91 protein-coding genes (1 of these 91 running past the window's edge) are annotated in these 115343 nt (G+C 44.9%); 55 read left to right on the forward strand and 36 right to left on the reverse strand.

What is annotated here, in order from left to right:
* Window positions 1–105 precede the first annotated feature (105 nt).
* Window positions 106–2277 carry an OsmC domain/YcaO domain-containing protein gene (locus WH95_RS11035; protein WP_046506982.1) on the forward strand — a complete coding sequence of 724 codons (2172 nt, stop codon included), beginning with the start codon at window positions 106–108 and terminating at the stop codon, window positions 2275–2277.
* 106 nt (window positions 2278–2383) lie between these two features.
* On the opposite strand, the gene WH95_RS11040 is transcribed toward WH95_RS11035, so the two are convergent.
* Window positions 2384–3232 carry an IclR family transcriptional regulator gene (locus WH95_RS11040; protein ID WP_052741957.1) on the reverse strand — a complete coding sequence of 283 codons (849 nt, stop codon included), beginning with the start codon at window positions 3230–3232 and terminating at the stop codon, window positions 2384–2386.
* Between the two features lie 435 nt (window positions 3233–3667).
* Here WH95_RS11040 and WH95_RS11045 point away from each other — a divergent pair, with 435 nt between their 5' ends.
* The 5 genes from WH95_RS11045 to WH95_RS11065 all read left to right on the forward strand — a co-directional run bounded on the left by WH95_RS11045 (window position 3668) and on the right by WH95_RS11065 (window position 9154).
* Window positions 3668–5281 carry a peptide ABC transporter substrate-binding protein gene (locus WH95_RS11045; RefSeq protein WP_046506984.1) on the forward strand — a complete coding sequence of 538 codons (1614 nt, stop codon included), beginning with the start codon at window positions 3668–3670 and terminating at the stop codon, window positions 5279–5281.
* A gap of 63 nt (window positions 5282–5344) precedes the next feature.
* Window positions 5345–6268, forward strand: coding sequence for an oligopeptide ABC transporter permease OppB (oppB, locus tag WH95_RS11050; protein ID WP_046506986.1), 924 nt, complete (start codon window positions 5345–5347; stop codon window positions 6266–6268).
* A gap of 4 nt (window positions 6269–6272) precedes the next feature.
* The gene (locus tag WH95_RS11055; RefSeq protein WP_218044488.1) at window positions 6273–7199 is read left to right on the forward strand and encodes an ABC transporter permease subunit; all 927 of its coding nucleotides are present in this window, start codon (window positions 6273–6275) and stop codon (window positions 7197–7199) included.
* On the forward strand, window positions 7200–8168 hold the full coding sequence (locus WH95_RS11060; RefSeq protein ID WP_046506989.1) for an oligopeptide/dipeptide ABC transporter ATP-binding protein: 969 nt from the start codon (window positions 7200–7202) through the stop codon (window positions 8166–8168).
* Window positions 8165–9154, forward strand: a complete 990-nt coding sequence (locus WH95_RS11065) for an oligopeptide/dipeptide ABC transporter ATP-binding protein (protein WP_046506992.1) — start codon at window positions 8165–8167, stop codon at window positions 9152–9154. Before WH95_RS11060 ends, WH95_RS11065 begins: the two co-directional genes overlap by 4 nt.
* A 107-nt stretch (window positions 9155–9261) precedes the next feature.
* Here WH95_RS11065 and WH95_RS20605 read toward each other — a convergent pair whose 3' ends face one another.
* Window positions 9262–10383: a 5-formyltetrahydrofolate cyclo-ligase gene (locus WH95_RS20605; RefSeq protein WP_052741958.1), complete on the reverse strand. Its 1122-nt coding sequence runs from the start codon at window positions 10381–10383 to the stop codon at window positions 9262–9264.
* A gap of 312 nt (window positions 10384–10695) precedes the next feature.
* Here WH95_RS20605 and WH95_RS11075 point away from each other — a divergent pair, with 312 nt between their 5' ends.
* Window positions 10696–10992, forward strand: a complete 297-nt coding sequence (locus WH95_RS11075; RefSeq protein WP_157845940.1) for a hypothetical protein — start codon at window positions 10696–10698, stop codon at window positions 10990–10992.
* 58 nt (window positions 10993–11050) lie between these two features.
* Here WH95_RS11075 and WH95_RS11080 read toward each other — a convergent pair whose 3' ends face one another.
* From WH95_RS11080 to WH95_RS11095, 4 genes are read right to left on the reverse strand one after another with little or no spacing between them, the layout of a single operon-like run.
* Window positions 11051–12232 (reverse strand): TonB family protein, encoded by a 1182-nt coding sequence (locus WH95_RS11080; RefSeq protein WP_157845941.1) that lies wholly within the window; start codon window positions 12230–12232, stop codon window positions 11051–11053.
* A 12-nt stretch (window positions 12233–12244) separates the two neighbouring features.
* Entirely contained in the window at window positions 12245–12673 is a 429-nt protein-coding gene (locus tag WH95_RS11085) for an ExbD/TolR family protein (protein WP_046506997.1), read from the reverse strand.
* Window positions 12670–13086, reverse strand: a complete 417-nt coding sequence (locus tag WH95_RS11090) for an ExbD/TolR family protein (RefSeq protein ID WP_046507001.1) — start codon at window positions 13084–13086, stop codon at window positions 12670–12672. The genes WH95_RS11085 and WH95_RS11090 overlap by 4 nt, the downstream gene beginning before the upstream one ends.
* Window positions 13087–13091: 5 nt before the next feature.
* Window positions 13092–13790, reverse strand: a complete 699-nt coding sequence (locus WH95_RS11095; RefSeq protein WP_046507004.1) for a MotA/TolQ/ExbB proton channel family protein — start codon at window positions 13788–13790, stop codon at window positions 13092–13094.
* A gap of 335 nt (window positions 13791–14125) precedes the next feature.
* Between WH95_RS11095 and WH95_RS11100 the strand changes: the two genes are divergently transcribed.
* From WH95_RS11100 to WH95_RS11145, 10 genes are all read left to right on the forward strand, one after another.
* On the forward strand, window positions 14126–14659 hold the full coding sequence (locus WH95_RS11100) for a sigma-70 family RNA polymerase sigma factor (RefSeq protein WP_046507005.1): 534 nt from the start codon (window positions 14126–14128) through the stop codon (window positions 14657–14659).
* An 88-nt stretch (window positions 14660–14747) separates the two neighbouring features.
* A complete protein-coding gene (locus WH95_RS11105; protein ID WP_046507007.1) occupies window positions 14748–15800 on the forward strand; it encodes a FecR family protein in 1053 nt (350 codons plus the stop codon).
* Window positions 15801–15919: 119 nt separating this feature from the next.
* On the forward strand, window positions 15920–18322 hold the full coding sequence (locus WH95_RS11110; RefSeq protein WP_157845942.1) for a TonB-dependent siderophore receptor: 2403 nt from the start codon (window positions 15920–15922) through the stop codon (window positions 18320–18322).
* Window positions 18322–19131 carry an ABC transporter ATP-binding protein gene (locus tag WH95_RS11115; RefSeq protein ID WP_046507010.1) on the forward strand — a complete coding sequence of 270 codons (810 nt, stop codon included), beginning with the start codon at window positions 18322–18324 and terminating at the stop codon, window positions 19129–19131. Before WH95_RS11110 ends, WH95_RS11115 begins: the two co-directional genes overlap by 1 nt.
* A complete protein-coding gene (locus tag WH95_RS11120) occupies window positions 19121–20104 on the forward strand; it encodes an ABC transporter substrate-binding protein (protein ID WP_204247773.1) in 984 nt (327 codons plus the stop codon). The genes WH95_RS11115 and WH95_RS11120 overlap by 11 nt, the downstream gene beginning before the upstream one ends.
* The gene (fhuB, locus tag WH95_RS11125; protein WP_046507012.1) at window positions 20101–22104 is read left to right on the forward strand and encodes a Fe(3+)-hydroxamate ABC transporter permease FhuB; all 2004 of its coding nucleotides are present in this window, start codon (window positions 20101–20103) and stop codon (window positions 22102–22104) included. Before WH95_RS11120 ends, fhuB begins: the two co-directional genes overlap by 4 nt.
* A gap of 40 nt (window positions 22105–22144) precedes the next feature.
* Window positions 22145–23179, forward strand: a complete 1035-nt coding sequence (locus tag WH95_RS11130; protein ID WP_052741959.1) for a siderophore-interacting protein — start codon at window positions 22145–22147, stop codon at window positions 23177–23179.
* A gap of 245 nt (window positions 23180–23424) precedes the next feature.
* Entirely contained in the window at window positions 23425–24039 is a 615-nt protein-coding gene (locus tag WH95_RS11135; protein ID WP_046507015.1) for a hypothetical protein, read from the forward strand.
* 50 nt (window positions 24040–24089) lie between these two features.
* On the forward strand, window positions 24090–25121 hold the full coding sequence (locus WH95_RS11140) for a CsgG/HfaB family protein (protein ID WP_046507017.1): 1032 nt from the start codon (window positions 24090–24092) through the stop codon (window positions 25119–25121).
* 146 nt (window positions 25122–25267) lie between these two features.
* Entirely contained in the window at window positions 25268–35896 is a 10629-nt protein-coding gene (locus WH95_RS11145; protein ID WP_046507020.1) for a hypothetical protein, read from the forward strand.
* A gap of 85 nt (window positions 35897–35981) precedes the next feature.
* Here the strand turns inward: WH95_RS11145 and WH95_RS11150 are convergent, their stop codons facing one another.
* Entirely contained in the window at window positions 35982–36866 is an 885-nt protein-coding gene (locus tag WH95_RS11150; protein ID WP_046507021.1) for a LysR substrate-binding domain-containing protein, read from the reverse strand.
* 162 nt (window positions 36867–37028) lie between these two features.
* Here WH95_RS11150 and WH95_RS11155 point away from each other — a divergent pair, with 162 nt between their 5' ends.
* Window positions 37029–37709, forward strand: coding sequence for a cupin domain-containing protein (locus WH95_RS11155; RefSeq protein ID WP_046507023.1), 681 nt, complete (start codon window positions 37029–37031; stop codon window positions 37707–37709).
* Between the two features lie 95 nt (window positions 37710–37804).
* Here WH95_RS11155 and WH95_RS11160 read toward each other — a convergent pair whose 3' ends face one another.
* On the reverse strand, window positions 37805–39361 hold the full coding sequence (locus WH95_RS11160) for a trimethylamine methyltransferase family protein (RefSeq protein WP_052741960.1): 1557 nt from the start codon (window positions 39359–39361) through the stop codon (window positions 37805–37807).
* A gap of 134 nt (window positions 39362–39495) precedes the next feature.
* Window positions 39496–40518, reverse strand: coding sequence for a GlxA family transcriptional regulator (locus tag WH95_RS11165; protein ID WP_052741961.1), 1023 nt, complete (start codon window positions 40516–40518; stop codon window positions 39496–39498).
* A gap of 233 nt (window positions 40519–40751) precedes the next feature.
* Here WH95_RS11165 and WH95_RS11170 point away from each other — a divergent pair, with 233 nt between their 5' ends.
* Window positions 40752–41603 (forward strand): nitrilase-related carbon-nitrogen hydrolase, encoded by an 852-nt coding sequence (locus tag WH95_RS11170; protein WP_046507029.1) that lies wholly within the window; start codon window positions 40752–40754, stop codon window positions 41601–41603.
* A gap of 19 nt (window positions 41604–41622) precedes the next feature.
* Complete coding sequence (locus tag WH95_RS11175) at window positions 41623–42996, forward strand: MmgE/PrpD family protein (protein WP_046507032.1); 1374 nt, start codon at window positions 41623–41625, stop codon at window positions 42994–42996.
* A gap of 49 nt (window positions 42997–43045) precedes the next feature.
* On the opposite strand, the gene WH95_RS11180 is transcribed toward WH95_RS11175, so the two are convergent.
* The 7 genes from WH95_RS11180 to WH95_RS11210 form a co-directional block, all read right to left on the reverse strand.
* The gene (locus tag WH95_RS11180; protein ID WP_046507035.1) at window positions 43046–44389 is read right to left on the reverse strand and encodes an NAD(P)/FAD-dependent oxidoreductase; all 1344 of its coding nucleotides are present in this window, start codon (window positions 44387–44389) and stop codon (window positions 43046–43048) included.
* Between the two features lie 130 nt (window positions 44390–44519).
* Window positions 44520–45464: a GlxA family transcriptional regulator gene (locus WH95_RS11185; RefSeq protein WP_162199388.1), complete on the reverse strand. Its 945-nt coding sequence runs from the start codon at window positions 45462–45464 to the stop codon at window positions 44520–44522.
* Between the two features lie 43 nt (window positions 45465–45507).
* Entirely contained in the window at window positions 45508–47610 is a 2103-nt protein-coding gene (locus WH95_RS11190) for a dipeptide ABC transporter ATP-binding protein (protein WP_046507038.1), read from the reverse strand.
* A 17-nt stretch (window positions 47611–47627) separates the two neighbouring features.
* Window positions 47628–48779, reverse strand: a complete 1152-nt coding sequence (locus tag WH95_RS11195; RefSeq protein WP_046507041.1) for an ABC transporter permease — start codon at window positions 48777–48779, stop codon at window positions 47628–47630.
* 10 nt (window positions 48780–48789) lie between these two features.
* A complete protein-coding gene (locus WH95_RS11200; protein WP_113772015.1) occupies window positions 48790–49827 on the reverse strand; it encodes an ABC transporter permease in 1038 nt (345 codons plus the stop codon).
* Window positions 49828–49921: 94 nt separating this feature from the next.
* Complete coding sequence (locus WH95_RS11205) at window positions 49922–51574, reverse strand: ABC transporter substrate-binding protein (RefSeq protein ID WP_046507042.1); 1653 nt, start codon at window positions 51572–51574, stop codon at window positions 49922–49924.
* A gap of 388 nt (window positions 51575–51962) precedes the next feature.
* Complete coding sequence (locus WH95_RS11210; protein ID WP_204247774.1) at window positions 51963–52838, reverse strand: helix-turn-helix domain-containing protein; 876 nt, start codon at window positions 52836–52838, stop codon at window positions 51963–51965.
* A gap of 128 nt (window positions 52839–52966) precedes the next feature.
* Between WH95_RS11210 and WH95_RS11215 the strand changes: the two genes are divergently transcribed.
* From WH95_RS11215 to WH95_RS11235, 5 genes are all read left to right on the forward strand, one after another.
* The gene (locus WH95_RS11215) at window positions 52967–53914 is read left to right on the forward strand and encodes a fatty acid desaturase (RefSeq protein ID WP_052741964.1); all 948 of its coding nucleotides are present in this window, start codon (window positions 52967–52969) and stop codon (window positions 53912–53914) included.
* A 10-nt stretch (window positions 53915–53924) separates the two neighbouring features.
* Window positions 53925–54722, forward strand: coding sequence for a phosphate/phosphite/phosphonate ABC transporter substrate-binding protein (locus tag WH95_RS11220; RefSeq protein ID WP_052741965.1), 798 nt, complete (start codon window positions 53925–53927; stop codon window positions 54720–54722).
* Window positions 54723–54776: 54 nt separating this feature from the next.
* Window positions 54777–56318 carry a trimethylamine methyltransferase family protein gene (locus WH95_RS11225; protein ID WP_046507045.1) on the forward strand — a complete coding sequence of 514 codons (1542 nt, stop codon included), beginning with the start codon at window positions 54777–54779 and terminating at the stop codon, window positions 56316–56318.
* A 108-nt stretch (window positions 56319–56426) separates the two neighbouring features.
* Complete coding sequence (locus WH95_RS11230) at window positions 56427–57734, forward strand: NAD(P)/FAD-dependent oxidoreductase (RefSeq protein WP_046507047.1); 1308 nt, start codon at window positions 56427–56429, stop codon at window positions 57732–57734.
* 5 nt (window positions 57735–57739) lie between these two features.
* Window positions 57740–60160: a GcvT family protein gene (locus WH95_RS11235; RefSeq protein WP_046507050.1), complete on the forward strand. Its 2421-nt coding sequence runs from the start codon at window positions 57740–57742 to the stop codon at window positions 60158–60160.
* 30 nt (window positions 60161–60190) lie between these two features.
* Here the strand turns inward: WH95_RS11235 and WH95_RS11240 are convergent, their stop codons facing one another.
* Window positions 60191–61165: a GlxA family transcriptional regulator gene (locus WH95_RS11240; RefSeq protein ID WP_046507052.1), complete on the reverse strand. Its 975-nt coding sequence runs from the start codon at window positions 61163–61165 to the stop codon at window positions 60191–60193.
* Window positions 61166–61252: 87 nt separating this feature from the next.
* On the opposite strand from WH95_RS11240, the gene WH95_RS11245 reads away from it, so the two are divergent.
* From WH95_RS11245 to WH95_RS11260, 4 genes are read left to right on the forward strand one after another with little or no spacing between them, the layout of a single operon-like run.
* A complete protein-coding gene (locus tag WH95_RS11245; RefSeq protein WP_046507055.1) occupies window positions 61253–62518 on the forward strand; it encodes a sarcosine oxidase subunit beta family protein in 1266 nt (421 codons plus the stop codon).
* Between the two features lie 11 nt (window positions 62519–62529).
* Window positions 62530–62853, forward strand: coding sequence for a sarcosine oxidase subunit delta (locus WH95_RS11250; protein WP_046507058.1), 324 nt, complete (start codon window positions 62530–62532; stop codon window positions 62851–62853).
* Complete coding sequence (locus WH95_RS11255) at window positions 62850–65816, forward strand: sarcosine oxidase subunit alpha family protein (RefSeq protein WP_046507061.1); 2967 nt, start codon at window positions 62850–62852, stop codon at window positions 65814–65816. Before WH95_RS11250 ends, WH95_RS11255 begins: the two co-directional genes overlap by 4 nt.
* Complete coding sequence (locus WH95_RS11260; protein ID WP_046507064.1) at window positions 65809–66387, forward strand: sarcosine oxidase subunit gamma; 579 nt, start codon at window positions 65809–65811, stop codon at window positions 66385–66387. Before WH95_RS11255 ends, WH95_RS11260 begins: the two co-directional genes overlap by 8 nt.
* On the opposite strand, the gene WH95_RS21865 is transcribed toward WH95_RS11260, so the two are convergent.
* The 4 genes from WH95_RS21865 to WH95_RS11280 are packed head-to-tail and all read right to left on the reverse strand — an operon-like array spanning window position 66380 to window position 69767.
* Window positions 66380–66670 carry a putative quinol monooxygenase gene (locus WH95_RS21865; RefSeq protein ID WP_046507067.1) on the reverse strand — a complete coding sequence of 97 codons (291 nt, stop codon included), beginning with the start codon at window positions 66668–66670 and terminating at the stop codon, window positions 66380–66382. The genes WH95_RS11260 and WH95_RS21865 overlap by 8 nt on opposite strands.
* Window positions 66671–66672: 2 nt before the next feature.
* Complete coding sequence (locus WH95_RS11270; protein WP_046507069.1) at window positions 66673–67347, reverse strand: class II aldolase/adducin family protein; 675 nt, start codon at window positions 67345–67347, stop codon at window positions 66673–66675.
* A gap of 10 nt (window positions 67348–67357) precedes the next feature.
* Entirely contained in the window at window positions 67358–68650 is a 1293-nt protein-coding gene (otnK, locus tag WH95_RS11275; RefSeq protein WP_046507072.1) for a 3-oxo-tetronate kinase, read from the reverse strand.
* Window positions 68651–68663: 13 nt separating this feature from the next.
* On the reverse strand, window positions 68664–69767 hold the full coding sequence (locus tag WH95_RS11280) for an isocitrate/isopropylmalate dehydrogenase family protein (RefSeq protein WP_046507075.1): 1104 nt from the start codon (window positions 69765–69767) through the stop codon (window positions 68664–68666).
* Window positions 69768–70138: 371 nt separating this feature from the next.
* Between WH95_RS11280 and WH95_RS11285 the strand changes: the two genes are divergently transcribed.
* The 9 genes from WH95_RS11285 (at window position 70139) to WH95_RS11325 (ending at window position 80245) form a co-directional block, all read left to right on the forward strand.
* The gene (locus WH95_RS11285; RefSeq protein ID WP_046507326.1) at window positions 70139–71161 is read left to right on the forward strand and encodes a TRAP transporter substrate-binding protein; all 1023 of its coding nucleotides are present in this window, start codon (window positions 70139–70141) and stop codon (window positions 71159–71161) included.
* A 70-nt stretch (window positions 71162–71231) separates the two neighbouring features.
* Window positions 71232–71777, forward strand: a complete 546-nt coding sequence (locus WH95_RS11290) for a TRAP transporter small permease (RefSeq protein WP_046507080.1) — start codon at window positions 71232–71234, stop codon at window positions 71775–71777.
* A complete protein-coding gene (locus tag WH95_RS11295; RefSeq protein ID WP_046507083.1) occupies window positions 71774–73057 on the forward strand; it encodes a TRAP transporter large permease in 1284 nt (427 codons plus the stop codon). The genes WH95_RS11290 and WH95_RS11295 overlap by 4 nt, the downstream gene beginning before the upstream one ends.
* Window positions 73058–73154: 97 nt before the next feature.
* A complete protein-coding gene (locus tag WH95_RS11300) occupies window positions 73155–74165 on the forward strand; it encodes an SMP-30/gluconolactonase/LRE family protein (RefSeq protein ID WP_046507328.1) in 1011 nt (336 codons plus the stop codon).
* Complete coding sequence (locus WH95_RS11305; protein ID WP_046507086.1) at window positions 74165–75208, forward strand: Gfo/Idh/MocA family protein; 1044 nt, start codon at window positions 74165–74167, stop codon at window positions 75206–75208. The genes WH95_RS11300 and WH95_RS11305 overlap by 1 nt, the downstream gene beginning before the upstream one ends.
* 67 nt (window positions 75209–75275) lie before the next feature.
* The gene (locus WH95_RS11310; RefSeq protein WP_052741966.1) at window positions 75276–75968 is read left to right on the forward strand and encodes a GntR family transcriptional regulator; all 693 of its coding nucleotides are present in this window, start codon (window positions 75276–75278) and stop codon (window positions 75966–75968) included.
* A gap of 133 nt (window positions 75969–76101) precedes the next feature.
* Window positions 76102–77034, forward strand: a complete 933-nt coding sequence (locus tag WH95_RS11315) for an AEC family transporter (protein WP_046507089.1) — start codon at window positions 76102–76104, stop codon at window positions 77032–77034.
* 233 nt (window positions 77035–77267) lie between these two features.
* A complete protein-coding gene (locus WH95_RS20610) occupies window positions 77268–79532 on the forward strand; it encodes a hybrid sensor histidine kinase/response regulator (protein ID WP_052741967.1) in 2265 nt (754 codons plus the stop codon).
* A gap of 5 nt (window positions 79533–79537) precedes the next feature.
* Window positions 79538–80245, forward strand: coding sequence for a response regulator (locus WH95_RS11325; protein ID WP_046507092.1), 708 nt, complete (start codon window positions 79538–79540; stop codon window positions 80243–80245).
* A gap of 24 nt (window positions 80246–80269) precedes the next feature.
* On the opposite strand, the gene WH95_RS11330 is transcribed toward WH95_RS11325, so the two are convergent.
* Both WH95_RS11330 and WH95_RS11335 read right to left on the reverse strand, forming a co-directional pair.
* Window positions 80270–80827 (reverse strand): hypothetical protein, encoded by a 558-nt coding sequence (locus WH95_RS11330; protein WP_157845943.1) that lies wholly within the window; start codon window positions 80825–80827, stop codon window positions 80270–80272.
* Window positions 80828–80843: 16 nt separating this feature from the next.
* Complete coding sequence (locus WH95_RS11335; protein WP_046507096.1) at window positions 80844–81050, reverse strand: hypothetical protein; 207 nt, start codon at window positions 81048–81050, stop codon at window positions 80844–80846.
* Between the two features lie 169 nt (window positions 81051–81219).
* Here WH95_RS11335 and WH95_RS11340 point away from each other — a divergent pair, with 169 nt between their 5' ends.
* From WH95_RS11340 to WH95_RS11380, 9 genes are all read left to right on the forward strand, one after another.
* Window positions 81220–81621: a VOC family protein gene (locus WH95_RS11340; protein WP_046507098.1), complete on the forward strand. Its 402-nt coding sequence runs from the start codon at window positions 81220–81222 to the stop codon at window positions 81619–81621.
* Window positions 81622–81627: 6 nt separating this feature from the next.
* Window positions 81628–82719, forward strand: a complete 1092-nt coding sequence (locus tag WH95_RS11345) for a hypothetical protein (protein ID WP_157845944.1) — start codon at window positions 81628–81630, stop codon at window positions 82717–82719.
* Between the two features lie 264 nt (window positions 82720–82983).
* Window positions 82984–84333: a hypothetical protein gene (locus WH95_RS11350; protein WP_046507103.1), complete on the forward strand. Its 1350-nt coding sequence runs from the start codon at window positions 82984–82986 to the stop codon at window positions 84331–84333.
* Between the two features lie 173 nt (window positions 84334–84506).
* Window positions 84507–86591: a hypothetical protein gene (locus WH95_RS11355; protein ID WP_157845945.1), complete on the forward strand. Its 2085-nt coding sequence runs from the start codon at window positions 84507–84509 to the stop codon at window positions 86589–86591.
* Window positions 86503–87696: a hypothetical protein gene (locus WH95_RS11360; protein WP_157845946.1), complete on the forward strand. Its 1194-nt coding sequence runs from the start codon at window positions 86503–86505 to the stop codon at window positions 87694–87696. The genes WH95_RS11355 and WH95_RS11360 overlap by 89 nt, the downstream gene beginning before the upstream one ends.
* A gap of 12 nt (window positions 87697–87708) precedes the next feature.
* Window positions 87709–88260 carry an RNA polymerase sigma factor gene (locus WH95_RS11365; protein WP_046507109.1) on the forward strand — a complete coding sequence of 184 codons (552 nt, stop codon included), beginning with the start codon at window positions 87709–87711 and terminating at the stop codon, window positions 88258–88260.
* Window positions 88261–88262: 2 nt separating this feature from the next.
* Entirely contained in the window at window positions 88263–88880 is a 618-nt protein-coding gene (locus WH95_RS11370) for an anti-sigma factor (protein WP_046507111.1), read from the forward strand.
* Window positions 88880–90406, forward strand: a complete 1527-nt coding sequence (locus WH95_RS11375) for a S8 family serine peptidase (protein ID WP_046507113.1) — start codon at window positions 88880–88882, stop codon at window positions 90404–90406. Before WH95_RS11370 ends, WH95_RS11375 begins: the two co-directional genes overlap by 1 nt.
* A gap of 154 nt (window positions 90407–90560) precedes the next feature.
* On the forward strand, window positions 90561–91355 hold the full coding sequence (locus WH95_RS11380) for a nuclear transport factor 2 family protein (protein WP_046507115.1): 795 nt from the start codon (window positions 90561–90563) through the stop codon (window positions 91353–91355).
* Between the two features lie 135 nt (window positions 91356–91490).
* On the opposite strand, the gene WH95_RS11385 is transcribed toward WH95_RS11380, so the two are convergent.
* Both WH95_RS11385 and WH95_RS11390 read right to left on the reverse strand, forming a co-directional pair.
* Window positions 91491–98183: a DUF5801 repeats-in-toxin domain-containing protein gene (locus WH95_RS11385; protein ID WP_046507118.1), complete on the reverse strand. Its 6693-nt coding sequence runs from the start codon at window positions 98181–98183 to the stop codon at window positions 91491–91493.
* A gap of 412 nt (window positions 98184–98595) precedes the next feature.
* A complete protein-coding gene (locus tag WH95_RS11390; protein WP_046507121.1) occupies window positions 98596–99837 on the reverse strand; it encodes an MFS transporter in 1242 nt (413 codons plus the stop codon).
* A gap of 238 nt (window positions 99838–100075) precedes the next feature.
* On the opposite strand from WH95_RS11390, the gene WH95_RS21510 reads away from it, so the two are divergent.
* The 7 genes from WH95_RS21510 to WH95_RS11420 all read left to right on the forward strand — a co-directional run bounded on the left by WH95_RS21510 (window position 100076) and on the right by WH95_RS11420 (window position 105515).
* On the forward strand, window positions 100076–100354 hold the full coding sequence (locus WH95_RS21510) for a beta-eliminating lyase-related protein (protein WP_204247776.1): 279 nt from the start codon (window positions 100076–100078) through the stop codon (window positions 100352–100354).
* A complete protein-coding gene (ltaE, locus tag WH95_RS11395; RefSeq protein ID WP_204247777.1) occupies window positions 100281–101150 on the forward strand; it encodes a low-specificity L-threonine aldolase in 870 nt (289 codons plus the stop codon). Before WH95_RS21510 ends, ltaE begins: the two co-directional genes overlap by 74 nt.
* A 171-nt stretch (window positions 101151–101321) precedes the next feature.
* Window positions 101322–102149: a phosphonate ABC transporter ATP-binding protein gene (gene phnC, locus WH95_RS11400; RefSeq protein ID WP_046507123.1), complete on the forward strand. Its 828-nt coding sequence runs from the start codon at window positions 101322–101324 to the stop codon at window positions 102147–102149.
* A 67-nt stretch (window positions 102150–102216) separates the two neighbouring features.
* Entirely contained in the window at window positions 102217–103233 is a 1017-nt protein-coding gene (gene phnD / locus WH95_RS11405; protein WP_046507125.1) for a phosphonate ABC transporter substrate-binding protein, read from the forward strand.
* Between the two features lie 92 nt (window positions 103234–103325).
* Window positions 103326–104132 carry a phosphonate ABC transporter, permease protein PhnE gene (gene phnE / locus WH95_RS11410; RefSeq protein WP_046507128.1) on the forward strand — a complete coding sequence of 269 codons (807 nt, stop codon included), beginning with the start codon at window positions 103326–103328 and terminating at the stop codon, window positions 104130–104132.
* A gap of 3 nt (window positions 104133–104135) precedes the next feature.
* Window positions 104136–104780, forward strand: coding sequence for an LbetaH domain-containing protein (locus tag WH95_RS11415; protein WP_046507131.1), 645 nt, complete (start codon window positions 104136–104138; stop codon window positions 104778–104780).
* Window positions 104781–104813: 33 nt separating this feature from the next.
* Window positions 104814–105515 carry a DUF1045 domain-containing protein gene (locus WH95_RS11420; protein WP_046507134.1) on the forward strand — a complete coding sequence of 234 codons (702 nt, stop codon included), beginning with the start codon at window positions 104814–104816 and terminating at the stop codon, window positions 105513–105515.
* A 53-nt stretch (window positions 105516–105568) separates the two neighbouring features.
* On the opposite strand, the gene phnN is transcribed toward WH95_RS11420, so the two are convergent.
* The 8 genes from phnN to phnG are packed head-to-tail and all read right to left on the reverse strand — an operon-like array spanning window position 105569 to window position 112031.
* Window positions 105569–106174: a phosphonate metabolism protein/1,5-bisphosphokinase (PRPP-forming) PhnN gene (phnN, locus tag WH95_RS11425; protein WP_046507135.1), complete on the reverse strand. Its 606-nt coding sequence runs from the start codon at window positions 106172–106174 to the stop codon at window positions 105569–105571.
* A gap of 1 nt (window position 106175) precedes the next feature.
* Entirely contained in the window at window positions 106176–107318 is a 1143-nt protein-coding gene (locus WH95_RS11430) for an alpha-D-ribose 1-methylphosphonate 5-triphosphate diphosphatase (RefSeq protein ID WP_046507138.1), read from the reverse strand.
* Window positions 107319–107320: 2 nt separating this feature from the next.
* Window positions 107321–108016 (reverse strand): phosphonate C-P lyase system protein PhnL, encoded by a 696-nt coding sequence (gene phnL, locus WH95_RS11435; RefSeq protein ID WP_218044489.1) that lies wholly within the window; start codon window positions 108014–108016, stop codon window positions 107321–107323.
* A gap of 10 nt (window positions 108017–108026) precedes the next feature.
* Window positions 108027–108830 (reverse strand): phosphonate C-P lyase system protein PhnK, encoded by an 804-nt coding sequence (gene phnK, locus WH95_RS11440; RefSeq protein ID WP_046507141.1) that lies wholly within the window; start codon window positions 108828–108830, stop codon window positions 108027–108029.
* Complete coding sequence (locus WH95_RS11445) at window positions 108827–109747, reverse strand: alpha-D-ribose 1-methylphosphonate 5-phosphate C-P-lyase PhnJ (RefSeq protein WP_046507145.1); 921 nt, start codon at window positions 109745–109747, stop codon at window positions 108827–108829. Before WH95_RS11445 ends, phnK begins: the two co-directional genes overlap by 4 nt.
* 4 nt (window positions 109748–109751) lie before the next feature.
* Complete coding sequence (locus WH95_RS11450; protein ID WP_046507147.1) at window positions 109752–110897, reverse strand: carbon-phosphorus lyase complex subunit PhnI; 1146 nt, start codon at window positions 110895–110897, stop codon at window positions 109752–109754.
* 1 nt (window position 110898) lies between these two features.
* A complete protein-coding gene (gene phnH, locus WH95_RS11455; RefSeq protein WP_046507149.1) occupies window positions 110899–111525 on the reverse strand; it encodes a phosphonate C-P lyase system protein PhnH in 627 nt (208 codons plus the stop codon).
* Entirely contained in the window at window positions 111525–112031 is a 507-nt protein-coding gene (gene phnG, locus WH95_RS11460) for a phosphonate C-P lyase system protein PhnG (RefSeq protein ID WP_052741968.1), read from the reverse strand. The genes phnH and phnG overlap by 1 nt, the downstream gene beginning before the upstream one ends.
* Window positions 112032–112157: 126 nt before the next feature.
* Here phnG and phnF point away from each other — a divergent pair, with 126 nt between their 5' ends.
* Window positions 112158–112895, forward strand: coding sequence for a phosphonate metabolism transcriptional regulator PhnF (gene phnF, locus WH95_RS11465; RefSeq protein ID WP_046507152.1), 738 nt, complete (start codon window positions 112158–112160; stop codon window positions 112893–112895).
* Window positions 112896–112902: 7 nt separating this feature from the next.
* On the opposite strand, the gene WH95_RS11470 is transcribed toward phnF, so the two are convergent.
* The 3 genes in view from WH95_RS11470 to WH95_RS11480 are tightly spaced (at most 28 nt apart) and all read right to left on the reverse strand, a layout consistent with a single transcriptional unit that may run on beyond the window.
* Entirely contained in the window at window positions 112903–113847 is a 945-nt protein-coding gene (locus WH95_RS11470) for a carbohydrate kinase family protein (RefSeq protein WP_046507156.1), read from the reverse strand.
* A 3-nt stretch (window positions 113848–113850) separates the two neighbouring features.
* Window positions 113851–114537 carry a D-lyxose/D-mannose family sugar isomerase gene (locus tag WH95_RS11475; RefSeq protein ID WP_046507342.1) on the reverse strand — a complete coding sequence of 229 codons (687 nt, stop codon included), beginning with the start codon at window positions 114535–114537 and terminating at the stop codon, window positions 113851–113853.
* Between the two features lie 28 nt (window positions 114538–114565).
* Window positions 114566–115343: the 3' portion of an ROK family transcriptional regulator gene (locus WH95_RS11480; protein WP_082114126.1), read on the reverse strand. Its footprint extends 362 nt past the window's final position; 778 of the gene's 1140 nt are visible here — the last part of the coding sequence; the start codon falls outside the window, past its right edge; its stop codon occupies window positions 114566–114568.

Raw genomic sequence — 115343 nt, forward strand, 5'->3', positions numbered from 1 at the left:
TCCCGGTAACTCATCGAGTTACCGGGATTTTTGCTTTGTTCTGGCTAATTTTATAGCTGGTCATTGGGCATTAAATGAAACACGTTTCAGGAAAGATCTCGTCAAATGGAAATCACTGTAAACTTTTTGGATAACCTGCGGCTTGAAGCTAAGTTTGATGATTTTTCGGTAATAACAGACCAACCAATTCGTTACAAAGGCGACGGCACGGCGCCAAGCCCATTTGACTATTTTTTGGCGTCTTCTGCGTTGTGTGCCGCATATTTTGTAAAACTGTATTGTGTCTCACGGGATATCCCCACGGATGACATCAGGGTCTCACAAAATAATATTATTGACCCGGAAAACAGGTACGACCAGACGTTTCAAATTCAGGTTGAATTACCGGATGGGATCTCTGAACGTGATCGGGAAGGCATTTTAAGGTCGGCAGATCGCTGCACAGTGAAAAAAGTTATCCAGCAAGGACCTACGTTCAAAATTGACCCGGTAAAAAATCTCGACGATGCATCGTTGTTGCAAAGTTATGAGAGCGATGGGAATACCACTATTCTGGGTAAAGATCTTCCTTTGGAACAGACAATAGCCAATATGACGGCTATTCTATCTGATATAGGGATTAAAATTGAAGCAGCATCATGGCGTAATATTGTACCCAATGTCTGGTCGCTTCATATCCGTGAAGCAGCATCGCCAATGTGTTACACCAACGGGAAAGGCGCGTCGAAAGAAAGTGCCCTTTGTTCTGCATTGGGGGAGTATATTGAGCGGATTAGCTGTAATTTCTTTTATAATGATTATTATTTTGGTGAAGAAATCGCTCATAGTGATTTTGTCCACTATCCCAACGAAAAATGGTTTAAGGCGGGACCTGATGATGCCTTGCCCGAAGGGTTATTGGATGAACACTGTTTGAACCTTTACAATCCTGAGGATGATCTTAGAGCATCACACTTGATCGATACAAATTCAGGGCTTGTTGAACGGGGTATCTGTGCACTGCCATTTACACGTAGTTCTGATCAAAAAACGGTTTATTTCCCTTCTAATTTGATCGAAAACTTGTTTGTTAGCAATGGTATGAGTGCGGGAAATACCTTGTATGAGGCGCAGGTTCAATGTCTTTCCGAAATATTTGAACGTGCCGTTAAGCGAGAAATTATTGAAGAAGAGATTGTCCTGCCGGATGTTCCTAAGAAAGTTTTGGAGAAATACCCGCATATATTGGTTGGTATTCAGGAACTGGAAGATAAAGGTTTTCCCATTTTGGTTAAGGATGCATCTCTGGGGGGGCAGTTTCCGGTTATGTGCGTAACCTTGATGAACCCAAAAACAGGGGGCGTTTTTGCTTCTTTTGGGGCACATCCAAGTTTTGAAGTTGCCCTTGAGCGCTCGCTTACTGAACTGATGCAAGGAAGAAGCTTTGAAGGTTTGAATGACGTTCCGATTCCGACATTCAGTAGCCATGCCGTAAAAGAGCCTGGGAATTTTGTCGAGCATTTTATTGACTCTACTGGTGTTATATCGTGGAAATTCTTTAGCTCCAAGCAAGACTATGAATTCTGTGAGTGGGACTTTAGTGGAACAACAGCAGAAGAAAACGATTGTCTTATGAACATCCTCAAGGATCTGGGGAAAGAAGTATATATTGCGACCTATGATGATTTTGGCGCTACTGCGTGCAGAATATTGGTGCCCGGCTATTCAGAAGTATATCCGGCCGAAGATCTAATTTGGGATAATACCAACAAGGCATTGATATTCAGGGAAGATATTTTAAATATTCATTCGTTGTCCGATAGTAAACTCGAAGATTTACTCGAACGTTTGGAAGAGTCAGAACTGGACCCCTATACAATAATATCAGGTTTGATCGGTATCGAGTTTGATGAAAATACTGTTTGGGGCAAGCTGGATATTCGCGAACTGAAAATATTGATATATCTTGCTTTGAAGGAATTTGAAGAGGCAAAAGACGGTATTGGTGATTTTCTTAATTTTAATGAAAACACAGTTGAACGGGTTTTATTCTACCGGGCTATGGATGCCGTTCTGGATATCACACTTGATGATGACCTGAGTATTGATGACTTTCTGCCAAATCTTACCAGAATGTATGGTGCTGAAGTTATGGATGCTGCGGTGGGCTCTGTAACCGGGGATGTGAAGTTCTATGGCTTAACAAAGACAAGCATGAAGCTTGAAGGACTGGATAAACATCTTCGTTTAATCGAAAGTTATAAAAAACTGCATAAGGCACGACAGTTGTCGCATTAAGCTATTGAAAGGGAAGGGGAACAAGTGGCTTCTTCCCTTATGAGGTGCTGTTAACCATCGTGCCTGTTACTTGTTTTTTTTTCGGGCCTATCAATTCAACTTAAATCTAGTTGGAAAGGGCCAGTGTGATATTATGTGCCGTTTGACAGACAATAGGAGCTAATTTTTCCTCAACACTTTCCATTGTCCATGCCGGGCGCGTAACGCAGATATTTACAGAACCAATTCCCTTGTGGTCAGGCCCGAGAATGGGTGCAGCAATAGTAAGTTCGCCGACAATACACTCCTGGTTTGCCATCGCATATCCCTTGTTAAGGACATCATCGATTTTACCGAGAATTTCTTGCCGATCTGTAATTGTATGACGCGTAATTGGCGTTAGGTCCGAATCATCAAGCAGATCGTTGATTTCATTTTGTGACAGTGTCGATAGATAGGCGCGACCACTGGAGGTACAGAACATTGGCGCACGCCCCCCTACAATAGGGTGTGCTATGTGAGAATTTGTACTGGCCAAGCGGGCAATATAAATTACATCCTGATCCATTGGTATGCCAAGGTTTACAGCTTCTCCACTATTTTCACGTGCTTGTAAAAGATAAGGTGCCGCAATGGAACTGATGGGGTTTGAAGCCAAGTAAGAGTGGGAAAGACCTAATAATCTTGCCGAGGGCCGCATGCGGCGACTACTTTCATCTCTTTCCAGAAAACCAAGTTCAACAAGGGTATAGCAAAAACGCTGTGCAGCCGATTTACCGATGCCTGTAATTTCTGAAATCTCCTTGAGGCTTAATGACTTGCGATGCTGACTAAAAGCCTGAAGAACGGAAAATGCCTTTTCAACAGAACCAACAAAAAGAGGGTTATCTGTTTTGGGCGTGGCTTTTTGAATTAAAGAGCCTGTTTTTTTTCCGGTGTTTTTTGCCTGTATTAAAGGGCCGCTGATGTTTGTCATTTGTTTTCTTTTTAATTTTTCGTTCTGGTCGCAGATAACCAAAAAAGTGTTTTATGCATTTAGCTATTGTTGTCAGCCCTTTGTACAACAAAAAAACTGAAAAACTTAATAACTTTCTGGTTTCCATTTCATTCTTTTTCAGACCTTGCGACGTGATTTTATTCAATCACGCCATAAAAATCTTTGCAGGAAAGTCATTTCTTGATACATAAGTAGCGGTATGAAGTAAATAGTATTGAAATACAATACTTAAGTTTATCTTTGATGACATGTAAACTTTTGTTTTTCTGGGCAAGAGACTGACAAAAATCTGGGGTGAGCATCTTCATACGTCGGCCTGTCATATTGGCTGTTACGTCATTTGGCAGTTACCGGACCTGAAGAACGAAAACCACGAAAATGTGGATAGATATAGTGGCTAGGGAGAAGTAGCTCATGAGAACAAAATTATTATTATCTGCCGCCCTCAGTGCGATGTTAGTGTTTCCCATTGTTTCCAATGCAAAAACAATCAATGGAGAAAAACTGGCAGAAGAGCAGGTGTTTACCTATCGTTTGCTGGATGACATCAAGTCATTTGATCCTCAAATTAATACGGATATTGAAGGGTCAGGTGTTATTCGTGACCTTTTTGAAGGATTGATGAATGAAGATGCCAAGGGTGGTCTTGTTCCCGGAACAGCTAAAGGTTACAGCGTTAGTGAAGATAAGCTGACCTATACCTTTAATTTGCGGGATGCCAAATGGTCTAACGGTGAGTCTGTGACAGCCCACGATTTCGTCTATGCATGGCGTCGTTTGGTCGACCCAAAGACGGCATCGGAATATGCATGGTATATGGAACTGATGGGGGTAAAGAATGCCACCAAAGTTGTAAAAGGTGAGGTTGCTCCAGATCAACTGGGCGTGCGGGCTGTTGATGACAAAACCTTTGAAGTAACATTGGAAAAAGCAATTCCATATTTTGCTTCCATGACAGTACACTCATCAACTTTCCCTGTGTTGAAATCAGTTGTTGAAAAACACGGTGCAGGTTGGACCAAGCCAGAAAACATTGTTGGCAATGGTGCTTATATTCTAAGTGAATATCGTTCCGGTGAGAAAGTTGTTCGTGAGCGTAATGTAAACTATTGGAACAACGAAAATACGATTATTGACAAGACCGTGGCTCTGGTCATCAACGATGAAAACCAGGCTTTGACCCGTTATCTGGCAGGTGAAGTGGATAAAACGAATATCCCATCCGGTCAGTATCCTCGTCTTTCAAAGGAATATCCCGGTCAAGCTGTATCCAACCCTTATTCCTGCTCTTATATCTATTGGTTTAATGTTGGAGAAAAGGGGCCGGAATCTCTTAAAGATGTGCGTGTTCGCAAGGCCTTGTCCTATGCGATCAACCGTGAGGTGATTACAGACCGTATTTTGCAAGGGGGACAGTATCAGTCCTATAATTTTGCACATCAGAAAACAGCCGGCTTTGAGTTGCCTGAAATTGACTATGCTGGCTGGACGCAAAAAGAACGTGACGACAAAGCCAAAGCCCTACTTGCCGAAGCTGGGTATGGGCCAGATAACCCATTGAAGCTGACATTGAACTATAATACATCCGAAACCCATAAAAAGATTGCTATTGGTGTATCACAGTTCTGGAAAAAGACACTTGGGGTTGACCTGACCCTGTCCAATAGTGAATGGAAAATTCACACAACAAAACAACAGGCTGGTGAGTTCGAGGTTAGCCGCTATGCATGGTGTGGCGACTATAACGAAGCTTCTACTTATCTTGATTTATTGACGTCCTATTCGGGGCATAATGTTTCTGGATATTCCAACCCGGAATATGATGAAATCATGGCAGAATCAAAGACCATGGAGAACCCGAACCCGAACTATGCCAAAGCTGAAAAGATTTTGGCCCGGGATATGCCTTTTGCGCCAATTTATCAGTACACAGGCGCGATTATGCTACAACCAACACTACGCGGTTGGCCTGTCGATAACCTGATGCAGAGATTCTATTCTCGTGATCTCTATATTGTCGAGAAGTAATGAAATCGGGGTTCCTCATTTGGGGAACCCCTTTGTTACACCTGTCTCTGGTAACTTTTTATAATGTTGAATTTAATTCTCAAAAGACTGGCACTTGCGGTTCCAACGATCTTGATCCTGATCGTTTGTTCTTTTTTGCTGATGCACGCGGCCCCCGGTGGCCCTTTTACAGCCGAGCGGGCATTAACCCCCGAAATACTGGCAAACCTGGAAGCAAAGTATGGTTTGGACCAGCCGATCTACAAGCAGATCCTTATCTATATCAGAAATATTGTGTTTGATTTCGATTTTGGACCATCCTTTATTTACAAGGATCGTACCGTCAATGAGGTTTTAGCACAGGGGTTCCCGATTACCTTAACTTATGGATCAATTGCTTTTTTCTTTGCCGTGACAATTGGCGTTTCCCTTGGGGTTACTGCTGCGATTTATCAAAATTCTCTATTGGATTATTTTGCGGTTGGTATCACAATCGGGGCACAGGTTTTGCCTAACTTTGTTATGGCGCCTATCCTTGTTTTGGTCTTTACACTTCTACTTGGGTGGCTACCCGGTGGTGGGTGGGATTATAGTGATCCTTCTTATTTGATCATGCCAGTGATAGCATTGGCGACAAGCTTTATGGCATCCATTGCCCGTATTACGCGCTCTTCCATGTTAGAGGTCATGAATGCCAATCATATTCGTACGGCGCGTTCCAAGGGGCTTCCCACCTATCACATAGTACTGCGGCATGCATTAAAACCGGCAATGCTTCCTGTTATTTCCTATCTGGGGCCGACCTTTGTCACCATGATCACAGGGTCTGTTGTTGTTGATATGTTTTTCTCTACAGGTGGAATGGGGTTGTTCTTTGTGAATGCGGCTTTGAATAGGGATTATTCCGTGATGATGGGGATCACTATTCTCGTCGGTATTCTAACCATTTTCTTTAACTTGGTGGTCGACCTGCTGTACGCATGGATTGATCCAAAGATCAGGTTTTAGTGTGATGTTGATCAAAAAAGAAAAAATGGAGATGTTGGCAGAAACCCTCTCTGAGCAAGATGTGAAGGGGCGATCTCTTTGGGCTGATGCACGTAAACGGTTTTTCCAGAACAAAGCTGCCGTTACCGGAATGATTACACTTGTTTTGGTGTTTCTTTTTGCTTTTCTCGGTACTTATTTTGCTAAATATACAAACGATGAAATTGATTTCATGGTTATTGGCCAAGTGCTTGAACTGGGAAGTCCATCAATTGAAACTGGTCATTATTTCGGTACAGACGATCTAGGGCGTGACCTTTTTGCCCGGGTTGTGCAGGGAACACAGATTTCATTGATGGTTGGGATTGTCGGGGCTGCAATCGCTGTTATTGCAGGAACGCTTTATGGTGCCACTGCTGGTTATGTTGGCGGGCGGGTCGATAATATCATGATGCGGATTGTCGATATCCTTATGGCCGTGCCCTATATGTTTGTCATTATCCTGTTATTGGTGATATTTGGCCGCTCAATTTCGATGCTTTTTGTGGGAATTGGTCTTTTATCATGGTTGGAAATGTCTCGTATCGTCCGGGGCCAAACCCTGTCGATTAAAAACAAGGAATTTATCGAGGCAGCGCAGGCAACGGGTGTTCCGGGTTTCCTGATTATTATTCGACATATTGTGCCAAATCTTATGGGTGTGGTCGCTGTCTATGCAACGCTTCTCGTGCCATTGATGATTCTGACAGAAAGTTTTATCTCATTTCTTGGGTTAGGTGTTCAGGAACCGGATACATCGTGGGGGGCTTTGATTTTTGAAGGGGCTGGAACCATGCAGTACGGTACTCTTTGGCAGCTTGTTTTTCCCTTGTTCTTCTTCGTTATAACGCTTTTTGCCTTTTTCTTTGTTGGGGATGGTTTGCGCGATGCTCTGGATCCAAAGGATAGATAAATGTCATTGTTAGAAGTTGAAAATCTATCCGTTAAGTTCAAAACAAATGACGGTATTGTCAGTGCCGTTAATGATGTCAGCTTTTCTATGGATGCGGGAAAAACACTGGCCATCGTTGGTGAAAGCGGGTCTGGGAAAAGCCAAACGGCCTTTTCTATATTGGGGTTGCTTGCCCCAAATGGGCTGTCGACCGGATCAGTAAAATTCGATGGTCAGGAAATCCTCAATGCGCCCCTTAAGGAATTGAATAAGGTTCGCGCAGAAGAGATCGCGATTGTCTTTCAGGATCCGATGACATCTTTGAACCCCTATATGCGGGTGTCTGAACAAATGGCAGAAGTTCTGATACATCATCAGGGGATATCAAAGGCCGAGGCGTTTAATCAGTCCGTTGCCATGCTGGATGCTGTGAAAATTCCAGATGCAAAACGACGGGCCAGACTATATCCGCACGAATTTTCCGGGGGAATGCGACAAAGAGTTATGATTGCCATGTCTCTTTTGTGTCGCCCAAAGCTTTTGATTGCCGATGAACCTACGACAGCATTGGATGTGACTGTACAAGCCCAGATTATGGATCTTTTTTCTGATATTCAAAAAGAGTTCGGAATGGGGGTGATCCTTATCACACATGATCTGGGTGTGGTTGCCGGTTTTTGCGAAGATGTGCTTGTTCTTTATGGGGGGCGAGTGATGGAACAGGGGCCTGTTGATCCGGTATTTGAGAACCCATCACATCCCTATACGCAGGGGTTGTTAAGGGCAATTCCAAGAATTGATCAAAAAAGTGATGTCCTGGATACCATACCTGGTACCCCACCCAATATGTTGTTGCCACCAAAGGGATGTCCTTTTGTTGCTCGATGTAAACATGCTGATGATATCTGTGGGGATCAATTGCCAGATTTGTGTGAACTAACGGCGGGCCGACTAAGGGCGTGTCATCAACCGATGGAGAAGTTGGTATGACGGCACCATTGTTGAAAGTCGAAGATCTACGGGTAACCTTCAGGCTAAAATCTGAAGGTGACATGCCATGGACCAAACCAAAACGACTTCATGCTGTTGGGGGAGTGAACTTTGAACTTAAGCAAGGCGAAACGCTGGGCATAGTTGGTGAGTCCGGATGCGGCAAGTCAACTTTGGCTCGCGCTTTAATTCGCATGGTACAGGCACAAGGCAGTGTCGTGTGGATGGGACAAGAAGAGCTTCTTGGCTTAAGCAAACGCCAGATGATGAAGTACCGTTCTGAAATTCAGATGGTTTTCCAAGACCCTTTAGCTTCTCTTAACCCCCGTAAAACAGTTGGGGAGATTATTGCTGAACCTTTAAGGACACATAATCCTTCTTTGTCAAAGAAAGAGATCGTAGCTGAAGTTAAGGCGATGATGGAAAAGGTTAGCCTGTTACCTAATCAGATTAATCGTTATCCGCATGAATTTTCTGGGGGGCAGTGTCAAAGAATTGGGATTGCGCGAGCCCTTATTGTCAGGCCCAAGATGATTATCTGTGATGAACCTGTATCCGCATTGGATGTTTCCATTCAGGCGCAGGTCATTAACCTTTTGATGGATTTGCAAAAAGAAATGGGGCTGTCTCTGGTTTTTATTGCGCATGATCTAAGCGTGGTAAAGCATATCTCGAACAGAGTGATGGTGCTTTACCTTGGCAAAGTAATGGAAATTGCTGACAGGGATGATTTGTATGACAACCCCAGACATCCTTACACACAGGCATTGATTTCTGCGGTTCCTATTCCTGAGCCTAAAATAGAACGTAATAAAGAAACGATTTTGCTGGAAGGGGATTTACCTAGTCCGCTGGCACCGCCCTCTGGCTGTGTTTTTAGAACCCGCTGTCCAAAGGCCACTGACCTTTGTGCACAAGAAATTCCGTCTTTAGAACAGGGCACTGAAGGGAGTTCTCATAAGGTTGCGTGCCATTTCAGTGATTAGAATGTCTGTTTATTGGTAACAGACAGCTTTGTTTCTAAATCTCTGGTGGCCAGTAATTATTCCGGTCACCAGAGACATCAGAAGAAGATTTGGTTGTAAAAGATCGTTTAGGAAGTTGTTAGTTTTCGAATAATCTGTTCGTGTGTACCCAGCATATTCTGTAAATCCAAAGCAAGTTGATTGTCTTTAATTCTTGGCAATACATCTTGAAGCATGCGTATGCTTTGATGGTGAATGCTTTTCAGTTTTACGAGGTTTTGATCAGAACTTTGGGGAGAATCTATCCTGGCAACGTGGGCTTTTTTCTTTTCTTTGACAGAATGTTCTGCAGAGTTTGAAACATTGGTAAATTGGGCGATATGCTTTGATAACATGTGGTGGATTTTGTCTTTCATCTCTGAAATTTGTATTAAAGAGTGATTTGATATGGGGGCATCAGATTGTTTGGTAATGTGTGAAATAATTTTTATACCCTCTAATTCTCGTGCTAAAAAATCATTTAACAGGTCAATTACCTCTGGTCGGCTTTTGTAACCCAAATAGATCGGATCAACCTCGTGCATAAAACAGGGCGGGGATGCGTAGCTTTCAATATTCGCTGAATCTGTTGTTATTTGTTGCCCACGGTTGCGAAAAATGGAACAGCCTGCTTCAGTGACAATTGCATCCAGAGGAATATCATGTGGTTGAGGGTAGATTGTTTCCAGATGTCCAGAGGAATATCCAACTCCTATAGTCAAGGGGCGTGTATCTAGGGAAGCCAGGGTGCGATCAAAATAACCGCCGCCATAACCAAGGCGATAACCTTCGTCATCGAACCCAACCAATGGAACCAGTGCAATTGTTGGGGTAACGGGGATACGTTCTTCGGGCATGGGTATATCCCAAATACCGCGCACCATTTTCATTCCAGGATGCCATGCCCAAAATTCTAATGGTTTGTTTTTTTCAACAACAACAGGTAGAGCGGCGGTCGCGCCATGTTTGAGAGCTTCTCGAACTAAATCCAGAAAGTTGATTTCACCCTCAAAGGGCCAGCAAAAACAAATACAGGCTTCTTTTAATAAGTCCGGATTTTGTAATTCCTTGAAATTGTGCTGAAGGAGGTCACTAACAGTTTTTCTTGTGTTGGCTCTTTGTTCAACTGTTAGCTCCTTGCGTTTTGATCGTAACTCTATACGTGTTGATTTTCGCCAGCTTTGAATGGTTTTCCAATCATTTTTCATCATGCGGCTTTCCTCTGGTACAGAAAATTTCCGAATTTAAGGGCAGTTTTATTTTTACACAGGTTCCAGACCCATTGTACCCCGGATCTATTATATCCAGAGATTAATCACATGTTTTACTGAAAGAACGGTTTTACAGATCAATCTGCGACCTAACAGAATATTTTAACTATTTTTAGGTAGCGTATTATGACCTGATACGGTGAAAAAGTAAGCAAAACGAGATCCCTTTAAAAGGCGATGGGGGAATGCCCTTTTGTTTTAAATGATTTCACCTATATTATTTATAACATTTTTTTGTGTTTGGTTTTGTCTATGGATCATTCATCAATGACATCAGGTAATTCAAAAGCGTTTATTGTAACTTCTGTTGATAGTCTCTATCGGTCCGAGAGCTTTAGACAAGGGTATGATGACTATCGGCGTGGTTTGCCTTTTCACTATCCAAAGAAAGGGAAAGGGCCTAACCCGGGGCAAAAAAGTTCCGAGCAAGCCTATGAAACTGGGCGGCAGTTTGCAGCTTGGTTGGGGAAGAGCTTTTATCAATCAAACTTGATCTGTTTAAGAACAAAGTTTTCAGAAGCCATCAAGTCAAATATTATTATATTATAATAGGATATATGTTGTTTTTTTGTGTTTTAGGTGAGGAGTGATTTTGTTGAACTTATCCTCAATCCTTTAAGTTGAAAACGACGGGAATACGACGGGTCATCCGTTCTTTTGTTATGCTTGAGGGAAACTTTGGAAAAGGAGCTGACTTTTCAATCATTTTGATCGCAGCTTGGTCCAAAAGGGCAAATCCGGAACTTTCCAGTACTTGATAGCTTTCAACTTTTCCTGATGCTAACAATGTTAGTTCAATGAAAGTTACCCCTTGCATTTGTCGACGCTTTGCTTTGCGTGGATAGCGTTTATTACGTGCCAGTCGAATTTGTACCGCTTTCCAATAGTCTCCTGTGGCCTTCTGTCCAGCCCCACTATTACGGTTCTCTTGGCTGCTGCTGCCTGTGTTAGAACTTTTCGTCGAATTAACCCCTTTTTGCCCCGATGATCGTTGATTGTCATTTGTGATTCCAGCGTTTGTGGCTTCGACAATCTCTTGATGATTTCCTGTGTCGGCCTGTTCAATGGGCTGTGGTATTGCTGATTTTTCAGTGACAGTTTTTTTCTCGACCTTTTTAAGGACCGGGGTTGGTTTTTGTTTGGGGGGTGGTGCTGCCTCTGCCGCTTTATAGACCGGCGGCTCTGGCTTGGGCTTTGGTTTTTGAACCTTTGCCACAAGTGGATTGGCCTCTGTCTTGGGTGCAGGATCCAAAGCTGTTTTTGCGACGTCAGTTGCTTCGGGTATCTGCTCTGGTAATGTTTGTGGTTCTGGTACTGTGTTTGATTCCACTTCCTTTGGTTCTTCTGGGATTTCTTCTACTTTTTCTGGTTCACTTTGCTGCTTACTTTCGATTGGTAATGTTTCTTCGGGCAAAGGAACAATCGTGTCTGTTTGCGGTTCAGGGGTATATTCCTGCTCTACAATCTCTGTTTCTGGAAGAAGATCAGATGAAGAGGGATCAAGCACTTGTTTTTCGACGGGTTGCGTTGTTTCCGGGGTTGTTTGTGCCTCTTGCTGACTGGTTGCTTCCGGGGCATCTTCCGAGATGGTTTCCCCAAAAGCAGCAGCTTCAGCACCGGGGGCAGAAGACAAAGACACAACAATGCTCCCTCCGGCATTGCCATCTTCGAAACCTGCGTGTTGAGTGTGATTTAATATTAAGCCCGTAACGATCAGACCGCATAACAGAAACAGGCCAACGGTGGTTAGAAGCTTTTCAAACAAGCCATTACGTATGGTGAGCTCCACGGTCATACCTTTTTAGCGCACGGTTGCCAGGGCAACCTGTTCAATTTTCATTTCTTTCAGCAAGGAAAGTATTTTGATGACATCCGTTGTATTTGTAGATTGATCAGAACGAATGGTTATCGGGCGCAAACGAAGGACGATCGGTGGTGTCGCTTGGTCATCAATGTTGTTAAACTTTTGTTCAATGGCTGTTTGCAATTGCCCGAATTCAATCTCTTGATCATCCACCATAATACGCCCGAGAGCAGAGAGATGAATGATTAGTGGTTTTTCTTGTTGTGGAATATCAGCTTTCGCCTGTAATGGATTGATATTAAAGGGTAGTGTTTTTTGTAATGAGCCAGCTATCATGAAAAATATAAGCAGTAAAAACACAACATTGATCATTGGTAATGTGCTTTCCGTTAATTCGGAAGAGCTATCGTCTCGTGTGATTTTCATGATTTTGATTGTTCTATCAAGGTTAGGTCCACCAGGCCGAAAGCCTTAAGGTCCTGTAGGAAGTTTAGGGTGTTCTGCATTTTCACCCCATCGTCCACAGAGATGAGTACCTTGATTGCCGGTAGGGCAGAGGTTTGCGTTTTGATGAACTGTTCCAAGTCATTCCGGCTGATTGTTTCTGTACCCAGTTTTATTGTGTCATTACGTAAAAGAGCCAGTCGTATTGTTTCTTTTTTTGGGGGAACAACAGAAGCCGTACTTGTCTTGTGTTCTTGTCCTTGAATACGTAGCTCACGCCAATCAAGAAAGCTGGATGCGAGCATAAAGAAGATCAGCAGGATAAAGACGACATCAATCAATGGCGTCAAACTTATGACAGGCAGTTTATCTGTGTTATCACCACTCAGGCGCATCGTATTTATTCGGCAGCAAGGTTAACGGTATTGTTAACGGTGTTTGTTTTTAGGTTACGGAGGTGTAATCCGGTCATAACGGCTGTGCCTGTTTCTTCCAGCCTGCGTGTTGTTTTTTGGATAACACTGTTGAGCCAGATTTGTGCCGCAGTTGTTGGAATAGCAACGACCAGACCAATAGCTGTGGTCAAGAGAGCTAACCAGATGCCTCCGGATAGTATAGCGGGATCAACTTGATTACCCGCGGCTTCCATCTGTCGGAAAGCATCGATCATTCCCAGTACTGTTCCCAATAACCCCATTAGCGGACTTAGTGCGGCAACAGCACCGATAAAACGGATACCGGATTTAAGACGTTCCAGAACACCTAGCGAGAGCTGTTCCATCTCTGTTTCAAGGGTCTTGTCATCCAGACCTTCGGTTTGGGCACGTTTTACACCCAGTGTCACCAGTTGAACAGCAGGGTGGTGCAAGTTTTCCAGTGTATGGACGGCTTGAGTGATTTCGCCTTGTCTAAGATGAGCTCGTGCTTGTTTCAGTGCTTTTGTCTGCCAAAGCCCCGAGCGCCAGAACACGATAACCTTATAGAAAGTTACTACCAGAGCAGAAAGCGCCATACAGGCAAGAACCCAACCCACAGCACCAGCTGCATCAATTACTTCGATTAAAGACCACAGGGCCTCTGTTTCAGTATTTTGCAACATAACTTTCACTCGGTTTTTGGTTCAAAGAAACTCTTACGAATCTAAATAATAGTGATACTCATTATCATATAAACTTATTAAAGCAATAGAATTTCTTGTTTTTAGGGCGTTATCTTTAATTAATTTATACTTCTGTATAATGGTGTGTTCCGCACATCATATTGAAATTATTGTTCTAAATGTGGTGTATGGTCACAGTAGAACGTAATGCCATGTTAAATTCCCCAAGTTCAGTTTTAAAAATAACAACCTGTGGGTGTTTGACATTGATATGATTTTTTTTGTAATTGAAAGTCATTCTCAATTAATGTGCCTCTTCGCTTCAGGTTAAGTTTATGAATTCTATAACCGGCAAACATGACCTGTTGCAGCTTTTTATGCTTCATCGTAACGACCTGGTTGGGTACGCGAATTCTATTATTGGTGAACGACATGCTGCAGAAGACGTTGTACAGGATGCTTATTTTCGTGTGATCGGTGTTGAAAAAAGAAAGCAGGATCGTCTAGTACTGGAAGAGCCTGTCGGGTACCTCTATCAAATTATCCGAAATTTATGTTTGGATAGTCTGCGGAAGAAAACCAGAGAAAATTCATATATTCGGAAGGAAGATTTATCAGCACTTACAGCTGATACAGGGCAAATCTCACCCGAACAACACGCAGGCGCTCGTCAAGAGCTGATTGTGCTGCGTATGGCATTGAATGAGCTTCCTGAAAAAACGCGCCAGGCTTTCGAACTTCATCGTTTTTCCGGCTTAAAGCTGGCTGATATCGCTCGTCAACTGGATGTATCTTTGGGGACAGCACATTCCATGGTCGCAAGCGCATTAGAACATTGCAAAGAAAGCTTAAAAAAGAAAACTGAATAAGGAAGCCTAAAAGAAAATTTGAAAAAAACAATGTATTGTTACGTTGTATCTATAAGGCGGACACCGCCATAACAAGCCAAGAGAGAGCATGACTGACGAACTACTGATCCCCACGAAAGCCAGCGAGTGGATTGTATTATTGCATGATGATCCAGATAACCTGTCTTTGCAGCGGGATTTTCTGTCGTGGCTTGAAAGTGATGTCAAGCATAGAGAAGATTGGCAAAATGTCTCTCAAACGTGGCGTTTGTTGGGAGAGGTCGGACCTTTGGAAGGACAGAGTTTGCCTTTGTCCAGTGCCTTTCCCAAGTCTTTTGACGAAGATAAATCCAAAAGCAAAAAACGCGGCTTGGACAGAACGCTTTCCTCTTTTTCGTCTGGAAAATCATCATTTCTTCCTAAATCCAGTTTTACCCAGAGAGCAAGCCGTATTACCGGGCTCTTGGTTCTGTTGTTGGTTATTGGTTTTTCACTGCCACAATTTTCGACTCGAGTTAAATATCTGGGCGCTGATTTTGTAAATAGTAAGGCCAGGGCCGCGGTTATTGATCTGGCAGATGGCAGTCAGGTCACGCTGGCACCGGAAACGGCAATTGATGTGCAACTTTCCCAAAAAGAAAGGAGAGTTACAATTTTATCCGGGGTTGCTTTTTTTGATGTTCATAAAGACAAGACCCGTCCCTTTATTGTCGTAAAAAACGACATACAGACAACTGTCTTAGGCACGGCATTTCTTGTTGATGAGCAACAAGATAGGGTGAGTGTTGCCGTCACAGAAGGGGTGGTTCGGGTTAATCGCCTAAAGCAAGATGGTGTTTCTCTTCAGCTAAGACCCGGCGAGGGCGTCGATTTTTTTAATGCACGTGATTATAAACTTTCTAATCGGCCTGTCGATGATATTGCATCGTGGCGCATGGGATATCTAAAAGTCCGGGATCAGTCACTTGGTTCTGTTGTGGGGCAGATAGATCGCTTTTTTAATGGGCACATATTTATTCCGGATACGGATGTTCGCAAGAAACGTTTGACGGGTGTTTTTAAACTGGAACAACCACATAAAAGCCTTCGCGGTATTGCTAGTATACATGGGCTTGAAGTCACTGAAATCTCGCCCTGGATAATTATTTTATCAAAAAAATAAAAAAATTTGAAAAACGAGCGTGCTCTGTCGTTGTTGGGTTATAGAGGATGAAAATGCGACTTGTTCGCATTTGGGGTTTCGGCTCAGGCTCTCAACAAAAAAATAGTGGAGACCGCTCAATGAGTGAGGTTCAAAAAATACGTAAGGCTAAAGCCTTGCGCCGTTATGCAATGATGATGACAACTGCATTGGCGACGTCATTGATGACTGTAAGTAGTGGTTTAGCTCAGACAGGCAGTCACGAAACTATAAATCAAACACCTACAGATGAAGTGGCCCAAAATACTTCAGAGGGGCAGCAACAGAAATTGCGTTTTCAGATTGCGCCACAATCTTTAGCAGATGCAGTTTTGCTTTTTGGGCAACAAGCTAATGTTCAAATTCTGGCTGATGGTGCGACATTGGAAAATTTGAGAGCCCAAGGTGTTCATGGTGTTATGTCATTGGAACGCGGACTTACCGTATTGTTAGGCGGTACAGGCTTGAATTATATCATTTCTGATGATGGTACGGTTACTATTGGTCAGTTTGATCCAGAAGCTAATCAGGAAAACAGCAGTCTGGCACCAATTGTGATTGAAGCGGAAAGTGATGATACACTTGTCCAGGATGGTTATGTGCCATTGGTCAGTCAAATCGGGACAAAAAAAGATACACCGTTGATTGAGGTTCCTCAGAACATTTCGGTTGTTACGGAACGACAGTTGGATGACAGAGCACCAAAAACCCTGAACGAGGCACTTGCCTATACGCCGGGTATTGTCACCAGTGCTTTTGGTTTTGATACACGTTATGATTCCTTTACCATTCGTGGTTTTGATGGAGTTTATAACGGCGTTTTCCGCGATGGCTTGCGCCAATTCAGTGGTTCTTCGGCGGTATATCGTGCTGAGCCTTATGGCGTTGAAGGGGTCGAAATCCTTAAGGGACCATCCTCGACACTATACGGGGCAAGTTCATCGGGTGGCTTTGCAAATATTGTGACGAAACGTCCAACAAAAGAACGCCTCAGAGAAGTTGAATTTATTGCCGGTAACAATAAGCGTTTTCAGGGGAATTTTGATTTTTCTGATGCCATCGATGATGAAGAAACCATCAAGTATCGTTTGACGGGGGTCGTTCGCGATAGTGAAACTGATCTGCCAGGGTATAACGATAATCGTACCTATATTGCCCCTGTTATCGAATGGAAGCCAACCGAAGATACCAAGCTGACTGTCCTGACCGAATATATGGACTCTCAAACTGGTGGGACGGCTTTCTTCTACAATGATGCAAATGGAATTACAGATCTATATAGCGGTCATGAAGACTGGAATGATTTTGATCATGAACAGTATCGCCTAGGTTATGAATTTGAGCACCGTTTCAACGATACCTTTACCTTCCGCCAGAATACCCGCTATGCAAATGTTGATATCAACCTGGAATATGCCTATCGACAGGGCGCTGGGGGATCAATTCAGAATGCTGGTCTAGCGGTGGAAGAACAGGAAACATTTGTTATCGATAACCATCTGATAACATCGGTTGATACTGGGCCTGTTAAGCATACATTGGTTACCGGGTTTGATTACGGTACAAACGAGTACGAACAGCGTCAGGGCTTTGGGGCTATTGGTGGCGTAATCACAATGAACCCCGCACTCGATGTGGATCAGGAACAGGATCAAATCGGTATTTATATGCATGATTCACTTGCCTGGCGTAAGTGGCGTCTAAATGCCGGTGTTCGTTATGATTTCCTGGATGCGGAAACCAAAAACAATACTGGCACGATTAAGCAAGACGAAGAAGAAATGTCATGGCAACTCGGTTTGTCATATGTGACAGATTTTGGCTTGGTTCCTTTTGCAAACTATTCAACTTCTTTCACACCTAATGTTGGTAGTCTTGTTGGTGGCGCTCCGGCTGCGCCAACTGTTGGTGAACAGATGGAAGCTGGGGTGAAGTATGAGTTTCTGAATGATAATGCCGTCATTCAAGCGTCGGTCTTTCAGATTGATCAGGAAGATGGTGTTGTTTTTGATTCATCATCCGGATTGAATGTTCAGGTTCAACAGGATATGCGTTCGCGTGGCTTTGAACTGGAAGCTGTGGCAACCTTGACCGAAGGTCTTAGTTTGAATGCAGCCTATGCCTATACTGACGTTGAGATTAAAGATGGACCATCAGGCACAGTTGGCAAGCAGGTTTCTGGCATCCCATTGCACACGTTCTCGTCATACGTTGACTATGAGTTTCAAAACAGCACTTTGCGTGGGCTAGGTATATCGGGTGGCGTGCGCTATTTTGGTGAAAGCGAAGGCAATGATCAAAATACCATTAATAACGATGAACGCTATTTCTTTGATGCGGCGTTACGTTATGACCTTGGTGAAATAAGCAATAAGCTCGAAGGGGCAGAATTCAAGATAAATGCCAATAACCTTTTTGATAAGGATGGGCAGATCTGTGCTTCGGGAAGCTGTTACAAGGACGAGGGGCGGACTGTTCAGGCAAGCCTTCGCTATCGTTTCTGATGTCAATACAACAAACTGTCGTTTCAACAGAAAGACAGCCAGTTCTAACCAGCCGGGAACTATCGTTCTCGGCTGGTTCGGCGTCTATTCTGAAACCTATAAGTCTGGATTTGCAGGCTGGGATCGTTTGTGGGCTTTTAGGGCACAATGGTTCTGGTAAATCAACCTTGGTTAAGCTTTTGGCTCGACAGGTCACCCCGACAACAGGTGATTTACAGTTAGAAGCAAAGGATTTTAGTGACTGGAAGCAAAAGGACTTTGCTTGTCGTGTTGCTTATCTACCGCAACATATGCCCTCTGCCCAGGGATTGTTGGTTGAAGAGCTTGTTTCTCATGGTCGCTATCCGTGGCATGGTGCTTTTCGGCGTTTCACAGATGTTGATCGTCATAAAGTCGACGAAGCTCTGGAATTAACCAACACAGATATTTTACGTCATCGACAGGTTGATAATCTTTCAGGTGGAGAGCGCCAGCGCGTCTGGATCGCGATGTTGATTGCACAAAATGCAAAGTGTCTGTTATTGGACGAACCGATCTCTGCTTTGGATGTCTCTCACCAGGTTGAAACACTGCGTTTGATACGTGACCTCGCACACAAAAAAAATATTTCTGTTCTGATGGTGCTTCATGACATCAACATGGCAGGGCGGTTTTGTGACCGTCTTTTGGCGTTACGCGATGGTGAATTGATTGCTGACGGGACGCCCGAGGAAATTTTGCAACGGGAAATTCTTGCAAAGATTTTTGGTGTAGAAATGGGGGTCTTGCGCCATCCTGACGGCGAAGGGGCAATAACCTATGTTGCGTGATCCCAATAATCTTCATGCAAGGAATGTCCCCGCCAAACATATAGATAGGTCCCTCCAAAACAAAGAGAGATCTCTGGAGAGAAGAAAAATTCTAAAGGCGGGTGTTGCTGCTTCTATGACACCGCTTTTGTCAATGTTTACGTCGGTTCAGACCTCTCAAGCAAATCCATTTCCGCGGCGCATAGTTTGTCTTGATTATGGATCTGCGACAACTTTATTGGCATTAGGATTTCCCCCAGTAGGTGTGGTCGCGGCCCAACACTGGGACTATTGGGTTGGGGAACCCACACTGCCACCTTCGGTCGCAGATATTGGACAAGATCTCGTCATTAATCTAGAGGCAATATCACGATTAAATCCGGACCTTATTCTTATGACACCCTATACGGCCAGTCATAAACCGGTTCTGGAGAAAATTGCACCGATAGAGATCATCCCGCTTTTTGATGGTAAAAAACAACCCTTACAGGCTTCGCGTGAGATAACTGAAAATCTGGGTGTTTTGTTAGGTTTGGAAAAAGAAGCAGAGACATATTTAAAGGCTTTTAATGCCAAACTCGCTAAAGCCAGGGATTTGGTTTCACAAAGGAAGTATCCGTCTCTGACTTTACTTAACTTTATGGATGGGCGCCACGCCCGTGTTTATGGCGCAAATAGCCTGTATCAAAACGTGATGGACGAGGTTGGTTTAACAAACGCCTGGACAGGTGAGACGAACTATTGGGGATTTCAGACCATCGGATTGGAGCGTCTGGCATTAACGGCAACAGAAAATATGCAACTCATTGTCTTTGAGCCATTAATGGATGACATCAAACCTACTCTTGAAAATAGCCCGTTGTGGAAGCGCTTGCCAGCAATACAAAATGATCGCTTTGTTCTAATGCCACCCGTGCTCATGTTTGGCATGTTGCCCTCAGCTGAACGTTTTCTTTCTCTCGTACTGGCACATTTGGAAAGCCGTTATTCATGAGTGAAACGCCACGCAATTATAGCCCGGCTCTGTTTTGTATAATTTTAGGGGTCGCACTTTTCTTATCCTGGATACTGATGGGGCAGGATGTCCGGAACATTATTGATCACGGAATAGATAGAGATCAATACGATGTTCAACAGATGTTGTTTCTATTTTCTGGTTTGCCCCGATTGAGCATTGCGATCCTTTGCGGTCTGGCGTTGGGTTTTTCTGGGGCAATATTGCAATTGGCTCTGCGTAATCCCTTGGCATCACCGACAACAATGGGGGTATCTGCCGGGGCTTATCTGGCACTGGTTATTGCCGGACTATTCTTCCCGGCAACACTGGTTTATGGTCGTGAAGTTATCGCCCTCGTCGGGGCTGGTGTTGCGGCTGCGCTCGTTTTTGGGCTTATGGCGCGCCGTGATTTTTCACCCATTTCTCTTGTTCTGACCGGGTTGATTGTAAGCCTGTATTTTGGGGCACTCGCGTCTTTACTTGTTTTGTTGAATGATCGGTACCTCGCGAGCTTGTTTATTTGGGGGGCAGGATCGTTATCACAACAAAGCTGGGATGTTGTAAATTCCCTATGGCCTCAGTTGGCTGTCTTGTTTTGCTTATCCATGATTATGGTTCGCCCTTTTTCCTTATTGGTTCTCGGAGACAGTAGTGCATCTTCATTAGGTGTCTCACCAGGAATGATTAGATTTTTTGCCGTATCAATTGCTATTGCGTTGGCGGCCTTTGTTACCAGTGCTGTGGGTGTCATAGGTTTTATAGGGTTAGTTGCCCCCATGATTGTCAGGCTTTGTGGTGCACGTAAAGTTCTGTCACAGCTGATATGGAGTGCATTGATTGGCGCTGCGTTATTATGGATGACGGATGCGGTAATCCAAATTCTGGCAGGAAGCTTACGCGAATTTGTACCCACTGGCGCAGTTACGGCACTTCTGGGATCGCCGCTTTTATTATTCCTGATCCCGAGAATGAAATTTGAAACTGTGGTGCAAACGGATAGTGCGCCAGTTGTTTGGCGGCAAGTCGCTGGACTAAGGTTATTGATGATTATGTCGTTGATTTCTATCGGTATTGTTATCTTAGCCGTGACTCTCGGACGAGACGCAGATCTTGGATGGGCTTTTGATCTCTCTGGAAACTGGGATCTGGTTTATCAATGGCGTGTCCCACGTGTTATCGCTGCCTTTGGCGCAGGCATAATGCTGGCTTTGGCAGGCATGATACTCCAGCGTTTGACGGGGAACATCATGGCAAGTCCAGAAGTATTGGGAATTAATGCCGGTGCAATGATGGGGATCGGCATATGTATTTATCTTGTTGTTGGCGTTGGCCCGGAAACCATGGCGATTGGTGCTTTGTTGGGGGCAAGTATTGTTCTTGCTGCACTTTTTGCTTTCGGGAAAAAAAGCGGGTTTCAGCCGGAACGTATGATTTTGATTGGTGTCGCTCTTGGTGCTTTAATTGATGCATTGATTGGTGCTTTGGCGGCAACAGGGGATTTACGTTCGGTTCACTTGCTTCGTATTATGGCTGGTTCTACTTATGGGGTGAGCCTGGCATCTGCGTGTGGAGCTTTGTTTTTGGGCTGTGCACTGATGATGCCCCTTTTACTTGGCGCGCGGGCATTAGATGTTCTCAATTTAGGTGAAAAAGTATCTCTAGCCCTAGGGGTGAATGTTCGAAAATCACGCTTTGTTCTTTTTGCCGTCGCATCCTGTTTAACCGCGGGGGCCACGGTTCTGGTCGGGCCACTAAGTTTTGTTGGATTGATGGCCCCACATATCGCCAGATCACTAGGGGTACATCAAGCGCGTTTGCAGATGGTTATATCGGCACTTGCCGGGGGATCTTTGATGGTGGTTGCTGATTGGATCGGCCGTGTCATTGACTATCCTTATGAGATGCCAGCGGGATTGCTTTCGGCACTTGTTGGAACGCCGTTGTTGTTAGTTTTGATGAGCCGTCAAAACACCTTTGCAAAAAGTAGCGGCACATAAACCCAAACCATTTTTAATTTTGTAATCTATGAGTTAAGTCATGTTTCAGTCTTCATTAAGTCTTTCGCTGCCAAATGCAGATCAATACCTGGAAGCACAAGTCCTTCACATCGAACAGCATGAACTAAAAGCAGAAAAACATAGTGACAACAGCTATTCAATTCGCGGGGAATATGGTCTGTTGCGTCTTTCTGCAACCCAAAAAGAAATGAACTTGACCGTAGAGAGTGAAAGAGATGACGGCCTCGATATCATGCGTGATTTTGTGGTCGACTATTTAACAGGCCATATGCCTGATCTTAAATTATCCGATTTGGTCTGGAGCGGACAGAATTTGGACGAGGAGGCTCCGGCCAATTTTCGAACGATGACGGTTCTTAGATGTATCGTTCTGAACGAGGGAACGTTACGTATAACTTTGGCAGGCAAGGATTTGGCTATCTTTGATGAAGGGGGACTTCATTTCAGACTGCTATTGCCTAAATCCAGAAATCGGGAACCAGTTTGGCCAATCCGACTTAAATCAGGAAAAGTACATTTTCCCGACGGTGATGACGAACTTCATAATCGCGTTTACACCGCTCGCTATGTCAGATCAGAACAGGGAGAGTTGGATTTTGATGTGGTACGTCACCAAGGTGGTGTCGCAGCCGATTGGGCTGAAAATGTTTCTGAGGGGGAAGTCATTGGAGTTATGGGACCTGGCGGAGGTGGTTACCTTGATCAAAGCTGGTTGTTAATTGGCGGGGATGAAACGGCTCTACCGGCCATTTCCAGAATTTTGGAAAATAGTTCTCCCAATACTCAGGGTAAGGTTTTTATAGAAACAAGAAAACCGGATTATCAAGTCTCGCTCGTTAGGCCAGAAGGAGTTGATGTTGTCTGGCTATCTGAACACGACAGGCAGTTAATGGACTCAATGACAAATGTCTGTTTGCCAGAGCATAATGATTTTTATGTTTGGTTTGCTGGGGAACAGACCGACGCCAGACAAATGAGGAAAACATTGAAAACGGAATGGAAGTTAAAGCCTGAGCAATATTATTGTGCCGCTTATTGGACCAAGGACAATTAGCCCAATAAGACATCCATTGGGGGAAATGATTTTGGTATAATATTCAGGGGATAATTTTATTCCGGATGTAATTCCTAAGATATATTTTGGGGGAGGGTGTCAAAAATCTTGAATTCTGTGGATACCAGCCTAATGCAGACGCATTGATGAGAGTGATTATTCTCCCCTTTGTAAAAAGTTCTTCTTTGTGTATAATAAATGTTTATGAAAACTAAAATCTCTGTAATTTTATGTCTGGAAGATCAATGGATGTTCCACTTAAATTCAGGAGCTATGTAACCAATAAAAAAATAATTCGATATGGTGTTGTTTTTTTATCTCTGGTTCAGTGTGTTGGGTTTTCCTCGGTTACATTCTCTGATGACGTCACTTTGAAAGAACGTCAGCATTACCAAGCTCAACAATTAAGAGAGGCGTCAGAAGCTCGCGCTCAATCTCATGTGGGTTACGAAAATATTTATCGGGACCCCAGAAACAGGCAGATTGATTATTATGCCTTAACTCAACAGATTAATAATTTATCGAACATTGTCAGGTCGCTTTCCGAAACACAACAGGTCAATAGCTCGCTGAACCTGCCACCATCTACCTTGCCACGTGCTCTTTCGCCCGTTTCTGGTCCTTCTCGTTCTTCAAATAACATTCCTGGCAATAATATTTATGGTCCGGCTGGTCCGTCGGAAAAAGCCGTTCGCCTGTTGCTTGAATATCAGTTGATGATCAATGGCAATGAACGTCTAAAGATTGGTGAAATCCAGGAAGAAGAGAAATTTATTATTGCCGAAGTCGTTACTGTCGAGGGGTCATTAGTAGAACGCTATAAAATTGATAAAACAAACGGTTCTTGGATAGCTGATTGATCTATTAATCCGATTACCAAGACCAATAGCTGTGGAAAGGCAACGTGCAGATGTCGGGTCTCTGGTTTAGTAACTATTCGAAAATTTATATATTTTCGCTTACTTTTGTTTTTCTTTTGTTTTCGTCTCATACTGTTGTTCTTGCTCAATCTTCAACGGATGATGATACCGAAAAGGTTGCCATTCTGACCGAACCGGTACAGGAAATTGCGGGGCCTAAGCGTGTCGTCAGCGTCGGAAAGTTTGATGCTGTCGGATCGTTTGAACAAAAATATGGCGATTGGGACATCGGGGGCGGGTTATCTGCAATGATGACATCTGCGCTTGTTGAATCCGGTCGTTTTATTGTGGTCGAACGTGCCAATGTGCAACAGGTTTTGGCAGAACAACAATTAAAGGGACAAAATGTTACCAGTTCAACGACGGGACCTGAACTTGGGCAAGTCACCGGACTGAATTTCCTGATTTATGGATCTGTAACCGAGTTTGGGGATCAGGACGAGGGTGGTGGCTTTGGCGTCGGGCTGTCTGGTGGCAATGTCGGTAACCTTTTTAGCGGCGCCCTGTCACGCCAATCTGCCTCGGGCAAGGTGGCGATGGATATACGTCTTGTGAACGCAACGACCTCACAGGTTGAAGAGGTATATCGTGTTTCTGAAGCTATTGATAACTCATCTTGGGACCTGTCCCTTGGTTATAAAGGCGTGAGTATGGGAACAAACCAGTTCCTTAAAACGCCATTGGGTGAAGCGACCCGCAAGGCTATTACTCGTGCTGTACAAATGATCGCCGCAAAAAGCAATTCTGTTGCCTGGACTGGACGCGTTGTCGATTTTGACGAAGGGCAGGTGTATATTAATGCTGGTTCCAATTCCGGTATACGTGCGAATGACAAGTTTATGGTTGAGCGTGTTATTAAAAAGCTGACGGACCCGCAAACGGGTGAAGTGTTGATGATCCGTAAAAAAGAACTGGGTCTGGTCACTGTCACGGATGTTACCGCAAAGCTTTCGTTTGGTGGTTTTGTTCCACTGGATATCGATACCCCACAGCGGGGTGATCTTATTGTTATTGTCAGGTAGATCTGAATGATTGCCTTGATAAAGGCAAGTTCTATCCGGGGATACGTTTAGCTAAATATGAAATTCAACACGTGATCAAAGCAAACAATAAGAAACAATAGTAGCGGTTGAATTCACTCCTCCCGGATAGTTTTGGGAGAAACCATATGGTTGGTATTTCATTACTGTTTCAAAACTTCTTTCGTCGCGGCGGCGTAGCTCTTGTAGTATGCTTTGTTTTAACTTTGCCGCTTTCGACGGCTGTATCTCAAAGCACTGAAACGCCAACTTATCAAAACCCGGGCTATACAGTATTCACACCGGGGCAAGTAGCTGTTCCGGGTGGTGGCTATGCAAGGCAGGCGACCCAGGCACGTCAGGCGACCCAGGCTAGACAAGCCGAGGGCTATGTTTCTCCCTATAGTCCAAGCCAACCCTATAGCCCGGTTTTGCCTTATGGTCCCGTAACAGAAAACCCCATACCGTCTTATAATATGCAAAGTTATAGTGCGCCGCTTGCTATGCCAATACAGACCGGTACGCCGGGGATGACATCGGGTGGGACGGCAACAGTAACAACGACAGAGACGACAACAAAAACGACTGGCGGTGTTACCATGAGTTCGACGTCGTCAAACACGACCGTCTATCAAGTTCTGGGAACGCGTACCGAAAGCATCACCAAAGGCTCAACGGTTCCCTATGCTGTGCCTGCTACATCAACCGTTATCCAAAAGAACCCTGTTCTTGAAAGTCCTGCTGTTATTCAAACGGCCCCTCAGGCGCCCAGTGTCGCGACCAAAGTTGAAACGTCAGAGACAACACCAGTATCAACTGTTGCTAAAACAACAACAGAAACTTCTGATCAAATTCCTGCAACAACAGCCGTGGCTAAAGAGGAAGAGACAACTGAAGAAGCCGTCGGTGAAACATCAGAAGAAGGAGCTGAAGAGACCGAAGCGACAGCAGATGCTGAAGCAACAAAGGAGGTCGTTGCTTCTAGTGGTGGGGACGTTTCTCATTATGAGGAGGAAAAAGAACCACCGGGAATGACATTGGAAGAAATTACGGCCATGCGTAAGGCGTCGGAAGAGCGGGCCAAACGTAATCTGGTTCGCGAAGACGTTGCGCCTATAACAAGTATTGATACCATCCGCGAATGGTCTGGCCCCAATCTCAATAGCCTTATTTCACAAGTGGGTGACATGGTTCGCAACGCGGCAAATAACTCTTTGGCAATGATTGGTGAGAATACTTTGGAAATAAAGGTCGATCCCAAAGACATTGAAGATGCCGCGGCGGAAGAGGACAGAAGACAGAAGGAAAAAGAAAAGAAAATTCAGGAAGAGAAAGAGCGGAAAGAAAAACTTAAAGCCAAGCTGGAAGAACAGCAACGGAAACTGAAAGAAGAGTTGGAGCGCCAGAAAAAGGACAAAAAATACAAGGCTCGTCGTGATGCTGAAAAGAAACTGGAAGAAGAACGTAAGGAACTGGAGAAAAAAAACAAAGAACTCAAACGGAAGGCTGAGAAACATAAAAAAGATGGGGAAGATCTGGAGCGCGAAGATAAAAACCTTCGCGAAATAGAGCAGGATATGCGTCGGGATGGTGATCCTAATTGCCGCTCTTCTGCTTGTCAGAATATACGAAAACTACGTGCAGAAAATCAGGCCGAAAAGGCTGCTCATCGTAATGACGGTGCCGCTTTGCAAAGGGAAGCAAAGCAATTCAGAAAAGACGTTAAGGCCCACCAGAAAGCTGTACAGACGGTCGAGGATATGAAAGACCGCAAGTTTGGTATGAACGATGCTGAATTTGAGAAACATAAATCGGATAAAAAAATTAAACAATTGGCTGAACAGGAAGAAAAAATTCGCCGCGCCATGTCTGATCTAAGGCAAAAGGCTGAATGGCAGAAACATACTAAAGGTATTACCGAGAATGAAGCCAGCGAACTACGAAAACAAATGCGTGGTCTGGAAGGTTTATTGGAAAAAAATGAGGCAGCCCAAACTGAGGCCAAAGCAGCTTCTTTTGCGTTAGAGGCAAATGCCTTGGGCCTTGGAGAAGAGTTGGCTAAAGCACAACAGGCTTTCGACAAACATCAAAAAGCTAACGGACATTTAAGCGCGCCCATAGGACCAAATGTCGGCGGGGATATTCCCAAAGAGTTTATGAATTCTTTCTATGAGGCAAAATCAATCAAGGGGATGGATATTGCCGAGTTGGAAAAAGTCAGTACCCAATTTGATTCTGCCCTGCAGCGATTAGAAGCCGCAGATAAAGCCCTGGCATCTGGTGAAATTCCAAAAGGCGGTTCCGCTGATAGCTTGGCTAAATTCGGCCAACTCGCCGATAAACTTGATAAAGTCGAAGAAAATATCAAGCAAGAAAATAACAAAAAAGATAGTCGTTATAGCCAAGAAATAAAAGAGCAACTTCGTAGAAATCAGGCTGTTGGTGATGCGTTGGATGAAGTAAAGAAAGCACAGCAAGCTTTGGTCGAAGCTGGTGATACCGAATACATAGATTTTGATGTAAGCGGTATGCGTTCCGAGGAAGAACTGCGTCAACAGATGAACAAAACCTTCACGGGGCCAAAAGCATTGAGAGACAAAGTTGCTGCTAATCGCGCAAAGCTTTTAAAAGCGACAGCTGCCTACCATGAAGCAAATGAAAGTTTGCAAAATTATAGTGAAGGGATGAGATCAACGGAACTGCGTAAGCAAGCTGATCAAATTCGCAAGGAAATGCGGGGGCTGTTACCGGATGTTGAAGTCGATATCTTTAGCCGTCAAGTTGGTTTGCACAATACGGATCTTGCAAATGGATTGGCAAGAGGTCCTGATGGAAAGGTTGATCGCAAAGCATTTGCCAATAATGTTGCCGCTGTTGCTGATCAACAGATGAAGCTGGCAAAATTGGGGAGTGAGCTGGATAGTGTAAACCGCAAGCTTGCTGATTTTAATGCTAAAGCAGGCCTGACCGCTCAACAGGCGCAGCAAACAGAAGTTTTGGCTTATCAGCGTGATCAAATTCTTTCACAACAAAATCAAGTCGTTGGAAAGCTTGGTGAGTTGGGTGTTCAGGGGAAAATGCAGGATGGTAAATTTACGCCTGAACCGATGACACGCGGCGGGGCGATAACGTGGAATACAGCTCGGGATCAGGTGGTCAAAACCTTCAAGGAGATTGAAGAAAACAGAAGAAAGGTTGCCGAGGCCACGAACCGTAAGGTCAGCTTGGCTGGTCTGCCCTCTAACCCTGAAAAATCTGGCCGGGACACAGTAGATAAATTGCTGTCGAAAGATCAAAAATCATTGAGCTCCATAGCCGGAAGTATAGGTGGTATTGCGGGGGCGGCACTTGCTGATGCTTTGCAAAGTGAGGGTAACACATCTACCGCTGCGAACCTGAACAATGATGCTGAAAGTCTTGTCGCTGGGTTGGAAAATTCTGAAAGACCACAGAAAAGTCAGGAAGTTATCAGGCTGGAAAATGCGATAGCTGGACTTGACGATAACATAGAAGCCGTCGAAGGCAGTATGTTGGCGGCAAGAGGGCATAAACTTCCTGGATTAGAGACGGGGCTCAATGCACAGCGCGAGGCGCTTTTTAGCACTCGTGCCGTATTGGAAGTTAAACTGGACCGGGAAAAAGAGAAACTAAAACAGGAAATACTCCGTGTTCAAACCAGAACAAAGAAAGGGTCAAAAGAAACGGAAGAACTCAAGCAGGCGCTTACCAGTTTGGACCTGAATATTGCGTCTCTTGAAACTGTTGAGAAGGAACTTATCAAAAGTGGGCAGCAGGATCTGTCTCAAGGATATACGGCGCAAAGACAGGCTTTGGAAGTCAGCCGTCGTCAGGTTGCCAAAGCTTTGGAACGGCAACAGGCCGTCGATAAAGAAAAAATAAGATACAATCCCAATGGTCTTAATACAATTGATCGGCTTTTGGGGCGAAGTGATCCTCTGCCGATTAATCAAAATCCTCAACCCGTATCCCCTCTGCCCGCTTCAACACCAGCTGTCGCACTGGAAAATGAGAAAACCAAAGAACTATCTTCCACACTGGAATCATTGAATAAGTCTATTGAAGCGGTTGAAGAGACTATGACCGCCACAGAGGGCAGTAATGTTCCGGGTCTCATAAAATCACTTGAAGATCAAAGAGAAGCGATGTTTGCCGGGCGGGATGCTCTGGAAAAGCAATTATCAGCGGAAAAGGCCCGCTTGAAGAAGCAGGCAGAACAACTCAAAAATCAATCACCGACAGAGAACCAAGAGATCGCTCTTAGCAAAGCCAGACCTGAAAACCTGGTAACAAATCTTGATGAAAATATCAAAGCTTTTGATGCCGCAGCCAAACATTACAGAGAAATCGGTCAGACAAGTCTTGCACAGGTTTTTGACGTTCAAAAAACGGCGTTGGAAAACGAAAAACAACGTTTGAAAGCTACGAAAGCACGTTACACAGTCGGTGAAAACAACACGCCCGAGCGTTCTGAACTTGAGGCTGTTAAATCGCTGGTTTTCTGGTTGAACAAAGATGTTTTGCCAGCGTTCTCAAAAGAAGATCCTGCCTTGAAAATATTACCGTCTGTTATTGCAGAAATGACCCATAAATTTGGGGCAGAGGTTACTGAGCAGATACTGGACGAGGCTTTGGATGAATTGGTTGACAACAATCTCAAGCCGGATGGTGCAGTGCTGATCGATGCATTGTTTAAACGCATTAACCGGGAAGTTGTTTCACAATCAAAAGACAGTGCTGTGAATGAATTACCACGCCTTAATTTTCTGTCCAAGATACTTTCTTCTCGGAAAAAAGGCACAAATAAGGATGAGACTGCTTATCTGCAAGCGTCCTATGACAGGCTGCGTGAGAAATTGATAAAAGCGCGTTATGAAGGATTAAATAAGCCGAATGCGACACCTTTGTCGTTGGTAAAAGATTTGTCTGTTCTGGTTCAATTAGCCAGTTTTCCGGGGACAGATCCCAAAGAACTACCCCCGTTAATTGCACAGTTGGAACGTCAGTTAACCCGATTGAGCAAAAGCCTGAAAGGAATAGAGAAAGAAGACCTCAATTCTGTTCTTTCCGAACTGAACACGAACACCAGAAAGCTGTTATACAAGATTAGAGAAACTGTGCCAAAGGGGCGAGAACAAACAAAATTAACCACGGCTCTCACCAAACAGCTTGTTAATATAAATGATTTACGAGCGATTGTTTACGGGCAACAGTTCTCCGCTGAACAATCAAAATCCCAGACACAAATTCGCAAGGAATATGCTGCGTCAAGGCTGGAACAAATTCGTAATCTTGTGAATTCAGGAAAGCTTGCTGAAGCGCTGGATGTCCTCAAAAATCTGGAGAGTGAAGACGCTAAGATCAATCAGAGCAAGGCGCTTGCTTTAATTGACTTGGTCACACAGATAGAGCGCCGTTACGGTTTTCTCAATGAAAGCGTGAAGGAAAAACTGGGCAAGCTGGCTGACCTGCGCAAGTCGCGAGAAAAAGCATTGCAGGAATTTGTTGAGCAAAACAAAGATCCGAAAATTATGGCCGGTATTTCGCTTCATTGGGCCGACAGGTTACTCCGCGAGGGAAACCTTGCCAAAGCAACATCTGTTCTATCCAAAGCGTTAGAGAAAACACCACTGGACCCATCGCTATTGGCCCTTCAGGCAAGAGTTACACTGGCGAAGAAAGGTACTGAGGTAACAGAAGAAGATTTTAAATCGGTTCTTGGCAATATACCTGTATCAATCGGTGCTGAAGTTGGCAGTATCATGTTGAATGGCTATGTGGAGCAGGGGGATCACGTCAGAGCTAAAACGCTTATTTCTATTCTCAGGCAGGCAGAGGATTTTGAGGAAGCCACAAAAAAGCGTCTTTTGGTGCAGCTTGATTTTGCCGAAATTTCAGTTTTGGCAAGTGGCCTGGGAAGCGGTCAGGACGATGGCGACCTGAAACAGAAAATACAGGCTTTTCAAAAACGTCTTATGGCGACCGAAGGACTTGGGGAGAGGTATAAAAAAGCCCTGATGTCTTCGAGTAATCGTTTGATACAGGAAATCGACAAAGCCATTGCCTGGCAGGAAAGTCTTGATAAAGACACCACATATGCCAGTGAGCTGGGGAATATAGCCCGTAATGCTATTCGTTCCGGACGTTATGACATCGCTGAAACGGCACTTAAAAAGCAAATAGCAAAGTTATTGAATGAACATGGTCCTCAAGAAATAGGACAGGGGTTTCGTCAAATCACACGCCTTTTGGATAGCGTTCGTATGCGATCCCAGGACCCGCAGCTAACTGAAGGGCAGCGAAAAGTTTTTGCAGAATTTCTTGCGAAAACAGGTGAACCCGTTAACCAGAAACTCAATGAATATTTCAAAGAAAGGATGGCGACAGCATCCAAACTGGCCCGCGTAAAAGAAAAGAAGGCGTCACACCTGCGGAGCCTCAGTCAGATCAACCTGGAAATCCGGACTCTCGCTCAACTTAAAATCAGGCTGGATCTGTTATCTGTACCGCCTGAAGAGCGCGTCAAGAAAATGGCGGAACTGGTTTCTGGCGCAACAACAAATATAGATAAAAAAGAAGCGCAAATTCTTAAGGCCTTTGACGGCTTGGGGAATGTTCTCAGAGATAACGAAACCACCAAAATTAACCTGCAAGAACAGATCACCCAGTTAAACAGTTTACGGGCCCTTCGGGATGGAATGCAGGACTATTATATTGAGAATGCAGGGAACTTCACGCCACCTGACTATCAAATGTACGGGATGAACTATGGATCTTTCCTGCCTAAAAATCATCGTGAATGGCAGATAACAACAATACACCGTACCCTTGCAGGTGTTTACGCGAATGGTAAATCAGCCGAAAAAATCTGGGAAGAGCGCAAGCATCTCTCTAACTTTACCGTCGGGCGTGGCTTGCGGGAAAAGACGCTGGCCAATCATAAAAATACCCCGCGTGATCGGGAATATAATGCAAATGAAAAGAAATATCTTAATCATTGGCTCGTGATGGCAATGGATGATGCCAAGCTTAAATATCTTGATCAACGCCGTGCTGACCTTATTAACGAAGACCCGGATCGGAGCAGGTCAGAACGAGGACAGCTTTACGAAAATTTGATCAAGGCTGAAGCTAAATACCTCAAGGCTTTGGTCGGCACATCCAATCCGCTTTTGGAAATGTTCGAAGAATTGGGGCAAACCGGGCGCTTAATGAAAGGGGCCGCACAAGAGCTGGAAGGCAGAGTTGTCTTAAATCAACAGCGTTTACTTGTCGAAGAATATCAGGCCGCTTTGATTGATGAAGATGCTCAACGCCTGTTCCGGGCTATGATCCCTTTGCGAGAAGCTTCCCTGGCCGGAGAACTCGATAGCTTTGTGAGCTATCTGCATATCGAATGGTACGAAGCTGGACCTGCAAGGGCTGCAAATCTTCTTGGGGGGATGAAAGATACTCAGGCCGAACTGGAAGAAGTCATTTCGGAAAGCCAGAAGCTTAATACTGCACTGATACGCGCAGGGCATAACCTTCCAAACCAGTTAAGTGAACAGGATAAAGAGGTTCTCAGAACCCATGGTTTCCTGAAGGATGGTGTTTATACTATTCCCAAACAAATTGTGCTGGATCCTACTAAAGTTGGCAGTGAATTTGTCAAGAAAACAACAACGGGAACCGCTGCGACAATAGACCGTTTTTTGAATGCAAAGCAGGCGGGTGAGCTTTTTGCTACAATAGCGGTACCAGGTGGGATTGCCGGAAAATTTGGTCGCTGGGCAACCGCCGAGGTCCTTGCAGCAGGGGCTGTGCGTTCGCTAGGAGGAAAAGCGCTTGCCTATGGGACGGGGTTGGCCTTGGAAGCGGGGGCATTTACATTCCTCAATCGCACAGCGCAGGTTGCTTTGGACCCGGCTCTTTTGATGAAAGATGGCTATTGGTCTAGTGAAACTCTTCTTAAAGAGTATGCGCATAACCTTTTGATTATAGGGGCATTAAAAGGTTTCGGCGCTGGATCAGAAGGCGTTGCCAAAGTAGCCCAGCATATAGGCCGGAAACAGCTGGCTGCTATTCTCAAGCAGACGGCAATTTTTGGTGAAGCCGCTGTACTGACTGCCTTGAACGGCTTGTTGGAAGGTAATCAGATTAGTCAGGATGATTATCTGGGAAATCTTTTGACGATTGTCCTTCTAAAAGGGACTGGGAAAGCCCTTGAAGGGAAAAATAAATCTCCGCTACAGCGTTTGAATGAGGCCAGAATTAACCAATGGCTAGAGACAATTGGCAAGCCACCTGTCGCGGGAACAGGACCAACGACAAAAGTCAGCCAGCTTCGCGAAGCGCAAATCCGTCATATTGAATATGTTGACTGGCTTCTTTTTGTCGACAAGCCCACAAAAATTCTGATGGAGCGCTATAACGGAAACTGGGATGCTGCGAGAAAAGATTATCAGAATGGCAATTTGTCCGCACATGATATGCGAAAGCTGGTTAATCTTCGCCGTCAGATCGTTGATAATCTTGCCAATGAAATTGTTCAGGAAATTGGCGGTGAAGTTCAAGCCTTTGGCTCTGAAAACCTCACCAGTGATTATGATATCAGCTTTGTCGGCCCCAAGGCTGCGCTGGGCGTCATTCTGTTTAATGCCCGTTTTGCCAATCGCTGGAAACTAGCCAGCGAGATTGGTGGACGTGAAACCGGCTTGGTCCTTGATACCAACGCCTATACTGAAACAATCCAAAGCCTGATAGAGGCCGGAAAAGGCGATGTGCTTTTCCAGGATGCCTTTGCTCATCTCTCGGCGCGCAAGGCACTGCCAAAAGAAGCATGGGATGCACATAAAAAATGGATACTTGAAAATACCTCTGAAAGTAAAAAGGCCGAAGTTGCTGAATCTCTAAGATTGACAGAAAAATATAATACTGAATACCGTGACGCTATTGAGGCGCAGAAAGAGCTCTTGAGAAATGACCGGGAAAATCCGGTTCAGGAAGTTGATCTGCAAATCACCGCAGAAAACAGATTATATGAAAGTGCTCTTAAAGATATTCTGGAATTGAGAACGGCTTTTGAAAAAGCGTCGGGGGCAGAAAAAGAAAGCCTGCGGCAGAAATTGCGGAATGCGCAATCAAAGGCGCTCTATTTTGCACAAGAAGCCTATTATACCCAGGCAGCCATTGAGCATGTGGTTTTCACCATACAGGCTGCAAAACGGTCTATTACAGCAGAAAGCTTGCTTGCAGATACAGCACCTGAATTAAAAATCAAATTAACACCAGAGCAAGGACGGCAATCTTATTTCGAGCAGATTGCTCATATGTTGCATGAAATTACCCATTCCGGGGACCCGTCCAAACTTGCTTCGAAAGGTGCAAAGTACTTTGTCAGGGCTTTGGATGCCGCTCAGATTGCCGGGTTAAAACTGGGGTCACTGGAAAGGATCGTCAGAGAAACGGTCGAGTTGAATGATAACCGTGCAGATATCGACAAGGTCAAGGAGATCTTGGCACAAGAGGCGATTGATGCGCGGGCAAAAGAACTCAAACGGGAACTGACCGATGCAGAAAAAGAAGCAATTTATAACGAGGCCGGGCAACGTTACTTATCTGATATTCAACAAGCTGCGAATATTTTGACCGCTGCTCTTTATAACCAAACTTCCGGGTTGCGGGAAGTTGCCTCTAACAATCCTAAAGGTGAGCGAGGGGAATTGGAATTTGCCAATGATAATGTTGATCCAGATAAAGCGACAGCCCCTCAAACCAATAAGCCTGTAAAGGTCGAAAAGGCCGCTGCTGTGGATGTTCCTGCTGCCGAGGTGCCAAGGGCACCCGGTAATGAGCCAATCAGCAGTGAGAGTATTAAGTTCGATGTTTCCCGTCCTGATATGACTGCAAAGGCGCAAACCGAATTTAATTTCACTGACCCCAGTGGGGCTGAACACTTCTTGCCACTGGGTAAACATCTTGGAAGCGGTTCGACCAGTCACGTATATCAACATGCAGGAAATAAAGCCCGCGTGGTTCGTGTAACCGTCGCGGAAAAGTGGGATGCCAGAGTTCTTGATGAATTTGGTCGATTTGCTTTGGAAAAACTGGTTGATACGCGGTTTATCCGGATTGTCGAACGCTTTGCCCGATTTGATGTGACCAAGACAAGTACGGAATATTTTGAAGTGCGGGACACCCAGTCCGTGGAAATCAATGAACGAATGGAACGGGGCACGGCAGAACAGATAATGAGAGAGCAGGGTGGGGAGATGACAAAAGGGCAGTCCCTTGCCCTCGACCAAGCTCTCAGAGAGCTCAATCGCCGTGGCCTTGCTTGGTTGGATGTGAAGCCTGATAACTATTCCTTTGAGAAGCTAAAAGGAACTGATCGCTGGCGCGTTGTTGTGCTGGATCCAGGGGGCATTGTCGCCATGCATGGTAGAACGGCACGGCAACGGTATGATAATGCCCGTAATGTACAACGGTTGATTAATCGCCCAACCGCAGAACAGCTTGAAGTCTGGCAAGATTTCCCGGGCGCACGTGAAATGGTTCTAAATGAAATTCGCCAGTTAGTGCGTGAAAATCACCGTGCGAATTTTAATTTTGGGGCTATGAAGATGAGAGCCGATGCAAAGGTTGCCTTTAATCCCGGCGGTATTATGGAGCTGGCAGAAGTACGACGCCTGTTTGATCTGACGCCGGAAGCCTCAAACGATAACTATCTGCAACATTACAAAACACCGCCTGTCGCTAAGGTGAAGTCTCAACCATGACGGCCAGACTTGAAGCCATGACAGGGTGAGTTCCCGTGATGAATAATATGTACGTCAATGTTACCCATGTTTAAGTATGTGTTTTTTAGGGGCGGGTTTGCGATAATAACCAATCGCGGAAGGCTAGAACTTTTTTTGTATTGGCTTTTGCGCTAGGTGAAATGAGATAATAAGCACTTTCAGGCTTTGCGATATGAGGATGGGCAAGAGTTAATCTTTGATCAGCCAGTTCGCGTTCTATGAGGATAACGGGCAAGATTGCGATACCGTGCCCAGAAATTGTTGCTTCTATAATCATTTCGAACTGTGAAAAATATAGCGTGTTTCGGGGATTGGGCTTTTTAACGTCAGAACTTTGGCACCAAATATCCCAGCTCTGTGGTCGTGTTGTATGTTGAAGTAATCGATACGATGAAAGAGTCTTTTCACTGATTGCTTGATTATCTAACAGTTTGGGGCTGATAACAGCTGCGAGCTCTTCTGACATTAGATAATCGTGTCGGCATCCCGGCCAGGGTGGATCGCCCTGAACAATACCAATGTCGATCATATTATGGTCGAACTGTTTGTTATCAAGATAAGTAATGGTGTTTGTATTGATATTTGGAAATTCAGTAGAAAAATTCATTAAATGCTTGAGTAACCATCTCGAACCTAGCGTAGGATAAGTTCCAATATTTATACCGCCACTCATGGCCTGAAATTCCGGCATTCTGATCGTCGCAATTTCCAGTGTTTCTAAAAGCGGTTGAATTTGTAGCAGATAATGTTGACCTGCGTCGGTCAGCTTTACACGTTGTCGTATGCGTTCAAATAACTTTTGTTCCAGAAGCTCTTCTAACAGGTTGATTTGTCGACTTACTGCACTTTGGGTCAAGTTAATGTCCTGAGCAGCTTGTGTGAAGTTTTGGTATCGGGCGGCCGCTTCAAAACATATAAGTGCCATGGTCGAAGGAATGGTTCTACGCATTGTTTAAAGTGATTTCCCAAACGGATGGATATTCTACCTTTCATGAATATGTCGACTATATATTAATCAGTTTTTTGCATCAACTTATGAGAAAAAGGCGTTGTGCACTCCTTTGCATATCGTGCGAGTTTATCAGTTAATTGAACCCATGGGATGTTGATCATGAATATCGAATTACAAAATGCGAAAGATACGTTGGTAAATGATCCTGATGTACTACAAATGAAAACCTGGATGGCTGAAGATCGGATTACTGACTCTGTTGCAAACTTCGTTTCCGGGCCAGGTATAGAAAAGTTGTCCCTCTGCTTTGATATCAAGAAACTACGGACCGCTTTGGATGAGGTGCTAAAAATTACCTCATTTGAAGGGGACATGCAGGATCAGGGCTTTGCCGCTATTCCTCTCAATCGTCGTCCGGGTGAAACGGTATCGACTGCAAATGATTTATCCGGACGTTATTGGCTTCGGGCGGATGATCGTTATGTGGAAGAACCTCGTGAAGACCTTGTGGATGAAAGGGCTTTTTCTGAATTCAACCCGCAGTTCAAGGGAACTTATTTTGAGACCGTTCACCGGGAACTAATGCGTCGTTTTCCCATCGGTCGGATGCGCATTCTTTCCAAAGGCTTGTATAATTGTAATTCGTGGCACCGCGACCCGGAACCAAGATTACATATCCCTTTGGTTACAAACCCGGGTGCACTTTTTATCGTTAATCATCACGTTACGCACTTACCTGCTGATGGATCTGTATATTTTACAGATACGCGTGGGTATCATACAGCGTTAAATGGCGGGGAACATCACCGGGTTCATCTGGTCGCTGCCTTGGCTTATTGAGGTTGAGACGATATTCTTTGATTGAAAAATTAGAATAAAAAGAGGGTGTTTTTGGTCCTCTTTTTATTATGGGACAAGCTATATCTTTTCCTAAATTAGGATATAAAACGATCCCAAAAACCATCTGGCTGCATTTCAGATTTCGGTAACAAGATATTGAAACGTTTCCGTAAATCGTTGTCTAACTCATCTGTGAAGATTTTTGGCCAATGATTGCCCAGAAGCTCTTTTGCTTGAACGATTGCTGTTTGCCGCAGGTCAAACTCCCCAGATGCTTCCCAATCGTCTCTTGTTGCTCTGTCCATCAATTGGGGGTACAGATATTCGGTGTTCATTAAATTTAGTGTCTGTTCATGCCCAAGGAAGTGATTGGGGCCATCTGTACAAACATCATGTATAACGTCCACTGAGAGAGTTTGGTCATTTACCTCTATGCCACGGACCATACGCATAATGGCACCGTTAATATCGTTGTCGATAACATACTGTTCATAGGCAACAGTCAAAAGGCTCTCAAGAAAACCAGCCGAGTGATGGATGTAGTTGGAACCTGCCAGTGCGGCGGCGAGGCCTGTCAGGCTTTTTTCTGCACCGGCCTGTGCATCGGGAATTTTTGAATCAGAAATACCGGATGAATTATAAATGGGAATACGCAGATGTTGCGATATCTGGGCGCAGGCGGCATTTAGGAGTGAGAATTCACCTGATCCACCGGTAAAGGCACCGGTACGCAAATCCGCTTGCGCTGGAACACATCCCATAATTAAGGGGAAGCCCGGTTTGATCAGGTTGACATAGACAATACCAGAAAGCTGTTCTGCGAGCAGTTGAACCAATGTTCCTGCTAGCGCTGCCGGGGATGTGGCACCTGCCTGAGGTGCTGAAGATATGACCACAGGGATATCATGTTCGATTGCTTGATCAAGAACTTCTACCGTTTCCATTGCATAGCGCAGGGGGCTAACGGTCCAGCAAGCCGTGAAAGAAATGATCGGGCGTTTGTTAAATGCCTCAGCACTCCCCGAAATCATGTTGGCCATTGTTCGCAAATCTTTGACTCGCTCGGGAAGGTATGAATTTGCCATGACATGTTTGTTGGTCGCCGCTAGACAGGCGTAAAACTGGTTTACATCAATATCTTCATTTTCGAGATCGCGACAAACCACAGGGCGCATATAAAAATGGATATTATCAAGCTTATCCACGAGGCGCCCGATGTGATAATTATCGCTGGTAATGGTCTCTCGAACGTTGCCGTTGAGGTCCAGCATCTTAACGGCCTGACCACCTGTCCCCATATATACACGCGCACTGCCCAGGTTCAGATCATGTTCGGGTGTTCTTCCCGCCAATAAAACTTCGTGGGCCATAGTATTCATGGCTTTTTCCACAAGCTCTGGCGGAATAAATACGCGGTTGATATCGCGATCAACCCGACATCCCGCTTTGCGGAACGTCTCGCGACAAGGGCTTTCCATAACCTCAATGCCTGTGCGTTCCAGAACGATCAGAGCTGCTTCAAAAATACGGTCAACTTCTTGATCAAGAAGGGGCTTGTATCGACCTCCCATTGCTCCGGCTGGCGCAACGGATGATTTGCTTTCTGACGTTTTCTGATTTTCACGGTTACGACGTCCGGGTCTTCTTGCCACCTTGCTCTCCTGCACATCTCAATGGATCAGCATTAGTGCTGATTTATCTTGAGCCTATGTGAAGTGGTGACGGTAAAAATGTCTGAGACGACGTGTATTTGTCTTGTAGCGTCAGAGTTTGGAGAGTTGCTTTTCTATAAAGTATCGATGATTTTTGCGTCAGTACGTTCGTATTCCGGCATTCTTTCTTCGCTTGGGGAACGACCAAACTGTTTTCGATAACTACGTGAAAAATGTGAAAAGGAAATAAACCCACAGGCGATAGCTATTTCTGAAACAGGCATGGCCGTCTGCCTTAGGAAATAGCTCGCACGTTCCAGCCGGAGTTGCAGGTAGAATGAGGATGGGGAACTTTGTAAATACTTGCCAAAAAGCCTTTCCAGCTGGCGAACGGATACATTGGCAGTATCCGCAAGTTCCTGGCGGGACATAGGCTCCTCAAGGTTGTCCTCCATAAGGCGTATAACGTCGAGCAGCTTGGGATTATGGATACCATAGCGTTCCACCCAGTCGTTTCTCTGTGGCTCTTCGGGGGATCTGCCGGTTCCATGCAGAAATTGATCAGCTACAGCGGTCTTTGCGCTGTTCCCGAATTTGCTTGTAATCCAGGATAGAGCAAGATCAAACGCAGCAGTACCACCTGCACAGCTAAAATGCCTTTCACTGACTTCATAGAGACGATTGGTAACTTCTATCGTGGGGAAAAGTTCACGAAAACTATCCTGATTTTCCCAATGCAGGGTACATTTTGTTCCTTCCAGTAATCCAGCCTTTGCCAGAAAATAGGTGCCTGTTGATATGGCCCCCATTATTCGACCTTTACGGGCTTCCTGTCTCAACCATCCGAGGGTTGCATCATTGGCATGATGACTGACGTCAATACCTGTACACACGCAAATCGCATCGCAGCTTTTGAGTTGATCCATCGGGTAGTGGACATTGAGCGACGCCCCGTTACTAGCCAGAACTGGCCGACCATCTTGTGAAAGAAATACCCACTTGAAATATTCATGCCCAACAAGCCTGTTTAGGGCACGTAACGGTTCGACCAAGCTGGAAAAACACATCATGGAAAAATCAGGAACAAGGAGAAACGCAATTGTCATTTCCTGTTCTTCATCTTCTTCAAACCGAATTTGATTGTGATACTCTGTCATTCGTGGCCTATAGAATGCGTTCTTTGGTCTTGATCTATTGTTTAGTTATTCAGCAATATCATACTGCAATAATATAATAGTGACGTAATAAAACACGACAGCAAAGAAAAACCGGCTTTCTTCTATATATATTTTGATAGGCCGCTTGGGATCATATCTTAGTCGCTTTAAGGCATTTGCGCATAATCAGTTCCATAAGAATGTATAAGGTTGTGATGTAATAAGGCTGGTAGATGACGCATAAAATTATCCTTGCTGTGGCGCAGTTAATTGCGGGGCCGACTTCACCTCAGGATGGTGTTGCGCGGCATATAGAGTTTATTAAGCAAGCGAGAGAGCTTGGTGCGGATATCCTTGTTTTTCCTGAACTATCACTTACGGGGTATTCTTTTTCGCGGCCAATTCCGGATGTTGCGCTTCGAATTAGCGATAATTTTATTTCTCAAATTACAGACAGTGCTGTTGGTATAACAGTTACTTTCGGTTTTGTTGAAGAAGGGGATGGTGCGCTTTTTTATAATTCTGCAATGACGGTTCGGGACGGGAAGGTTCTGAATATTCATCGAAAGATTAATCTCGCAACCTATGGATTATTGGAAGAGGGGAAGCACTTCACCGTTGGGGAAGAAGTAAACAGCTTTATGCCTCTCGATCAAAAAGACCCGTGGTGCGCAGGTACATTAATTTGTGCAGATCACTGGAATCCTTTGCTTCTAAGTCTTTCTGCTTTGCGTGGGTCGAATATTCTTATCGCGCCGATTGCTTCAGCTTCAGAGGCAGTCGGTGGAGATTTTTCTAACCCCAAAGGTTGGAAACAAAATCTTGGAAATACAGCACTTACCTTTGGCAGTTATATCCTGATGAGTAACTGGATCGGACCCCAGAATGACATAAGTTTTTGGGGAGGAAGTTCAATTGTCTCTCCCCAAGGTATTGTTATTTCTCAAGCCGAAGAGGGAGAGTGTTTAATTTTTGCCGAAGCGGATTATGCGCAGGTGAAAAAAGCACGATATCTTCTACCAACCTTGCGAGACCTCAATCCACATCACTTTGTTCGTGAATTCAATCGCATCTGTAAACAGTAAGACATTAGGGGGAAGTTTTATGTCTTCTCAAGACGCAATTTTTTCCTTTATCCATGACACACAGTTTGACGATTTGCCTTCTGATGTCGTTAAGATGGCCGAACGGTGCTGTCTAGATCTATTGGGCGTTGCTGTGGCTGGCAGGCAAACAGAGCTCTCTGAGATCATTACCGAACATGCGGTTTCTCTTTTTGGGGCAGGTAAAGAGACTGCAACTATTCCTTTTACAGGGCAAATAGCAAGCCCGGCGGGAAGCGCACTTGCGATGGGAATGACGATTGATGCTTTTGATGCGCACGATGGTCATCGCTTAACAAAAGGACATGCGGGAGCAGCTGTCTTACCTGCTTTGTTGGCCTTTGTTTACAGTCTGTCAGATGCACAAGGGATGATAAGCGGCACAGAGTTTATCACGACTTTGGTCATTGGGTATGAAACCAGCTTGCGAGCGGGGATAGCGTTACATGCTACGGCTTGCGATTATCATACATCAGGTGCCTGGAATGCTATTGGCGCAGCTGCTATAGGCGCGCGTCTGCTTAAATTGAATAGCGAACAAACCCGGCATGCCTTGGGAATTGCGGAATATCATGGCCCCAGAAGTCAGATGATGCGCTGTATAGATCATCCGACGATGCTCAAGGATGGATCTGGATGGGGCGCAATGGCCGGGGTAAGCGCAGCATATCTTGCCAAATCAGGTTTTACCGGCGCCCCGGCAATAACCCTCGAAGATGAAGATGTTATTCCTTATTGGGATGATCTTTATGAAAGATGGGAGATTTTGGCGCAATATTTCAAACCATATCCTGTTTGCCGTTGGGCACAACCAGCTATACAGGCTGTATCCGATTTGATGGAACAACAGTCACTTAATCATCAAGAAATAATTGAGATTGAAATCCGGACATTTCATGAAGGTGTCTGTCTTGGGGGGCATGCGCCGAAAACAACAGAAGAAGCGCAGTATGCAATTGCATTTCCGGTTGCTGCGTTAATTGTGCGCGGTACTTTAGGCGCTAATGAGATATCGTCACATTCCTTGTGTGATCCCTTAATTTTGGCATTAAGCCAGAAGATTATCCTAAAGGAGAGAGATGAATATAACGCAAAGTTTCCCGGGGAGCGTTGGGCCGATGTTGCAATAACACTCAATAACGGTGAGGTTTTGAAAACGCCTGCAACTTGCCCTAACGGCGATCCAGAAAACCCGTTAACGGATGATCACATGTTACGAAAATTTCATAACTTGTGCCAAGGGGCGATACATAAAGCGACAATAGAGGGAATTGTAAAATCTGTTGGTGGTTTAACAAGTGATCCTAATGCGATGGCAGAATTGTTGGGTCTATTGAAACACCCCGTTATAGAAAATGAACACCTTTATAAATAGATAGCAACAATAGAGAGAGCCCCGTAATGAGCCCTCTCTATTGTGTCCGTTAGCTCCAGGGGAAGGGGCTGTTGCTTACCGGGTGCAATTTTCCTTTTGCGTAACGATCAAAGCGAAAAGGTTCCAGAAGCGCTGATTTCTCTCCCAAAACTTCTTGAGCGATCAGGGCGCCAACGCCGATCATCTTATAGCCGTGGTTTGAGTCTGCAATAATCGTCACGTTCTCTCTGAAGTGGTCAAAGACGGGGAAACTATCCGGTGTAAAACAGCCAAGGCCGCCAGAAGGCTCATTCCTGTATTTAACTATTTGTCCTTCGAAACGTTTCTGGCAAAAGGCGAGGGCTGATGTCCACATGTGTGCGAAGTGATCGTTAACAATGAATTCTGGTGACTTTGGCCCATAAGGGTCAATGTTCACATCGTCAGCGGCTTTATCTATCTTGTAAGGCATCGCACCGCCTTGCACGCCGTTGAAATGAAAATCGGGTTTATAGTAAATTCCCCACATTTCATCGGTAATCAGAGAACCGTCAACGTCGGAATAGAGGGGTTCATCCGTATCTACATGAATAACGGGGGGCATATTGCCGTTGTTATCCATTAAGAAGCCTGGTTCAACACCAAGAACACCTTCCTCCAGTGCCCAGTATCGCCACATAGGTATATCAGTATGAACTTTACCGTCGCGACCTTTAATATCGACGGACTTAGGAAGATCAAGCATATCCCAGATGGTTTTTATCCAGGGGCCAACACCGACAATGACCTGATCACATTCGATGTTACCCTTGTCAGTTTCAACGGCTGTGACAGCGGAAGATCCATTTGCAAAGCTAAAACCCCTGACCTCAACACCTGATAAAATACGCACGCCGTTATCTTCGGCTTTTTGGGCCAGCCCGTAGATCGCTTTGGTATTGTTTGCGTATCCTCCACGTTTTTCATGAAGGATATTTGTGATCCCTTTTGCTTGCCAATCATTGAAGATATTTTTCATATAAGACATGCACTTATCGCTACCTTCTATGAAATCAGATGAATAGCCTATCTCGGCTTGTTGGCGATGGATATTCGCACAATCCTCATGCATCGATTCTGGGCTTATTTGTAAATAGCCAACGGGGTTATAGTTGAAAGCTTCCTGATCGCTTTCCCAGACATCAACAGAATGTGCCATTAATTCACGCATGGCTGGTTGGAAATAGTTATTTCTGACAACACCACATGCGATCCCACTGGCACCGGATGCGATACCTTCTTTATCGATGACAAGGATATCTTGCCCGGAACCTTGTCCTTTAGCTTTTAGCTTTTCTGCCAGATGCCATGCTGTTGACAGGCCATGAATGCCAGCCCCGATAATAATGTATTTTGTTTTCGTTGGAAAAGCCATTGATCCCAGACCTTTGTTAGAGAGAACATTTATATAAAATTTTCTCTCAGTTTAAGTGGAACAGGTAATGAGAAAACAACATATGAGACATTTTTGAGCATAAATTGGTATGCGCAACTTGGGGGAAGATCTAGAGTATTCGATATTCCCGCGGAGACATTCTCCATATTCGCTGGAAATGTTTTGCCAAGTGAGATGATGATGCAAATCCACATGCAACAGCGATCTCACCAATTGCCAGATTGGTTTGACGCAAAAGATAAGCTGCGCGCCTTACTCGAAGGCCCATATAAAACTTGCTTGGGCTCTCACCAACATATTGCTGGAAAATACGATCCATTTGCCGGGCCGTAATGCCAACAAGTTTTGCAAGGTCTGGCAAGGATAAAGGTGTTTCAAGATTTTGTTCCATATGTTCAATTATACCACTGAGCCGTGGGCTTGAAGCTGCGAACTTGAATGAAGGATTAAGTCGCTGTGGACTTACCTGGGGCCTGATATCGCTATGTACAAAATTTTCGGCAATTTCCAGGCTTAAATGTCGGCCATAGTCGCGTTCAACGAGTTGAAGGAATAAATCAAAAGCTGCATTTCCGCCTGCGCAGGAAAAGCGATCTCTATCAATCTCGTAAATTTGGCGGGTTATATGCAAGTCCGGATTTTGTTCCACATAACCATCATAACACTGCCAGTGAATTGTTGATTTATATCCGTTAAACAGCCCGGCACGGGCCGCAAGGTAAGAGCCATCGGATATGGCCCCGGATAATCTGGCGCGTCTGGCGTGTTCGCGAACAAAAGAAAGGGTTTTGTTATCCTTAAGACTGTCAGACCCATCCCCGCCGCAAATCACCAGATGTGTTATATCTGTTATTGGGCTATCAAGTGTTTCGGTTGGCAAGGCCAGACCGCCTGATGATGGATATAACCCGCCATCAGCAGAGACTAATTGCCATGAATATATTTCCGATCTGGATAACCTGTTGGCAGCACGCAGAACCTCTACGGCCGAACTGAGGGCGAGCAGGGAATAGTTTGGAAGTAACAGGAATACAAACACCCCTCTGTCAGGCATTTTTCTGCCATCGCTTGTCTGCCTTTCATTCGTCTCCAAGGCATTAGGCTGCCGTATGGTCATTTTCCTTTTTATCAAAACTGATGACGGGCTCCATGCGCTCGAGAATATCATTGGCGAGATGACATTTTATTTGATGCCCGCCACTCAGGTTTTTGATTTCGGGGACTTCTTTAGCGCAAAGATCTCCGGGAACTTCTGAAACATGCGGGCACCGAGTGTGGAACGGGCAACCAGACGGCGGGCTCATGGCCGAAGGAATATCGCCATCAAGAACAATGTGTTTTTTCTCGACCGATGTGTCCGCGATTGGGATCGCCGATAGCAGGGCCTCTGTGTAAGGATGATAGGGGGGCGCAAAGATCTGGTCTGTTGTTCCTTGTTCGACAATATGGCCCAAATACATAACGATCACACGGTCTGCGATGTATCTTACGACAGAAAGGTCGTGCGAAATAAACAACATCGTTGTCTTGGCTTCGCGTTGTATGTCCATCAGAAGTTCTGTAACCGCGGCCTGTACAGAAACATCCAGTGCGGAAACAGGTTCATCAGCAACAACAATTTTAGGATGCCCGGCAAAACAACGGGCGACACCGATACGCTGTTTTTGACCACCAGAAAGTTGTCGAGGCATACGTGATGCAAAAGCTCTTGGAAGTTTAACCAGATCAAGTAGTTCAAGCATTCGGCTCTCACGTTCTTTCTGGTTCGCTCCAATATTAAACTTTTCAAGGGTTCGGATAATTTGTGATCCGACTGAATGACTTGGGTTGAGGGTATCGAACGGGTTTTGGAATACCATTTGAAGAGAGGCAATGGTTTCAGGTGTGCGATTATCCACTTCAACGGCTTCTATATTCAGGCCATCCATAGTGACCGTACCGTCTGTAGCGGTTTCCAGACCGAGAAGAACCTTGGCAAGAGTTGATTTACCGCAACCTGATTCACCCACAATTGCAGTTGTCTCTGACTCTCTGGCCGTAAAGGACAAGGCTTCATTTGCTTTCACTGTGCGGGTATCTGACCCGCCAAATATGGCGTTCGCAGCGACATGATAGTGTTTTTTCAGGTTTTCAACCTTGAGAACTTCACGACCGGGTTGAATGGCTTCATGCTGTTGTAAGTTTTCCGGTAACGCCGTCCAGTCAATTTCCTGAAAACGCAAGCAACGGCTTGTATGTCCTTCTTCATTTGCAACAGGCATCATACTAATATGGCCTGCATTACAAACTTCTTCGACATAGTGATGACAGCGTGGTCCGAAATTACAACCGCGCGGACGTTGGTTCGGTAATGGTAATTGTCCGGGAATAGCCACAAGAGGGTGGGTATTTTTATCTGCACCGGGCAAGGGAATTGATCGGAAAAGTCCCTGGGTATAGGGGTGCTGCATACGATCAAAGACGTCGTCTACGGTGCCGCTTTCGACGGCCTCACCTGAATACATAATTGTGATGCGATCACAGGTCTCCAAAATCAGTCCAAGATTATGAGAAATAAAGAGGATGGAGGTCCCAAACCGTTTTCCCAGATCTTTGACCAAATCAATGATACCAGCTTCTACGGTGACATCCAAAGCTGTCGTAGGTTCATCAAGAAGAAGTAACTTTGGCTTTGAAAGCAAAGCCATGGCAATGACGATGCGTTGCTGTTGTCCACCAGATAATTGATGCGGGTAAGAGCGCATCATGCGTTCCGGATCGGGGAGTTTAACAGCTTCTAGCATTTCCAAGGAACGTGCGTAGGCAGCATCCTTGGAAACTTTTTCATGAATAATCGGAACTTCCATAAGCTGTTTTCCGATTTTCATGGCGGGGTTCAAGCTGGCCATTGGTTCTTGATAAACCATCGAGATCTTTGATCCGCGAATGTCTTGTAATTCGGCCTCGGACATTTCCCCCATGTCCTTGCCCATGAACTTAATTGTCCCCTCGGTAATCTTTCCGATATTGGATAGATCCCGCATGATGCCCAGGGCGACAGTGGATTTTCCACAACCAGATTCACCGACCAGTCCCATGGCTTCGCCGGGCATTACTTTGCAAGAGAAATCCATAACAGCCGGAATTTCACCTGTGCGGACAAAGAAGGATATAGAAAGATTGTTAATTTCAAGAATTGGTGTGTCTTCGGTCATTGTCATTTGCCTTAATCCTTCCTCTAGTCTTTCAGGGACTCTTCACGGAGTGAATCAGCCAATAGGTTCAAGCCAAGAACAAATGACATCAGAGCCGCAGCAGGAAAGAGTGCGGGGTGTACATACAGGCGAAGCAGGCGCGAGCCTTCTTTGATCGCGGTCCCCCAATCGGGACTTTCAGGCGCCATACCCAATCCGAAATAGCCTAACGTGCCCAGAAGAATAGTTGTATAACCAATACGTAGGCAGGCATCGACAATCAAAGGACCCCGCGCATTAGGGAGAATTTCCCAAAGCATGATGTACCACGGCGTTTCGCCTCTTGTTTGAGCTGCTGCGATATAGTCACGGGTTTTGATATCCATAACCAGACCACGTACAATTCTGAATACTGCGGGACTGGTGGCAAAAACGACGGCGACAAAAATATTCAGCTCGTTCGGATCAATGGAAATGATGCCAAGCGGGTCAGCATCGAACACAAGTCCGGCATAGATCCAACCGCCCAGGATCAAGGTAATTGCCAGTTGTATCCATAGGACTTCGGTTCGTTTTTTGTACCGTGAGTAGAACAGGGCCACAAAAAAGACGATGGGAAAAAGAAAGAACAACCCTGCCATCGCGTAAGGAATTGGTGTCTCTGTAATTCCCGGTGTAACCAAAAGATAGAAGAGCAATATAACCGGGAAGGCGAGAACCAAGTTGGCAAGGAATGAAAGAACCGTATCAGTCTTTCCGCCGTAATATCCCGCAGGTAGCCCGAGGGATATTCCAACCATCAGAGCAAAAATTGTTGCGGCAGGGGCAATAATCAGAACAATCTGGCTGCCATAAACAACACGACTGAATACATCTCGTGCAAGCTTGTCCCCGCCAAACAGAAAGGCTTCACCACTTCCCGGTTCTATTGCACCGGGGAGTTTGTTTTTCATAACAACGATTTGATCAAGCGGATCAAAGGGAGCAATGATATCTGCAAAAATCGCCGTGAAAATCCAAAATGCGACAATGAGAACGCCGACGATACCAACGCCACTGTCAAATAACCTGCCGTATAGACCGAGTTGATTTTGAAAGGCAAAACTTGCGGCGACCAATATGATAAGCGCAAGCCATGTTGGCCATAACTGGATAAGTGTTGTCGTAATAATATCGAATGTTGATAAGAATTCCATGTCAGCCCCCTTATTTCACACGAATTCGAGGGTTGAGATAGGCATAACCTACATCTGATATGAGTTGGGTAACCAACACCACAACCACAGAAACAAGTGAGCAGGCCAACAAGAGATCTATATCATTATTCCCTGCGGCCTGGACGAGGGTAAAACCAAAGCCCTGATACCTGAACATGATTTCAACAATCACAACACCAGTCAGCAGCCATGGAAATTGAAGCATGATAACGGTAAAGGGGGCGATAAGCGCATTGCGCAGGGCGTGTTTGATGATGACGGCGTAAAAGCCCATACCTTTGAGGCGGGCTGTGCGAATATACTGTGCCGTCATTACTTCTACCATAGATGCACGTGTCATTCGTGCAATATAGCCCATACCGTAAATGGCCATTGTCATGACGGGAAGGGCAAAATTGTAGAAGGTAATTCCCTTGGATGTTGCTGTTGCTGCTGACCCGTTTAGCCATCCGAGCCAGGATGCAAAAATTACAGTGAAAAATATGCCTGATACATATTCAGGCGTTGCAGTTGATGTAATGGACACAATAGATAAGCTACGGTCCATTCGCGATCCTTCACGCATTCCGGCCAAAATGCCGATTAATAGGGCCGAAGGGATCATGACAGCCATAACCCAAAACATCAGCCAGCCAGTTGCTTGCAGGGCCGGGACCAGTTTGTCTGAAACTTTTTTCTTGAACTTGGTGGAACATCCGAAGTCCCCTTGCAGAACACCTGAAAAGGTCGGAACTGTGGGATCATCACAATACTTAAAGCGCGAAACGGCTTCCCCTGTCTTTTCATCGATGTTTGGTTGTCTGGGCCAGAGCCCTAGCCAAGATCCATAGCGTTCAATAAAGGGATCTCTGTAACCGTTGTTAACCAGCCAGGATTCAATTTCGACGTCTGTTGCCCTCATATTCGTTTGGGAAATAGAAAGCTTGCGAAGATTTGGATCCAGATTGACCAGTGAAAAGACAACAATCGTCAGGCATAGCATGGTCAAAGCCATGACGCCCAAGCGTTTTAAGAAAAATGTGAACATATCGGCCCCGTTGGTCAGACGCTAAATTTATTGCTTTAGGGTAAATCACAGGAGTTTCGGAACCGAAGCTCCTGTGATTGTTCCAACAAAACAACTATGCGTCTTCGAGCCAAACTTTTTCGAAATGGAACTCGAAAAGCGGGTGCATGCCGTGATTACGGACGTTATGCGTTGAATGGTTAAATAGATAACGCCAGTAAGGCTGAATGATATGGCCAGAATCTTGTAAGATCTGTTCAAGGTCTTTCATGATATCCCGGCGTTTGTCTGCATCTGCAATCGCAAGAGCCTGTTCCATTTTTGCGTCGAAATCAGGGTTACTATGGGCTGTTTCGTTCCAAGCTTCGCCAGATCTATAGGCGAGTGCCATGATTTGAACACCCAGCGGACGCATATTCCAGTTGGTGATAGAGAAAGGATACTTTGTCCAGTCATTCCAGAATGTTGACCCCGGTAGAACGGTACGTTTTACTTTAAAGCCTGCTTCGCGAATTTGAGCAGCGACTGCGTCGGCCGTATTTTTACGATAATCATCATCAATAGAGATTAGTTCGTGCTCATAATCACTTTGGCCAGCTTCTGCCATGAGCTTCTGTGCAGCCTCAATATCACGTTCTTGTTTGGGCAGTTCGTAATATTCCGGGTGAAGAGGGGCCACATGGTGGTTTTCGGCAACTGTACCTGCACCACCATATCCAAGTTGAAGTACGGTTTCATTGTCCACTGCCATTTGCAAGGCTCTACGTACACGTTGATCGTCATATGGCTTGTGGGTTGCATTGGTTCTAAGGACAACAGTTGCAGATGTGACAACTTCTGATCTTGTTAGACCCAGACTATCCATAATTTCAATGAAGTCGGCAGTTGTCTGATAGTTTGTGTGTATCTCACCTGATTCAAAAGCAGCAACTTCAGCGGATGGATCAGTACCATAGTCAATGAATTCAACGCCATCCAGATAGACGTCACCGTCCCACCATTTTCCATTGGTCCGGCGTTTAACAGATGCAGAGGTACCAACTTCGTATGATTCCAGCTCAAACGGACCTGTGCCAATTGGGTTAGACGGCAGATCGCTTCCCATTTTTTCGTAATCGCGGTGTACGATAAGCGCGGGATAATCACTCATACCTGGAATGATCGTAATATCGGATTTTGGTAAGTTTAGACGGACGGTATAGTCATCAATTTTTTCAATAGCACCTTCTATGGCCTTGCCTGTTTTTTCGTCGATCAGTGAAGCCATACGACCGGCCATAGAGTTACCTTCTACAGCTTTGTCACACCAGCGTGTCATATTGAAAATGACATCATCGGCGTTAAAGTCGTCGCCATTATTCCATTTAACGCCTTTGCGAACTTTCAGGTTGTATACTGTCGCATCGTCGTTAATTTCCCAACCTTCGAGAAGGCGGCCTTCAAACGTAAAATCACGGTTATAGCGGACAAGTGGTTCCAGAAATTGGCGGGCAAGGTTACCCATTTCTGACCAGTCAAAAGTCCGAGGGTCCTTGAGCTCACGCACACTGGTTGATACTTTTAGTATGCCGCCTTTTTTACCCTCTGCTGCGATAGCTTCAGAAGGCGCAGCCATTCCCAACATACCATAAGCTGTTGCTGCTGTTGCGCCAAAAACGCTTGCAATAGCAAGAAATTCACGCCGATCCATATTGCCGGATTTTGCTTCTTCGGCCATTTCTACTGTATGAGATGGCATCGGTGAGCCATTGCGCTTAAAAAATTTCATTTATAGTGCCTCCCGGTTGTATGTTTTTTATTTACTTGTTTTATGTATGTCGCTTTTAAGTGTTTATTGTATCGTAGTTATTGTCAAATTTTTGAGATCAAAAACAATCGAATTAATGGAAATTTGTGCATAAACAACAGTTGTGTGAATTGATTATTTGTTGTCATTTTGTGTACACAAAAGTCATGTAAAAGTTTTTGGCTTTTTGATTACTGCTTTGTTCATGTTTAATACTTCAACACTATCCCTGACGGGGGCTTGGACTGTTTTTATAATTACCCCACTATTTTTCATATAGCTTAAGATCTCAAAGCCGTGACTTTTTGCGACATTATGTTGCCCTATAACGACAATAACGTATGTCGCGATTTGAATAAAGAGTAATAGATTATTTTACTTGATTTAAATAATTTTGAATTTGCTCTTCAGCCCGATCGGGGCCGACGGTAGCAAGGCGTATTAACCTGTCAAAATGTTGCGTCAGGGCTTTTATGTGATCTACAGAATTTACAAGTAGGTACATATTACCAAGATAGACCGCCGCGCGTAAGGGGCCAAACAAGGTGTAGGGGGCCGAATACACGGCCTGTTGATCAAAGAAAAAAAGTCTGAAAGTAGGATAGAATTCGCCGACAAGTTTTAACATGTGTTCTAACTGCTTTTGTCGGACATCTCGTGATAGTTCTTTCCAGACACCTTCACCTTTAGCAAAAAGTTCAAGTGTTTGCATGGGTATGCAGACTTCCATATCTGTATCTGGTTTTTCGGTTTTATTAAGATGTTGTTTGGCTTGTTGATCTTGTGCTTTCCGAATAAATAGGTGGTTGTATTTAAATTCAAATTCACTGACTTCATCAATGCGCATCAAATCAGGCAAGGTGTTCGGTACGTACCTGATTTTATAGCCAATAGCCTCTCTGTGCCATTCTTCTAGCTTACGCGTGGCTTCTTCTTCGTTCATTTGCATAATTTCAATTGATGGTACGATTTCATCATTATGTCCATCATTTGCGATTAAGCCCATCAACCAGTCGAGAGAAACTCCACAAGCTCTTGAAATTGCGCACAATGTTTCTGCCCGGGGCAGTCTTGTTGAATCTGGAGCTAGAAATTGGCTAAGGGCAGAGCGATCTATGCCGATAGATTTGGAGAACTGGCTTAAGTTATTGCCACTCTGCGAAATCAACAGCGCCATACGTTCACGGAAAATATGAGCCACATCCCGTTTATCAGAACTATTTAAATCAGATTGTTGTGAATTCACAGCATTATCCACTTTTAGTTACAAAATGAACGATTGGTATCTGATTATTATTATAATGATTGAATTGTATTATTGTCGATAGTCTTTTTTTGCCACATCGTTATTAAGTTAAATAACGGAGGTTTAAAGTGTTGTTGCGTGATCGTGCCGAATGGCGGACAGTATTGTTAATTGTATTCTGCTATTCTTTTTTGGGGTTAGTGCTTCTCAACCCTTTTGACGTACCTTTGATCATACAAATACTTATAATCATTCCTTTGATAACTTTGCATTCCTCTTTGCAGCATGAATGTATTCATGGACATCCATTTGAATCTGAAAAATTGAATGATGCCATTGTTATCATCCCGGTAGGACTATTGGTTCCCTATCTGCGATTTAAGGAAACGCATATCAAGCACCATCAAAATGCAAGTATTAGTGATCCTTACGAAGATCCTGAAAGCGGTTATCAGGATTTGGAAATTTGGGAAAACCGCCCTGAGTGGGTAAAAAGGATTTTCAATTTTAATAATACTCTGTTTGGTCGGATGCTAATCGGCCCGACCCTGAGTGTTATTGGTTTTGCTTTATACGAGCTTAATAATGGTGACAAGAAAACCCTTTTAATTTGGCTGATGCATTTTGTGATGTCTGCATCGGTTATAACTTTTGTTTCGTTGGTAAGCGATATGCCTGTCTGGGCTTATCTTATCTGTAGCTATTTTGCCTATTCTTTGTTGATGGTGCGTACATTTCTGGAACATCAGGCTCATGAGTCGATGCGCGCAAGAACGGTTATTGTGGAAGATACAGGTTTTTTCAGTTTTTTATTTCTGAACAATAACCTACACGTTGTTCATCATGCTTACCCAACAGTTGCATGGTATAAACTACCTGGTATTTTTCAAAAAAACCGACAGCGCTTTTTGGATATGAACAGAGGTTACAGCTTTAAAAATTACGCTGAAATATTCAAACGTTTTAGTTTTTCGCAGAAAGAGCCTGTTGCTTATCCTTTTACACCCAAAAGACCAATAGCTAAAAAAGCTCCATCGGAAGTTAAAGCGACTGCTGAAACAGCAAGTGTAAACTAAGGGTTGTGAGATGGATAAAACTATTGTCTCTCTTCCCATGTATGATTGGCCAGAAGTTCAGACTTATAACGATCAATTTTATAAAGAACTTCGCACAAGTTTTTCTGATCAGGGGTTTAGTGCTCCCGCTGCCCTAAATAGGGCAATCTCGCCTATGGATCAGTGGCTAGATGATAATTTGCTTCTATCCCAAACCTGTGGATTGCCTTATAAAACGCAACTGAAAGATAAGGTGTTTTTAGTTGGAACACCTGCTTATGGCATAAACTGTGGAGCAGGTTCCTATTTCAGCGTCATTGTCGTTCATCAAGATGCGTCGATAGATACATTGGATGAGTTAAAGGGGTTGACCTTTGCTTATAATGACAAAGGGTCCCAATCCGGTTATGCGGCACTTTTGTATACATTATGTTCCATTGGAAATGCAGAGGATTTCAGCTCTTCTTTTGAAACCGGCAGCCACCGTAAATCTATACAGGATGTGGCAACTGGTCGTGCAGACTTTGCAGCTATTGACGCGCTGAGTTGGGAATTGGCTCTACGTCATGAGCCCGCAGCAAAAAAACTTCGCGTTATAGCCACAAGCGAGCCGACACCAACGCTTCCCTTTATTACTGCACGACGCTCTCGAAAAGAGATTGATAAACTTCATATGGCGGTGGTTGATGCAATGGTTGCCCTTCGTGAAGAAACCCGAGAAGCCTTACTTCTCATCGGTTTTTCCCCTTTAAAAGAGCGGGATTATGACGTGATAGAAACGCGATTAAATATTGTCAGGCGTACCTTTGATATGGTGCGCGGCATTTAAGAGCGATCACGTTTGTTTTTATAGGGTATTTATACTGTATTGGGAGGTGCGGTCATGATGCAAAGATCTGGACGTAAAAGGAATAAAAGGCCGCAAGTTGCTTCATCTGCATTTCAGCAGTTAGCTTGGTCACAGGTACGGACACCTTACCAACCGATCGAGATCCTGGACGAGGGGCAAATTGATGCCATCTGTGATACGGCTTATCGTATTCTCGAGGAAGTCGGTATTGATATTCTGCATGCCGAAGCAAAAGAAATTTTCCATAAAGCCGGGGCAAAAACAGAGGTCGGAAGTGACCGGGTTTTTATTGATCGCGATTTGATTAAAGAAGCGATGTCGCATGCACCTTCGGATGTTATTCTGCATGCGCGCAATCCAGCTCATAATTTAAATTTATCCCCTGGACATATTTCTTTTGGGTCTGTTGCATCAGCACCCAACGTTAGTGACATAGAACGGGGACGACGCCCAGGAAATCAGGAAGATTATCGTAATCTTCTAAAGCTGTGTCAGTCTTTGAATATTGTACATTTTGTTGCAGGATATCCAGTAGAGCCAGTTGATATCCTGCCGCGTATACGGCACCTCGAATGTATTGCGGATATGGCTTTGCTTACGGACAAGGTTTACCACGCTTACGCTTTGGGGAAGGAACGTATAACGGATGCCTTGGAAATCACTCGCATAGCGCATGGCTGTAAGAGCTGGGATGACTTCAAGCAAAAGACCCGATTGTTTACGATTATCAATACGTCTTCTCCGCTTCGTCTGGACGGGGTGATGATTGATGGTGCGATGGAAATGGCGCGCCATAATCAACTATGTGTCATTACACCCTTTACACTATCAGGTGCCATGGCACCGATTACCGTTGCCGGGGCTTTGGCTCAGCAACATGCCGAAGCATTGGCTGGAATGACACTATTACAGTTGGTTGCCCCGGGGTGTCCTGTTGCTTATGGTGGTTTTACTTCAAATGTAGATATGAAAAGTGGATCACCCGCGTTTGGGACACCGGAAAATGCACAGGCAGCAATGATTGGTGGGCAGTTAGCACGGCGTATCGGTGTTCCCTACCGATCATCCAATGCCAATGCTTCTAACTGTGTCGATGCCCAAGCTACCTATGAAAGCCAGATGTCCATATGGTCTGCGATTATGGGACAGGCCAACATGTTGATGCATGGGGCTGGATGGATCGAAGGTGGGTTATGCGCCTCTTTCGAGAAGGTAATCATTGATGCAGAGATGCTGCAAATGATGACAAAATTCCTGCAACCACCTGAAATAACAGAAAGTAGCTTAGGGCTGGATGCTGTTAAAGATGTGGGGCCAGGGGGGCATTTCTTTGGTACGCCACATACACTCAAGCGTTATGAAACAGCATTTTATTCGCCGATTTTATCCGATTGGAATAATTTCGAAAACTGGGAAGAAAATGGGTCAAAGACAGCAACAGAGCGAGCACACTCAATTTATAAAAACATTATCAATGATTACCAGCAACCCGATCTCGATATCAGTAAAAAAGATGAAATAGCTGATTTTGTGGCACGTAGAACCGCTGAGGGCGGTGTGTCTGGAGACTTCTAGTTTGGAAAATCATGTCGGATATAAGCAATATTAATCAATAACTAAGAACAAATTTCATGGATCTGGAAGAACCCCAGATACCGGGAAACAACAGGGACGAAGAGAAGAATGAGTAAATCATACGACGCAATCATCATTGGTGCAGGTGTCATTGGGGCCTGTACAGCCTTTGAAATGGCCAAAAAGGGGTGGAAAACCCTATCCATCGATAAGTTACCTGAATCTGGATATGGCTCAACATCAGGTTCTTGTGCGATTATTCGCACTTATTATTCTGCTTTGGAAACCTGTGCGCTTGCTTACGAAGGTTGGCATTACTGGAAAAACTGGAACGAATATATGGGTGTTCAGGATGATCATGGTATGATCGAGTATAAAGAAACCGGATGTCTTGTTATTAAAACGCCCCACAATCATTCGCTTAATAAAGTTTGTGCAACGATGGATGAAATTGGGTGCCCCTATAAAGATATTCCCACATCTGATATCAAAAAATACTTGCCGATCGTTGATACACAACAATTTGAACCTGCTCGACGCCCGGAAGATCCTGAATTTGGACTGCCAACGGGGCCAGCTGTCGAAGGTGCGGTGTTTTTTCCACGCGGCGGTTATGTAAATGATCCCAAACTTTCGGCCCATAATGCGCAACGAGCTGCTGAAGCTCACGGGGCAGAATTTTTGTTTAAAGCTGAAGTCAGTGAGATACTGAAAAAAAATGGTCGGGTAAGTGGCGTTAAATTAGCTGATGGTACTGAGATTAGCGCACCTGTTGTCATTAATGTTACTGGCCCGCATTCATCGAAAATCAATGAAATGGCAGGTGTGTGTAACGATATGAAAATGAGTACACGGGCTCTTCGTCATGAAGTCGCCCATGTACCATCGCCGACAGGATTTAATTTTGAAAAAGAGGGAATGGTTTATTCCGATAGTGATATCCATACCTATTGCCGCCCCGAAACAGGGAATAACATATTGATTGGGTCCGAAGATCCCGCCTGTGATGAAAAAGAATGGGTGGATGATCCTGATAATTACGATGAAAACTTTTCTGAACAGTGGAAAGTTCTGGTCATGCGTATGGCGCAACGCTTTCCTGAACTTGGTATACCTTCTAAAACCAAAGGCGTCGTTGCCCTCTATGATGTAACGGAAGACTGGATGCCGATTTATGATAAAAGCAGTTTGCCCGGTTTTTATATGGCGGTGGGCACCAGTGGTAACCAATACAAGAACGCGCCTGTCGCCGGGAAGATGATGACGGCAATTGTAGAAGCATGTGAGAACGGCCATGACCATGATGCGACACCATTGCAATTTCATCTGGAAAATATCGACAAAACCATTTCACTTGGTGTTTTTTCCCGTAATCGTGAAATCAATCAAAACTCAAGTTTCTCTGTAATCGGATAGGTCCTATGAAGTCTCATACTCGTGTAGCCGTCATAGGCGGTGGTGTCGTTGGTTGTTCCGTTCTTTATCACCTGACCAAGCTTGGGTGGGATGATGTTATGTTGATTGAAAGGTCAGAGCTTACATCTGGTTCAACATGGCATGCTGCTGGTGGTTTTCATACTTTAAATGCAGACACGAATATGGCTGCACTGCAAGGTTATACGATCCGGCTTTACAAAGAACTGGAAGAAATCACCGGGATGTCCTGTGGTCTGCATCATGTTGGTGGTGTTACCCTGGCCTCAACACCGGAACGTATGGACTTTCTCAAGGCCGAGCGTGCAAAACATCGCTATATGGGGCTGGATACCGAGATTGTTGGCCCCGAAGAGATCAAGAAGTTATCACCGATTACCAATATAGAGGGTGTTATCGGCGCACTATATGATCCACTCGATGGTCATCTTGACCCTTCAGGAACTACACACGCTTATGCTAAAGCGGCGAAGATGGCCGGCGCAGAGATTGTTTTGCGTAATCCCGTGCTTGAGCTCAATCCCCGGGCTGATGGTTCTTGGGAAGTGGTTACGAAAGAAGGTACGATTATTGCCGAGCATATCGTCAATGCAGGTGGGCTGTGGGCGCGTGAAGTTGGTGAAATGGCCGGCGTTTATATGCCGCTTCACCCCATGGAGCATCAGTATCTGGTTACAGAAGATGCCCCCGAGGTTTATGAGCTGGATCGCGAATTACCCCATGTCATGGACCCGGAAGGGGAAAGTTATCTCAGGCAGGAAGGAAGGGGGCTTTGCATCGGGTTTTACGAGCAAGCTTGCGACGCGTGGGCTGAACGCGGAACACCGATGGATTTTGGTCATGAGCTTTTAAATAACAATCTGGACCGTATTGGTGACTCATTGGAATTTGCTTTCAGGCGGTTTCCTGTTTTGGAACGGGTAGGCGTTAAAACGGTTATCAATGGGCCCTTTACTTTCGCACCTGATGGAAATCCCCTTGTTGGCCCTGTGCCGGGTCTTAAAAACTATTGGTCAGCCTGTGGTGTCATGGCCGGATTTTCACAAGGTGGCGGAGTGGGACTAACCCTCGCAGAATGGATGATTGACGGCGAACCGTCACGGGATGTCTTTGCCATGGATGTTGCTCGTTTTGGGGACTGGATCACCCCGGGATATACACGAGCAAAGGTGAAAGAAAACTATCAACGGCGCTTTTCTGTTTCATACCCGAACGAAGAATTGCCCGTAGCACGCTCCCATCAAACAACCCCGGCTTATAACATATGGAAAGAACAGCGCGCGGTGTTTGGCGCGGCGTATGGTATGGAGGCCGTGAACTATTTTGCCCTAGAAGGCGAACCGCTAGAAGAAACGCCAAGTTTCCGACGAAGTAATGCTTTTGATGCGGTTGCTGCTGAATGTCGTGCAGTTCGCGAAGCTGTCGGAATTAACGAGGTCCATAATTTTGGGAAGTACCGCATTACAGGGAAGGGGGCGAGAGATTGGCTGGATGTCATCATGGCTGGTCGTATTCCAAAACCCGGGCGGTTGGCGCTTAATCCTATGTTGAGCCACAAAGGCAAGCTGATTGGTGACTTTACTGTATCTTGTTTGAATGATCATGAGTTTATGGTGACAGCATCTTTTGGAATGCAGGCCGCACATATGCGATGGTTCGAAAGCAATCTGCCATCAGATGGTTCTGTTACAATCGAGAATATTTCAACCAAACGCATAGGCTTTCAGATAGCCGGGCCTAATGCCCGCGAATTACTCAGTCGTGTTGCCTTCGAAGATGTGTCAGCGGAAAATTTCAAATTTCTGGATGTCAAAGAGACGGATATAGGCACCTGTCGTGCTTTGGTTCAGAGGGTTTCCTATACGGGTGACCTGGGGTATGAGATTTATGTACCGATCGAACAGCAGGTTGCTCTCTATAATACTCTCTTTGATGCTGGTCAGGATTTAGGCTTAAAGCCTTTTGGTATGCGCGCTATGATGTCTTTGCGGTTGGAAAAGTCTTTTGGGTCCTGGGGACGAGAGTTCCGCCCGGACTATATGCCTGTCGAGACAGGTATGGATCGTTTTACCGCGTACAATAAAAAAGCTGACTTTATTGGTAAAGCTGCAGCAGTGAAAGAAAAAGAAGAGGGCGCTAGTCGAAAGCTTTGCACCTTTGTTGTCGAGGCTATAGATGCTGATGTGTGGGGGGATGAACCCATCTGGCACGACGGCAAAGTGGTTGGCTTTGTGACATCGGGTGGTTATGCTCACTATTGCCAGAAATCAGTAGCCTATGGATTTTTACCAACCGAGATCGCGAATGATGGTCTTGAGGTGGAAATTGAAGTTCTTGGGGTAATGCTCAAGGCCAGAATGTTTACCGAAACCCTCTTTGATCCCAAAGCAGAAAGAATGATTGGATAGCATCATCAGTCACAATTAGGATTATTGTGCTTAGAAGGTGGCGTTTTGCCTATAGGACGAGGGTGAGGAGCCATATTTATCCTGAAAGGCTTTGGAGAAGTGTGCAGAGCTGGAAAAGCCTGTCGCCAGTGCAATCTCTGTTAATGACAGCACAGTATGTTGAATAAGATTATAGGCCTTTTCCAATCGTAAACTTCGATAGACAGACATGGTGCTTTGTCCGATTTTGTCGATAAAGATCCTGTTTAATTGGCGCGGACTAATAGAGGATAACAAGGCGAGTTGTTTTAAGCTCAAAGGATCTGCGATATGGTTTTCCATAGTTTCCAGTGTTTGAATAATAGAGGGATGATGGGTGCCATATCGCTCTACCATTCCAGATCTCTGGGGGTCACCTGGCGGTCTTACATCTGTATGAATAAACCAGTCACTGACTCTTCTGGCAAATTCCGGTCCATGAATTTCGCTTTGTAATACATGCATCATATCCAGGGGGGCAACGCCGCCTGCACAGGTGATGCGATCTCTATCCATGATGTAGAGGCTTCGTTCAAGCAACAGTGTAGGTGTGTTTTCCGACAGTGCCGCGGCATGTTCCCAGTGTACCGTCATTCGATATCCTTTCATAACGCCCGCATTGGCAAGGATAACCGGGCCGCCTGAAACGCCCCCCAATCTGACCCCATGACGTGCTTTGTTCCGTAACCACTGAAATGTTTGCTGATCATCAAAGCTGGATGGATCTCCCCCGGCGACAACGAGGATAAGGTCATAATCTTTGTTTTCAGAGATTGTGGTATTGGCGCTGATTGCAGCGCCGCTTGAACTTATAATTTCGTATTCATTTCCTACAGCAATATGGTCAATTTGATAAAGAGTTGTTTTCGCAAGAAAATTACCAGCACGTAATGGTTCGATAACTGATGAGTAGGACATCAGGGCAAAACCATCAATTAGTAAAATACCTATTTTATAAGTTTGATCAGGTGATGAATGATTGTCCATTATTTGTAATAAAGCGTCCTTTTTTTGAAATCTCAATCTTTATATCACTGTTCTAGTAATAAAAGGCAATAGATTTGAGAATGTGTGATGGAACACCGAGGCTTAAAATATTCTGGCTTTAAGGTCATAAAGGAAGCACTGACGGGACATAAAGGCTGGAAACCTGTCTGGCGAACCCCGAAACCAAGGGAAGAGTACGATGTTGTCATCGTCGGTGGCGGTGGACACGGCTTGGCAACCGCCTATTACCTTGCGAAAGAATTTGGCATTACGAACGTTGCTGTCCTTGAAAAAGGGTGGATTGGTTCTGGAAATGTCGGGCGGAATACAACGATTGTACGTTCCAATTACCTTTTGCCGGGGAACGAGCCTTTCTACGAGTTTTCCATGAAGCTTTGGGAAAACCTTGAACAGGATTTCAATTACAACGCCATGGTGTCTCAGCGTGGTATTTTAAATCTTTTCCATAACGATGCAGGGCGGGATGCCTATGCCCGTCGCGGTAATGCCATGATACTTGCCGGGGCTGATGCCGTACTGCTGGATCAAGACGGCGTGCGGCAAATGTATCCCTGTCTTGATTTTGAAAACGCGCGTTTTCCGATCAAAGGCGGTCTATTGCAGCCCCGCGGAGGTACTGTCCGTCATGATGCCGTTGCCTGGGGATATGCCCGTGGTGCAGATAGTCGGGGCGTTGATATCATCCAGAACTGTGAAGTAACAGGCATGGTGATTGAAAACGGGATCTGTCGTGGTGTTGAAACCAGTCAGGGAACCATCAAAGCCAAGAAAATTGCCGTGTGTGTTGCCGGATCATCCAGCCGTGTCATGTCTATGGCCGGGATGCGGTTACCGATTGAAAGCCACGTTTTACAGGCTTTTGTATCTGAAGGTTTAAAACCGATCTTGCCCGGTGTTGTCACCTTTGGGGCTGGGCATTTTTATGTTTCCCAATCAGACAAAGGCGGCTTGGTTTTTGGCGGTGATATCGATGGATATAACAGTTATGCGCAACGCGGGAATTTGCCGGTTGTTGAAGATGTCTGCGAAGGGGGGATGGCCCTGATGCCTATGATCGGTCGTGCCCGTTTACTGCGTATGTGGGGTGGTGTCATGGATATGTCCATGGATGGATCACCCTTTATCGACAAAACACATATCGATGGCCTCTATTTTAATGGGGGTTGGTGTTACGGTGGCTTTAAGGCAACACCGGCAAGTGGCTGGTGTTATGCGCATCTTTTGGCAAAAGATAAACCACATCCTGTAGCGACAGAATATCGTTTAGATCGCTTTAAACGAGGGGCGATGATTGATGAAAAGGGCGTCGGTGCCCAACCGAACTTGCATTAGGAGCACAGAACATGATCATTCATCATCCTCTTCTGGGGCCTCGTGATGCTTCGGAATTTGTATACAAAGGTGATGCATCTCTTATCAACCGCCCGGACTGGCAAGCTGATAATGCGCCTGAACTCTTTCATGATTATCTTTATCTGCGTGATAATCCCGCCGGGGAACACCAAGAGCTTTGGTATCATGAACAGGGGGACCGTTCCTGGCTGGTTGTGACCCGAAATACTCTGACCCATGATATTACCAATGTAGAGTTGGCCCGTGATGTCGCGTTTGCCAAACAGGCGAACAAATCCGGCCGAGTTGAAAAATCAGGCCGGGGTAAAAAATGAGCCAGATAAACAGAATTGATGGCGGGTTGGTTGACCGTACACAAAAACTTAACTTTACCTTTGATGGGCAAACACTTGAAGGTTATGCGGGGGATACGCTTGCGTCGGCCCTTTTGGCCAATGGTCATAAAATGGTTGGCCGATCATTTAAATACCACCGACCTCGTGGTATTTTCTCTGCGGGTTCGGAAGAACCAAATGCATTGGTACAGCTCCGTTCGGGGGCGTATCAGGAACCCAATACCCGTGCGACAATTACTGAATTGTTCCATGGATTAGAAGCGACAAGTCAGAACCATCGTGGATCGTTGAAGTATGACTTTATGGCGGTGAATGATCTCTTTTCATCATTCTTGTCTGCCGGGTTTTATTATAAAACCTTTATGTGGCCGAAAGCTTTCTGGGAAAAATTTTATGAGCCTGTTATCCGGGCTGCTGCAGGTTTAGGTCGTTTGTCTGGGGAGGATGACCCGGATATTTATGACAAAGGCTTTTTACATTGTGACGTCCTTGTTGTTGGTGCGGGGCCATCTGGCTTGTCCGCAGCATTGTCTGCTGGCCGGGCAGGGGCACGTGTTATTCTAATGGATGAAGATTTTCACATGGGTGGTCGTCTCAATGCGGAAATCTTGTCAGTAGATGGTCAAAGTGGCCATGAATGGACCAGGCAGGCAATTGCGGAATTGTCAGCGATGGATAATGTCCGCTTGATGACACGTACAACAGCCTATGGTGCATATGATCATGGTATTATTGGTGCCTTGGAGCGTGCCACGGACCATCTGATCTCTTCTAGTGACAAGCCCAATCTAAAGAAACCAAGGCAGATCCTGTGGCGGGTTTATACGGAACGCACCATTTTGTGCGCTGGATCTACAGAGCGTCCAATTGCCTTTGGTAACAATGATCGGCCCGGGATTATGCTTGCCGGGGCTGTTCGGGCTTATGTTAATCGTTGGGGGGCGCTTCCGGGCAAAAGAGTAGCTGTCTTTACCAACAATGACGACGGCTGGCGTACTGCAACGGACTTGGCAGAAAAGGGTGTTGAGATTACAGCCGTCATTGATAGCCGAGATGGGCAACCACCTGTTGATGTACCCAACGGTGCTGCTGTGGTTATGGGGGGGCGCATCGTTGATACCCAAGGGCGACATGGCATCCGTTCAATTACGCTATCGAACGGCCAGAAAATTCCAACTGATTGCCTTGCTGTGTCAGGGGGGTGGAGCCCGAATGTGCAACTAACCTGTCATCAGCGTGGTCGACCGACGTGGCGAGAAGATATTGCTGCTTTTGTTCCCGGTGGTGAGTTGCCGCAGGGAATGATGGTTGCCGGGGCCGCGGCAGGTAATTTGTCTCTCTCATCTGTCTTGCAGGACGGACATGATTTGGGCAATCAGGCCGTAAGTGATCTTGGCTTTAACCCAACAGCAGCAGTTGCAGCTATATCAGAAGAAGAGACCGTTGGCATATCAGCCTTTTGGTATGTGAAAGAGAGTAAGGCGAGATCATGGCTGGATCTGCAGAATGATGTAACCGTAAAGGACGTCAAGCTATCACATCAGGAAGGTTTCCGATCTGTTGAACATCTCAAGCGCTATACGACACTTGGCATGGCAACGGATCAGGGGAAAACGGCCAATATTCCTGCTTTGGCAGTTATGGCTGAATGTACAGGAAAGTCGATCCCTGAAACCGGAACAACAATTTTCCGACCGCCCTACACACCTGTGGCAATCGGTGCGCTTGCGGGACGGGCCAGAGGTAAAGACTTCCGCCCTGCAAGACTGACCCCCAGTCATGCCTGGGCAGAAGAGCAGGGGGCTGTCTTTGTTGAAACTGGCATATGGTATCGCGCGCAGTGGTTCCCTAAAGCAGGTGAAACCCATTGGCGGCAGTCGGTTGACCGTGAAGTCACGCAAACCAGAGCCTCTGTCGGGGTCTGTGATGTTACCACGCTTGGAAAGATTGATATCCAGGGGAAAGATGCTGCTGAATTCCTGAACAAGGTTTATGCGAACGCTTTTGCCAAGTTACCTGTGGGCAAGGTTCGTTATGGCATCATGTTACGCGAAGACGGCATCATGATGGATGATGGAACATCAGCAAGGTTTTCTGATAATCACTTTGTTATGACAACCACAACAGCGAATGCTGTTGGCGTGTTCAGACATATGGAATTCTGTCGCCAGTGCCTGTGGCCGGAAATGGATGTGCATTTAATTTCAAGCACTGAACAGTATGCACAGTTTGCCGTGGCAGGGCCTAATGCACGCAAGCTTTTGCAAAAGGTCGTCGATAGCTATCATGATATTTCCAACGAAGCTTTTCCTTTTATGGCCTGTGGCGAAATTACGGTCTGCGATGGTGTTCCTGCGCGCTTGTTCAGAATATCTTTCTCTGGCGAGTTGGCCTATGAAATCGCTGTTCCAACCCGATACGGAGATTCTTTGGTACGCACGTTAATGGCGGCGGGTGAAGAGTTTGATGTAACCGCTTATGGCACAGAGGCTCTTGGCGTTATGCGTATTGAAAAAGGTCATGCAGCCGGGAATGAACTTAACGGTCAAACGACGGCACAAGATCTTGGTATGGGGCGCATGGTTTCCAAGAAAAAAGATTGCATTGGGAATACGCTTTCAGAACGTGAAAATTTAAATCGGGAAGATGGATTAAGCCTTGTTGGCTTGCGCCCTGTTAATCGAAGTGATGAGCTTAAAGCGGGGGCTCATTTCATCGCGAAAGGCAAAGCTGCCAATATGACAAATGATGAGGGATGGATGTCGTCAGTGGCCTTTTCTCCCAGCCTTGGGCATTCCATTGGCCTTGGCTTTATAAAACAGGGAAATGACCGTATGGGGGAAATCGTACGTGCGGCGGATCCACTTCGGGGTAGTGAGGTCGAAGTCGAAATTGTTTCCGCACACTTTATTGATCCAGAGGGGGAACGTCTCCGTGCCTGATTACACACTTACTGCCAGTACGCCTTTGGATGGATATAGCCGGGATTTCGTAGGCGTTTCTATTCATGAAGTCAATGATAGGGCGATTGTATCAATTGCCGTTCCCAAACATGGAGAAAGGGAACTGGCCAAATTATTGACAAGCTCTTATCAAATCGAATTACCAAAACCCGGTATATTATCTGTTGCATCCCGGGATAATGTCGTTCTTTTCAATATGGCACAGGATCAATATTTTCTTGTATTTGACTATACAGGAAATACGGCAACTTCAGTTGTGCGTAATCTTCTGGGGGATACAGCTTACTTAACGGATCAATCGGACAGTTATGTTTGGGTGCGCATATCAGGAACAAACAGTCGATGTTTGTTAGAGCGTATTTGCCCTCTGGATATCCACCCATCCGTTTTCCCCGTTGGTTCCGTAGCACGAACGGTTATGGAGCATCTGGGCACAACAATTATACATGACGCAGAAGATAGCTTCCTTTTGTTATCTGCCCGTTCTTCAGCACATTCGTTTTTGGAAGCAATCGAAACGTCGGCAGCCAATACTGAACCTGTTAACTAGATATCAATTCCAGACATCGGACTTCTTTGTGCGCAATCCAGTTTGATATAATTTGATCAAATGCGAGAAAATGATCTGATTGTAAGTGAGTATCAAAGGCCGAGGCATCCGTATAACATTCATAAAGAAAGAATTTATGCGGCTCATCTGGTGCTTGGCAAACGTCAAAATGAGTGCAATCTTCTTCCTGTTTTAGTGACGTAGTTGCTTGAAGCAGCATTGCTTCTTTAAACGGTTTGACGAATTCTGGTTTAATCTCGAAATCTACGAGGACAACATACATAGTTATTTACTCTCACTAGTGACAAAAGCTTTGGCACTGCCGTACCCTTTGTTGAATTTTTGCAGAGCTTTATCCATTTGATTTTTGTTCAAAATAGTTGGGCCACCAGCAACCAATGTGCGCCAATAGACGTCACAAAGTGTTTCAACTTCCATTGCCATGGATAAAGCTTGTTTCAGACTGTTTCCCAAGGCGATTTGCCCATGGTTTGCCAGTAAACAGGCCTTGCGATCTTTAAGTGCTTCGACCGCAACAACTGAAAGTTCTTTGGTCGCAAAGGTCTGGTAAGGTGCACAGCGGATGGTGTCGCCACCCATCAGGCCGATCATATAATGGAACGGAGGAATATCCTTTTGCATACAGGCAATTGTCATAACCGCTTTGCCGTGCGTGTGTACAATGGCACCAACATCTGGCCTGTCATCGAAAATATCCTCGTGAAAACGCCATTCACTAGATGGCTTTCTCAGCCCGTTTGGACTTTCGTAAGTTCCATCCATCCGCTTCAGTACAATATCTGCAGGCGTAATATCTTCGTATGCCATGCCAGATGGGGTGATTAAAAAACCGTCTTCTACTCTTACAGCTGCGTTACCTGATGTGCCCTGATTAATACCCATCCTGTTCATTTCCAAAACGGTGTGAATGAGGTCGCGGCGTAGTTCTATAAATTTCATCAAAATAACCTTATTTCGTTATCTCGTATTGCGTTAGTTGATTCAGTGCTTTTATGAAAAAATCGTCTGTTCCAAAATTGCCAGATTTCAAGGCCAAAGCTATTGGTTTTTCATTAATAATTGTGCTGGTCCATGGAACACCCGGATCAATTTGTGGACCGATAGACATCGTTTTGACCGCTAAAGCATTTATGACTGCACCCGACGTTTCGCCACCGGCAACGACAAAACGATTAGCCCCCAAAGCGTGAAGTTTTTGTGCTATCTCACCTATGACAGCTTCAACGCGTGATCCGACATCAATTTGGTTCTGGTTGTTTTGTATCTGTTCAACAACTGACGGATCAGCCGATGAATATAATAATACAGGTGTGGCCGTATCTATATATTTAGTCGCCCAATTGATGGCTTCGTTAGCCACAGGTTCGCCCTTTAAAATTGCCACGGCATCAAGGCAGTAACTTGGGATATGGTTTTGAGCATAGCTTACTTGGCTTCGTGTTGCTTCCGAACAGCTTCCTGATAGAATAACGCTTGCCCCGACCGGTGCGAAAAAAGATTGCGCCTTTGTTCTGGAGCGAAGCAAACCCTGTTCTTCAAAATTTAACGGTAAGCCTTGTGCGACTGCTGATCCGCCTGTGACAAGCTTCATATCTTTACAGGCTTTTCCTATGGATCGTAGATGGTTGTCATTCAGTGCGTCTGTAATGTGGATGATCGGTTGGCCCGTTTCTTTTTCGGCAACCGCTTGGGCAATAACTTCGTGCCCTTTCTCTATTTGCTCAAAATAGAGGTTAGAAACTTTGGAAGATGATTGAGCAGAAAGAATACGCTTGATGTTAGAATCTCTCATTGGAGTGAGAGGGTGATTACGAAGAGATGATTCAGAGAGCAATCCGTGATTCACAAATAGATATCCGTGATAAACGGTCCGTCCGTTTTCCGGGAAAGCAGGGCAGGCAATCGTACTTGCACATTCAAGGTGTTTCATGAGTGCATCTGTTACCGGACCGATATTTCCTTGGTCTGTAGAGTCAAAGGTAGAGCAGTATTTGAAGAAAATTTGTTTCGCACCATGAGATTGTAACCATTTACAAGAGCTTATAGTCATTGAAATGGCTTCTTGGGCATTATTTGTTCTTGATTTCAACGCCACAACGACTGCTTCTGCATTTGGGGCAGGGGTATCGGCATTTGGTTCTCCGACAACTTGAACGGTTTTCATGCCTTCACGAACCAAAATCATAGCAAGATCGGTAGCGCCGGTTAGATCGTCTGCGATACAGCCTAAAATAATACTCATAATTTCTTCTCGGTTATTTCTGCTGAATGCGTTGAATGATTTCTTGGGTTACAGCTTTTGTTCCCATGTCGCCGCCAAATTCCATTGGGCGAATAGAATTCTCTTTAAAGCCTTGATAAATTGAATGTTCAATTTCTCTTGCTGCGTCTTCCAAGGCCTGAACGCCGGATTTATCTGCCAGATAATCCAGCATCAAAGCACCACTTAAGATAGCTGCCAGCGGGTTGGCTTTATCTTGTCCCATAATATCCGGGGCGCTGCCGTGCGCGGGTTGGAAAAGTCCGTGATTATCACCAATCTCTCCACAAGATGCCATGCCCATACCGCCAACCAAGCCGCCGGCAAGGTCGGAAAGAATGTCGCCAAACATGTTTTCCATAACCAGAACGTCAAATTCCCAGGGGCGCCTGATAAAATCCAGAGCTTGTGCATCAACGTAATTATAAGTGGATTTTATGTTTGGGAAGGAAGATTTTCTTTCATCGAAAATTTGTCGAAAGAATGCCATTGACCTGAATACATTAGCTTTATCTACACAAGTCACTTGCCCCATTCCGCCGCGTGATTTTCTTTTATCGGCTAATCTGAAGGCAAAGTTATGAAGTTTTTCTGTGGTTTTTCGTGTGATCCGAACTATGTCCTGTACTTCTTCGTCGGTCTGTACCGGACAGCGGTTATGTACCGCAGCTGAATAAAACAGACCTTCGGTTGATTCCCTCAGGATGATCATATCAATTTCACTCGCCCGAGGGTCGGCAAGACGTTGTGGGGAGTTTGGGTATGCCTTGATCGGTCGTACACCAGCATAAAGTTGAAAGCGATCTCTTAGACGCAAGTGGGGTGATATCTCTGTACCATCGACATAGCGGATAGAAGGAAGTCCAATGGCACCCAGAAATATAGCATCAGCTTTTCCCGCTGCCTCTTCCCCGCCAGACTGAATATCCAGGCCTGTTTCTTTATAATATCCCGCTCCAGCTGCGATGAAATTATAAACAAGGTTAAAGCCGTTGATTTTTTTCTGCGCTGCATTGATGACGGCCAGAGTTGCTTCAGTCACATCAACGCCAATTCCATCACCTTTTATCGTAGCAATTTGAAAAGATGGTGTACTCATTTTTTTTATCCTGTTGTTGCTTTTTTCTTCATGAAACTATTCAGAAGAATGCGTTACGTATTGTTGTTTTTTTGAGGGATGGAATTTATTTTTACTAAAATATTCAAGAAAATAAATTTCGCTTATTATTTTAATAATCCATATAAAACAACTCTCTATCGTGGATTTTGTTTCTGTAATTGTTTCTATTAAATAGATAATTTTTGTATGTGTCAATGTATACATTAAAATATACATTGACACATACTTTTAATGATTTATCGTAACCCAGGTCAGAGGTTGTTGTGGTTTTTGAAATTTTCAAATCAGCCAAACAACAATCCGAATTGAATTTAAAATGGCAAAACATGCTGTTAGCTGGGGAGGCTAAAATGTTTAAAAAATTATCTAGAATGACAACCGGAACACTTACGGCAGTCGCGTTATTGGGAACTGCAATGCTCACTTCTGGTGATGCCAATGCTGAAAAGGTGCTCCGTTTTAGTCATACGGATAATCCCGGTGGTTCCCGTCAGGCCGCTGCCGAAGTTTTTGCGGAAAAGGTTAGCGAATATACCCAAGGGCGCTATAAAGTTAGAATATACCCGGCTGGTCAATTGGCAAATGATCCAAAAGCGATTGAACAGTTACAGCTGGGTGGTGTTGATTTTACAGTTTCTGCTACAGGGAGTTATGCAACACATCAGCCCAGCCTGAATTTAACTGCGATGCCGTTCCTTGTTGATACCTATGAGCAGGGCTGGGAGTTTTATGATAACTCAGCTTGGATGAAGTCAGAGTTTGCAAAGCTACCTGAAAAAGGATTTCGCGTTCTCTCCACTTGGGAAGCTGGCTTTAGAAGTTTTACAACAAGTGATCCCCTTGCATCACCTAAAGATGCTGAGGGTAAAAAAATGCGCGTTTATCCTAACGACATGATTAGATGGACTATGGAAGCGATCGGTTTCCAAACTGTGGTGATGCCAATTACTGATGTTTATCTTTCTATCCAACAGGGCGTTGTAAATGGACAGGAAAACCCGGTTGATACAATTAAATCCCTTCGTTTTTACGAAGTGGCCCCGAATATTACGCTGACCCGTCATGTTTACAGCCCTCTGCCTCTAACAGTTTCAGAGCAGACTTGGCAGAATTTTTCTCCTGAAGATCAGGCCGCGGTCCAAAAGGCGGCAAATGAAGCGTCTGCTTTCAGCCGTAAACTGGTGCGTGATTCCGTAAATGGTCAAATTGAAGAGATGAAAAAAGCAGGTGCCACCGTAAGTGTTCCTGAAATTGGTCCATTCCGTGATTCAGTTCAATCAGTATATGAAAAAGCCAAAGGTATCTATGGTGACGAAGTTGAAAAGGTCCTGGCTGATACTGCTGAAATTCGTAAAAAACTCCCGGCAAACTAAGTTTTAAGTTATTGAAGTGCCTTTTCTTTCGAGAAGGCACTTCTTTTTATCAAGATTGGGAGCCCATATTGTGGATTACCGAAATCGATATCCCGCTTTGTTAAGGTATCTAAGCAAATCGATAGATGTCTTTCTTGTATCTGGCGGCGTGATTGTTCTCTTACTTATTTTTTCCAATGCGGTATTACGTGGGGCTGCAGGATTTGATCTAGCTTGGTCACTAGAAGTAACAGCGTTTTTACTCTTGTGGTTGACTTTTCTGGGGTGTGCTGCGGCTACTGCACGTGGTGCACATATGCGTGTTACAGAGATTGTTGAAAACCTCGTTCCTCTTAAGCTGCAATCCCTATTGCAAATTCTGATCAATCTAGTGATCACAGTTATATTGGTAACTGTACTCTACAATGGAAGTAACATAGCCCTGCATACCTGGGCCCAGAAAACGACAGTTCTGTATTGGCCAGTGGGTCTTTTGTATGCATCATTGCCGGTTGGAATGTTACTTACACTGATTTTTCATCTGTATAATTGCTTCATAGATATACAGGGCATCTCTAAAAATATTGATGGCGGGATTTCGAAATCCGATGACCATAGTTGGGAGGATTTCGAATGATTTTACTATTCATCTGTGCCGTATTTCTTTTTACAATTGTGATCGGAATACCACTTGTCTGGGCAATTCTAATTACAGCAATATTGCCCATATTTGTATTTGATTTGGGATATCCGTTACAGGCTGTATATCTGAACTTTATAGGCGGCGTAGAACCAAATCATTTTATTGCCATACCACTGTTCATTTTTGCAGGTGAATTGATGGGGCGTGGTGGGGTTGGCCAACGAATTATCGATTTTGCAAAAGAAGCTTTTGGCTTTTTACCCGGTGGCCTTGGGTTTGTTGTTGTTGGTGCGTCTATGCTGTTTGGCGGTATTTCCGGATCAGCGATTGCAGATTCCGCAGCAATTGGTTCGGTCATGATTCCAAATATGGCCAAGCAAGGTTATAAAAAAGCTTTCGCAGGTGGTCTGGTTGCTGCTGCAGGAACCATTGGCATTATTATTCCGCCATCAATTCCGATGCTTATTTATGGTTTTGTCGGCAATGTATCTGTGGCTGATTTGTTTTTGGCTGGTGTTGTTCCTGGGCTTATTTTTGGCCTGCTGTTTATGGCTGTGTGTTACTATGTCGGGAAAAAAACAAACTGTGATCCCGGGGGGCAGCGTACTTCTGCCAAGGCTCTTTGGCGATCATTTGTGCGATCTGCACCAGCGTTATTCATGCCTGTTTTAATACTTGGTGGAATTTTTGGCGGGATTGTTACCCCAACAGAAGCTGCTGCTGTTGCTGTGGTCTATGGTTTCTTTGTTACTGTTGTTCTGTACAGAGATTTTCATATCAAAGAAATGCCAAAGTTGATCGTTGATTCTTTCATAACCAGTGCAATTGTTATGGTTGTCATCGGTGCGACAACTGTATTGGGCTGGCTTATAACACTTGAACAGCTTCCACAAATGCTTGCACAGTTTATCAACAGCGTGTCCGAAAATCCATTTACCTTTTTGTTACTGGTTAATGTTGTTTTGTTAATGCTTGGTTTGGTTCTGGACCCATTGCCAGCAATTCTGTTGACGGCACCTTTGTTTATTCCCACGGCAATGAACTTTGGTGTAGATCCCGTGCATTTGGGGGTCATTATGACGTGTAATGTCGCGGTTGGATTGTTTACACCGCCCGTTGGTGCAACACTTTATGTCGCATCTCGGATCTCTGGTGTGGGGGTTCTGTCAATCGCGAGGGCAATGGCGCCACTTTATTTAGCTGCTATTTCGGCCTTGTTACTGGTTACCTATGTTCCGGCAATATCCATGACAATGGTAGAGCTATTCCGGTAGTTTTGCGCTATGTTTCGTGAACTTGATTATCATGAGCCTGAATTAAACAGCAAAATTCAGGCTCATTTAATCAATGAGTATTAAGGTTAAGAATACAATGATAAGTCTTGATAGTATCGAGAGTGTGGGCACAGGTCTGAACAGACCAGAATGTGTTTTGGCAACATCAAATGGTCGTTTGTATACAGCTGACTGGCGCGGCGGTGTCGGTATAACCGAAGCTGATGGGGCTCAGTGGTATTTGTTACCGAATGATAAATCTCTAAATCTAAAGCCAAATGGCATATGCCTTATGCCGGATGGTTCTGTTTTAGTCGCTCATTTAGGTGACACAGACGGTGGTGTCTATCGTATAGCCGAAGACGGGACAACTACGCCGTTTTGTATAGAGGTTGATGGGGAACCGCTCCCCCCGAGTAACTATGTGCATTTAGATCATAAAGGCCGTGTCTGGATAACCGTTAGTACACGAAAGATGCCTAGAAGCGAAGGATATAAACCTGATGTGTGTGACGGGTTCGTCGTGCTGGTTGATCCATCAACAGAAAATAGGGAACCTAGAATAGTTGCCGATAATCTTGGTTATACAAACGAATGCTTGGTTAGCCCAGATGGCAACACGCTCTATGTAAATGAAACCTTTGCTCGAAAACTGGTCTCTTTTGATATTGCTGGAAATGGCGATCTCTCTAATAAAAAAATAGTTGCAGAGTTCGATCAGGGGACATTTCCTGACGGTATGACCTTTGATACCAAAGGCGGAATATGGATTACCTCTATTGTAAGCAACAGGGTTATCCGTATTGACCCGGATGGTTCTCAGGTCATTATGATCGAAGATTGCAAACAGGATCACTTGGCATGGGTAGAAGCTGCATTCCAAGCCGGGGAAATGGGACGACCACATCTGGATAATGCACAAAGTAAAAAGTTAAAAAATATCTCTAGTTTAGCATTTGGTGGTGATGATTTAAAAACGGGATACCTTGGCTGTTTGTTGGATCAGTCTATCTATTCTTTTGCGTCGCCTTATCAGGGACACGCACCTGTGCACTGGAATTTTAGCGGGCCTCAAAAAATCTTGCCAAATAGTGAGATTGCATCCTGATGAAGCCTTCAAGAACACTAAAGGTTGCGACTGTCGGGACGGGTTATTTTAGTCGATTTCAATATTCTGCCTGGGCTAGAATTCCCGAGGTGGAAATCGTTGCTATTTGTAATCGAACGTTGGAACCTGCTCAAGAATTGGCGAATAGATATCAGATTAAATCTATCTATCACGATTTTGATCAAATGTTGGATGAGGTTGCGCCAGATCTGGTTGATATTATCACCCCCCCGATAACGCACCAATCATATGTTCGGTCATGTGTCGACAGGAGTATTCCTGCGATCTGCCAAAAGCCTTTTACGCCTTCTCTCAAAGATGCGACTGATTTGGTGTGCCTGATCAAAGAAAAACAGGCCAAAATCATTATTCATGAAAACTTCCGGTTTCAACCATGGTACCTGAAAGTCAAAGAGCTTTTGGCAGAAAATATTTTAGGTGAATTGTATCAAATTTCTTATGCGCTTCGTCCCGGTGATGGGCAGGGGGCAGATGCCTATATGGAACGACAACCTTATTTTCAGCAAATGGAACGTCTATTGGTGCACGAAACGGCAGTGCATTTGATTGATGTTTTCCGTTTTCTTTTTGGAGAAATAAAATCAATTTATGCTGATCTAAGGCGTCTAAACCCCGTTATTAAAGGGGAAGATGCCGGTATCATTATTTTTGATTTTACCAATGGAACGCGCGGGGTTTTTGATGGAAATAGATTGTCTGATCATAAAGCCAACAATCGCCGTCTAACTATGGGTGAGTTAAAGATTGAGGGTGCGAAGGGGACTTTGTTTCTGAACGGCGATGCTGAATTATCTTTTCGTCGGCATGGTGATAACCAAGATGAAAAAATAAACTATAGTTGGAACGATTGTGATTTTGGCGGTGATTGCGTTTATAATCTGCAACGTCATGTTGTTGATCATTTGTTGTATAACAAAGAGATCATGAACACGGCGTCTGAGTATTTATTAAATGTTCAGGTGGCTGAAGCTGCATATCGGTCAAATGATCTTGGGAAGTGTCTTAATTTGATTGATCGCTAAAACAACTCTTGATAAACGCAATAGTGTTGTTAAAAAATTTGCTCAAATATAAAGGGGATAGTCATTGGTGACGGCACTAAAAAAAAAGAAATCTAAATCACCAAAAATCTCTTTAACTGAAAAGGCATACAGAGAGCTTAAACGACGTATTCTGGAAAATGAGTTGCCACCGGGGACACAGCTTATGGAAGGCGAACTGGCAGAGCTGCTAGCCATAAGTAGAACCCCGGCGCGCGAGGCGATGACACGGTTGGAAGTCGAAGGTTTGGTTGAGGTTCGTGCCCGTCATGGTATGAAGGTTAAACCAATATCGGTTTCCGATATGAAAGAAATTTATGCATTGCTAACAGGCTTGGAATCAACGGCTGCATGGCAAGCTGCAAAACGAGATCATAGCAAGAAAGAGATTGAGAGCTTAAGAGATACCGTTAAGGATATGGAGCGGGCTTTACAGACGCAGGATCTGAAACTTTGGGCTTCATCTGATGAAAAATTCCACAAAGTTCTTGTCTCTATGAGTGGTAACAATAGGCTGATTGAACTAGTCGATCGTTTCATTGATCAATCCCATCGGGTCAGGATGTTGACTTTAACGTTACGGCCACTCCCCGCGCAATCAAATGAAGATCATGCAAAAGTTGTTGATGCCATAGAAGCAAAAGACGCAGATACTGCCCGTCGTATTCACCGTATACATAGGGAAAATGCCGGTAAGCTTTTGGTTGAACTGCTGGAAAAGCATCATCTTACACAATTATAAGAAAACAGTTTGACTATATTGTACCCAGTTGTCTGGTTGGCAATGGTGTTCTTAACGTCATCATAAATTCCGCTGTTCAATTCATAAAAAATATTACAAATATTATTTTCCTGAAAAGGGCCTTTGAGAAAGCATGTTTGATATTTTAATCAAGGTTTCCCCTTTTTTTGGTCTTGTTGCTCTTGGTTATCTGATTAAACAAAAACAGATTATATCAGTAGCTGGGCAGTTATATCTCACGCGCTTTATCATGTATGTCTCGCTTCCTGCTGTTCTGCTAGAAAAGCTCGCGACGACAGATTTTGACATGTTGTTAAATTTCAAATTTCTGGGGGCTTATAGCTTTTCCTTACTCCTTCTCTTAATGTCGAGTGGAGCCCTCGGTTTTCTTGTCTTTGAGCGCAAGGCATCGCATGCCATTATGATAGGCCTTGGCAGTGTCTATGCAAATATTGGCTTTCTAGCTATCCCGGTCTTGGCGCTAAGTGTTGGTGAGTGGACCTCTATTCCGCTTGCTCTTATGCTGACAATTGATCTGGTGATCCTGTTGCCGCTAGCTTCTTTTTTCTTACAGCTTACGACAATGCAAAGTGTGGATAATGCCCACACCCCTATGAAAATTTTAAAGCGTTCTCTTCTCAATCCCTTGATTGTTTCTATTGTCATTGGGCTTTGTCTGTCAGCTATGAGGATTAAGGTGGGGGAGCCGATAACAGATATCTTGAAATTTATTGGAAATACCGCAGGGCCTTGTGCCATGTTTATTGTCGGGACATCGTTGGTTGGACGAAAAATAAGCGCAAAGCCTTATGAGGCTGGTTTCATATCTATTTTCAAGCTCTGTATCGCCCCTTTTGTTGTTTTTGTGGTGATGACAAGCTTTGAGGTTTCCCCCACATGGATAATGGCTGCAACTTTGGGTGCTGCTATGCCATGCGCCGCTGTTTTAGGTGTTGTTGCAGAAGAATATAAGGTCATGCCTTTCCAAGCCTCTACGGCGGTTGTCTTGACAACGTTATGTGCTGCGGGAACTCTGCCGTTCTTAATTCATTATTTTCCTGGTTGAAATTTATATGAAATCTGGATGGCAGTGACCTGTCGTCTTTTCCTAAGGCTACGCAAATAAAGCGTAGCAATCTTCACGATGCCTGAGATGCGTTTGATGTCGTTTGTGATTAATTATTAACGATCGCGAATTGATAGTGTTACAATTGATACAAATAACAATTGCTTAGACATCTAACAGATACCTTCACCTGGTACTGTAATTAGATAGAATTATTGTATTGTGGCTCATATATGAAAGAAATTGATGGGGTGAAGTCTGTTTTTGAGGCGGTATTGCAAAAGGGATCTCAAATGGAGGCTGGTTGTGCGACCTTCGATCAAGCTGGGCGTTTGCTCACGATGGATGATAGTTTTTTGCGGTTATCAGATGAAGAAAAACAAGGTTTCTCTGATACAAAGGCAGAGCAATATGTATTGGAAAGATCCTTAGGCGGGACTGAAAACTCAACAAAAATTAAACAAGTTGTTCGTAGATGGCGATCCTCTGAAAAAGGTTTTATTTGGCAAGGTCATGTTGGTGATAAGCTTACATTATCCCGTTACATAACATCAGAAGGTAAAACCTGTTACCTGAAAGTTCCTCTTGAAAATGAAGCATTAAACGATCAAATACCCTCGTCGGAGGTGCTTTTTGATGTAATCCAGTCATTAGATATAGCTGTCGCACTTTATGATGCAGATCTGTGCTTCGTCCTCTCAAATCAAAAGTATGCCGATATGATTGCTGTGCGTCAGGATCAGTTGCGTCCGGGGCAGCCTATACATGAAATTATGCAAGGCTTGACTACGAAAAATCGAGATCACTGTGATCATGATGCTGCAATCTCACTTGCCCGAAAAGCCAAGAAACTTGTTAGCAAAATTATTGAATCTATCACGCGTTATGAAAAGGGGCTTGAAGTAAAGCGTTCAGACGGCCGGATACTGTTAAGTTCTTCACATGAAACCGGGTTTGGCGGTTATTTGGTAACGGTCAAGGATGTTACGGAACAAAGACAAATCGAAGAAGCCCGTCGTGAAGCCGATATGTTGTTGCATAAAATTGTCGAAGCATGTCCCACGAACTTTTTGGTATCTCGCGTTTCTGATGGAAAAATCATATATTTTCCGCCAGCTTCCCGTGATCGATTTGGCGATATTGATACCGCAAAAAGCTTCTTTATAAAGCCTCAGGACCGTGAAGACTATCTTAAGGCCTTGCTTCCAACAGGGACTTTGGATGATTACAGGGTTCAATTTCGTCGGCGAGATGGTTCTATTATGCAGGGACTGACTTCTGCGCGTGTTACGGATTATAAGGGGGAAGACGTTATTGTTTCTTCCACGCGTGATATTACAGAACAGCTTTTGATGCAAAAAGAGTTGGAAGAGCAACGGGAAATTGCGCATCAGAATGAAAAAATATCAGCACTGGGCGGTTTGCTTGCGGGGGTTGCACATGAACTGAATAACCCACTTTCTATCGTCGTAGGTTATGCCTTGATGCTTCAGGATAAAACGGATGATCCCGAGGTAAAGCGAAGAGTAGATCGGATTGCAATCGCTGCGGAACGTTGCGCCAAAATCGTTAAAACATTTTTGGCTATGGCAAGACAACGCCCGATGCAGATAGAAAATTGTAATTTGAACGAAGCAATCGAAGTTGCCATGGATGTTGCTGGTTACGGGTTAAGGGTATCTGGCGCGAAAATAACTTTATCATTGGCAAATGATTTGCCCTGTGTTGCTGCCGACCATGATCAAATGGCACAGGTCTTTACCAATTTAATTGTTAATGCAGAGCATGCGTTGTCTGAAAAAGGTGAAGAAGGGGAACTAGTCATTCGTTCTTCCTTTGACGAGCTATTGGCAGAAGTGGTTGTTGATGTAATTGATAATGGCGTTGGTATTCCCAAGGAAATACAAGCAAGAATTTTCGAACCATTTTTTACGACCAAAGATGTCGGAAGTGGGACCGGGGTTGGCCTTGCTTTTTGTCACCGTATTGTTGATGCCCACAATGGTAACTTGTCATTCCGATCATCATTGAAAACCGGAACTTGTTTCACCGTTCGAATGAAGGCATCTGGTGAAAATCAAATCAATGATGATGTTCTTAATGTAACTGAGCCTAGAAATCTGAAGCAACGCGTTTTGGTTGTTGACGATGAACAAGGGGTCGCAGATCTAATTAGTGAAATTCTGACTGAAGATGGATATCAGGTGACAACGGTAAATTCTGCGAAAGCCGCGTTAATTGAATTACAACACCATTCATTTGAAGCCGTTTTAAGTGACGTAAAAATGCCGGGTATAGATGGCACAGAGCTTTTGCAGCGGATTACGGAACAGTTTCCGGAAATGGCTTCACGAACAGCTTTTGTCACAGGAGACACGTTAAGCACGGATGTCGCCAGTTTTATCGAACATTCAAAGTGTTTGCATATAGAAAAGCCTGTATCTCCCCGAGAGCTTGTTATGTTGGTACAATCGCTTATACAGAAAAACGGGAAATAGTTTTTATGAACGCGAATGGTTATCAAATCATTGTTTGTGACGATGAGCCGCATTTACGTGAAATGGTTGCTGAATATCTGAGCGATCGTGGCTATGAGATAATAGAGGCGGCGAATGCAAAATCTATGTATGAAGCTTCTGAAATGTATTCGCCAGATCTTGTCATTCTGGATATTAATATGCCCGGGGAAGACGGGTTAACAGCCTTGCGTAATTTGCGGAATAGCTCTGACGTACCTGTTATAATGTTAACGGCAGCTTCAGAAGTTGTTGATCGTATCGTTGGGCTTGAAATGGGGGCCGATGACTATCTGGCTAAACCGGTTGATCTAAGAGAGTTGGAAGCAAGGATAAAGGCTACTTTACGTCGAAGGCCTGGAGTAATATTTGATCAAAAATCGCCAAAAACCACAGGGTCTGTTCAGTTTGGCCTATGTCGTCTTGATCTTGACAGCGCACAGCTTTTTGATGCTGACAATAATGAAATTGCCATCACTGCTATGGAATTTAGCTTGTTGCGTGTTTTTTCCGAAAATGCGGGTCGTGTGTTAAATCGGGATCAGTTGCTTGAACAGGCTCATGATAGAGATTGGGAGCCATTTGACCGTTCGATTGATCTGCGTATTTCACGTCTTCGCCGCAAGATTGAAACAAACCCGACAAAGCCAGAGATTATTCGTACTGTCAGGGGGATTGGTTATGTATTTGGTTAAGGATACCGGAAGTGTTGTTAGCTCTTAGCTTTGGGGGATCGCTATCATTATATCGCGGGCTTTATTTTCATCGCAGGGGATATTTTTAAGAAGGACATGTTTCTCGTCCATTCCTGTCAGAACACTTCCGCAATCACCCGGTGACATTGACCATATTTCTTGGCTTTTCTGTGTTTCAACATTCAAATAGTAGGCTTTGCCCGAACCGTTATATCCTTCTGTTGCGACATAAAGCGATTTTCTATCGGTTCCCCACATGAAGCTGGTAATAGAAAAAGCCCAGTCTCCACCTTGCCAGGTTCTTTTTGTCAGGGTGTAGGGACCAACCATTGGGGCATCAAATTTTAGTTTTACAACCGAAATATTGGTACCGAGAGCGTCATCACAATAAACATCAACAGAAAACTCCCCAATGGGCTGCACATATCTATCTGCTTCGCATGTTTCAACGAAGTCTTTAAGGGCTGGTTTTTGTTCGTTTGCGAATACACTGGGGGCACAAGTGAAGAATAATCCCGTGAGCAAAAATAAAAACGAGCCAGCAGAAAGTGTTTTCGTCAACATGGGTAGGCCTTTTTTCATGTGTGTGCCGAAAAGTTTACAGCTTAATGGGGAACTCGTGAATATCAATTATACTGTTTAATAGATATTGCTGCGTCTTTTCGTCGAGAAGATGGTGTTTGTTATCTGTAAGGGATTGTCGGTTTTTCTTGACTTCATAAAAAGGAACGATGTCGTCAAATAGATCTGAAAACTCCACAAAATCATCATTTTGGTTATCTTTTTCAGAATGGTGAACATGCATTATCTGAACTCCTGTTTCATTTCGGTGTACAGACGTTTGTCGCTTGCATGGGGATGAATGGTTCAAAATATTTCTTGGATAAAGTTTTTTGAACCAAACCGAACATTGAAACGACGTAAGGGTTTGTGGGTAAAAATTACGTATACGAATTCTAAAAGAGGGGATTGTTATGAAACTTGGATTTGTTGTGATTTATGTCGATGATGTTCGTGAAGTTTTGAACTTTTACCAACAGGCTTTCGATTTAAAAGTTCGAATGGAATATAAAGAACACGATTACCTGCTTTATGGAGAGCTTGAAACGGAAGGGGCAATTCTGGGTATTGCATCTCATATCATGGGGAAAGAAAGCTTTAGGGGGGACTACCAAAAACTAAGCGTCAACAGTTTGCCCTTTGGCCAGACACTGGTTTTTGTAACTGATGATGTTTACCAAAAGTGGGGGGATGCGATAAAAGCAGGTGCTGTAGCAATTTCAGCACCCCAAGAAAAGCCGTGGGGACAGATCGTAGCCTATTTAAGGGACAAAGCTGGTACGCTTATTGAGATTTGCACACCAATGAAGGCGTGATGAGTAATGACTTACCTTATGCATAACCAGCTTAAGTATTTTTACAGGTTGTTATTAGCCGTTTCTATTTTGGTGTCCATGAATGTTGATGGCGGTGCCGATGAAAACTCTGGCTTGGTCAAAAAAGTCAGTTTGGTTCTAAAGTCAGATAATGTCGTGTTACAGGTTAATCGTTCTGATATTTCGGATAGCATTGAGTTTTTGAACAAGCTTGATTATCTCGATGTATTAGTTGATGGGTATGTGATCTGTTCAGAAGAGGCAACATTAGTTCCTGAAAATACAGAGGTCTATTTTGGCACTTACGAACGTGCATTATACGGGACAAGATACCCGGTACATTCGCAAGAGTGGAATAATGCTGCTGTCCAAGGGGAAACAAAATATAGCTCTGGACCGCAAGTGTTTAGAGTGCCACTGGAAAATATATCAAATGGACACTCGACATTACGCGTCGATACCAATGAGTTGATGCAAAAAAAGCTTTTGAATCATTTAAAGACAGGGGAGCCATTAAAGAATTTTTATCAGAATACTCATGAAATCACACTCTCTCGAACTATTACACTGATTGCGGAATGTGAAAGCGAGGGGAAACGATCATTTGGTTATGATACTCAAAATGTTAACATTACTGTTCAATATCAAGGTGATCCAGGTTATTCCAATTCAAAGTTAATAGATCGACAGCTGTCAAATTTTAATAAGTCATTTTTAAAGCTGACAGATCTATCTGTATTCCGGTCATCGCTGATGTATTCCGGTGCTTGTGATTCTCAAACAACCCGCCCCGTTAAGTTTTCCTATACGGCTGTTGGGAAAGGGGATATTCGTTTTATTCTGGTTCAAGGCGGAGAAACCATAGCTGGGTCTGAAATAATTACGCATAACTCTGAGATTGAAAAAACAGTTCATTCTGAAGTTCTATATCCATTGGGTATGCAAGGGTTTCACAAAGCTGGTCCAGGTTCTTTCGATGAAATGTCTGCCTATTCTTTTTCGATTAAAGCCCAGATTAAGGAAGCCCGTGGACCCCAATGGGGTGAATGGTTTGATCTTGCACATGAACAGTTTCGTTATCATTGTCTCAGTGAATAGAAACTGCCTGTAATGACATTGATACAATAGATACGTTCCCTGAAATACGATTGATAAATTTATCATTGATAATAACGCCTTGATGTTTGGGTAATCTGATCCCGAGTATCAGGGCGTCTTTCTTGGGAGCAATCAAATAAATGTAAAGCCGTTATCTGAATTTTTTTACTTTATTTTGAACCTTTCCCGTTTCCATTTCGTCAGACCCTGTAACAACGACATTGAGTTGTTTTGATACAACGATTGATAAAGCAGGAGATCAAAATGAATAGGTTCAAAAAAATATTTCTTGGCGCCAGTGCTGTTGCACTTGGGGTGAGTGTTATTGCTACAAATGCTGTTTTCGCGGCATCCAGTGGAAATTCTGAGTATGTTCAAAATGTTGACTTGAGCTTTCCAGGGTATGCCGCGGTTATTAATGTCAAAAATACATCGGGAAGCAAATCCGTAAACAATGTTAATCTACAGGTTCAGGAATCATCCATTGAGATTGAAGCAGACGGCTTTGTACAGTGTGGTGATAATAAGAAAATTACGTTCAAAGAAGCCAAGATTTATTTCGGTCCTGTCAGCATGTTTGTCGATGATATCAATGACAATGGTGCACTGTACCAAAGTGACTACGAAGTCAGTCATAAATCCCGAATTGGACTTGGAAAGTGGATGACAGAGGGCACAAATGGCAATGAGAGTTTTATTGTTCCTTTGAATCAGATTAAAAATGGTCACCCAGCCGTTCGTGTTAATCCATTGGAAGAAATCAATAAAAAATTGCAGGCCCATCTTCAAGGTGGTGGAACCAAGGTTGATTTCTATCAAAATGATCAGGAAATAGTTTTACAAAGACCTGTTTCACTGGCGGGCTGGTGCCGAAAGTATCTTGCGCCAGGCAATAACCCCTGGAAAGCTGGCTTTGAGACCCAAAACTTCACCATTCAAGTTAAATATAAAGGTGATCCAGAGATAACAGACAAGCCGATTTTAAATGCGCAGTTGGGGCAGGTGGGGAATAATCCGCAATTTAATAACAATCAGCCATTGCTATTAAATCAAGCGACATTCCAACCAAATATGCCGCATCATATTGGCAAATGTACAGAAGGTACACCCAACCCTAAAATTCGTGTGAATTATAAAGGATCAGGTAAAGGAACGGTTCGTTTTAAAATTGCAGTAAAGAATAGTGAAGGAAACTTTGTACTGCCGAACATCTATCTGGGCAGTTACGATTCAGAGAACCAGATTAACAGGCATTTTGATTTCGATTATCCCTTGATTGATAAAATGTACAATCATCACGAATACAAGTGGTGGAAGATGATCAATAAAACCTATGAACATGACATGACTATTCAAGCGCAGGTCAAAGATCAGAACAGCGATAGCTATGGATCTTGGGTAGAGTTCGGTTCTGCAACCTTCAAGCATCGTTGTACGCCTCAGGTGATCGTTAATGGAGGAAATGCAACGCTTGGCGGGTATCAGAATCAGGGTAATGACGATACACAGGATTCAAGAGGTATTCTCCAGAAAAAACCGCAACGGGCACCACTGGGTAAAACAACCGGGGAAACTGATAAGCCAAAGCGTCTGATAATTCGGACCCCTCAATAAGCTTGAATAAGTAGAGTATGGCAGAGTCTGATTTCAGGCTCTGCCATACTTCGTTTCATAATTAATGATTTCTATTGATACAATTGATACACTTTGAATTATTGTTCAGAATACTGATTCCTATAGTATCTTGGTGTAAATTGTACGAAGTCTGCCTTGGGGAATATTCGGGCGTGCGTTTGAAAACAAGAAAAAAGATGCGGTATTGGGGCGGTCTTCTGACAACGGCAATGTTTTTGCCGTTTTTGTGCGTTCAGCCATCCATGGCAGATTGGTCCGCAAATTTTACACCGCCTGATGCACCCGATGGAACATTAGTTATTGATCTGCCTGATGACCTTGATGTCGTAACCTTAACCCAGCTTGGTGTGGAGCTGGATGGTATAGATATTACATCACTTCTTTCGCTTGATGGTGTTGATTTTATATACAAACCTCTTCAAGCGTTGGATGGAAATGAACATACTCTCAAATTAGTAACATTAAACCCGGATGGCTCGTCAGAGGTAAGGCAGCAATGGAATTTTAATGTGGGCCATGCTGAAAGTTCTGATGGCAATATTTCTGATCTAACTGAAAATAGTCCAGAGATTGAAATGGCCGAGCGGTTATTGCGCTCCGCTTACTTTCGGGCTGATACGTTAACAGAATTCAGTCGCCGTGTGGTCCAGCAAAATATCGGGCATGAAACCAATCGTTCAACCCTCTCTGGCAGCGGTGATATCAATACGGGTTTTGCAGCCGGGAAATGGACTGTTGACGGACATGCAAATTACCTGGTGCAAAGCGATGTCGATTTCGCGCAGACAGAACGTACTATCGATTTAGGTGAATACGATATAAACGCGGATTATCAGGGGGATAGTGTTGTCGGTGGTATGTCTCTCGGCCATCATGATACCGGATTGGAAACATTGCTTGTTTCTGATTTTTATCGCCGTGGCGTTTCCGCTCGACTAGGAACCAGTAACCGCAGGATAGAGGCACAGGGATTTGCTTTTGGGACTGAATCTGTCTCTGGTGCCGCAGATCCAACAGGCCTTAACAATACAGAAAATCGTCTCAAAGGCGTTAGCCTGGCCGTAAAGCCTTTTTCAACAGATGTAGATGCGTTGAAATTAACGGGTACTTACTATGATGGACGGGGCGAGGGGAGTGGCATTGGCCTCTCAGATTTGGATAGTTCTGCGTCCGGTTCTGGCTGGGGTGTCGGTCTCGAGAAAAGCTTTGGGCAAAACAGAACCCGTTTAAAGGCTCAATATGCCCATGCTTTGTTTGATCAGGATGGTGATAATGGAGATGCCCCAAAAGACGGCAGTGATGCGATTTCATTTTTGATTGAACATGGTTTGTTTGAAGAAGGCCCCGTCATTGGTAATGACGTGCTCGATATTGATGTCGGTTTCGGGTATGACCGTGTTGATACTTTTTTTGAAAGTCTTGCAAATCCTGGCTTGGTTTCTGACCGCGATGCCTATTCTGCCTATAGTAACCTTTATTGGGGGGCGCTATCCGCAAATATTTACGCGCTTCATGAAACCAATAATGTTGATGACCTCGCAAATGTGCCAACAGATCGTCTAAAGAGCATTGATTTGGGTCTGAATTATACTTTTGACCAACAGACAGGATTGATGGAATGGCTTGGGACACCTTATATTTTTATGAATAGCTATCTTGCAAGTTTGGGGCGTGTGAAAACGCCGACTGGCTATGATGGTGGCGACACAGATAATTTATCTTCATCCATAACACTGGGTGGTGGATCGAACTATGACGACTGGTATTGGTCTGCATCCCACAGTTATTCTCGTTTTGATGACTATACGAATGTATCAAGTGACACAGTTAACAATCTGACAGGTTTTAACGTGGGTTGGATTGTTTCTGACCGGCTGGATGTTAATGGCGGGACACAATTCGGGGTGTTTGAGGACCTTGATACAAATAAAAACAGCTTTACTACAAACCTTTATCTGGGGGCGACAGCAGAGCTTGTTCCCGATAAAGTTGACTTGAATATTGATTATAATTTGAACCTTGCGAACGGTAGCGGCGACTCATCTGATAGTCATATCGTTAATAGCGAGGTAGAATGGACCTTCCTTCAACCTCGCACCAATCGCCCAGGTTTGGCATTGGCCCTAAGAGGATCAATGGAGGAATTCAATGGAAACACAGACAGTGCTCAAAATGAAACAGAGTATCAAGCCTATATGGTTTTGCGCGTTAAAGCACCATTTTCACTTAGCTATTAAGCTTATTCTGTTCTTCGGTGTTTTGTCCGGGGCTGGACTTGCCGTGCCAATGATTGCTGAGGCTAATGTGAGCTCGGTGACTGTTTCACCTCAGCGTGCGAATGTTAATGTGAAGGGGGCATCTGCCCTTTCGTTGACGTGGAATGTTACAAGGTTTGAACCTACGGCCCCGACGACTGTTTTGGTTAGCTCGACAAATGCTGTTCTTCAGATCAATGGTTCTACTGTTGCGAATTTAGGCGGTCTTTTGTCCAGGCAATCTTCTTTAGCGGCGGCGCAAAGCGAAACACTGCGCTTTAACGAAGTGCTTTCAATTTCGCCAGCATTGGCCAGAAAAATTGCCGAAGCTCCTGCTGGATCTGTTTTGATCTCTAGAACTTTTACGGATACGCAAACAACAGGTTTGGCAAGGCTTTCCGTTTTTGCTGGTACGGGGCAAGGTGGTGCGCTTAGCATTAATCGTATTGATCTAAAGTTCGACAATGATGCCAGAACGGATGTGATCGCCAAAGGTGATACAAGAAGAGCCATCGCAGAGATCAATTTCCGCAGTAGCGGCCTTTTAAAGGGCGAGTGGCGGATCATTGATCCTTCTGCAAGCCTGGGCAGTGCACGTGGTCGTATCCTGCAGGTTGTGCGTCAACAGGTTGTTAGCTCGGGACAGGGAAGAACCAGAATAGTAAGTCCAGCCTTACCGACAGCTAAGAACGGTCTCTATCTACTGACATTTAGTGTCGAAGATGCAGATGGTATCGCTGAACTTCCTGTATTGAGATACTTTGTTCTGGAAGGCGCAACCGATAGGCCGCGTGACAATCTGACTACACTAAGCCCCGGTAATGGTGCCCGAGTTAGTCAGGATACTGTTTTTGCGTGGGAAAATGTACCTGGTGCTCTTGCCTATCAGATTGAAATATTCAATCCGGGTCACAGCAAGGTGGTTTCAGGCAAGGTCGTATCCGCCAAGGATCTGAAGCTCAGACTTTCCGCTTTTTCTCTGGATAATCTGACATCCGGCGAAAGTTATGACTGGCGATTACGGGCCTTTGATCAAGAAGGACGCGTTATCGGGTCTTCGCCCCGCCAATTAATATATATGCCATAGAGATCTTTTTTGATGACAGAAAACGATACTGCATTTTCTCTTCTAAAACGTGTCAGCAAAGGCGATGAAACCGCCTTTGCTGATTTTTATAATCTGTTTGAAAAGCGTTTGTATCTTTTTATTAAATCAAAATTGAACGATTCATTCGAAGCTGCCGACATACTAAACGAGACTTTTTTAGAGGTTTGGCGCAAAGCTGAAACCTTTGAAGGACGTTCGAAAGTATCAACTTGGCTATTTGGAATAGCGTATTACAAGACGGTGGATCGGATGCGTAAAAAAACAGACATACCAATGGATAGTGACAACTTTCCAGAAACTGTGGATGATAGCCCTGATGCAATGGCATGTCTTTTGACGGCTGAAAAAAGCGATCATATCAAGTTTTGCCTGGATACACTAAAGGCAGTTCATCGCGCAGTGATGCAATTGGCATTTTTCGAGGATCTCCCTTATTCAGAGATTGCTGTAATTGTGGACTGCCCGGAAAACACCGTTAAGACCCGTATGTTCCATGCCAAACAGGCGATGAAACGTTGCCTGTCCAACCGTATGGGAGGCTGAACATGAAAAAGGAAATTGAAGAGCTGTTGCCGTTTTATGTAAATGGCAGCCTAGAAGGTGAAGAGCTTGAAACTGTCAGAAAAGCCCTGGCCGAAGATGAAACCCTTCGTGAAGAGTGTGCTTTTCTTGAGAGTATGAGAGACGAGGTTCAAAATCAGGATCTTGGCTTATCACCGGGTGAATTTGGATTAAAACGCTTACAACGGGATATTGCGAAAGAAAAAAATATTGATACACAACCCGTTCCGCAAAATGACAACCGCAGAAGCGGTGTATGGAAGATTGCTTCAATTGCAGCCTGTATTATGTTGCTTGTCCAAACAGCTTATGTTGTCCCGCTATGGCAACAGAACAATGATTTGGTGGCGGCTAGCGGTGGTAATGTTGCCCCTGTTCGTGGGCCTGTTCTCTCGGTTACTTTTGTGCCCGAGGCACAGGAAGAAAATATTCGGGAACTGTTGCTGGCTGTTGATGCCCGTATTGTTGACGGTCCTTCTGCACTGGGCGTTTATAAACTTGCTGTACCAAAGCACCCCGAGGCAGTTATTTCAAAGCTTCTGGCCCATAAGAATTTAGTGGAAACCGTACAAAGAGACGGCGGGGAAAGTGGTGGGAAGTGATGTTACGCTATTCTATGACACTCCTTGGCTTCCTTTTGATTTCAGTGGGATGGGTGCAAACTCTTTCCGCGCAAACATCGGTTGACCCTACGGGTATGGTGCCCGGAACGACACCTTCGGTCGATCGTTCCCCAAACCCCGGGATGCCAGAGACTAGAGAACCCGGGGGAATAGTTTTTTCGGGTCTTAGGGCAAGTTGTGTTCGCCCCGGCACGATCCTTACCATTCAGGGTAAGAATTTTGACACCATGTCGCATAATAATCGACTTGGGCTGAATAATGCTGGCAAGTTGATAGAACTGGAAATTCTGAATAAAAACAAAACACGAATTTCGAGCTATCTGCCCAAAAATAATGTTGAGTTTAATACCTCTTACGACCTTGTGTTCTATCAAAAGAGTAATGAATACACGTTTAAACAAACTGGATTGAGTGTTCGAACTTGTCCGGCAAACGATATAACCTCTAATGATAGATCGGTCGTACAGGATGTTATTATCCTTGTGGAAGAAGCACAGGAAAATCCGGTTCGATCAGAGCTGCAAAGACGCGGTTTGCCGATTGTAGATGTGTATAGCTTAAATGCCTTGCAGTCAGTATTAATCCATACACGCGCATCAAATGCCGTAACTGTTATTCAGGAATTAAGAGTTGTTTTCCCGGATGCCGAGATTGATTTAAATAATGATCTTACTGCTTCTGCCAAACCACGTTTATATGCGCACAAGACCCTTGGTTGGACGTCAGATAGCGGGTGTCAAAATACACAACTAGGATTTCCCATAGGTTTATTGGATGGCGCAATAGATCAAAACCATTCAGCCTTTGCAGACCAATCCATTGTATCCCGAAATTTTTTAGGCGATCAAAAAATTGACCTAAACCATGCAACATCAATAGCATCTATTTTGATTGGCAATAATCAGGAACAGGGCTATCAAGGGCTCATTCCTGGGACAAACATATATAACGCGGTGGTCTTACGGGTTTCCAGTTCTGGTGACCAGTTGGCCAGTACGGTTGCTGTTCTGCAAGGGCTTGATTGGCTGCTCTCTCAGCAGGTTCGCTTGATTAATGTTTCGCTTAGTACAGCAACAGCGAACCGGGTACTGAACAAAGGTTTTATTCTTTCGATAGAAAAGGGGGCTATTGTCTTTTCAAGTGCAGGGAACCAAGGTCCGGAAGCCCCTGAAAGTTATCCGGCTGCTTTGGATGGTGTTTTTACAGTGACAGCGATTGATTCCCGGCAAAAAATCTATCGCGATGCCAATCAGGGTGACTTTATTGATTTTGCCGCACCTGGCGTTGATATCTGGGCTGCGACACCTGATAACAAGGGGGCTTATGTATCGGGGACATCTTTTGCGACGCCTCATGCACTGGCCGTTGCGTCTCTTATCCTGAAAAACAATTCAAAAATTTCTCGTCAGGTCTTGTCGCGTGCTTTGTCTTTTTCTCTGACCGATCTTGGCGTTCCCGGAAATGATCCGGTTTTTGGTGCCGGGTTACTTAAAGTTACTTGTTAGTATCTAATTGATTTATTTTGTAAAAATAAAAATATTAAAAATAAAATTAATTATTTGAACCGTTATCTTTTTTGTTCCGACTTAGTGATGAAGAAAACATCAGTGCTGATGTTAATGCCGCCTGGCTTTAACACCAGGAATGAGAGGAAGTATCATGTTTAAAAGTATAAAACCTGTTTGTTGGGCTTTAGTAACAATGGGATCAATGGGGATAACGGCAATGCCAGCTCATGCATGTAAAGAAATTACAACTGTTGCCCTACAAGGTAGCGATGCAGCAACTTTAACGGTTCGGGTGAATGATGTAATCCTTGTTAATCATAAAGGATCACACTTTAACGCAATCCCCGCTAACTTTTTGTTCGAAGGGGATAACGATTTTGAAATTGAATTGGTAACGGATGATCCCGAAGCAACGGGAAGAGCTGAAGTTTTTATTGCCTGTCAGGGGGATTTTCCAGAAGAGCCGGGCAAGAATCAAAATGTACTGACTGAACTGCATCAAAAAGGGGCAGGGACGCAAAGTGCTGTTTTCCAGGCAGGCGCTCAACCGGCATTCAGTTATTTAACGGGTGATGTAACATCGGATGATGGATTACTCGAAGCAATTGAAGCTATGTATAACGCGGCTGTTAAGGGGGATACCGAAGCCTATATCGCTTTCTTTGACCCCATGATGACTGATTTGAAACTAGAAGATGGCCCGCCACCTGAGATGATCAAGGGGATGGTTTCTGAATTGCTAAGTGGCAAGTACACGATAAAATCATCCAAGAATATTGAAGTGCATAAAGTGCTGGGTGGTCGAGGATATCAGGTTGTAAACAGTAGAGGGCAGGGACCTGTTCAATTCGAAGAAAAAACCGATGTTGCCACAGGGCGCACAACCATTTCACAAGGCGCGTTCTGGCTTAAAACAGATAGAGGATGGAAAGTTTTCAGGCCCTAATTTCATACGATAAATTCCACACCATAAATTTCAGGCCAAAAATTTCATGCCAAAAATTTTATGTCGTAAATATATTTCGAAATAACAAAGCCCCCGCAGATTTTCTGCGGGGGCTTTGTTTGTAAGGAAGTGAACTTAGCCAACAACAATCGTATGTTCGTCGTTATCTAGTATCACGGTCAGGATATCTGTTGCACTGACATTTTCCATAACAGCAATTTCTGTATAGGTAACGCCGTCACTAGAAATTTCCAGTGATGTGCTTGGTCCTGTATCCGTTGCCCGGATAAAGTTCGCGACAACATCCGTATTGTCATCAAAGACAACAAGGTCACTGACGTCCAGAATATCACCCTCGCTATTGTCATAATCAGTGATGGTATCCACATCAACACCGACACTCTGACCATAGAAGAGGAAGGTATCCGCCCCGGTGCCACCCGTTATGTTGTCTGATCCTGCTCCTCCAACAAGCAGGTCATCACCTGCTCTACCGTCGAGGAAGTCATCACCGCCATTTCCGTACAGATTGTCATCAGCAGGGACGAGGGCTGTAGAGATAGCTTCACCTTCAGAATTATCGCTATTACCTACACGATCATAAACGCCAGTTGAAGTTGTGCCATCACTCCAGGTGACGGTAAAAGTAACACCACCGTCACCAAAATCATCACCATCATTACCGCTTAGATTATCAACATCTATATTGAAATCAAACCAGTCACCAACCCCAAAAGAGTTTCCGCTAAAATTCATTGTAAGGGTCGAACTTATCGTGTTTGTTGGTGAGAAAGTTACATCTCCTGATGATAGGCCAGAACTGTTATTAAAAGAAGGCCCATAATCTGAGCTTCCAAGTGAACCCGCAGGATCAAAGTAAGCGTTAGTATCACTACCACCTTGTAAATCGATAACAATCTGCTGTATGTGTTCACCGGCTGCACCAGCTGCTAAATAAAAGCGAAGGAAATCATTATTATCGCGACCACCTTCGCCACGTGCAGTAGCGACCAGTCGACGTGTCACAATTTCCATAGTATCGCGACCAATGAGAATTTCATCCTGATCGCTACCAACGACAGTATCTGTTTCACTTCCTCTGTTACCACTGACCCGTTTTACGTCAACTCTGGCATCATCAGGTGATTCAAGGCCATTCTGTTCTAGGTCATAGTGAAAATGCCTGTCCCCGGAACCAGCTGAGGCAAAATCAAAGATCACGTCATCTGTGTCCATTGAAACACCATCAGAACCATGAGCGTTTAGGTTGATAAAATCAGGTTCAGGACTTGGATCATCCATAAAGTTATCATTTATCAAGAGCGCCGCTTTGGCAATTGACAAAGGATCACCAGAGAGATCATTTGTCAGTACCAGATCATCGCTTGTTTCGGGTGGCTCTGGCAACGTTACACAGACCTTCAGATCTGCGGAAGAAGGATCGCCGTCACCATCGACCATGGTATAGACAAAGGTTTCTTCATAATCGCCATTAACTGACCCGGGTGCGGTATAGGTGTAATCACCTGTCGCTGTATTAACCACCAACTTACCGCCTTCGGCAGTTGTTGCGATGGTGATGATACCATCACTGCTACCATCCCCGGCATCTGTATAGGTTACACCGTCGTGGAGTACTTCGGTAATTGCCGTTGTGCCAAAACCATCGGCGCCCGGTACATCATTAGCCAAAAGATTACCACTGGCATCTGTGCCGCCAATTGTATCGTCCAGAGCATCAGCAAGGTCGTTATAGTTCGGGACACTGACAAAGGTATAGAGGCTTGCGGGGATTGAAGGGTTACCTCCGTCACCGCCGCCAGTGTTAAGGAAATAGTCCTCTAACCCGTCTTCAACCGAAGAGTTTGAACCTACGGCAACACCCGTAACCTGAATGTTGTTATCAACAATGGCAGCTGCAACGCCACTATCAATTTCATCATCGTTGCCCGTGTTAGTGTCATTTGGGCTACCGTCACTGATGAAATAGAGGTGATTTTCAGCTGAAGGCATACTCATTACAGGGTTGTCCAGATATTCTGAGCTGCCGCTGAACATAGACGCCATTCCAGCATCATAGTTGGTTGACCCTGAACCATCATAGGCCCCGTAAATGGTGGTCAGTTGGTCATCTAACGTAACCGATGACAAGGTGCCATCATTGTTGAGGCGTTTGAAATCGTCCAGATCCAGTGTTCCGCCTGCAAAGCCATCAAATACAAAGGTTCCATAGTCCTCGGCATTGGTACCAAAGGTAACCAAAGAGAATGCCAATGTATCCAATGCTGTACTTTCAGCGACCAGATTATCAATAAAGCTGCGGACACCATTGATCTGGGTCTGATAGTTTGTTTGACCAATCGATCCGCTTTCATCAATAACAAAGGCGATATTAAGCGGTGGTGTTTCACCGGGCAGGGCGACAAGGCAAATCTCGTCATTGTTTGCAACCGGTTCATCGTCCTTGATGCAAATTGTTAGATCTGCAGAGGATTTATCGCCGTCGTTATCAAGGATAGAATAGGTGAATACATCATCAACAACGTCATCTGTTGCTGATCCCGGTGGGCCATGTTGCACTGATGGTTGGCTGGTGTAGGTATAGTCACCAACAGCATTGCTACCCTGATCATCCATGTAGATTTCAAGGGTACCTTTGGATGATGTAACGGTTAGCAATTTGGTGCCGTGATCATAAGTTGCTGATGGTGTACCCGTTGTCGGGCCAGTAAGTACCCCGGCGTCATCAACACTAAAGGTCGTTCCTTCGACCTCAATATCACAGATACGGTCAAGTCCATCGGCGCCAATTTCGTCATTTGTGACGACGTTGCCACTAACGCTATTGCTCAATCCGATTGTGTCGACCAGAACATCAGCAAGATCTTCGAAGGATTCAGCGTTTAGAACTTCGCCGTCGTTGGCAACAACACCACCATCAAAGAAATCGACAAAATCACTTGGCTGGACGCCTCCACCAATACCAACAGCGGTAAAACCAATGTCGCCGTCAAGAAGGTCCGCTTTACCACCGCTATCCAAGACGATAGATGCATTGCTTAGTGGTGATGCGCCGTCGTTCTGCTCCCCATCACTGAGGAAGAAGACCTGGTTATTTGCACCAGGAACATATTCAAAGTCCCCACCGCTGTCAGAAAAGAGCATTTCCATAGCTGCTTCGTAATCTGTTGCACCAGAGTCTATGATGCCGCGGCTGGTACCATCCAGTGCAGCCTCTGCAGAGGCCAGATCAGTGAAGGTCCCAAGGTTCGCAGCATCAGCACCAAAGGCCACAAGTGTCACGGAAACACTTGCACCCGAAGCAAACAGCGTCTGGATAAAGGTTTTAACGCTGGCAATTTCTGTGGCCAAGTCACTGTCGCTGACTGACCCACTGAAATCCATCACGATACCAATATTTTGCGGTTCTGCGTCCGCTTCCACTTCCGTGACACACTCTTCATCGTCGTGGGCAGTTAAGCCGTCATCTTTAACAACGACATCAACGGATCCCCAGTCATAATCCCAGTCTCCGTCGACCAGTTTCACTTTGAACTGCATTGGCAATGAATCGTTGTGATCGTTTCCATCAGAATGTTCTAACGCGATAAATTGCTCGTACTCATAAGTACCATCAGCATTAACAGTGAAGGTGAAGGCAATGTCGCCTCCAGCCCAACCAGTCAGAACATTACCGACTTGTGATGTCGTAATTGGCGTATCTGTTTCAGCTGTTGTTATGCCACTGGTATCGACACTGATCTTGATGGCATCATTATGTGGAGTCCAAGGATAGTCCGTTTGTGGCCCATCGGCCCCAAAATCAAAGGTATCAAAAGCACCGCCATCCTTGATTGAAGCATTTGTGTTCAGGTCAGTCTCATCGACCATCACCATTTCCTGGCCACCAATATCTGGTCCATCATCCAAGACTTTAACGATGACATTGCCATAGGCTTTGTCTCCATCACCATCCTTGATCCGGACGGAAAATTTCATGCCGATTGGTTCGTTATGGTTATAGGGATTCCAGTGTTCTAACGCTTCATATTGTTCGTAGCTGTAAGATCCGTCCGGGTTTACAGTAAACCGGAATACTTCTTCGCCATCGGCTGTACCGATCAGTGTGTCGCCGGATTGGCTCGTACTAACAGCATGATTCCCGTCCGATGTCCGGATCGTACCAAGAGAGAACATGCTGATACGGATGTCGTTAATGGCCGGGCCGTCTGCGCCGAAATCAAAGGTATCAAAGACACCAGAGTCTGAAATAACCGGGCCATTATCAAAATCGGTTTCATCAACACAAAGGAACTCATGCCCGCCGATTTTAGGACCATCATCATCAAAATTGATGCGTAGTTTTCCGATATTACTCTGGTCACCTTCATCATCAACAGCAAAGAACCTTAGTTTCATTGTGTTGATGTCTTCGTCGTGAGAGTAAGGGTTAGGGTGTTTGAGCGACAGGTATTGTTCAACGTAAATGTTGACATCATTCTCGCCATTTGTGAGTTCGGCATCAATTGTCACAACAAAAGCCAACTCACCATCTTCGCCGCCGACACGTCCATAGATAACCGAAGGATCAGAGTCAGAAGAATAGAGATTGATATGTGAACCATCTGTGGTTCTTACGCCACTGTAAGCGCCATCATAATCAATGAAGCGAATGTCTTCCAGATCATCAGGTGGGGAGAAGCTGGGACTTGAAGGAGCATCAGTATCTAAAGGTCCATCAGAACCATCTGCTTCATCATTGGAGCCATCTGTATAAAGGTTCAAACCATCTGCGATCGATGTAAAGCCTCGGCTTACAATTTCACCGCCTAATGTGCCGTCCGCTGCCATCGCCGCAGATAATACTGTCTGTGCATCTGAAACACCTGGAACATCATTGGCAGCACGCCATTCATCCCAAGTCTGAACGCCATCGGTTTCATCCAGATATAGTTTTGCATAACGCACAATGTCTGGAACATCTTCTTCTATATCGAAAATGAAGCTGCTTTCTGCAATAGCAGTATTGTTTTCGATCGTTAATTCGTCGGTTCCAACATCTGTTTCCTGTTCTTCTGCAATGGCTTGAACCGTGATAACAACTGGACCGTTTGTATGTGTAGGGCCTTCCTGATAGCGGCCACCGTCTTCCGGCTCAGAGGGTAAAACGACAGATTGTTCATCTGTTAGTGCCGTTACAACTGGCGTTTCACCACCTTCACCGCCTTCGCCACCTTCGACATCTACGCCTGTAGTTGTGTAGTCGTTGGTATTAAATGCGACTAATCCGCCAAAGGTTGTGAAGTCAACGGTTTCAGAGGGATCAAGATCTGGATCATCTGGATCTGGAAGATCACCTGTGTAGCGAATAATATATTGAACCAATTGCCCTGGTTCTTCAGCCAATATGCTGTCCTCACCACCTTCGCCACCGTCATCAGGAATTGGATCAGGTGTAATGGGGCCAAAAAGTTCCCACCCTTCGGGTAGCGTTGTGCACTCTTCGTTAATAGTAAAGGCCGCCGGAATACCAGAGAGAACGAGGGTTAAGGTTTCGGATCCATCTTTGTCGCAAAGTTCAGCATTGATGGGAAGCTTAATAACACTTTCTTCGTTAATAGGGTCGTTCAAGCCACCGTTTAAGAATACTTCATTGTCGTTCTCGGAAGGAAGGTCAGTAATCTGATCTTTCACTAAAAGATCGGGATAGCTGTATTCACCGCCTTCACCACCTTCACCACCTTCACCACCTAATGATAGCAATGGCATATCAGCAACTGCATCTATAATAGCTTCGACAGAATAGGGGAGTACGGCTGACAGTCCTGAATCTGGATCCGTAATAACCGCGGTTCCGGAAACATTGATATCTTCATCGGAATCAGGGGGGGGAAGAATATAAACATCCCCTAAATCAGATGCATCGATGACTGCTGGGAACCCGCCTCCGTATTCATCGCCTAAATCTGTACCGCCAATGAATAAGCGGGCACCATCTGGTAATGGGTCCATTACGACAAAATCGAGAGTTTCATTATCAGCAGGGACAAAAGTAAATATGACCTGCATCGGTGCTGCGACAGCCTCTAAAGAATCTTCGCCGCCTTCGCCACCAAAGGGGTTATCATCTTTGCCTTCATCGCCACCGGGTAAATGCTGGTTTGGTAGCCAGTCTTCAAAACCACCAGCAAAGGTGCCTGATATGCCACCCTCATAATCAGGAACTTCAGTTTCTGTTGTTATAAAGGTAACGTCCAGTGTTCCTTCAGCAGGATCGGTGTTTTCATCAATCCCATCAAGAAGTCCAAAGTTTAATTCTGTTGGGCCAATAATGCCTTGGGCAATGAGCAGGTCGATAACACTACCCGTGTCTTCACTATAAACACTACCACCGCCACCTGCGGGGCCAGCACCTGCACCAGCTGCTGTTTCAAGTGGTAAATCCCCAGCCTGCGCCAGAACAAGACCTATTAACTGACTGGCGGCAACTTCTGTTCCATCAATGATAAGAAGGGGCGCTTCATCATCAGAAAAATCACCAGCTAGATTTTCGAAGACAATGCTACTTTCAGGGGTACCATCGTTGTTGAGGTCAAAATTCAAGACTAAATTCTGTCCATCGACAACGGCAGCTGCTTGTGTTGCATCAAAGTTGAGCTGTAATCGTTGACCTGCCTGTGCAGTTATTGACTGGGATGTTCCAACGGCGGGTAAATCTATCGAGAGTTCCGTGGCTTCTTGGCCTACAGCAAGAATTGGTTCTTGTTCTAACGCTTCAATCTCAGATGTAGCGTCGCCGGAATTACGGGGTGTGTTTGAATCTGACATTCTAGCCTCCTCGGGCTCTTCGTATTGGCACCGCCTTTTCAGGCAACTCACTCAGGCCATGGTTGAGGAATATGACTTAAATATCTTATCAGTATTTAAAATTTTATATATAAATAATCTCTAAAAAACTACATATCATTGTGTTATATTTTTAGAATATTGCGTTAAATGTTAATATTTGTAAGAAAATATTCATAATACTGTTTATTGAGTAATTGTATTAAGGGTTCGATTATTGTTGTTTGTTGGGGTGGATATTTTGCATTATCTTTAGTAAGTGTTTTTAATGCGTAATTTTATTGGTCGTTATTAATATAGGGGGCGTGCTTGATGGGGACATCAAGTCCGATATCTTGCTTCTTGTCGTAGATTTCTATGGCTATTTTTTTACCGATTGTATTCTTGTTGCGATCTACTTTTCTGATGTCTTGGCTTTGATCGCTGCAGTATAGAGCTGTTTACTGCTCATCCCGTTACCCCCCAAGGGCAAGAAGGGCGCTTTGCTCTCTACATGTCTTTGGCGTTGGAAGATACGGATTATAGTAAAGATCACCAACAAACAGTTATTGAGCACAAAGAACATAAATATACCTTCGGGGCCAATAAACGCCATAAATTGGGCTGCGATTGTTGGTCCCAGACTTGCGCCAACTCCATAGGCGATTAGCAATCCGGCAGAGACTTGAACAAGCTCTTTTCTGTCAGCCATGTCGTTCACTTGTGACGCAGAAATTGGATAGATGGTAAAGGACATGCCCCCATAGATCGCAATGGCTGCTATCAGGATAATAAAACTCTGTCCTGTGGCCCAGATAACAGCAAAGCAGGATCCAATTGTTAAAAGCGAGGAAAAGATAAGAACGGTACGTCTGTCAAAGCGATCTGAAATACGACCGATAGGAAACTGCAACAGCATACCGCCAAAAATTGCAGCAGCCATAAAGGTCGAAATCTGGGGAATGGAAAGGCCGACATCTTTGCCAAAAACGGCGCCCATGCTGTTCAGGGAAGAGTTGGACATACCGGCACATACAGTGCCAAATACCCCTACGGGTGAGACCAGAAATAACTTTTTGAAAGCCATGCGCTTGGGTGAACTTGGTGTCGGGGCGGTTGCTCTGGTCAAAAGCAGAGGCACCAAAGCAAAGGAATAGACCATAGAGGCAATTACAAAGAGCTGGAACTGGGCGGGATCGCCAAGCAGCATCATAAATTGCCCCGAACCGGATCCTATATAGTTGGTGATCATATAGAGGGAGAGGATTTTTCCTCTGTTTTCGTTACTGGATTTTTCATTCACCCAGCTTTCAACCACCATAATCATGCCCGCCATGCAAAAGCCTGTCACAATCCGCAGGAAAAACCAGAAAATCGGATCGGCAAAAAGAACATGGGCAAGGACGGCAACCGAGAGGATAGAGGCAAAAGCGGCAAAGGAGCGAATGTGTCCAACAGCCGCAATAACGCGGATGGCAAAAACTGCGCCGATCAACATACCGACAAACTGGCCAGTCATAATCAGTCCGGTTGTTTCTGTCGAGAAGCCTTCAATTCTGCTGCGCAGGCCCAGTAGTGTATTAATCATCCCCTGACCAAGCATAAGCATGGCAAAGCTGAAAAGAAGGGATGAAATTGATCTGATTGATTGCCACATGCCGCGTATTTACCGCTGAATAGGAACAGAAGAAGAGTATTTCAGGTGACTATCTAATATCAATTGATGGGATTCTACCTAATTGTTTATTTGGTTTTTGGATTTTATATCAAAGATTTCCGGCAAAAAATTAGATAGTTCGTGTAAAAAACTCTTTTACCGCCGCGTTGATTTCCTGTCGTGACAAAGTTTCTAGCTGTGTTTATCGTTTGCACCATTGTTTTGTAGGAGAGTTTATATGTACTCAAGCATGTTGGATCGAAAAAACAAGATTGGTTCAAATTCAGAATTAATTGCTGATTTCCGCAGTGACACCGTCACAAAGCCCAATAAAGGTATGCGCGCTGCGATGGCACAGGCCAGGGTTGGGGATGATGTTTATGATGACGATCCAACCGTATCAGAGCTTGAGCATAAACTTGCTGAAATGGCGGGTATGGAGCATGCCCTTTTTTTTTCCGACGGGAACCCAGAGCAACCTTGCGGCTCTACTAAGTTATTGTGGCCGTGGGGATGAATATATCGCAGGGGATGAGTATCATATCTTTATTGATGAGGCTGGCGGTGCTGCCGTACTCGGGGGAATTTCTCCTTTTCCGTTGCCTACCAATAATTCAGGTGGCCTTGATCCGCAGCAGGTTAAAGATGCGATAAAACCGGATGATTTTCACTGTCCAATCAGCCGTTTGCTATGTCTTGAAAATACAGTGTCCGGGCGAGTGCAAGATCCTGTACGCATTGCGTCCCTGGCAGCAGTGGCACACGAAAATGACCTGTCTGTACACCTTGACGGTGCGCGCATATTCAATGCTGCAACCGCTTTGAATGTACCGTTAAAAACGCTGTGTGAGCCTGTTGATTCAATCTCGATATGTCTTTCCAAAGGATTGGGCGCACCCGTTGGATCTGTCCTTTGCGGTTCTGAAGATTTAATCAAGCGTGCAAAGCGGATGCGAAAACTGTTGGGCGGTGGTATGCGACAGGTTGGCGTGCTTGCGGCCTGTGGTCTTTATGCTTTGGAGCATAATGTTTCCCGGCTTGGCAACGATCATAAAAAAGCGACAAACCTGGCTCAGGGGTTACAGTCTATTCCGGAAGTTTCAATTGATATGTCCAGGGTTGAGACGAATATGGTCTTTATGAACCCGGGAGAGGGACATCATCAAGCCCTGTGTGATTTTCTTCTCGAGGAAGGCATTCTCATTGGTGCACAGGTTCCGGAAATCCGGTTGGTTACCCATATGGACATCTCTGATGAAGCTATAGACCTCTTGATCGAGAAAACCCGATCCTACTATCAAACGAAAAACTGACCCTTTACTGTTGGCTATGTGAAAGACCGGAATTCATCTAGACAAGTTCTTCTCCTTGTGCAGGAAAAGAGAAAGACGTTAACAGAACCTTAAAACAACCATCACGCAGGAGTCTTTGAAAGGCGGCAAACTTGTACCCACAAACATTCAAGCGTTTATGGTGCAAATTTCATGGTTGCGATCAAGGTAACAGGTCTGAGCAAGACCTTCACGAAGGGCAAAAAAGCCCTGAACTCACTGGATCTACAGATTGATAAGGGTGAGATGGTTGCCCTGATCGGGGCATCCGGTTCTGGTAAATCCACCCTGATCCGACATGTCTCGGGCTTGATGAAAAGTGACAGTGATAACAGTAAAATCGAAGTCCTTAATCAAACCATTCAGGAGAACGGCAAGCTGGGACGCGGTGTTCGTTCTGCGCGTTCTGATGTCGGGGTCGTATTCCAACAGTTTAATCTGGTGAACCGTCTTTCTGTTTTGACAAATGTGCTCATTGGTCTTCTTGGGCAAATTCCAAGATGGCGGGGCACTTTGGGTTTTTTTACTCGCGCTGAAAAAATGTTGGCGATGAAGGCTTTGGCACGGGTTGGTATTGATAACCTTGCCGAGCAGCGTTCATCAACTTTATCAGGCGGCCAGCAACAACGCGCTGCGATTGCCCGTGCCATCACCCAGGGAGCACAAGTGATTTTAGCGGATGAGCCGATTGCTTCCCTTGATCCATCTTCTGCCCGCAAGGTCATGGATACACTTGAAAATGTAAACAAAGAGGACGGTGTCACTGTCCTGGTTTCTTTGCATCAGGTTGACTATGCGCTTCGCTATTGCCCCCGCACAATTGCAATGCGGAACGGTGAAATTATTTTTGATGGCGACTCAAAACGTTTGACGCCAAAACTTCTCGAACAGCTTTACGGTGATGACAGTTTGGAATTGCTAGGTTCCAATCAGCAGGAAGAGCCTGTTGTGACATCACTTCCCGAACAGGCAGTAGCTTAACGACTACGACCTGCAGTTCCTTATTCATCTGGCATTTATGTACTCTAAAACTAGGAGAACAGGTAAAATGGTTCGCAAACTTATCGCTACTGCAGCTGTTGCAGTAACAGCACTTGTTGGTGGTGTCGCCCAGGCTGATACCAACTACAAACCTCTTGAGAAAGATCCAACAGAGTTGAACTTCGGGATCATTTCAACAGAATCAACTTCTAACCTGAAAGAACAGTGGGTTCCTTTGATGAAGGACCTGGAAACTGCTCTTGGTATGAAAGTTAATCCTTTCTTTGCCCCTGACTATGCGGGTGTTATCGAAGCAATGCGCTTTGGTAAAGTTCATTTGGCTTGGTTCGGTAACAAATCCGGTATCGAAGCTGTTGATCGTTCCGGTGGTGAGGTTTTTGCTCAGACATCCAAAGCTGACGGCAGCCAAGGGTATTATTCACACATTATCACGCACGTTGATAACAAGGACATCAATAGCCTTGAAGATATCTTCAAATGTGACAAGTCTTTGAACTTTGGTATCGGTGATCCAAATTCTACGTCTGGTTTCCTGGTTCCTTCATATTACGTTTTTGCTCAGAACAATGTTGATCCAAAAGAGTGTTTCAAAACTGTTCGTAATGCGAACCACGAAACGAACCTGATGGCGACTGCTAACAAACAGGTTCATGTTGCTGCCAACAATTCAGAGCAAATTGGTCGCTCTATGAAAAAAGCACCGGAAGCAGCTGAAAAAATTAAAGTAATCTGGACGTCTCCGCTAATTCCATCTGACCCGATGGTTTATCGCAAAGATATGTCCAAAGAACTTAAGTCTCGTATCAAAGCCTTCTTCCTGGGTTATGGTCGTATTGGTGATGTCGCCCATGCTAAAGAAGTTTTGGGTGGTATCTCTGATGGTCAAGGGCTGTTCATGGAAAGCAACAACACACAGCTATACCCTGTACGTCAGCTGGCTCTGTTCAAAAATAAGCTAAAGATCGAAGGTAACGAAGGTCTTTCCGCTGATGATAAAGAGAAAAAGCTACTGGTAATTAACAATAAACTTTCTGATCTGAAAGTTCTGGTCGCTGCTCAATAAGCAATGACAATACGAAAACGGTGCTCTCTTTGAGCACCGTTTTTCTGTTCATAAGAACAGTTATTCCCTTCATCAATATAAGATTTTTTCCGATGTCTAATCTTTCAGAAACTCAAAAATCCATCGAAATTCCTGCTCATGATTTGAAGCGGTCCGTTGGTAGTTTGGTTATGTGGGCTGTCTTTTTTGCCTTGCTGGCACTGTCATGGGAAGGGGCCGATATGCGGCCTTGGGATCTGATTGAAAATGCAGAAAACATGAGCCAATTTGCCTCTGGTTTCTTCCCGCCGGATATGTCGCAGTGGAAAATGTACACTGAAGAAATCTGGATTACGATTCAGATTGCGATCTGGGGAACAGCCCTCAGTATTGTTTGTTCAATACCTTTTGGCATTTTGTGTTCTGAAAATATTGTACCCTGGTGGGTTTATCAGCCTGTTCGTCGGCTTATGGATGCAGCTCGCGCAATTAATGAAATGGTATTTGCCATGCTCTTTGTTGTTGCTGTTGGCCTTGGGCCATTTGCGGGTGTTCTTGCCCTATGGATACATACAACCGGTGTTTTGGCCAAGCTATTCTCTGAAGCTGTCGAAGCGATAGATCCAAGCCCTGTTGAAGGCATCCGGGCAACAGGCGCAACAGGCCTGCAGGAAGTAATTTTTGGTGTGATACCACAGGTTTTACCACTCTGGATCTCCTATTCACTGTATCGTTTTGAGTCTAATGTTCGTTCTGCAACGGTTCTTGGTATCGTTGGTGCTGGCGGAATTGGCATGGTTTTGTGGGAAAACATTCGTGGCTTCTATTATGCTGAAACCGCAGCCGTTATTATTCTGATTATCATATCAGTCAGCCTTTTGGATGTCCTATCTCAACGCCTAAGAAAAATGGTTATCTAAAAAATGTACTTCCAAACCCAACCTCATGAAAAAAAACAACTTTTCGAAATGCCGACTGTTGCTGGTACCGCTGTCGTATTGGATAGTCATTTGGGGCAATGGACTGAGGTTGGGGAGGGAACCAAGATTGTAGAAAGTAAACTGGATGATTATAGCTATGTCGTGAATAACTGCGATATTATCTATAGCCAGATAGGCAAGTTTGTGAATATTGCGGCTTTTGTTCGCCTTAATCCAGGGCAACATCCTATGGACCGGGCAAGCATGCATCATTTTCAATATCGGAGTGATGCTTATGATATGGGGGATGATGATACCGAATTTTTCAACTGGCGGCGTTCGTCCCCTGTTCATGTCGATCATGATGTATGGATTGGTCACGGCGCAATTGTCAAAGGTGGCGTTCACATTGGTACTGGATCTGTAATTGGTTCAGGAGCCGTTGTTACCAAAGATGTTGCGCCTTATTCTATTGTTGCCGGTGTTCCTGCTACGGAAATTCGTTCCCGTTTCGAGAAACCTATTCAAAAGGCTCTCTTGCGGATCAGGTGGTGGGACTGGGGACATGATCTGTTGACGCTACGTTTAAGTGATTTTAGAAAACTTACGATTGATGAATTCTGTTTGAAGTATGATCCCGAATTATAGTCAAGGATCTGAAAAATATAGGGTATATAAATAATGGTTTATGAACGCTATGCCATTTATTATGTTCCGCGGTTAGAGAGTGATTTAGGGCAATTTGGGAATGCATGGCTTGGCTATGACCCCGTTTCTGGCAAGGATATTCCAAGGCCAACAGTTCAAGGGATGACTTCCCAAGAGATTGTAAGCATTACGAAAGGTGCAGGGCGTTACGCTTTTCATGGAACATTAAGATCTCCTTTTAAGTTACGGAAAAATCGTAGCTTAAGCTCTCTGGATAAAGCTCTTCAATCATTTGCAGCAAAAGTTCATCCGATTATCTGCGGACCACTTTCCATAAGATCAATAGGGCGCTTTCTGGCGCTTGTTCCTGATGACCCGGAAAATCAAATTCCTGGTCTTGCTGAAAAATGTATGAGAGCGTTTGACAATTTCAGGTTGGCACCAGGAAAGCAGGAACTCGACCGTCGGCGCCAAGCTGGCCTCACGGATATTCAGGAACAGCTTCTTCTGCGCTGGGGATACCCTTTTGTGATGGAAGAATTCCGTTTTCACCTGACGTTGAGCGACAAGCTTGAGGGGATGGACCTGCTCAGATATCAGGCTTTACTTGAAAAGCATTGTAACGGCTTGTGCAACGAGCCTTTTGTCATTGATGAAATCGCTCTTTTGGGCGACCCGGGGCAAGGCGGGAAATTTGAAGAAATTTCCCGTTATAAACTTTCAGCTGCCAACTGATTATCCCTGCGAATTGGTTATCCTGCGAATTGGTTATCTCTGTGAATTGGTTATCATTGGCCCCGGAGTGTTGGGGATTCTGTGTAGAGGTAGGGGTGGTTGGTCTGTAGATAGGGGTTTTCGATCGCTATAACAAAATTGCTAATGGCTTCTTCGAGTGAGCCACTGTTATCGATCTCAATGACATCATCACCACGTACGCGATAGGATTTGGCACGTTCTAACCTTTTTTGAATATCTGCTTCACTTTCCCGTCCACGGGCATGCAATCGCCGAGACAGAATATCGGGATCAACTGTGATCGAGATTATTCTCAGGTTCGGGTATTCGCTACGGGCTTCGTTAAGAACACTCCGGGATACATTGACAACAACACATTTACCTTCGGATAGTTCGTCATTGATAGATCTGGGAATGCCATACTTTAAATCGTGTGCGTCCCATGAAAGGGCAAAAATACCTGCCCTTTTTTTTCGGGTGAATTCCTCAACAGAAAGGCCTAGATGATTTTCACCGCCAGCATTTGCGGGGCGGGTGATTGATCGTCTTGGGAAAATAACGCTTGTGGTGTTGCTAAAGCGTTGACGGGCGGCATCAAGCAAGGTGTCCTTGCCTGCGCCACTTGGTCCAACGACAAGGTAAAGCCAGCCAGTTTCCATTTTAAGAGACCCTGTTTCCTTCGCGCCATACACCTCTGACAACAGGGTGGTGGTGCGAGTGGTGGACATGAATAAGATCGGCACGTTTTCCCAAGGCAATTTCGCCCCGGTCCGTTAAGCCAACACGCTCTGCCGGTGTCTTGGTAACCGTCTGAATTGATTTGGGCAGGTCGTAGGCATCAAAATCTTCATAGAGCAACATCGCAGCGTGCAGTAAGCTATGGGGAACGTAGTCACTGGAAATAATATCCAGATATCCTTCCTTGGCCAGTTCGCCCGCCGAAACGTTACCGGAGTGAGATTTTCCCCGAACTACATTGGGGCCTCCCATCATAACGGCCAAGCCGGAATTATGTGAACTGCGGGCTGCTTCCAGTGTGGTGGGAAATTCAGCGACCGTCATACCATCAGATACGGCTTCTTCCACGTGGGTTTCAGTAGCATCGTCATGACTTGCAAGAGCGAAACCGTTATCATGAGCCGTGCCCACAACGTATTTACGGTTCTTTTGGCTGTATCTTTCTTGATCCTGACGTCTTTCGGAAATGAATTTCTCCATTTCACCGTCGCTTAAGCCATATTTCCCCTGATAGTAAATGTAATAGGCATCCAGCGATACAAACTGTCTTTGTCCGGGCGTATGATCCATAACGGATAGCATTCGCACCAGATTGTTTTTCGACAACTTGTCCAAAGCCGGGGCCATATCAGCATAACTGACTTCACATCGCAGATGTATTAGATGATCTGCGCGTAGCAGGTTTTCGCGATTGGCGTGAACGAGGCTGCCGACCATTTCTTCCAGTCGTTTAACCCGGCTGCTCCCTTCGTTTACATCACCCACGGCTATGGCATCAAATACAGTCGTAATCCCTGCACTTGCGACTTGACTGTCGTGACTGACAACTGCGGCAACAGATGGCCACTCTGTCTTTGGGCGAGGGGTCATATGTTTCTCAAGGTTATCAGTGTGTAGTTCGACCAGACCTGGAAGCAAGAGATCGCCGTCCATATCCAGCGCACTGGATATGGATACGTTTCTTGTCGAGATATCTTCAATCTTGCCATTGGCAATTTTTAAGGATCCGTGAACAACTTCGTTCGCCAGAACTATTTTTGCATTGGTGAAGACTTTTTCATTCATCTCTAAACACTCTGAAATTGGGTGACATCAAAGGTTCTGGAACAAACCGCTTCTCTTGCTTCGTGATCGTGAAAAATGCCCAGAATTGCGCAACCTCTGTCCTTGGCCTGTTCGATCAGGTCAAGAACTGTTTGTCTGTTCACAGCATCAAGAGAGGCCGTTGGTTCATCGAGTAACAGGATTGGATAATCCGCGATAAATCCCCGGGCGATATTGACACGTTGCTGCTCACCCCCGGAAAAGGTCAGGGGAGATAAACTCCACAAGCGTTCAGGTATTCGCAAACGTGCAAGAATGTCCTGCGCCTTTGCAATGGCCTGTTCTTTATCCACTCCGAGCGCAAGAAGTGGTTCGGCGACAATCTCAATGGTCGGTACCCTTGGAATGACACGTAAAAACTGACTGACGTAGCCGAGAGTACGCTTTCTGATATCCAGAACTTGATGCGGGTCTGCCGTGGCTATATCAACCAGTCGATCATTATGGCGGATATGAATGCTGCCTTTGTTGCATATGTAGTTGGCGTATAGCATGCGCATAAAAGTACTCTTACCTGAACCTGATTCACCTGTTAGCGCAACGCATTCACCCTGATTTAAAAAGAAGGAAATGCCTTCGAATACCGGGATTGTCATGCTTGCCTGATTGTGGAGAGTAAAATGTTTTGCGACATTTTCCACGTTAATCATTTTTGACATATTCATGTCCTTAAGATTGCAATATCGATGAAACGAGAAGCTGTGTGTAAGGGTCCTGGGGATCGTCAAGAACCTGATCCGTTAAGCCGCTTTCAACAACCTGCCCGCTTTTCATCACCATAAGACGATGGGACAATAATCGGGCGACTGCGAGGTCATGTGTGACAATGACGACTGATAGCCCGAGATTTTGCACAAGCCCCCGAAGAAGATCGAGCAGCTTTGCCTGTACGGAGACATCCAGACCGCCTGTTGGTTCATCCATAAAGACCAGACGGGGAGCCGTCACAAGATTGCGGGCTATTTGCAGTCTCTGCTGCATGCCGCCGGAAAAAGTGGAGGGAAGATCATCAAGGCGTTCTGTTGCTATTTCAACCTTGCCAAGCCAGTCTGTTGCGGTATCCCGGATGTTGCCATAGTGCCGCCAGCCAACGGCCATCAGTCTTTCGCCTATGTTGGCACCGGCGCTGACACCCATTCTGAGGCCATCACGCGGGTTTTGATGAACAAAGGCCCAGTCTGTGCGCATAAGAAAGCGGCGTTCGGGTTCACTCATATCTGCAAAGAGATTTTGCTCACCATCATGACGGGTGTGATAGCTGACGGATCCAAAGGTCGGTTTGAGCTGTGCGGAGATACAGTTGAGAAGGGTGGATTTTCCTGATCCGGACTCACCGACAATCCCAAGAACTTCACCGGGACGAAGGTCAAATGATATGTTCTGACATCCGATCCGGTTTCCATACATCATGGTCAGGTCTTTGACGCTTAAAAGGGCTTGCTCTGGTGATTGTGTTTGATTTGAGGAAGTCATTTTGATGCCTCTGCATTTACGGATTGCATCTGGGAAGCCTGGGTGAGTGTGTGTTCGACGGGCGGAAGTTTCGAATCATCCCGCCTGCTTTGGCAGTAATCGCTGTCGGAGCAAACAAACATACGGTTGCCTTTGTCATCCAGAATGACCTCGTCCAGAAAGCTGTCTTTTGATCCGCAGAGCGCACAGTCCTGATCCCAGGATTGAATTTCAAAGGGGTGATCTTCAAAATCCAGGCTTTGAACTTTTGTATATGGCGGGATGGCATAAATCCGTTTTTCACGACCGGCACCGAACAGCTGCAGGGCAGCACAGTCATCCATTTTTGGATTATCGAATTTCGGGGTCGGGGAAGGGTCCATAACATAGCGATCATTGACCTTTACCGGATAGGCATAGGTTGTGGCGATATGTCCGTGGCGTGAAATGTCTTCGTAAAGCTTTACATGCATCAGGCCATATTCTTCCAGCGCATGCATCTTGCGGGTTTCTGTTTCTCTAGGCTCTAGAAAGCGTAGCGGTTCGGGAATTGGCACCTGATAGACCAGAATTTGTCCTTCGGTTAGCATTTCTTCTGGAATTCTGTGTCGGGTTTGAATAACAGTCGCCTCTTTGGTTTTCTCAGTAGTATCTATATCGGCTGTCTTTTCAAAAAACTGCCTGATACTTACGGCGTTGGTTGTATCGTCACTGCCCTGATCGATGACTTTCAATGTGTCTGACGGGCCGATAACGGCTGCTGTTACCTGTACGCCGCCTGTGCCCCAACCATAGGGCATTGGCATTTCCCGCCCGGCGAAAGGCACCTGATAACCGGGGATTGCCACTGCTTTTAAGAGTGCCCGGCGGATCATGCGTTTTGTTTGTTCGTCCAGATATGCGTAATTATAGGACGATGCAGTTGTATTTTGAGACATCGTATTACTCTGCCGCCTGTTGTGTTTGTGTGTGATTGTCCTGTTGCTCTTCGCGCATGCGACGAACCAATCCAAGCTCGGCCTGAAAATCCACGTAATGAGGAAGCTTGATATGTTCGACAAAACCTGTGGCCTGGATGTTATCGCTATGGGACATAACGAACTCTTCATCCTGAGCCGGGGCAACAATCTCTTCGCCCATTTCTTTTGCGCGCAGGGCGCGGTCAACCAGTGCCATTGAAATGGCTTTGCGTTCGTTTTGTCCGAAAACCAGACCATAACCGCGCGTAAACTGTGGGGGTTCTGTCTTTGATCCCTGGAACTGGTTAACTGTCTCGCACTCAGTTATTTCCAGATCACCGATATCAATTGTAAACCCGAGTTCAGGAGGCTGGATTTCGATGGCAACGGTGCCCAATCTAATCTCGCCGACAAAGGCATGATTTCGGGCGTACCCGCGCTGTGTTGAATAACCGAGTGACAGAATGAAACCTTCGTCGCCACGGGCAAGATTTTGTAACCTTTGATCGCGATCAACCGGAAATTCCAGTGGCTCCCGGGTTAAGTCTCCAACAGGATGGTCGTCTTCATTTTCGGGAAGCTTCTCTGCTTGTATAAGGCCTTCGTTATTCAAAAGACCGCCCAAAACCCGTGGCATATCTGTCTCGGATGCCTGAAAATCATTTTCCGTTTGTGATCCCTGGGTATCTGGTGTTTCCTTTTCTGATGGCGTGTCGTCATCAGTTTCCATCAGATCAAAATCAAGGAGACGGTGGGTGTAATCAAAGGTAGGACCGAGAATTTGCCCACCGGGTAAGTCTTTATAGGTCGCTGAAACCCGGCGCTCTACAGTCATCTTGTCCGTTCTGATCGGCAGGCTGTAGGCCAGGCGAGGTAGTGTGGTTCTGTAAGCACGAATCAAGAAGATCGCTTCAATTAAATCGCCGCGCGCCTGTTTGATTGCCAAGGCGGCAAGATCTTCGTCAAACAATGATCCTTCGGCCATGACACGAGACACAGACAGGCTGAGTTGTTCTTTTATCTGGGCAATGGAAAGTTCGGGGATTTCTTTTGGGCCCCGACGCTTTTCTGCAAGAAGACGGTGGGCATTTTTGATCGCTTTCTCGCCACCTTTTACGGCTACATACATTTTAAATGTCCATTTCTGAAGAACGTGGAAGGGCGCAAATATGGGTGGGAGAGGCAAAGATGATATCAACGCCACAAGGGAAGCTATGCCTGCTTTCCTTCATCCATCCCCAAAACTTGGAATTGAGCGGTGAGGGAGACAGATCAATTGTCGTTTTTATGCCAGGTCCGCTTAGCACTGCCTTTTGTTCTGCATTGAAATGATCTACGGCGATGATAAGCGTTGCCGACCGGTCTGGATATTCAGCTGTGCCAATTGGCAAGTTCGCGACCAGATCAGGATATTCCCGGCCATCAATAACGGCAAAGTCGCAGTTGCTTGTATTCTTTGTTAGCGAACATCCGGTATGGAAGCGCAAATAGTCTGCAACATCTGAACAATCTGTTTCCGGGGATAGCCAGACAGCGGTGTCCATGTCTGTGATGGCTAATAGAATTGAAGCTGCTGATGAATTCAGCTTGTTGGGACTTTCGCAGGTAAGCGGTGTTTCGATAACAGTACCGGGGTGAGACATTGCGTCCAGAACGGCTCTGAACACAGCTGTGGCGTCAAACACGGGGTTATGGAACCCGGGAAGGGTTGTTTGGCCAATATCTTGTGTCGAAAGAGAATTTGTCTGAGGGTTCATCACGCGTCTTCTCCTCGTACCATTGTGAAGAAATCAACCTTTGAGGTCGCAATCTGTGATTTACGATTTTGTCTTGTTTTTTGCTGGGCAGACGCTAAAGGCGCCACAAAGGTATCGCGGATTTTTTGTGACCAGCGATTGGTTTGGAGCAGGGCGTCCAGAACGGCAACCAGTTCCGCTTTTTTGTGGTCCCGGCCCCGGATATAGGCATATCCAATGTGGTCGCTATCAAGGCATACTGTGCAGCGGGTGACAGAAACTTCCCCCAGATTGAACTGTTGCCCGTCACCACCGGCTCTGCCACGAACCATAACCAACCCGGTTTCAGCCTTACGCAGGAAACGATAGGGAAGGTTACTTAAATCTGCTTCAGACTTTGTCAGTTCATTCCAATGATGTTGTAAGTCGTGCAATGTGCAGCGCGCCAGAACTGATAGCCAATGCTGTCTCTCGCTATTCACATGCACCTGGCCTTTCTGGCCTAACTGTCCCGAAACATCGGTCACTTTTATCTCCTTTCGACAAATGTTAAATTTGTCTAGACGTCTATACCTTTTTGATTTATAGGATGTAGCGTCAGCGAAGACAATTGACGACTGATGAAAGTTTTATGAACTTTAAAGGACAGTGAGATGGAGTGGGAAAAAGGTGAAGCAATCTGGAAGCAGATTGGGCGTCTTTTGCTTCAGGATATTACGGCGGGTGTATACAAGCCGGGGGATAAGCTACCGACAGAAAACGAGCTTGCAAAAAGGTTTGGTGTAAATCGACATACGGTACGTAGTGCAATTGCTGCCCTTACAGAAGACAACGTCATGCGTGTTGAGCAGGGGCGTGGAACCTTTGTTCAGGAAAGCCTGATGGACTATACACTGGGAAGCCGAACTCGTTTCTCGCAAATTGTGTCTGGACGTCATCGCTTGCCGGATAAGACCTTGTTAAGCAGCGAGAGGGAAAAAGCAACAAAGCAGGTTGCAAAAAAATTGATGGTTGCCAGGGATGAAAAGGTTATCAAGCTTGAATCTGTCAGTCAGGCCGATGGTATTGCCCTTGCTCATTCCATTAGCTATTTGCCAGCTCTGCGTTTCAAGGGAATTGAAAAAGTCTTTGCGGAAACCAAATCTTTGACTGAGGCTTTTAAGTATTTCGGGTTGAACGATTACACCCGTAAAAATACGAGAATTACGGCACAGATGCCGAGCAAGCGTACAGCTGAACTGTTGAAGCAGGCTAAAAACAAGCCCGTTTTGATTACAGAAAGCGTTGATGTGGATGCCACTGGCAAAGTGATACAGTTTGGTATTACGCATTTTGCCAGTGAACGTGTGCAGCTCTTTGTCGATAACGAGAGTACCAGCCCACTCTCGTAATCTATATCTATTCTATTGAAGCGAGATCCTCTGTCCACGGGGGAACTGCGCCACTTTGCGTAACGGTAAAGGCTGCAACTCTGTTGGCTTTATCTAAAGCCAAAGACAATTGCTGCTCGGTCAAATCTCTTAAACAGGATTTCGAGAGAAGACCTTGCTCGCTTAGACTGGAAAGAAAGCCTGCGTTAAAGCTGTCTCCGGCACCAATGGTGTCTTTTACCTCAACCTTTTTACTTCTTAATTTTAAAGTGGCGTGCTTGCCAAAGGCCGTTGCGCCTTGCGAGCCTTCTGTGACAAGGACAACAGATGCGCCTTGTTCTAACTGATGTTGTGCAAAATCTTCTGGTTTTGTGTCTGGTGAAAGCCATGACAGGTCTTCGTCAGAGACTTTAATGATATCACTGATTGATAGCAGTCGATTGATACGTTGGCGATATCCATCGGGATCCGTGATAAAGCTTGTCCGAATATTGGGATCAAATGACAGCACGCAGTTTTCTTTTGCTGACGTTACGAGATCTTCAAAGGCTGTTCCGCAAGGTTCTTGAATGAGGCTGATGGCCCCGAAATGAAAGGCCTCTATATCCGTTGGAATTTCTTTGATATTGTGTCTTTGGAAAAGCTTACCGGCAGTATTCTCGTCGTAAAAAGCATAACTGGCCTGTCCGTCTGTAAATTTTACAAAGGACAGGGTAGTTGGCGAGGCCTGTCGGTGGGAATAGCTGTAATCAACATTTGATTCTGTCAGTGATTGGCAAAGCTGTTCCCCAAAGAGGTCTGTTGAAATACCACCGCAAAAGCCTGTTTTCACGCCCAAACGCCCCAAGGCGATGGCGGTATTGAAGATCGCGCCGCCGGAAACAGGTTGATAGGCGGTTTTTTTTTGTTCTTTTTGCGAAGGAACCTCGATTGGCAACATGTCAATCAAGGCTTCGCCACAACAAATGATCATGAGTTATTTCATCCACTTATCGTAGTCAGAAACCAACAAATGTTTGGGCGCTTCGTTTTCTTCAATTTGAGAGAAACGTCCGATTTTTTCGCGAAAGACGTTGTCGGTCAGATCGTCATTTACGGTTGAAACTTCACCGATAAGAACATCTGCTTTCTCACCCCAGAAGGCATGCCAAACGCCGGGTAGGAGAGTAACACTTTCACCCGGTGCCAACTTCAGCAAGCCACCCGCTTTCAGTTTTCTATTGATGCCATCACAGGGAACAACCACTTCGGCTTCTTCATCAATGTTACCCTTGGGATCTGACATGAAAAGCTCCAGCACCAGATCGCCGCCGCCGCGGTTGATAATATCTTCGGCTTTGATGTTGTGGCGGTGCATCGGGGAAATTTGATCTTTGCGGGATATCATGATTTTTTCCGCATAGAGCATGCCTTTACCTGTTTGAAGGTCTTCTGCAAATCCGTTTCTGACGGTGAAAAGGAATAACCCCAACTCATCAAATTTTCCCTGACCGTAATCGGTGATGTCCCATCCCATTCGGGCCTTTGTGATGCCTGCTAATTCAGCTTTGCGCGTTTGCATATCTTGCGGCGTGAAGTAGGCAAAGGGAGGCAGTATATAGCCATGTGATTTGATGAAATTGTCTGATTGGGCAAGGATTTCATTAACTTCTGAGCGTTGCATTTTTTGAATTCTCATATGTTTTAAAAAGTTATTGATTAAGAGAGAGGTTCTGATCAACAAGATAGTGATCAAACAGAGGCAGGCTGGCGCCACCCAAAGCACGGGCGATTGTCCCCAGCGAACCTTCGCTGATGACGGGTTGCTCGATCCCGTGTTGACTGTATTTTTTTATGGCTTGTCGCGTAGCGTCGACTATTTTGCTTCGAACCTGTTCCGGAAAGGCGCCGTCAATCACCGTTGCTTCCTGATCAAGCAGGGCTGTCGTAGAAATAATTGCCTGGGCCAGACCATTGGCAACGCGCTCTACCCAGGGGGTAATCTTTTCATTGAAATCTTGCCAACCATTTTCCCTGTTCCAGAGTGGAGAGGGATCTTCGTGAGCTTCTTGGAGCTGTCTCTCAAAGGTAATGATTGAGGCTTCGTTAATAAGTTGCGTTGTGTTGCCGTTTTTGTCACTGATGAGCATAGAACCCAAAGCTCCGGCATTGCCATTTTTTCCAATAAAAAGGCTGCCGTTGATAACCAGACCGCCGCCGATGAAGGTACCGATATAAAAGTAAGCAAAATCGCGTTTGTTTTGGTTTGTACCAAAGGCCAGTTCGGCACCACAGGCGGCTGTCGCGTCATTCTGAAGATAAACCGGGTAGGAACAGTAACTCCTTAATACCTTCTGTATGTCGTATGTCTTCCAGCTTTCCATCTTGTCTATTGAGGCACCGATAGCTTCAGCCCAGTTCCAGAGTTCAAATGGCATTGCAATGCCAAGGCCGGAAATCTTGTTTGTTTCCCCTAAATCAGCCTCAAAT

Source organism: Kiloniella litopenaei (genome assembly GCF_000982415.1).
Classification (GTDB): domain Bacteria; phylum Pseudomonadota; class Alphaproteobacteria; order Kiloniellales; family Kiloniellaceae; genus Kiloniella; species Kiloniella litopenaei.

Bases quoted from the DNA above. Each gene is read 5' to 3' on its own strand.
- WH95_RS11035 (WP_046506982.1), top strand. From the start codon at position 106: ATGGAAATCACTGTAAACTTTTTGGATAACCTGCGGCTTGAAGCTAAG.
- WH95_RS11040 (WP_052741957.1), bottom strand. From the start codon at position 3,232: ATGACAAACATCAGCGGCCCTTTAATACAGGCAAAAAACACCGGAAAA.
- WH95_RS11045 (WP_046506984.1), top strand. From the start codon at position 3,668: ATGAGAACAAAATTATTATTATCTGCCGCCCTCAGTGCGATGTTAGTG.
- oppB (WP_046506986.1), top strand. From the start codon at position 5,345: ATGTTGAATTTAATTCTCAAAAGACTGGCACTTGCGGTTCCAACGATC.
- WH95_RS11055 (WP_218044488.1), top strand. From the start codon at position 6,273: ATGTTGATCAAAAAAGAAAAAATGGAGATGTTGGCAGAAACCCTCTCT.
- WH95_RS11060 (WP_046506989.1), top strand. From the start codon at position 7,200: ATGTCATTGTTAGAAGTTGAAAATCTATCCGTTAAGTTCAAAACAAAT.
- WH95_RS11065 (WP_046506992.1), top strand. From the start codon at position 8,165: ATGACGGCACCATTGTTGAAAGTCGAAGATCTACGGGTAACCTTCAGG.
- WH95_RS20605 (WP_052741958.1), bottom strand. From the start codon at position 10,383: ATGATGAAAAATGATTGGAAAACCATTCAAAGCTGGCGAAAATCAACA.
- WH95_RS11075 (WP_157845940.1), top strand. From the start codon at position 10,696: ATGGATCATTCATCAATGACATCAGGTAATTCAAAAGCGTTTATTGTA.
- WH95_RS11085 (WP_046506997.1), bottom strand. From the start codon at position 12,673: ATGAAAATCACACGAGACGATAGCTCTTCCGAATTAACGGAAAGCACA.
- WH95_RS11090 (WP_046507001.1), bottom strand. From the start codon at position 13,086: ATGCGCCTGAGTGGTGATAACACAGATAAACTGCCTGTCATAAGTTTG.
- WH95_RS11095 (WP_046507004.1), bottom strand. From the start codon at position 13,790: ATGTTGCAAAATACTGAAACAGAGGCCCTGTGGTCTTTAATCGAAGTA.
- WH95_RS11100 (WP_046507005.1), top strand. From the start codon at position 14,126: ATGAATTCTATAACCGGCAAACATGACCTGTTGCAGCTTTTTATGCTT.
- WH95_RS11105 (WP_046507007.1), top strand. From the start codon at position 14,748: ATGACTGACGAACTACTGATCCCCACGAAAGCCAGCGAGTGGATTGTA.
- WH95_RS11110 (WP_157845942.1), top strand. From the start codon at position 15,920: ATGAGTGAGGTTCAAAAAATACGTAAGGCTAAAGCCTTGCGCCGTTAT.
- WH95_RS11115 (WP_046507010.1), top strand. From the start codon at position 18,322: ATGTCAATACAACAAACTGTCGTTTCAACAGAAAGACAGCCAGTTCTA.
- WH95_RS11120 (WP_204247773.1), top strand. From the start codon at position 19,121: ATGTTGCGTGATCCCAATAATCTTCATGCAAGGAATGTCCCCGCCAAA.
- fhuB (WP_046507012.1), top strand. From the start codon at position 20,101: ATGAGTGAAACGCCACGCAATTATAGCCCGGCTCTGTTTTGTATAATT.
- WH95_RS11130 (WP_052741959.1), top strand. From the start codon at position 22,145: ATGTTTCAGTCTTCATTAAGTCTTTCGCTGCCAAATGCAGATCAATAC.
- WH95_RS11135 (WP_046507015.1), top strand. From the start codon at position 23,425: ATGGATGTTCCACTTAAATTCAGGAGCTATGTAACCAATAAAAAAATA.
- WH95_RS11140 (WP_046507017.1), top strand. From the start codon at position 24,090: ATGTCGGGTCTCTGGTTTAGTAACTATTCGAAAATTTATATATTTTCG.
- WH95_RS11145 (WP_046507020.1), top strand. From the start codon at position 25,268: ATGGTTGGTATTTCATTACTGTTTCAAAACTTCTTTCGTCGCGGCGGC.
- WH95_RS11150 (WP_046507021.1), bottom strand. From the start codon at position 36,866: ATGCGTAGAACCATTCCTTCGACCATGGCACTTATATGTTTTGAAGCG.
- WH95_RS11155 (WP_046507023.1), top strand. From the start codon at position 37,029: ATGAATATCGAATTACAAAATGCGAAAGATACGTTGGTAAATGATCCT.
- WH95_RS11165 (WP_052741961.1), bottom strand. From the start codon at position 40,518: ATGACAGAGTATCACAATCAAATTCGGTTTGAAGAAGATGAAGAACAG.
- WH95_RS11170 (WP_046507029.1), top strand. From the start codon at position 40,752: ATGACGCATAAAATTATCCTTGCTGTGGCGCAGTTAATTGCGGGGCCG.
- WH95_RS11175 (WP_046507032.1), top strand. From the start codon at position 41,623: ATGTCTTCTCAAGACGCAATTTTTTCCTTTATCCATGACACACAGTTT.
- WH95_RS11180 (WP_046507035.1), bottom strand. From the start codon at position 44,389: ATGGCTTTTCCAACGAAAACAAAATACATTATTATCGGGGCTGGCATT.
- WH95_RS11185 (WP_162199388.1), bottom strand. From the start codon at position 45,464: ATGCCTGACAGAGGGGTGTTTGTATTCCTGTTACTTCCAAACTATTCC.
- WH95_RS11190 (WP_046507038.1), bottom strand. From the start codon at position 47,610: ATGACAATGACCGAAGACACACCAATTCTTGAAATTAACAATCTTTCT.
- WH95_RS11195 (WP_046507041.1), bottom strand. From the start codon at position 48,779: ATGGAATTCTTATCAACATTCGATATTATTACGACAACACTTATCCAG.
- WH95_RS11200 (WP_113772015.1), bottom strand. From the start codon at position 49,827: ATGTTCACATTTTTCTTAAAACGCTTGGGCGTCATGGCTTTGACCATG.
- WH95_RS11205 (WP_046507042.1), bottom strand. From the start codon at position 51,574: ATGAAATTTTTTAAGCGCAATGGCTCACCGATGCCATCTCATACAGTA.
- WH95_RS11220 (WP_052741965.1), top strand. From the start codon at position 53,925: ATGGATAAAACTATTGTCTCTCTTCCCATGTATGATTGGCCAGAAGTT.
- WH95_RS11225 (WP_046507045.1), top strand. From the start codon at position 54,777: ATGATGCAAAGATCTGGACGTAAAAGGAATAAAAGGCCGCAAGTTGCT.
- WH95_RS11230 (WP_046507047.1), top strand. From the start codon at position 56,427: ATGAGTAAATCATACGACGCAATCATCATTGGTGCAGGTGTCATTGGG.
- WH95_RS11235 (WP_046507050.1), top strand. From the start codon at position 57,740: ATGAAGTCTCATACTCGTGTAGCCGTCATAGGCGGTGGTGTCGTTGGT.
- WH95_RS11240 (WP_046507052.1), bottom strand. From the start codon at position 61,165: ATGGACAATCATTCATCACCTGATCAAACTTATAAAATAGGTATTTTA.
- WH95_RS11245 (WP_046507055.1), top strand. From the start codon at position 61,253: ATGGAACACCGAGGCTTAAAATATTCTGGCTTTAAGGTCATAAAGGAA.
- WH95_RS11250 (WP_046507058.1), top strand. From the start codon at position 62,530: ATGATCATTCATCATCCTCTTCTGGGGCCTCGTGATGCTTCGGAATTT.
- WH95_RS11255 (WP_046507061.1), top strand. From the start codon at position 62,850: ATGAGCCAGATAAACAGAATTGATGGCGGGTTGGTTGACCGTACACAA.
- WH95_RS21865 (WP_046507067.1), bottom strand. From the start codon at position 66,670: ATGTATGTTGTCCTCGTAGATTTCGAGATTAAACCAGAATTCGTCAAA.
- WH95_RS11270 (WP_046507069.1), bottom strand. From the start codon at position 67,347: ATGAAATTTATAGAACTACGCCGCGACCTCATTCACACCGTTTTGGAA.
- otnK (WP_046507072.1), bottom strand. From the start codon at position 68,650: ATGAGTATTATTTTAGGCTGTATCGCAGACGATCTAACCGGCGCTACC.
- WH95_RS11280 (WP_046507075.1), bottom strand. From the start codon at position 69,767: ATGAGTACACCATCTTTTCAAATTGCTACGATAAAAGGTGATGGAATT.
- WH95_RS11285 (WP_046507326.1), top strand. From the start codon at position 70,139: ATGTTTAAAAAATTATCTAGAATGACAACCGGAACACTTACGGCAGTC.
- WH95_RS11295 (WP_046507083.1), top strand. From the start codon at position 71,774: ATGATTTTACTATTCATCTGTGCCGTATTTCTTTTTACAATTGTGATC.
- WH95_RS11300 (WP_046507328.1), top strand. From the start codon at position 73,155: ATGATAAGTCTTGATAGTATCGAGAGTGTGGGCACAGGTCTGAACAGA.
- WH95_RS11305 (WP_046507086.1), top strand. From the start codon at position 74,165: ATGAAGCCTTCAAGAACACTAAAGGTTGCGACTGTCGGGACGGGTTAT.
- WH95_RS11315 (WP_046507089.1), top strand. From the start codon at position 76,102: ATGTTTGATATTTTAATCAAGGTTTCCCCTTTTTTTGGTCTTGTTGCT.
- WH95_RS20610 (WP_052741967.1), top strand. From the start codon at position 77,268: ATGAAAGAAATTGATGGGGTGAAGTCTGTTTTTGAGGCGGTATTGCAA.
- WH95_RS11325 (WP_046507092.1), top strand. From the start codon at position 79,538: ATGAACGCGAATGGTTATCAAATCATTGTTTGTGACGATGAGCCGCAT.
- WH95_RS11330 (WP_157845943.1), bottom strand. From the start codon at position 80,827: ATGAAAAAAGGCCTACCCATGTTGACGAAAACACTTTCTGCTGGCTCG.
- WH95_RS11335 (WP_046507096.1), bottom strand. From the start codon at position 81,050: ATGCATGTTCACCATTCTGAAAAAGATAACCAAAATGATGATTTTGTG.
- WH95_RS11340 (WP_046507098.1), top strand. From the start codon at position 81,220: ATGAAACTTGGATTTGTTGTGATTTATGTCGATGATGTTCGTGAAGTT.
- WH95_RS11345 (WP_157845944.1), top strand. From the start codon at position 81,628: ATGACTTACCTTATGCATAACCAGCTTAAGTATTTTTACAGGTTGTTA.
- WH95_RS11350 (WP_046507103.1), top strand. From the start codon at position 82,984: ATGAATAGGTTCAAAAAAATATTTCTTGGCGCCAGTGCTGTTGCACTT.
- WH95_RS11360 (WP_157845946.1), top strand. From the start codon at position 86,503: ATGGAAACACAGACAGTGCTCAAAATGAAACAGAGTATCAAGCCTATA.
- WH95_RS11365 (WP_046507109.1), top strand. From the start codon at position 87,709: ATGACAGAAAACGATACTGCATTTTCTCTTCTAAAACGTGTCAGCAAA.
- WH95_RS11370 (WP_046507111.1), top strand. From the start codon at position 88,263: ATGAAAAAGGAAATTGAAGAGCTGTTGCCGTTTTATGTAAATGGCAGC.
- WH95_RS11375 (WP_046507113.1), top strand. From the start codon at position 88,880: ATGTTACGCTATTCTATGACACTCCTTGGCTTCCTTTTGATTTCAGTG.
- WH95_RS11380 (WP_046507115.1), top strand. From the start codon at position 90,561: ATGTTTAAAAGTATAAAACCTGTTTGTTGGGCTTTAGTAACAATGGGA.
- WH95_RS11385 (WP_046507118.1), bottom strand. From the start codon at position 98,183: ATGTCAGATTCAAACACACCCCGTAATTCCGGCGACGCTACATCTGAG.
- WH95_RS11390 (WP_046507121.1), bottom strand. From the start codon at position 99,837: ATGTGGCAATCAATCAGATCAATTTCATCCCTTCTTTTCAGCTTTGCC.
- WH95_RS21510 (WP_204247776.1), top strand. From the start codon at position 100,076: ATGTACTCAAGCATGTTGGATCGAAAAAACAAGATTGGTTCAAATTCA.
- ltaE (WP_204247777.1), top strand. From the start codon at position 100,281: ATGCCCTTTTTTTTTCCGACGGGAACCCAGAGCAACCTTGCGGCTCTA.
- phnC (WP_046507123.1), top strand. From the start codon at position 101,322: ATGGTTGCGATCAAGGTAACAGGTCTGAGCAAGACCTTCACGAAGGGC.
- phnD (WP_046507125.1), top strand. From the start codon at position 102,217: ATGGTTCGCAAACTTATCGCTACTGCAGCTGTTGCAGTAACAGCACTT.
- phnE (WP_046507128.1), top strand. From the start codon at position 103,326: ATGTCTAATCTTTCAGAAACTCAAAAATCCATCGAAATTCCTGCTCAT.
- WH95_RS11415 (WP_046507131.1), top strand. From the start codon at position 104,136: ATGTACTTCCAAACCCAACCTCATGAAAAAAAACAACTTTTCGAAATG.
- WH95_RS11420 (WP_046507134.1), top strand. From the start codon at position 104,814: ATGGTTTATGAACGCTATGCCATTTATTATGTTCCGCGGTTAGAGAGT.
- phnN (WP_046507135.1), bottom strand. From the start codon at position 106,174: ATGGAAACTGGCTGGCTTTACCTTGTCGTTGGACCAAGTGGCGCAGGC.
- WH95_RS11430 (WP_046507138.1), bottom strand. From the start codon at position 107,318: ATGAATGAAAAAGTCTTCACCAATGCAAAAATAGTTCTGGCGAACGAA.
- phnL (WP_218044489.1), bottom strand. From the start codon at position 108,016: ATGTCAAAAATGATTAACGTGGAAAATGTCGCAAAACATTTTACTCTC.
- phnK (WP_046507141.1), bottom strand. From the start codon at position 108,830: ATGACTTCCTCAAATCAAACACAATCACCAGAGCAAGCCCTTTTAAGC.
- WH95_RS11445 (WP_046507145.1), bottom strand. From the start codon at position 109,747: ATGTCTCAAAATACAACTGCATCGTCCTATAATTACGCATATCTGGAC.
- WH95_RS11450 (WP_046507147.1), bottom strand. From the start codon at position 110,897: ATGTATGTAGCCGTAAAAGGTGGCGAGAAAGCGATCAAAAATGCCCAC.
- phnH (WP_046507149.1), bottom strand. From the start codon at position 111,525: ATGAACCCTCAGACAAATTCTCTTTCGACACAAGATATTGGCCAAACA.
- phnF (WP_046507152.1), top strand. From the start codon at position 112,158: ATGGAGTGGGAAAAAGGTGAAGCAATCTGGAAGCAGATTGGGCGTCTT.
- WH95_RS11470 (WP_046507156.1), bottom strand. From the start codon at position 113,847: ATGATCATTTGTTGTGGCGAAGCCTTGATTGACATGTTGCCAATCGAG.
- WH95_RS11475 (WP_046507342.1), bottom strand. From the start codon at position 114,537: ATGCAACGCTCAGAAGTTAATGAAATCCTTGCCCAATCAGACAATTTC.